The sequence below is a fragment of the Kumtagia ephedrae genome (genome assembly GCF_003012745.1).
Classification (GTDB): domain Bacteria; phylum Pseudomonadota; class Alphaproteobacteria; order Rhizobiales; family Rhizobiaceae; genus Kumtagia; species Kumtagia ephedrae.
In genome coordinates this window covers 112,688-224,910 of the sequence record NZ_PXYK01000002.1, presented here as the reverse complement: position 1 = coordinate 224,910, position 112,223 = coordinate 112,688, and the positions used below count along the sequence as shown (strand labels likewise).

Genomic DNA, 112,223 nt, shown 5'->3' with positions numbered 1-112,223 from the left:
TCGCCCGCCGCCTGGCCTCGTCGGGCAAGGTCGATTTCCTCAACGTCATCCGCGGCACCATCGAGACCGATGCGGCGCTCACCAAGGTGATCCCGATCACCGGCATGCGCTCGGCGCCGCATCTCGACTTCGCCGGCGAGGTGAGGGCGGCGACGAAGTTCCCGGTGTTCCATGCCGCCCGTATCCAGGACGTGGCGACGGCCCGCCACGCCATCGCCAGCGGAAAGCTCGACATGGTCGGCATGACGCGCGCCCACATCGCCGATCCGCACATCCTGCGCAAGGTGATGGAAGGGCGCGAGCACGAGATAAGGCCCTGCGTCGGCGCCACCTACTGCCTCGACCGCATCTACGAGGGCGGCGAGGCGTTGTGCATCCACAATGCCGCCACCGGCCGCGAGGCGACGATCCCGCATGTGATCGGCAGGGCGGCCGACGCGCCGCGGAAGGTGGTGGTGGTCGGCGCCGGTCCGGCCGGGCTTGAGGCGGCGCGTGTCGCCGCCGCGAGGGGCCACGCCGTCACCGTGCTGGAGGCGGCCGAGAAGGCCGGCGGCCAGGTGCGGCTCGCCGCCCACAATCCGCGCCGCAGGGAGCTGATCGGTATCGTCGACTGGCGGCTTTCCGAGCTGGAACGGCTGGGCGCCGAGGTCCGATACAATATCTGGGCGGAAGCCGACGACGTGCTGGGCCTGGAGCCCGATGTGGTGGTCGTTGCCACCGGCGGGCTGCCGCAAAATCCGCCGCTGGAGGCGGGCGACGATCTCGTGATCTCCAGTTGGGACATCGTGTCCGGTGCCGTGAAGCCGGCGGACAACGTGCTGCTCTACGACGACAATGGCGGCCATCAGGGCATGACGGCGGCGGAGATCGTCGCCAATGCCGGTTCGCGTCTCGAGCTCGTCTCGCCGGAACGCTTCTTCGCGCCCGAGATGGGCGGCATGAACCATGTGCCCTATGTCAGGGCCTTCCACGAAAAGGGCGTGCGCGTCACCATCAACACCAGGCTGAGATCGGTGCGGCGCGAAGGCAACCAGCTCGTGGCGGTGTTGTGTTCCGATTTTGCCGACGGCTGGTGCGAGGAGCGGCGTGTCGACCAGGTGGTGGTCGAGCATGGCACGCAGGCCAATGACGATCTCTACCATGCGCTGAAGCCGCTCTCGAAAAACCGCGGCGCCGTCGACTACGAGCGCCTGGTGACGGGCGGCGACATCTTTCCGCCGCGCAACAGGGATGGCGGCTTCGTTCTGTTCCGCATCGGCGATGCGGTCGCCTCGCGCAACATCCACGCCGCTGTCTATGACGGCATCCGTTTCACGCTGAGAGTGTAGGGAACCACTCTCGAAAAAAGAGCAGACAAGAGCAACGTAACGATAATAGGAGGAGTAGATGCTTTTCTTCAAAAGCAACGGCGACCGGGTTTCGCCGGCGATCGAAAAGATGGCCGCGGATGTCCGGGCCGGCGGCATGGACCGGCGCGAATTCCTCGCTTTGGCGAGCGCGATGGGTGCATCGACGGCGCTGGCCTACGGCATGATCGGACTTGCGGCCCCCTCCAGGGCGCTCGCGCAGGAAGGCACGAAGGGCGGCAGGCTGCGCGTCGCCATGGCCGTCAAGGGTCAGAAGGACCCGCGAACCTACGACTGGGTCGAACTGGCCAACATATCGCGTACATGGCTGGAGCCGCTCGTCCGCTACACCCGCGAGTTCACCTTCGAGCCGGTCCTGCTCGAAAGCTGGGAAGTCAACGACGACGCGACGGAATACGTCCTGCATGTCCGCAAGGACGTCACATGGACCAACGGCGATGCCTTCAATGCCGACGACGTCATCTTCAATCTCGCCCGCTGGTGCGAGAAGGGCGTCTCCGGCAACTCCATGGCCGCGCGCGTCGGCGCGCTGATCGACGAGGCCACCGGCAAGGCGAAGGACGGCGCGATCACGAAGGTCGACGATCACACGGTCAAGCTGACGCTGAACGCGCCGGATATCTCGCTCATCCCGAACTTCACGGACTATCCGGCCCTGGTGGTGCATCGCAGCTTCGCGGGCGACGACCCTGTCGGCAAGCCGATCGGCACGGGAGCGTTCGAGCTGGTGTCCTACGACACCGGTTCGAAGGCCGTCGTCAAGCGCCGCGAGAACGGCAAGTGGTGGGGCGGCGAGGCGCTGCTCGATTCCGTCGAGTTCATCGACTACGGTACGGACTTTTCGGCGACGGTCAACGCCTTCGAGTCCGGCGAGATCGACATCAACTTCGAAACGCCGGCGGACTTCATCGACATCCTCGACAATATCGGGCTGGCCAAGTCCGAGGTCGCCACGGCAACCACTCTGGTGGCGCGCACGAATGTCACGCACACGCCCTATGACGACAAGCGGGTCCGCAACGCGCTGCAGATGGCCGTCGACAACGCCGTCGTTCTGCAACTCGGCTACAACGGTCGCGGCGATGTCGGTGAGAACCATCACGTCAGCCCGATCCACCCCGAATATTATCCTCTGCCCAAGAAGACACGCGACGCGGCGGGCGCCAGGAAGCTCATGGAGGAGGCCGGACAGGCCGATTTCGAGCACGAGCTCATCACCATCGAGGACGACTGGCAGAAGAACACCGGCGACGCCATCGCCGCGCAGCTCCGCGACGCCGGCATCAAGGTGAAGCGCACCGTGCTGCCGGGCTCGACCTTTTGGAACGACTGGACGAAGTACCCGTACTCGATGACGATCTGGTACATGCGCCCGCTCGGCGTGCAGATCTTGGCGCTCGGCTACCGCACCGGCGAGGCATGGAACGAGAGCGCCTATTCCGACGCGACCTTCGATGCCAAGCTGAAGGAGGCGCTTTCCATCAGCGATCCGGAGAAGCGGCGGGAAGTCATGAAGGATCTGGAGACCATCCTGCAGGACTCCGGGGTGATCATCCAGCCATACTGGCAGAAGCTCTTCAGCCACATGAATCCGAAGGTCAAGAACTACGGCGTTCACCAGACCTTCCAGATCGATCTGCAGAAGGTCTGGCTCGAACAGGCCTGACCGGCCGTCGCGACTCCTCCAATCCTGACCGGCGCTCCTGCGGGGAGTGCCGGCCGCGGTTCGTATAGACAGACGACGCGACCTGCCTCGCTTCTGCGACAGATACCTACGCTCCGCGAATTCCGCCTGCACGTCCCTCGCGGCAGGGATAGAGCCCGTGGCAGTGCTGCGTCACCGTGCCCGCATTCGATCGCCGCGACCGCGCTCCGGTCCGCCGCCGTATGCTGGGGAAGAAAGATGCTGATCACGCTCGGCTTCTACAAACGCAAGCCTGGCCTCTCGCGCGAGGAGTTCTCACGCCACTGGCGCGAGGTGCACGGCCCGCTGATTGCCAACGACCCGATCCTGTCCAAATACATCAAGCGCTACGTCCAGCATCATATGGTGCCGAGCAGCGGCTGGCCGAATGTCGGCCCGCTCGACTATGACGGCTTTTCGGAATCCTGGTTCGAGAGCCTCGAGGCGCGCAAGGAGATGCATGCGCTGCCCTATTTCCAGAACGAGATGATCGAGGATGAGCGCAAGTTCCTCGACATGGAGGCCACCCGCATCCTGATGTTCGACCAGCAGGTCGTGCAGATAGGCAAGGACTATTCGGCCGAGTGGACGGCGGGCAGGGTCTGATGCAGGGTCTGAGCGGCCGCGCGGCCATCGTCACCGGCGCCGGCCAGGGCATCGGCCGCGCCATCGCCGAAAGGCTGCACCGCGAGGGCGCGCTGGTGCTCGCCGTCGACAGGAACGCCGACACGCTGGCGACCTTGTCCGGCGAGCGGATCGCCACGCTGGTCGCCGACGCCACGGCCGACGACGCGCCGGCGGCGATCATCGGCCGTTGCAAGCAGGAGTTCGGCTCAGTCGCCGTGCTCGTCAACAATGTCGGCGTCGGCAACGCGCCGCCGGCGCATGAGACCACGGACGAGATCTACGACTTCCAGCTCAACGTGAACCTGCGCACGACCTTCCGGCTGTCGCGCGACGTCCTGCCCGAGCTGCGCCTGACCAAGGGGACCATCGTCAACATCGCCTCCTCGATCGGCCTGTCCGGCTACCGCCGCTGGGCCGCCTATTCGGCAGCCAAGGCCGGCGTGATCGGCCTTACCCGCCACATGGCGGCGGAATACGGACCGCAAGGCATCCGCGTCAACGCCGTGGCGCCGGGCATCATCGCAACGCCGCAGACCGAGGGGCGGCTCGCCACCGCCCGGTTCCAGGCGACGATCGTCGGCACCATGCCGCTCGGCCATGTCGGCCGGCCCGAGGACGTCGCCGCCGCGGTCGCCTTCCTTGCCAGTGACGAAGCGGTATTCGTCACCGGCCAGGTGCTTGCAGTCGACGGCGGCCAGACCTCGTCCGTCTTCATCGCCGAGCATTTGGTCGAGGCTTGGGAACGGACCATCGAGCCGCAGGACAGCGCCGCCTGAGCCTGAGCCGTGAAGGTGATGCCGGCAGGTGCCGGCACGGGATATTTGGCAATTGCTGCATGGAGTTTGCATCGATGAGGATCGCACTGGTCACCGGCGGCACGGGCGGGCTCGGCCTAGCGACGGCGAAGAAATTCGCGGAGGATGGCATGACGCTGATCGTCGCCGACCTGGACGGCGAGGCGTCGCGCAAGGCCGCTGCCGGGCTGCCGGGCTCCGGACATGTCGGCGTCGCGCTCGATGTCAGCGATGAGCAGGCCGTCATCGCGGCGTTCGACAAGGTTGAGGCCGAGCTCGGCCCGATCGCCGTGCTGGCGCATTTCGCCGGCGTGCTCGGCGCCGGCGGCACCGCCACCGGGATAGGCCTTGCCGAATCGACGGTGGACGACTGGGACTGGGTGAACCGGATCAATGGCCGCGGCACGTTCCTGTGCATGCGCGAGATGGCGCGGCGGCGCCGTGCCCGGCCGGTCGAGCATGGCCGCATCATCACGGTCTCCTCGGCCGCCGGACAGATGGGCGGCCTGCAATCCGGCGTTGCCTATTCGGCGTCCAAGGCGGCCGTGCTCGGGCTGACCAAGTCGGCGGCGCGCGACCTCGGGCCGATCGGCGTCACCGTCAACGCGATCGCGCCGGGTCCGATCGAGACGCCGATGCTGGCTCAGGCGACCGGCAGGCCGGCCGACGGCCAGAAATACAACAAGCTCGACGCACTGCCGCTCGGCCGCATCGGTCTGCCGGAGGAAATTGCGGCAGCCGCGTCCTATCTGGCCTCGGCCGGCGCCGCCTTCGTCACCGGCACCACCATCGATGTCAATGGCGGCCTGCACATGCATTGACCGCCTGCAGCCAATCCGACCAAGGATTCCAAGATACCATTCTGATCGCATTTCGAGGAGCCGGACGATGAGTGCAACCATGCAGGCCGGGGTCGCCACGGAGGCGGGGCTGGCCATCCGGGAGGTGCCGAGGCCGGCTCCCGGCGACGAGCAGGTGCTGGTCAAGGTCGCCGCCGCAGGCATGAACCGCGCCGACCTCAATGCAGCCAAGGGGGCAGGCGTCGCGACCAAGGAGGCGCTGGGAAAACCGATCGGCATGGAATGGGCCGGCGAGATCGTCGAACTCGGCAAGGCCGTGAAGGGCCTGCAAGTCGGCGATCGCGTGATGTGCTCGGGCGGCGGCGGTTATGCCGACTACGCCGTCGCCGACATGGGCCGCACCATCCGGCTGGAGGAGCTCGGCTTCGAGCAGGCGGCGGTGCTGCCGCTCGCTTTGATGACGGCGCATGACGCGGTGGTCACCCAGGGGCGCCTTGCCGAGGGCGACGCTGTGCTCGTCCATGGCGCGAGCTCGGCGGTCGGCCTGATGGCCATGCAGATCGCGCGGCTGCGCGGCGCCTCCGTCATTGCCGCCACATCGGGCGATGCCGCCAAGCGCGAGAGGCTGAAGCCGTTCGGCGCGACCCTGACGCTCGATCCAGCTGATCCGGCCTGGCCGGAGCTTCTGCTCGCCGCGACGGGCGGCAAGGGTGCGAACGTCGCGATCGACATGGTTTCCGGGCCCAGCATCGATTCGGTGATGAAGGCCGCTGCCGTGCTCGGCCGCATCGTCAATGTCGGGCGGCTCGGCGGGGCAAGAGCCGAGTTCGATTTCGACCTGCACGCGGCGAAACGGCTCGCCTATGTTGGCGTCACCTTCCGCACGCGCGCGCTCGCAGAGGTCCGCGCCATCGTCGAGCGCATGAAGGCTGATCTCTGGGAGGCCGTATCGGCCGGCAATCTGTCTTTGCCGATCGACCGCAGCTTCCCCCTCGCCGAGGCCGTCGCTGCGCATGAGCACATGCGCGCCAACCGGCATTTCGGCAAGATCGTGCTGCGTCCCTGACGCGGCCGGCACAGCCGATCAACACGAACGGAGACTGCGCATGCGTTTGGCCGGCAAGGTTGCGATTATCACGGGGGCGGCCTCGGGGCTGGGGGCGGCAACCGCAAAACGGTTCATCGAGGAGGGCGCGAAGGTGTGCGTCGCCGATCGCCTGGAGGAGGAGGGCAGGGCGATCGCGCGTTCGCTCGGCGACGCCGCCATCTTCCGGACGCTGGACGTCACCGATGGGCGCCAGTGGGCTGAGGTCGTCCAGGCGGTCGTCACCGCCTTCGGTCGCCTCGACATCCTCGTCAACAATGCCGGCATCGGCCCCGGAACCACCGAGATCTTCGACGACACCGCCTGGGAGCGGCAGGCCGACATCAACGGCAAGGGGCCGTTCCTCGGCATCAAGTCCGCCGTGCCGCACATGCGCGGGACGGGCGGCGGCGCGATCGTCAACATCTCCTCCATCTCCGCCAAGGTCGGCATGGGACTGCATCTCGGCTACGGCGCCTCGAAAGGCGCGGTGCTCGGCATGTCGAAGACGGCGGCGGTGATGTTCGCCCGCGACGACATCCGCGTGAACGTGGTGATGCCGGGCGTCATGCCGCCGATGCGCAACTCGACGGCCAAGGCCGATCCGGCGACGCGCCAGCGCATGCTCGACGGCATCCCGATGGGGCGCACCGGCGAGGTCGAGGACATCGCCAACGCGGTGCTCTTCCTCGCCTCCGACGAGGCCAGATACATCACCGGCGTCGAGATCGCGGTCGACGGCGGCTACCTGGCGCGATAGGCGGCCGCGATGAGAGCATATCATCTGACAGGATCAGCCGGCCGCAAGGACTTGAAACCCGTCGATCTGCCCGAGCCGGTGCCGGGGCGTGGGGAGGTGCTGGTACGCGTGCGGGCGGCATCGCTCAATTATCGCGACCTGCTGGTTGCGGACGGCCACTACGGATCAGGGATTCCGGATACGTTGATCCCGCTTTCGGACGGCGCCGGCGAGGTTATGGCGCTGGGTGAAGGCGTCGGCGGCCTCGCGGTGGGCGACCGCGTCGCCGGCGCCTTCTATCCCGACTGGATTTCCGGCCCGATCACCGCTGCGGCGCGCAGGCGCGGGCTCGGCGGCTCGATCGACGGCGTGCTCGCCGAGTACGTCGTGCTGCCGGCGCATGCGGCTATTCCGGTTCCGGAGCACCTGTCGTTCGAGGAGGCGGCGACGCTGCCCTGCGCGGCGCTGACCGCCTGGAACGCGCTGACCGAAGTCGCGCGCCTGCGGCCCGGCGAGACGGTGGTGCTGCAGGGCAGCGGGGGCGTCTCGGTGATGGCGCTGCAATTCGCCAAGCTCATGGGCGCGCGGGTGATCCACACCTCCGGCAGCGCCGAAAAGCGTGAGCGGCTCGCAGCGCTGGGCGCCGACCATGTGCTCGATCACACGGCCGAGCCCGGCTGGGATCGTGCCGTCCTCGATCTGACGGACGGCGTGGGCGCCGACCTTGTGATCGAGGTCGGTGGCCCCGGCACGCTGGAGAAATCGTTCCGCGCGGTGCGCGTCGGCGGCGCGATCGTGTCGATCGGCTTCGTCGCCGGCGGCTCGGCGATCGACCCTAGGGCGATCATCAGCCGCTGCATCCGCCTGACCGGCATCACCGTCGGCAGTTGCGACATGTTCCGGGCCATGAACCGGGCGATCGGCCAGAACGGCATGCGACCCGTGGTCGACCGGGTCTATGCCTTTGAGGAGGCGGCCGAAGCCTATGAACGCCTGCGCTCCGGCGGGCATTTCGGCAAGCTTGTCGTCGCCATCTGAAGGCCGGTCTGGCCTCGGCTCTATCGCGCCGAAGCCGTCAGCGCGTGGCGGACGCGCCCGCCCGGCAGCCCGCCGGGTATGGCCGCGCCGTCGCAGGCGACCGGCACCAGCGCGTCGAGATCGACGCCCGTCGCCACTCCCATGCGCCGGAACATCCAGGCAAGATCCTCCGTCGCGACATTGCCGGTCGCCCCCGGCGCGAAGGGGCAGCCGCCGAGCCCGCCGAAGGATGCGTCGAAAACGCGAATACCCTGTTTCCAGGCGGCATAGACATTCGCCAGGCCGAGCCCGTAGGTATCGTGCGCATGCAGCGCCCAGCGCCGCGCCTGCGGGAACCGTGCGTGACACGCTGCGACCAGGCGCTCGACATGGTCGGGCGAGGCGCGCCCGGTCGTGTCGCACAGGCAGATCTCCGCATCGGGCAGGATCGGCACCAGTTCCTCCAGCAGTGCCAGCACGTCGGCTTCTGCGACGCGGCCGTCGAACGGGCAGTCGAAGGAGGTCGCCAGGTTCAGCCGCACGTCGATGCCGTCCGGCAGGGCGGCGATCAGGCGGCGGTATTCCTCCACCGATTCCAGCAGATGCCGGCGCACGTTGCTGCGGTTGTGCGCCTCCGAAACCGACAGCACGAAGGCCAGGAAGGTCGATCCCGCGGCGAGCGCGGCCCGGCCGTATTTCTCGTTGGGCACCAGCACCTGCGGCCGGATGCCGGCGATCCCGGCGCAGGCGCCAAGAACCTCGGCGGTGTCGCTCAGCTGCGGCAAGGCCGTGGCGCTGACGAAGGAGCCGATCTCGATCCGCCAAAGGCCCGTCGCCGCCAGGCGTTCGAGGAAGGCGATCTTGGTCGCGGTCGGAATGAACGGCCCGATCCCCTGATAGCCGTCGCGCGGCCCCACCTCGACGATCTCGACAGACTGCCCGGCTGCTTCAGCCATCAGATCACGCCCTCCCTGCGCAGCACCGAGATCTGCTCGGCCGGCAGGATTTCGCCGAGCACCGCGTCGGTATGCTCGCCGATCGCCGGTCCGGGCCAGCGGATCGCGCCGGGGTCGTCGGGGATGTGCGGCACCACCCCGCCATGCAGGACTTGTCCGAACAGCCTGTCTTCCACCGTCCGCACCATGCCGCGGTGAAGGAACTGCGGGTCAGCGGCGCATTCGGCCGCCGTATAGACCTGCGTGCAGGGGATGTCGGCCTCGTTCAGCCGGCGCTCGATGTCGGCAACAGGCAGTTGCCGGGTCCAGGTCGCAATGATCGAGTCGAGTTCCTGGACGTTCTGCACCCGCGAGCGGTTGTCGGCAAACTTCGGGTCGCCGGGCAGATCCGCCCGGCCGATCAGGGTGCTGAGCCTGGAAAACAGCGGCGCCGAGTTGGCGGCGATCAGGATCCACCGGCCGTCGACGCTCGGATAGGCGCTGGAGGGCGCTGCCGTCGGGATGCGCGAGCCGGTCGGCTGCCGTATTTTTCCCAGTGCGCCATATTCGGGCAGCATGCCTTCCATCATGCTCAGCACCGCTTCCGTCAGTGCCACGTCGGCCGTGCGGCCCTTGCGGTCGCCGCCGACCCGGTCGCGCTGCCACACCGCCGAGACGATGCCGAAGGCGGCGTAGAGCCCGGCGAGCGAATCGCCGATGCTGACCCCGACCCGCACCGGCGGCAGGTCGGAGGTGCCCGGCGCATGGTCGCTGAGATGGCGCAGGCCGCCGATCGCCTCGCCGATGACGCCGAAGGCGGCGCGGTCTCGGTAAGGTCCGTCCTGGCCATAGCCGGAGATGTGCGCGATCACCAGGTCGGGGCGGGCGCGGCGCAGCACGTCGTCGCCGAGCCCGAGCCGGGCGAGTTGTCCCGGGCGGAAATTCTCCACCACCACGTCGGCCGTCTCGGCCAGCTTGAGCACGATGTCGGCGGCGCGCGGCTGCTTGAGGTTGAGCGTGACCGAGCGCTTGTTGCGGCCGTGCATGGACCACCACAGCGAGTTGCCGTCGATCTGTTCTCCCCACTGCCGCACCGGGTCGCCCTCCGGCGGCTCGATCTTGATGACGTCGGCGCCGAGATCGCCCAGGATGCGCGTGCAGAAGGGCGCGGCGACGAAATGGCCGATCTCGACGACGCGCAGGCCGGTCAGCGGTCCGTGCCGGGCAGGTTCGGTCATGGCGGTCCTCGGAAGACGATGCTGCTTCGTCGCGGCGGCTCCCGTCAGGGCCGCAGCCGCTTCACAGCGAGCCAGGTTTGCACTGCAAAAAACCTATCGGCCCGCGGCTCGGCGCTATGTCCTCCCTGCCGGGGACAGTGCCGGCGGGCAGTCACGCGGCAGCCGAGCCGGCGAGCGCCGCGCGCTCTTCGGCACGGCTGAACGACCGGTTGCGCACCGCCAGATAGACCGCCAGCACGCTGAAGCCGATGCTGAGGATGACGATCGCCGGCAGCAGCCCGAGCCGGTCGGCGATCACGCCGGTGACGACGATCGGCACGGCGGCGCCGAAATAGCCGCTGATGTAGAGGCCCGACAGCACCGAGGCGCGGATCTCGGACGGCGTGATGCGGTTGACCAGCTCCGAGCAGCCCATCCAGGAGAGTCCCTGCGCCGCGCCGGCCATGACGGCGCCGGCGATGAGGCCGGCGGCCGACTTCCACATCAGGGTCGCGACGATGAGCAGGAGGCTGGGCGGCACCAGCACCATGCCGATCATGATCGCCCGCCGGTAGGGCATGCCCTTGGTGAAGAGCTGGACGACGCCCGCCGTGGTGAGGAAGGCCACGACGGTGAGGCCGCCGAGCAGCTTGTTGGTGGCGCCGAGCACGTCGAACACCAGTGCCGGGCCGAGCGCCAGCCACAGGCCGGTATTGGCCCAGCTCAGCGCGCCGGTGACCGATGCGAAGACGAAGCCGGACCGGATTTCGGCGGGGACGCGAAGGCCCTGCGGCGCGAAGGAGGTCTGCCGAAAACCGCGGCGGCTGCCGGGCAGGATGGTCTCACGATAGGCGAGGAACAGGCCAAGCGCCGCCGCCAACCCGCATAGCTGCAGCAGGAAGGGCAGCATCACCACCGTGTCGTGGCTGCTGCCGAAATGCACGACCAGCGTCGCCACCAGCAGGCCGACCGCCGGGGAGGCGAGCGTCGCGATGGCGCCGATGCGCGAGGCCTCGGAGCGGTCGCCGCGCGGATGCAGTTCGACGATCGCCGCGACGGCCGGTCCGCTCATCAGGCCGATGGCGATGCCGTTGAGCAGGCGCGCGGCGACCAGATAGGCCATGCCGGTCGCCGCCAGATAGGTCAGGCTTGAAAGGGCGGTCACCAGGATGCCGGCCAGGATCAGCGGCTTGCGGCCGAGCTGGTCGCCGAGGCGGCCGCCGAACAGAAGGCCGGCGGTGACGCCGAGCGGGTAGCAGGCGAATATCAGCGTGATCGCCGACGTGCTCAGCCCGAACTCGACCTGCCACAGCGGATAGAGCGGGGTGGCGAGGTGGCTGCCGAGAAGCGTCAGGAAGAGCACCAGCGCCGACGCCGCATATTGCGCCTGCGCCGACAGGCGTGCCGATGCGTCGGCATCCGGACCGTTGGTCAGCATCGCGCGCCTCCCTTTGATGCGGGGCCAGACTAGGCGGTCCCCGTCGAGCATCTGTCCTGCGGGACAGGGACGCTAGGCTGCCGGCGTTTCAGCCGCGGCCCTGGATGCGCTCGCGCGCCGCCGCCAGCGCCTCGGCAAAGCGGGCGATGCGGCGGCCGAGATAGCGGCCGGCTTCCGCCGCTTCGGCCGGCAGCCCGTCCTTCGACGCGGTGAAGCTCACGCCGTAGGGATTGCCGCCCGCCGGCTTGAGCGAAGGGTCGGTGTAGCCCGTCGGCACGATGACCGAACCCCAGTGATAGAACACGGTGGCGAGCGTCAGCAGCGTCGCCTCCTGTCCGCCATGCGGATTGCCGGCGCCGCAGAACATGCTCACCGGTTTGTCCTGCAGCTTGCCCTGCGCCCACAGCCCGCCGGTCTGGTCGAGGAACTGCTTGAGCTGCGCCGAAGGCAGGCCGAAGCGGGTCGGCGTGCCGAAGACGAAGCCGTCGGCCCATTCGAGGTCGGCAAGAGCCGCTTCCTCCACATGGCTGGTCGCCTCCAGGTTCTCGCGCCAGCCGGGGCGGCTGTCTATCGCCGCGTCGGGGGCGAGTTCCCGCACCTTGCGCAGGCGCGTCTCCGCCCCTTCGGCGCGCGCGCCCTCTTCGATGGCTTTGCCCAGCGCGTAGTGGTGGCCGGTGCTGCTGTAATAGACGATCGCGATTTTTGCCAAGCGGCATACCTCCATGTTCGCGGACAAACGTAGCAACGGTGCCCGTCGCCTATGCACCTTCGGGCGGGGACAGACGTTCGGGCCGGCTGGCGTCCTGATCGGCAACCTCAGGAAGGCCGGGATGTGTCGAATGGAACAGCGTCTGCAATCCGAAGTCGAGAAGCTGCTGATCAAGGAGCGGTTGCACGAGTTGGAGATGGCCTATTGCCGTGGCATCGACCGCCGCGACCCCGAGCTGATCCGCTCGATCTTCTTTGCGGACGCCATCGAGGACCACGGCGATGCCTGGCAGGGAACCGGCTACGAATGGGTCGACTACATCTTCTCCGGCTATCTCGCGCAGTTCGAGGTGACGGCGCATTACGTGCTCAACGAGTGGTACAAGGTGGAGGGCGACAAGGCGGAGGGCGAGACGCACCGCATCTCCTATCATCGCCGCCCCAATGGCGAGGAGGTCACCGCCGGCTCGCGCACCTTCAACCGCTACGAGTGCCGCGACGGCGTCTGGCGCATCGCCTATCGCGGCGTCACCCGCGACTGGCTGAGGGAGAGCCGCGCCGCGCCGCCGGATCCCTCGCAGCCCAGGCACATGATCCTGCGTCCGAGCCTGCCCGGCCCCGACGACGTCTCCTACCGCGAGCTGCCGATGTTCGGGCGCGGGCCGATCTGGTGAGACCCATCTGTCACCCGGTGGGGGACAGACAAATTTGTCGCCGCCGCCATTCTCGCCGCCACTGAAGTTCAGGAGTCCCATCGGGACTGCGGCCGCCTCGGCGGGCATGCCGGGCTAGCCCACGCCTGTAGGCCGGCAGGGAGGGAGACGCGATGATAGGGAAACTGCTCTCGCTGGCTTGCGCATGCGCCATGCTGCTGTGCGCCGGCTCGGCCTTCGCCGACACGGTGACGATCCGCTACTCCTCCTGGCTGCCGACCAGCCACTGGTACGTCGCCAGCAACATCGTGCCCTATCTCGAGGAGATCGAGACCGTCACCGAGGGCAGGGTGAAGGTCGACATCCTGCCCAAGACGGTCGGCACGCCGCAAAGCCAGTTCGACGTCGTCCATGACGGGCTGGCGGACATGAGCTGGATCGTCGTCGGCTACACGCCCGGCCGTTTCACGCTTGCGGAGATGGGCGAGCTGCCGCTCACCGGCGACACGACCTCGACCGGCCCGGCCTTCCATCGCCTTTACATGCAGCATTTCGCCGGCGCCGGGGAGTTCGACGGCGTGGCCCTCCTGGCTGTCTATACCGGCAGCGCCGGCCATGTCGCGACCCGCGGCAAGAAGGTCCAGGCTGTCGCCGACTTCAAGGGCCTGAAGCTCAGGAGTGCGTCCAACGCCGCCACCGAGGCGCTCAACCTGCTCGGCGCCGTGCCCATCCTCAAATCGGCGGCGGAGACCTTCGAGCTGCTGTCGACGGGTGCCATCGACGGCAGCCTGATGATCCCCGAGACCGTGGTCTCGGCCAATGGGATAGATTTCCTCGACAGCTTCACCGTCGTGCCGGACGGCCTCTTCAACACGGTCCACGCGACCATCGTCAACCAGGACAAATGGAACGAGATCGCGCCGGAGGACCAGAAGGCGATCCTGGCGATCTCGGGTGAGAGCCTCGCCAGGACCGTGGGCGAATCCTATGCGCGCGAGAACGCCGAGGCCTTCGAGGCGATGAAGGCGAAGGGCTATGCGATCGACACGCTGAGCCCGGAGGAGGGCGCCAGGCTGAAGACCGTGCTTGCGCCGGTGGAGCAGAAATGGATCGACGCCGCCAGGCAGAAAGGCATCGCCGACCCCGCCGCCGTGCTCGCCGAGCTTCGCGCCGCATCGGCAAAGGCGGGCGACTGACCGACCAGGCCTGCGATGAACCGCTTCCCCAACCACCGGAGTGACAGATGTTCCTGAAGAGACTTGCCGGCTTCGCCATGGTAGCGGCAATCGCATTTTGCGCGGGCGCGGCTGCCGCCCAGGAGGTTACGCTTCGCTATTCCTCCTGGCTTCCGGTCGGCCACTGGCTGGTGCAGGAACAGTTCGTCCCTTGGTTCGCCGACATCGAGAAGGTCACGGAGGGCCGCGTCAAGGTCGAGGTGCTGCCGAAGACGGTCGGCACCGCGCTCAGCCAATACGACGTGGTGCGCGACGGTCTCGCCGACATGTCCTTCATCATCCCCGCCTATACGCCCGGGCGCTTCCCGCTGATGGAGATGGGCGAGCTGCCGCTGCTCGGCGACGACGCGTCGAAAATGTCGCTCGTCTTCGAACGCATCTACCGCAAGCATTTTCTGGCGCTCAACGAGTTCGACGGCGTCTTCCCGATCACAATGTGGAACATCACCGCGGTGCAGCCCTTCAACAACCGGCGGCCGGTCACGAAGATCGACGACCTCAAGGGCCTCAAGCTGCGCAGCCCCAACGGCATCATCACCGCCATACTCACGACCGTCGGCGGCGTGCCCATCCTGAAGTCGTCGATGGAAGCCTTCGAGATGCTGTCGACCGGCGCCATCGACGGCCAGGTCACCCAGGCCGACACGGTGGTCGTGAACAATGCAACCGGCCTGATGAGATACGCCACCGTGGTGCCCGGCGGCATGGCCAATTCCGCGCACATCATGGCGATCAATCCCGACAAATGGGCCGAGATTTCCGAGCAGGACCAGAAGGCGATCCTCGCCATCACCGTCGAGAAGCTCGGCCATTCCGTCGGCTCGGCGTTCCATCGCCGCGAGGTCGACGGCATGAAGGTGCTCGCCGACAACAACTACGAGATCGTGACCGCCGACAAGGCCTTCGTAGACGGCCTGAAGGAGGTCGTCAGGCCGATCGAGGAGGACTGGATCAAGCGCGCCAAGGCCAAGGGCGTCGCCGATCCGGCAGCGGTGCTCGCCGAGTTCCGTGCCGAGATCGCCAAGGCCGAGCAGGCCGGCAATTAGCGCCGGCAGACCTTTGCCCGGTAGGCTATGCTGCCGGCCGGGCGTCACGACCAGGCAGGAGAGAGCCGATGCAGCCACACAGCGAAGCCCAGGCCACGGTCCCGGCCAGCCCCGTCGCCACGCTGGAGCCTCCCGCATTCGACTGGGACCCGTGGGCGATCGAGAACCTAATCGATCCCTATCCGATGCACGAGGCGCTACGCGACGCCGCGCCGATCGTCTGGCTGCCGCAATACGACATGTACGCCGTCGGCCGGCATGAGGAGTGCAGGACCGTACTGTCCGATTATTCGCGCTTCATGACCGGCGCCGGCACCAGCATGCAGGACATCCGCAAGCCCGGAAAGTTCCGCATCCCGAGCCGGCTGCAGGAGGTCGACCCGCCGAAGCACACGCAGATCCGCTCGGTGGTGACGCGCGCCATGCCGCCGACGGTGATCCGCCGCATGCGCGACTTCTTCGAGGCGAAAGCCGCCGAGATCGCCGCGCGCGTGCTCGCCATGGGCACGTTCGACGCGGTCGACCAGGTCACCGAGCCCTATGTCATATCCGCCTTCCCGGCGGCGGTCGGCGTCCGCCTCGAGCGCAAGGCGGCGCTCACCATCGCCGAGATGCGCTTCAACCAGAGCTGCCCCCACAACGAGCTCTACCACAAGGCGATGAAGGCGGCCGAACCTTATCTCGACTGGTTCGACGAAGCCTGCCAGCGCCCCAATGTCGAGCCCGGGTCGATCGCCGACCTTCTGTTCCAGGCCGAGGAGGCAGGCCAGCTCGAGGAAGGCGTCGCCTCCAACATCACGCGCTCCTTCGTCGGCGGCGGCGTCGATTCCACCATCAGCGCCATCGGACACACGCTCCATCACCTCGCCCGCAATCCCGATCAGTTCGCGCGGGTGAAGGCGGATCCGAGGAAGGTGCGTCCAGCCTTCGAGGAGGGCATCCGCATGGACACGCCCTTCCAGTTCACCTGGCGCACGACGATCCGCGACACCCATCTCGGCGACTACCGGCTGGCCGGCGACACCAAGGTCACCGTGCTGCTCGGCGCCGCCAACCGCGATCCCCGGCGCTGGCAGGACCCGGAGCGCTACGACATCGGCCGCGAGACGGTCGGCAACTATCTCGGCTTCGGCGTCGCCGACCACAATTGCGTGGGCCAGATGATCGCCCGCCTCGAGGCCGACGCGATCCTGACCGCGCTCATCCGCGGCGCCAGGTCGATCGAGCTCGCCGGCGAGCCGGTCTACCGCCCGGTCAACCAGATGCGCATGCTCGGCAAGCTGCCGCTGCGGGTGGTGCCGGAGTGACCATGCGGAAGGCTCATGGCTGTCACCGGTCGAGCTGACATGCCGCACGGCGCTGTCCCCGGTGCGAGTGACAGTGACGGGGCGGCGAGCGGCTAGACTCTGCCACCAGCGACAAGAGACGCCGGGAGGGGAACCGCCGTCCGCGCATGCCGGAACGCATCGCAAGGGAGGATGATCGTGTCCACGATAAAGACCCAGGGCCTCGCGGCCCTGTCCGTACTTTCGTCCGCCGCCGGAAGACCTGCGCCGCAAAGCGGCGGCACGGCAGGCGAACGCGTAGTAGGAGGTCATCGGCCATGCTGAAATGGATGGATCGTCTGACCGGCCTGATCGGCTCGGTCCTGCTCTTCCTGCTGATGATCGTCACCTTCGTCGACGTGTGCGGACGCAATCTGTTCAATCATCCGCTCACCGGTGCGTCCGAGATCACGGAGGTCCTGCTCGCCTGCATCATCTTCCTGATGCTGCCGCAGGTGGCGATGAAGCGGATGCACATCGTCATCGACCTGATCGACATGATTTCCACCCACGCCATGCGCATTGCGCTGGAGATATTCTCCGCCATCGCCAGCTGCGCCATGTTCGGGCTCATCGGCTGGCAGCTCTGGGCGCTGGGCGACAAGGCGGTCGGCTACGGCGACGCGACGCCGTCGCTGCAGCTGCCACTGGCGCCGGTCTTCTACTTCATCGCGGTGCTGTCCTTCATCAACGCCATCGCCTTCCTGGTCGCGATACCGCGGGCCATCGGCACGCCCGAGGCGGCTCCCGGGAGCGACGGCGTCGAGGAGGTCGAGCCCGCCGAGAAGCTGCACTTCACCGTATAGCGTCCGTGCGCCACCGCCCTGCCACCCATTCGCCCGAGAAGGATTGATCCCCATGGTCGCCGCCGGCGCTGGTTTTCTCCTGTCGTTCGTCCTCATCTTTCTGCGCGTGCCGATCGCAGTGGCGCTCGGCATAACCGGCTTCGTCGGATTCGGCCTGCTGATCGGCTGGAAGCAGTCGTCGATCATGCTGGCGCTGACCACCCGCGACGCGGCGATGTCCTATTCGATGTGTGTCATCCCGCTGTTCATCCTGATGGGCAATTTCATCGCCGGCACCGGCGTGTCGCGCGAGCTCTACAAGGCGGCGCAGGCCTTCCTCGGCGGAAGGCGCGGCGGCCTGGCCAGCGCCACCGTCTGGTCGTGCGGCGGCTTCGCCATGGTGTGCGGGTCGAGCGTCGCCACCGTGGTGACCATGGGCAAGGTGGCGCTGCCGTCGATGCGCTCGTTCCAGTACAAAGACAGCCTGAGCGCGGCGACCATCGCCGCGGGTGCCACGCTCGGCATCATCATTCCGCCGAGCGTGCTGCTGGTCATCTACGGCATCATGACGGAGACCCATATCGGCAAGCTCTACGCCGCGGCGCTCGTCCCCGGCGCCCTCGGCATCCTCGGCTACATCGCTGCGGTCAAGTGGACGGTCTGGCGTGACCCGGCATCGGCGCCGAGCGCCGTGAAATCCTCCCGGCAGGAGCGCTACCAGGCGCTGCTTAGCGTCTGGCCGGTAGTCCTGCTGTTCGCGCTGGTGCTCGGCGGCATCTACAGTGGCATCTTCACGGCGACGGAAGCGGCGGGCATCGGCGCGTTCGGCGCCTTCTGCCTGGCGCTGGCGCGCCGCAGGCTGACCAGGCAGGTGCTCTACGACATCCTGCTCGACAGCGCCCAGTCCACCGCCGTGATCTTCGGCCTGATGATCGGCGCGCTGATCTTCACGGAGTTCCTCAACTACACCGGCGCGCACACCGCGCTTCTGTCCTTCGTGCAGGATTCCGGCTTTTCGCCCTTCATGGTGATCGTCGTCATCTGCGTCATCTACATCATCCTCGGCGCGCTCATGGAGGAGCTGTCGATGATGCTGCTGACGGTGCCGCTGTTCTTTCCGATCGTCACCGGCCTCGGCTACGACCCTGTCTGGTTCGGCGTGCTGGTGATCGTGCTGTGCGAGCTCGGCATGATCGCGCCGCCGGTCGGCGTTAACCTGTTCGTGGTCAGGTCGTTCGCCCCCGACATACCGATCACCACGGTGGTGCGCGGCATCGGCCCGTTCGTGGCGGCCGACATCGTCCGCGTCTTCGTCATCGCGTCGTTCCCGATCCTGTCGCTCTATCTCCCGGCGTTGTTCTTCGACTGAGCGGACGGCTGCAGGGAAGGTCGAAAAACGGGCGTTCGCGCCCGTTTTTTGTTTGCCTGCGCCTCGATGCCGACGGTCGCCATGAATTCCGGCTGTTGCTCCTGGTGCCGATGAATTTCGCGGCTTCGCACCCCCACCCCTGACCCCTCCCCACAAGGGGGAGGGGGACTTTGCGGCCGCTTTGCCACACGAAACCGCCACGATTGGTGCTGGGCGGAGACGCCAGCCGGTCCCCCTCCCCCTTGTGGGGAGGGGTTAGGGGTGGGGGTCAATTCATATGCGGTAGCCCCTGCCGTAAGGACGGGGAGAAGGTCGCTCTGACGACCGACTTCGCAATCGCCGTGCGGCCACTGCGCGGCGGCACGATTGCCCAAAAAAAGACCCGCATCGAAGCGGGTCAGGAGGTCGAGGGAGGAAGGAGGATTGACGGTTGATTGCGTGGCCGCTTGTCAGTTCAGAGCAGCGGTGGTTTCAGCCTCGCCGCGCGTGGCGCTCCACAGCGCCAGATACCAGATCAGCAGCTCGCGTTGGCTGCCGATGCCGAGCCTGAGATAGGCGCGCTTGCGATAGGTCATCACGCTCTCCTTGCCGATGCCGAGATCGAGCGCGATGCCGTAGGAGGACAGGCCGTAGAGGATGCGCGCGCAGACCTCGCCCTCGCGCCGCGACAGGTCGGTGGCCGACAGCACGCATTCCTCGATCTCCGGCAGCGAGCTGAGGGCGGGCGTGAGGTTGGGCTTGTTGGCGACCAGGTCGTTGTGCTTGGCGATCGCCGAAACGAGGATGCCGGCGGTACGCCGCAACAGCTCGATTTCCATGTCCTGCGCCGGATCGTGCCGCGCCGGGCGTACGATGCTCAGGCAGTAGGCGGCATCGGCCTTGCGCGTCGCCACGAGGATGCGCTGGCTGCGGCCGGCGGCGAACCCGCAGGCGCGCGCGCTGGCTTCCGGGACGCCTGCGACCTCGATTCGTACCGCGTCGACGGCGACCATGCTGAGCTGGCGCTTGATCTCGTAGGCGGTGAGATCCGGTCTGGTCGAAGCCCCTTCGCCATAGGCCGAGACGAGCAGGGACAACTCGCCGCCACGGAACTGATAGGCCGCGCAGTGGTCCGCTCCCACGACGGCGGCGGCGAAGGACAGGACGCGGTCGGCGAAATCATGGGCACCGATCGACTCCACTACGGCCGAGAGGGCGAAACCATCGTGAAGCAGAGAGCGGTCCATGGGCGCATGCGCGGCATTCAGCGTGGTCGTCATCAATTCCTCCCTGTAACGCAACCAACGGCAGAATAGTTTCATTCTGAAAATATTTCAATACGAAATTAATGTTGCGGCGCACCCTGACTATCCCGTTGAAATTGCTTGATGAACTTGCCTGCCATATATATGATTTTTTTGCTCATGTTTTATATTTTGCTGCGCACCCATTTTTCGGGAACCCGACTATTTCGATCCTCTTGGCAGCCGGAGCCGCGCCCGCGTCTCGGATTCTATTTTTTGAATGATTCTTTCCGACGTCGACTGCGCCACCCCGGCAGGGCTCGGACTCCAGGACGTCAAGGCCGGTGCAAGAATCGCTGACTATCGCGCGGGCTGAGCCACGCTCTGTCTGTGACTTCGATAGACCGGGGGGAGGGCAAGGGCTCCGTCAAATCGCATGCCGATGGAGCAAGGAGGGCGCCTCTTCCGTTGGCACGTCGCCTGGCGCCAAGATGCCGGCGGCAGGCATGGACGTCAGCGATGAAGATCGGCGGCCGCAGGCATACCGGACTTCGATGCGATCGAATGTCCGTCCTCGCTCCTGAGGGTTAAAGCTGCGGGTCGGCGATGCGCACGGTCAGCCCGTCCATGTCCTCGGTCACCACGAGCTGGCAGCTCAGCCGACTGCAGGGGGAGCGCCCCATGGCGGTGAAGTCGAGCATCTGGTCCTCGTTCGCCTGGACCGCGGGCATCTTGTCCAGATAGCCGTCCTCCACCAGCACATGGCAGGTGGCGCAGGTGAGCCCGCCGCCGCAGTCGCCGACGATCCCGTCTATGCCATGCGCCGTGGCGGCGCGCATGAGGCTGGTGCCGACGGGGATATCGAGCTCGATCCGGGACTCGTCGGGGTTGATGAAGGTGACTTTCGGCATCGGCAGACCTCGTTTGCTGTCAGGCGGCGCGGACCAGCCGAAGCGGCAGGCGTTCCAGCGTCCGCAATGTGTTGACGAGCCGGTATTCCGGCGCGCCGGCCGGCTCGATCCGCTCGACGCGCCGTACCAGCGCTCCGAGAATGCATTCGGCCTCGAGCCGCGCGATCATCTGGCCGATGCAGATGTGATGCCCGACGCCGAGCGCCAGGTGGATGCCGGCGGTCTCGCGCTCGACGTCGAAACGCTCGGGATCGGCAAACTTGCGCTGGTCGCGGTTGGCGGCGCCGAGGAAGTTGGCGATCTTGGTGTCGTCTTCGAGGCGCAGTCCGGACAGCACCTGCTCCCCCTTCGTCGTCCGGAACATGACCTGCGAGGGCGAATGGAGGCGGATCGCCTCGTCGAAGGCGCCGCGCAGCTTAGCCGGGTCGGCCTTCACCTTCGCCCATTCGCCGGGATTGCTCGCCAGCAGGTTGAGCGTGTGACCGATGCCGGCGATGGTCGTGTCGACGCCGGCGCGCAGGAACGAGCGCACCTGCACGCCCGCCGTGCCCTTGTCGAAATCGCCGGCGTCCTCGGCCTTGTAGATCTTCTCGCCGAAGCCGCCGGGCAGCATGCTCTCGCGCTGAAAACTCTTCTGGTATTGGTCGAGGATCGGCTCGACCCGCTCGAGCGACTTCTGCAAGAGCTCGTTGTTCGGCCCGATCTGGTTGAAGTTCATCTCGCCGATGGCGACGAAGTTCTCGCGCGGCATGTCGACGCCGAGCACGTCGGGGAAGACCTTCAGCACGAAGGCCTCGACCAGTTCGCGCACCGCCTCGATCTCGCCCCTGGCGACGGCGCGTTCCGCCACCGCCTCGGCTTCCGCGGCAAAATGCTCGCGCCATTGCCGGATCACCAGCGGCGACAGCACCTTGGTCATGGCGCCGCGGATCTTGGTATGCCGGGGCGGATCGACCTCGGTGATCGGGCTCGGCGTGCGCCAGGCGCCCGGCTTGCGGATGTCCGACATGCCGATGCCGCCTTCGGAGGTGAAGCGGGCGTAGTCGCTCATCACCGTCCGCACTTCCTCGTAACGGCCGACGGCATAGATGCCGTATTTCGGGATGAAGACGACCGGCGCGGTCTCCCGCAGCCTCTCGTGGAAAGGATAGGGGTTCTCGATGTTCTCGTCGGAGAACGGATCGACGTCGAGGACCGGAGGTTCGGGCAATCGGCTGGGTGCTGTGCTTGGGGTCATCCTGGCAAAGATCCTGGTTCGAGATGTCCGGCCCGAAGGTTCGTCCCGCGCTAGCCGAGCCTGGCGCGCAGCGGCAGGTGGTCCAGCGTGCGCATCTGGTTGATCGGCCGGTAGCGCGGCAGGCCCGCCGGCTCCAGCCTGTCGATCCGCGTCACCAGCGCCCTCAGGATCGCCTCGGCCTCGAGCCGCGCGATCATCTGGCCGATGCAGATATGCGCGCCGGTGCCGAAGCCGAGATGGATGCCGGTGGTGTCGCGCGTCACGTCGAACCTGTCAGGCTCCTGCCATTTGCGCGGATCGCGGTTGGCGGCACCCAGGAACACGCCGACCTTGGTGTCAGGCCGAAGCTGCACGCCGGAGAGTTCGGCCTGGCCCGTGGTCGTGCGATAGGTCACCTGGAACGGCGATTCCAGCCGGATCGCCTCCTCGAAGGCGGCCCGCACCTTGTTCGGGTCGGCCTTGACGAGCGCCCACTGGTCGGGATTCTGCGCCAGCTTGTTCAGCGTGTGGCCGATGCCGGTGATGGTGGAATCGGTGCCGCCGCCGACGAAGGAGCGCACCATGTTGGAGGCGATGCCTTCCTCGAACTCGCCGCGGTCCTCGGCGTCGAACAGCATCTCGGCGATCGAGCCCGGCGTCACGCCTTCCCGCCGCACGCTGTTCTCGAACCATTCGAGATAGGGTTTCGCCCGCTCCATGGCGCGGTGGTAGAGCTCGTTGGGCGGGCCGCTCTGGTTGAAGCGCATCTCGCCGATGGCAAGGATCTCCTTGCGCGGCAGCTTCACGCCGACCGCCGCCGGGAACACCTTCAGCACGAAGGCTTCCGCCACGTCCTCGACGCCGTCGAACTCGCCCTTGGCGACCAGTTCCTCCACCAACCCTTTCGCCTCGGTCTCGAAATGCTCGCGCCAGCGCCGGATGACGATCGGCGACAGGTATTTCGTCAGCGTCGCGCGGATCGCCGTGTGCCCGGGCGGATCGTTCTCCAGCAGGCGGTTGGGGATGCGGAAGTCGCCGGGCTTGCGAATGTCCTGGATGCCGATGCCGCCGCATGCGGTGAAGCGGGCATGGTCGTTGAGCACGATCGCCGCCTCGGCATGGCGGCCGACGGCATAGACACCGTAGCGCTCGATGAAGGCGGCCGGCCCGGCTTCGCGCAGCCGCTCGTGGAAGGGGTAGGGGTCGCGCAGAACCTCGAGCGAATAGGGATCGATCTCGAGAACCGGCGCATCGATCGTTTTCGTGCTCAGCGCTGCTTCACTCATGCTCGACCATCAGTCTCAAACCACTCGCTCCGGCATCGTCGGTCCCGCCCCGCCAGGCGGGCAGGTCGCCAGCGCAATGCATGGCCGTGGCGGCACGCAAAGGTCCGACGATCGGCATCAGAAGACCACCCGGCACGCACCTTAGCTGTCCCCCTTGCTGGGGAAAGCGCCGCGTCCCTTGCCGGAGGGATACGCGTCCTTTCGCCGCAAACCGATCATCGGCGGCATGAAGGCGCGCGCCGGACCGACGCCAACGGACGAAGGATGAGATGCTGAACGCGATCGTGATCGTCGGCGCCGGCCAGGCCGGCTTCCAGACCGTGGCCTCGCTGCGCCAGGACGGATTTGCCGGCTCGATCATGCTGGTCGGCGACGAGCCCGGCATGCCCTACCAGCGGCCGCCGCTGTCGAAAGCCTATCTGCTCGGCAAGATCGATGCGCCCGGCCTGTTCTTCCGTCCGGAGAAATTCTTCGCCGACCACCGCATTGATCTCGTCAACAGCGCGGCGGTTGCGCTCGACCGCACCAACCGGCGCGTCAGCCTCGCCGACGGCAGCGCGCTTGCCTACGACCACCTGGTGCTCGCCACCGGGGCCCACAACCGATCGCTGCCGGTGCCAGGGGCGGCGCTCGACGGCGTCTTCGGCCTGAAGAATCTGGGCGACGCGGATGCGCTCGCCGCACGTCTGGTAGATGTCGAGAACGTCGTCGTGGTCGGCGCCGGCTTCATCGGGCTGGAGTTCGCGGCGGTGGCGCGCGCCAGCGGCAAGACCGTGCATGTCGTCGAGCTCGCCGACCGGCCGATGGCGCGCGCCGTCTCGAAGGAGACCGCGGCGTTCTTCGCCGACGCTCATCGCGCCTGGGGGGTGATGCTCGACTTCGGCCAGGGCCTGTCGCGCATCGACGGCGAGCGGGGCAGGGTGGTCGCCGTCGAGCTGACCAACGGCCGCCGGCTTCCCGCCGATCTCGTCGTGTTCGGCATCGGCGTGCTGCCCAACGCGCAGCTCGCCTCCGAGGCCGGGCTCGACATCGAGAACGGCATCAGGGTCGATTCCTACCTGCTGACGTCGGATCCGGCGATCTCGGCGATCGGCGACTGCGCCATGTTTCCGAGCCAGCATGCCGGCGGCTCGATCCGACTGGAATCCGTGCAGAACGCCGCCGACCAGGGCCGCGCCGTGGCGGCCCGGCTGGTCGGCAAGGGCGCGCCCTATGCCGCCGTGCCATGGTTCTGGACCGACCAGGGCGATTTGAAGCTGCAGATGGTCGGGCTCTCGGCCGGGCACGACGCCACCGTGCGGCTCGGCGATCCGGCGACGCGCAGCTTCTCGATCCTGCTGTTCCGCCGCGGCCGGCTGATCGCCGTCGAATCGGTCAACCGCCCGGGCGACTTCATGGCGGCGCGCAAGATTCTCGCCAGCCGCGCCACGCCGCGCTGGGAGGAGGCAGCGGCGGAGGGTTTCGAGCTGCGCGCCTGGGAAGCGGCCAACCGCTGATCGGCGCGGCAGAATTTCACGAGGAGGAAAGAATGACACGCGCCGACCAGATCGCACCGAGGGACGCCAATGAGCGCACCGTGCTTGGGTTCTACACCAACCTGATGAAGAAGGACCTCGACGCCTTCGCCGAGCTATGGGCCGAGGACGCGGTGCAGGACATGCCGTTCGCCGCCGGCGTGGCGGTGCTCGAACCCGCCTGGCACGGCAAGGAGAAGCTGCTGTCCTACTACAGGAAGTCGATTCCCAACCGCCGCGACCACGTCTTCGAGATCGACAAGCTGCACCGCACGACCGATCCGGACGTCATCATCGTCGAGGCCGCCGGCCGCAGCACGATCGGCGAGACCGGCCGGCTCTACGACCAGCGCTACGTCTTCGTCTTCCATCTGCGTGACGGCAGGATCGTGCTCAACCGCGAGCACTTCAACCCGATCGTCTGGCAACAGGCCTTCGCCGGCACCGCCGTCACCGCCAATCCGGATCCGTCGGCGGCGCGCTCGGCCACCGGCCCCGGCACGCGCGCCGACGCCTTTCTGCCGCAAACGCCGCAGGAGGCGGTGGCGATCGACTTCTATCGCCTGCTGATGAAACGCGACTTCGACGCCTGGGGCGCGCTGTTCACCGAGGACGCCACGCAGTTCAACCCGTTCATGCCGGCAAAGGAGGGCCTCAAGCAGACCTTCCAGGGCCGCGACTACATCGTCCACCACTACAGGACCGTGCTGGAGAAGCGCCGCGGCCCGGACTTCACCATCTACGGCCTGCACCAGTCCACCGACCCGAACGTGGTCATCGTCGAGGCGGGCGGACGCAGCGAGGTACCGGAGACCGGCCGGGTGTACGACCAGCGCTACGTGATGATCGTCAACCTGCGTGAGGGAAAAATCGCCTCGACCCGCGAATACTTCAACCCGCTGGTCTTCCAGAACGCCTTCGACGGTTTTCTGGTGGGCGAGGGCGTGGTGCCGAATTGACGGCCTGCGGTCAGCGTGACGGTCGATCAGGCAATCGTATATGAGTTTACCCCCACCCCTAACCCCTCCCCACAAGGGGAGGGGACCGGCTGGCATGTCCGCCAGGCGCTAATTGTCGACGATTTCGTGCGGCATGGCGGACACGAGGTCCCCCTCCCCCTTGTGGGGAGGGGTTAGGGGTGGGGGTACAGGGCCGGGAGCGTTGCCCCATGTTCGAATTCCGTTTCTACTCCGTGGCGCCCGGGCGCATGGCGTCCGAGCTGGCGCTGGTGCACGACATGGGTTTTGCCGGCGCGCCGGAGGAGCCGGGCGGACCGCCGGCGCATGCCGGGTCGCTCTGGGACCGCTACGGCGTCCATCGCCCGCTCGGCTCGTGGGCGGTGCTCAGTGGCCGCCAGGCGCCGGGCTTCCTCTACATCATCCGCTGGAACAGCATGAAGGAGCGTGACGAGCGCTTTCCGCGCTTCTGGACTGACCCGTTCTGGCGCGCCCGCCGCGCCGAGCTCACCGACGGCCAGCCGCTGGTCGACAGCATCGAGACCTGGCTGCTGGAGCCGTCGGCCGCCTGGTGCAAGGCCGGTACCGACCCTGTTCCCGGACCGGTCGGCGGCGTGCATGAGCTGCGCATCGAGAACGTGCTCAACGGCTCGCAGGCGGAAGCCGCGGACAGGCTGGGCGGCGTCGACCTGCCGGCGCTGCGCGAGCTCGGCGCCAGGCTTCTCGGCGTCTTCGAGGTGACGATCGGGCCGGAGCGGCCGCGTTTCGTCACCCTGCTCGCCTGGCCCGACCTCGACACGCAGCAGCGGGCCTGGTTCGCGATGGACCGGCATCCCGTCGTGCGGGCGCAGCGCGAGCGGGAGCGCCGGCGCCACGGGCGCGACCTGCTCGGCCCGGCCGACGCCTATCTGCTGGAGCCGATCTCCTGGAACCTGCCGCATGCCGATCTCGGAGTGGCGCCATGAGCCGGCTCGCCCCGCCGCTGACGATCGACAGCTATTACGAGCTGCGCCTCTACCAGATGATCCCCGGCCGCATGCCGGATTTCCACAAGCTGATGAGCGAGGACGTGCCGCCGCTGTTTTCCCGCAACGGCATCCCGGCTCCTCTCGCCTTCTGGGAAGGTTATGCGGGACCGCTTGCGCCGCTCTACGCCTACATCCTGCACTGGCGCGATCTCGACGACAGGATGAGCGCCTGGAAGCGTTTTTATGCCGATCCGGATTGGATCGCGAAGATGGGCGCCAACTACGGCGGGCAGCAGCGTGTCGAGCGCTCGCATGTCTTCATCCTGCGCCCGTCGCCGGTGTGGGAGCGGTTCCGCGAGGCCGACAGCCGCGAGCCGGTCGGCGGTGTGCATGAATTGCGCTTCCACGACGTGCTCAACCAGGATCCCAATCTCGCGCACCAGTCGCTGGCCGAGCACGATCTGCCCTTCCTGCGGGCGCGGGGCGCCCGCGTGCTCGGCGTCTTCGCGACATGGTTCGGCACGCACATGAACCAGGCCGTGACCGTGCTTGCCTGGCCCGACGCGGAAAGCTGCCGTCAGGCCAATTTCGCCCACCAGATCGATCCCGGCCTGCTTGAAGTCCGCGACGGGGAGCGGCGGCGCTACGGCCGGCCGCTGTTGCGCGGCACCGACATCCACATCCTGCAGCCGATCGGATACGGGATGGCGCGCGCCAATCTGGCGCCGGCCTGACCGCTCAGGACACGTTCGCCGGCGGCCATGAGGCGGGCACGCGCGTCGCCAGCCAGCGCACGAGATGCGCCGACAGCTCGACAGGCTTCTCCTGCGCCATCCAGTGCCCGGAATCGACGACGCCGATCGTCAGGTCCGCACAGAGGTCCCGCATCGGCTCAGCCAGGCGCGACAGGACTGACTCGCAGGTGATGTCGTACCGCCCGGCGACGAACAGCACCGGCATGTCCAGCCGCCTTTCGTTTTGAGCGCGCAAGGCATAGGCCCGGTTGGCCGCATCGTTCATGTAATAGGAATCCGGGCCGAAGAAGCCGTTCCTGGCGAGGCTTTCGGCATAGGCGCGAAGATCCTGCTCCGACAGCACGGCCTCGTCGCGCGGCAGGTCGGGCGCCATGTCGCCGCCGCCGAACCAGCCGTTGTTGGCGAACACCGCCACATGCGGGCTCGGCCGACCCAACTGCTCCGGCTTGCCGCGCCTGAACAGCGCCTTGATCGTCCGGTATGGCGAAGCCTCGAAGACGCTCCGCGCCCGGTCGAAGCGCTCATGATAAAAGCGCATGTAGGCCCACTGCCCATCGGGATGAGCCGCTGCCGAGTAGATGTCGCGATCGACCAGCGAGATCAGGTGCTCGAGGCCAAGTTCGATCGTGCGGTAGGGGACGCAGAGATTGGCGACGCCGTGACACCGCTCGGGATGGTGGCCGGCGATGCTCCAGACGGTGGCGGTTCCCCAGTCATGGCCGACCCACACCGCCTTCCCGACGCCCAGCCCGTCGGCTAGCGCGATCATGTCGGCGACGACGAGTTCCTGCCGGTAGGCGTCATGGGTCGCGTAGATGCTCGAGCGCCCATAGCCGCGCATGTCCGGCGCGATCACGCGATAACCCAGCCCGGCTAGCGTCGGCATGACATGGCGCCAGCTCAGCGACAGCTCGGGCCAGCCATGGATCAGGAAGATGACCGGCCCGGAAGCCGGTCCGCATTCGAGGTAGAAGGTGCGATGCTCCGGCGTCGCGAAGGAGTTCTGCAGGATCTCGGTCATTGCCACCCCTGTTTAGAGCATGCGGCGCAGTTTCTGCGATCTTCTGGCTCTATTCCGGCAGAACCCGCACGCTGACGCTTCGGAAGCGCCAGCCGTGCGGCGTGCGGGCGAAGCGGAAGGTATAGGCGCCGCACATCGCGATCTTGCCCGGCCCGTCGCGCCAGTCGGTGATCAGGGCACGGCAGCGGCCGCGTACATCGTCGGGCCCGTCGCCCGGCTCGATCAGCACATCCGTCATCTGGTGGCGGAACTTGCGGTCGAAGCGCTTGACGATCGAACTGTCGATCATCCGCTTGAGCTCGTCATGGCCGGTCACGGTCTCGGCCGGCAGGCCCGAGCCGCCTTGCGCGGCCGGCGGCGCGTTTTCGCGCGTCCAGGTGCCGTCGGCGAGAAAGAGCGCGGCGAAGCCGTCGAGATCGCCGGCGTCTGCAAGATGGACATAGCGCGCCAGCAGATTACGCATCGCAAGCTCGTCGGCGACCGGAACGGCATCGTCCTGCATCTACATGTTCTCCTGCGTGTTCAGCCTATTCCGTGTAGACGCCGGCTTCGAGCAGCTTCTTCGACGAATAGTCGCCACCCTGCTTCCTGGTGAAGAACCCCGAGGTCAGGCCGCCGTCGATCGGCAGCACGGCACCGGTGACGAAGGAGGCCGCGTCGGATAGAAGCATCAGCGCCACGCTCGCCATTTCCTCCGCCATGCCCATGCGGCCGAGCGGCGTGCGATCGACCACGGCGTCGATGAAGGCCGGCGGCATGTTGGCGCGCAGCAGCGGTGTGTCGACGAAGCCGGGTGCGATGCAGTTGACGCGCACGCCGTGCCGCCCCCATTCGATGGCAAGATTCTTCGCCAGGCCGCTGACGCCGTGCTTGGAGGAGACATAGTGCAGCCGGCCGGCATGGCCGCCCAGCCCGTCGACCGAGCCGATGACGACGATCGAGCCCTTGCCGCGCTCGACCATGCGGCCGCCGAACGCGCGGCAGGTGAGGAACAGCCCCTTCAGGTTGATGTCGAGCACGTCCTCGAAGTCCGCTTCCGGCAGGATTTCGGCGGGCGCCGTGAGGGAGATCCCGGCGCAGGCGAACAGGCCGTCGACCGGTCCGATTTCCCGTTCGAAATGATCCGCCGCCCGCATCGTCGCGTCGGCGTCGCGCACGTCCATGGCGAAGCCGGACGCCTTGACGCCGTGGCTGCGGATTTCGTCGAGCACGGGTCCGATGTCCGCCTCGCGCAGGTCGATGATCGCGACACGCGCGCCATCCCTGGCGAGCGCCATCGCCGCGGCACGGCCGATGCCCGAGGCGCCGCCGGTGATGCAGACGACGCGATCCTTCAGCCCGTAATTCTTCATCGAGGCCTCCCGTCTCGAATACGCGCCGCCCCGGCAGGCTCCCCGAGCCCCTTCGGGGCAGCCCCGGGCTTCAACCTAGCCGCGGCCGCCCGGCCATCTGTCCCCGACATCAGGGACCGTCTTCCCTCGCGATGCAGGCGATCGTGAGCACACAGACACGGGGAGAAGGCATGGTCGAGATCAGTCTGAAGCCGCTGTTCACGATGCAGGCCGACACCGCCAACGGCGCGACCCATATCGGGCCGGTGCCGGTCGGCTATCTGCGGCGGGTGGTCTTCGTCACCGGCGGCCGCTTCGCCGGCGAGCGGCTGAGCGGCAGGATATTGCCTGGCGGCGGCGACTTCCTGATGATGCGCCCGGACGGCGGCATGCATCTCGACGTGCGACTGGTGCTGGAGACCGATGCCGGCGAGCTGATCTACATGACCTATGTCGGACGCCGCCACGGTCCGCCCGAGGTGATGGAGCGCTACAAAAACTCCGAGGCCGTCGCCTATGGCGAGGACTATTTCCGCACCATCGTCCAGTTCGAGACGGCGGCATCGCGCCTGGCGTGGCTGAACGGCATACTGGCCATCGGCGCCGGCTACCGCACCGCGGAGGGCGCCGTCTACGAGATTTTCGAGATCGAATAGCGGCGCTTGCTAAACTTGGTCTGCCGTTGAACGGCCCGCCGTCCTCATAAGGGATGCTGTATCACGTGGCGATACAATTCTGTTGACGCCCTCACTCGTATCATGGCATGATACGAGTGAGGGGCTGTTGATGATCCGTTCGTACAAGGACAGGATTACGGAAGAAGTGGCACGGACCGCCAAGGCTCCAAAAGGCTTTCCGTCCGACATCGTCAAGCGGGCGGTAAACAAGCTCACCATCCTGAATGCCGCCAACGACATCGACGACCTCAAGTCGCCGCCCGGCAACCATCTGGAGGAACTGCACGGCGACCGCAAGGGACAGCATTCGATCCGCATCAACGATCAATGGCGCATCTGTTTGGTCTGGAACAACGGTGGCGCCGACGATGTCGAGATCGTCGACTATCACCGGTAGCTGGAGGCCGAAATGACCGACATCGTGTTTCCGATCCATCCTGGCGAGATACTGCGAGAGGAGTATCTGGAGCCGCTCGGCATGAGCGCCGGCGCATTGGCCAAAAAGCTCAATGTCCCGCGCACGCGCATCGAGCGGCTTGTCGCCACGCAGACGCCCGTGACCACCGACACCGCTCTTCGCCTGGCCAAATTCTTCAGGACGACACCGCAGTTCTGGATGAACATGCAGGCCAGCTATGATCTGAAGATCGAGGCCGAGGCCAAGAAGGACGAGATTGCCGCCATCCGGGAACTGGCGGCCAGAAGCCCGCCAGTGCACCGCGAGGGTGCCGTCTTCGACATCGAATAGCGGCAATTTCCGCAAAGACGGCAGCGATTTTCCGCCGGGCGCTGCGAAAAAAACGGGAAACCAAAGCGGTTTTCGTGCCAAAAAAATAGAAATTGCCCGCCTACCAGGCGGCTTGAAGAATCCCCATCATCTCCGCCTTGCCGGCAACCGGTCGCGCATTGGCCTTCACGCGCGGACTGGCGAGCGCCGCATCGGCGACCGCGTCGAGCTGTTCTTCGCGCACGCCGGCATCGCGCAGCCGCGACGGCAGGCCGAACTCGGCGACCAGCGCCGCGATGACCTCGGCGAGCGGCATGCCGGGCCGGCCCATCGCTTCGGCGAGCACCGCCTGCCGGTCGGCGTTGACCGCCGCGTTGTAGCGCAGGACGTGCGGCAGCATGATGCAGGAGGTGATGCCGTGGCTCATTCCGGTGACTGCGCTTAGGCCGTGGCCGATGCCATGGCTGGCGCCGTGGCTGATGCCGATCGTCGCCCCCTGGATCGACATCCAGGCGCCGATCTGGCAATCGAGCCGCGCCGCCAGATCGCCGGGCTCGGCCTTCGTGCGCGACAGCGCGCGCGCCAGCATCCGCGCCGCATGGAGCGCGGTTGCGTCGGCATAGGGCGCGCGCACCGGCGAGCACCAGGTCTCGACCGCATGGTCGAGCGCCCGCAGCCCGGTGCTGAACCACAGCGCGTCGGGCGTGGCGGTGGTCGCCTCCGGGTCTAGGATCACCGCGTCGGCGGCGAGGTCGGGATGATGGAAGGCGTCCTTGACCCCGGTGCGCTCGTCGGTGATGCCGGCATACTGGGTGTATTCGGCCGCCGACAGCGTCGTCGGGATGGAGATCAGATAGGGTCGCGGCGAGGCCGCGGTCGTCGACCGCTTCAGCCGGTCGAGATCGGCGGCGTCGCCGACATTGTTGGTGAGGCAGATGCGGGCGGCCTTCACCGTCTCCACCACCGAGCCGCCGCCGAGCGCCACCACGGCCTCGATGCCGCGGCTGCGCAGCGCATCGGCGACGCGCACGACGTCGGCGCGCGGCGAGTTGGCGGCCAGGCCGTCGACGCGCCTGACGCAGGCGTCGCCGAGCTCGGCCGCCACCTTGTCCGCCAGCCCGCCGGGGCGGGCGAGCGACGTATTGGTGACCAGCACGGCCTGCGTGGCCCAGAAATCCTTGAGGATCTGCGTCAGCGCCGTTCCCGCCGGCTGGCCGTAAACGACGATCTGGCGGGATGGCGGCTGGAAGCGTCCGATCTGCATTCGGGTCCTGTTCCTTTATTCAGGCCGGCGCGGCCGGCAGGGCGGATCAGCCGTCGAGGTCGACCCACAGCGATTGCGGTGCCCGGAAGGCGAAGGCCGGGGCGTAGCGGACAGGCATGTCCTCGACCCGGCGCATGCCGGGGAAACGCCGGGCCAACTCCTCGAGCATCACCCTGATCTCCAGGCGGGCCAGCGGCGCGCCCAGGCACACATGGATGCCGTTGCCGAAGGTCAGGTGCCGGCGGCTGTTCGGCCGCGTCAGGTCGAGGCGGTCGGCGTCGGCGAACTGCGCGTCGTCGCGGTTGGCGGAGGTGAACGAGATCATGACGTTCGAGCCCGCCGGAATGGTGGTCCCGCCGATCGTCACGTCGCATCGGGTGCGGCGGCGCCAGTTCACCACGGCGCCGAACAGCCGCAGCCCTTCCTCGACGGCGTTCGGGATCAGGCCCGGATCGGCTGAGATCGCCTCCCATTGGCGGCGGTCCGCGAGCAGCGCGTCGATGGTGTTGGTCGCCTGGCTGGTCGTCGTCTCATGGCCGGCGAACAGCAGCCCGAAGGCGGCCGAGTTGATCTCGTTGATGGTCAGCACCGCGTCGTCGCCGCCGCGCAGCCGCAGCAGCTCGCTGGCGAAGTCGTCGCGCGGCTCGCGGATGCGCCGTGCCACCAGGTCGACGCAGTAGTGCCAGAACTTCAGCAGGTTGCGCGCCGCATCGATCTGCTGCTCGCGGCTCGGGCGCGAGAAGCTGAGCAGCAGGCGGTTGGTCGACCACGCCTTGACCTGCTGCGCGTCCTCCTCGGGAATGCCGAGCAGCCTGAAGATCACCTTGGCCGGAAGCTCGTGGGTGAATTCCTGCAGGAGGTCGACGCGTCCGCGTCCCCGCAGGCGCTCCACATCCGCGACCACCAGCCGGCGGATGTCGTCCTCCATGCCGGCGAAGCGTTTCATGTTCAGCACCTGCGCGGCGAGATTGCGGATGCGCGTATGGCGCGGCGGGTCGCAATTGACCTGGATGCCTTCCAGCGCATAGCCGCCGTCGCTCAGGATCTTCAGCGCCTCCGGCGGCACGGGCGAGATCGGCGTGTTGGCGTTCGCCGCCGAGAAGCGCTCCGGGTCGCGCAGGATGGCAAGCACGTCGGCATAGCGCGTCACCACCCAGTGATCGAGGTCGGGGCTGTAGAAGACCGGCTCCTCGGCGCGCGCCAGCGCCAGCGTCGCGTGCATCTCGGCATGGTCGAACGGCTTGTAGCGGCGGCCGACGCTGCCCATCGGGCAGCTCGCGGCGGGGATGTCCCAGATTTTGGCGAGATCGCTCATGACCGTGCCTCTCCGCCTGCCGTGCTACGCCCGCGGCCGTCGCGCGTCTGTCACCCTGGGAGGGACCCGGCTCAGTGCGGCCGGTCGAGCGTCGCCAGGAAGCCGAGGATCAGCCGGGACGTCTCCTCCGGCGCTTCCTGCTGCACCCAGTGGCCGACGCCGTCGAGGAAATGCACGCCGCGTACATCGGCGAGCCGCGGCACCGGATCGGCATAGCGGTCGAAGCCGGGGACCATGTAGCGTGTCGGCTCCAGCGTGCCGCCGATGAACAGCGACGGCTGCTCGATGCGGGAATCCGCAAAGGGCCGCATCAGGCTCCAGTCGAGGTCGACGCAGCGGTAGCGGTTGAGCGGGCCGCGCAGGCCGCTGCGCCGAAAACTCTCGGCATAGAAGCGAACGTCCTCGCCGCTGAGCCAGGCCGGCAGCTCGCCCGGGTCAGGCAGCCCGTCGAGCAGCCGGGTGGTTCCGGCCGGGCGGATCAGCACGTTCTCGTCGAGCGATCCCTGCCCGGACAGGCTGCGGAAGAAGATGCGGATGAACCGCTCGAGGTCGGGCTCAAACTCGGCCTCGGCGACGCCTTCGGCCTGGAAATAGGCCTGGTAGAAGACGCGCTCGCCATAGAGGCGCGGCCAGGTCTCGGACGGCTTCCGCGGCGGATGGGCGGCCGCCGGAACCGAGACGGTGACCATGCCGCGCACTTTTGCGGGATGCAGCAGCGCCGCTGCCTGCACCTGCACCGCGCCCCAGTCATGGCCGACCAGCACGGCTCCCTCGGGCGCGAGTGCATCGATGACGGCCGCGATGTCGCCGGCGAGTTCGACGATGGAATAAGCCTCCACCGGCCGCGGCTTGTCGGAAGCCCCGTAGCCACGCACCTCCAGCGCTGCGGCGCGGAAGCCAGCCGCCACGACGGCGCCGATCTGGTGCCGCCACGAATACCAGGATTCCGGAAAGCCGTGCACGAACAGCACCAGCGGCCCGGCCCCGGCAAGCGCGACGTTCAGCCGGATGCCGTCCTTGCCGGGAATGGTGCGGAATTCGACCGGTGCGTTCATGCCACCTCCTCGCGATCGCCATCGTTGCCTGTTGCGGCGATCACCGCCGCCGCAAACGCGGTCAGCGCATCACGACCGGCAGCGACCGCGGCGCGCGGAAGACGTAGGTGTAGGCGTGGTCGATCTTCGCATCCTCGGCCAGCCGTACATCCGGAAAGCGCCTGGTGAATTCCTCCAGCACGATCTTCATCTCCAGCCGGGCGAGCGGTGCGCCGAGGCAGACATGCTTGCCGTTGCCCATGGTGAGGTGCTTGCGGGCGTTCTTGCGGCGCACGTCGAAGCGCTCGGGCTCCTCGAAATGCTTCTCGTCGCGATTGGCCGAGCCGAAGGACAGCATGATGTTGCCGCCGGCCGGTATGGTGACGCCGCCGATCTCGATCTCCGTCTTGGCGCGGCGGCGCCAGCCGATCACCGCGCCGCAATAGCGGAACGCCTCTTCGACCGCGAACGGGATCAGCGAGGGCTCGGCGCAGATCGCCTCCCAGTTCTCCCGATAGGTCAGCAGCGCGCGGAAGGCGTTGGTAAGCTGGCTGGTGGTCGTCTCGTGGCCGGCGAAGACCAGGCCGTAGACGACCGTCGTCAGCTCGTTGAGCGTCAGCACCGAGTCGTCGCCGTCCCGCACCTTGAGCAGGCCGCTGACGGCGTCGTCGCCGGGCTCTTCCATGCGCTTGCGCACCAGGTCGACGCAATATTGCCAGTAGGCGACCATGTCCCTGGCGCCGGCGATCTGCTGGTCGTAGGTCGACGGGCTGAAGTTTAGGATGGTGCGGGTGCCCGACCACGCCTTGACCTTCTCCATGTCCTCCTGCGGTATGCCCAAGAGCAGGAACAGCACCTGCGCCGGCAGTTCGTAGGTGAGGTCGGCCAGCAGGTCGGCGGTTTGCCGTCTCTCCAGCCTGTCGAGCGCCTTCGTAACGAGATCGCGGATGCCAGGCTCCATCAGGGAGAAGGTCTTGACGTTCAGCAGCTGCGCCGAGGCGTTGCGCACCCGGGTGTGGCGCTCGCCGTCGCAGTTCGACTGCACCTTCTCGGCGGCGAAGTTGCCGGCCTTCATGATGTCGATGGCGTCCTGGTGGACGGGCGAGGCCGAGTCGCTGGTGTTTTCCGAGGAGATGCGGTCGTGGTCGTGCAGGATCGCCATGGCGTCGTCGTAGCGGGTGACGATCCAGTAGCCGGTCTCGGGCGAATAGAAGACCGGCTCGTCCCGGCGCGCCTTGGCGAGGCCGGCATACATGGTCTCGTGATAGTAGGGGCTCGGACGGCTTCCCGTGCCGTGCACGGGGCAGCCACTGCGCGAGGTGATGCCGGCGACGTCGTTCATTGCCTACCTCCCAGATCAGGTCGCCCATTCTCCGGAACTCGGCTTTGCCGGGATGTCACCCCCGGCGGGTACCCTCAGTTCGGCGAGAATCCGGAATAGAGCGCCATCTGGCCGCCGTCGTTGTTCATGATCAGGCCGGTGACGTAGGAGGCCTGTTCGGAGGCGAGGAACAGCATGGCGTCGGCCTGCTCCTCCGGCTTGCCGATGCGGCCCATCGGGATGCGGCGGCGGCGCTCGACGAACCGGTTCGCGTCGATCGCCTCCATCTCTCTGATCATGTTGGTCTCGGTCAGCCCGGGGCAGAGGCAGTTGACGCGGATATTGTACTGCGCCCACTCGACCGCCAGCGCCTTGGTCAGCCCGGTGACCCCATGCTTGGAGGCGATGTAGCCGACGTCTCCCGGAAAGGCGGCGAAGCCGGCGTTGGAGGAGACGTTGACGATCGCCCCGCCGCGGTTCGAGATCATGCTCTGCGTCGCGGCGGCGCGCGACCAGTAGAACGGCGCGTCGAGATTGATCGCCATGGTCCGCCGCCAGGCGGTGTAATCGCTCGCCGGCTGGATGGTCGACACGCCGGCATTGTTGACGAGGATGTCGACGCGCCCGAACCGCTCGACCACCTCGCGGATGCTGGCCTGCGCCACGGTTTCGTCGGCGACGTCGCCGGCGATCGCCATGGCAGTCCCGCCCGCGTCCCGGATCGAGCCGACGGCTGCGTCGAGGCTTTCCGGTTTCAGGTCGTTGAGGGCGACGGTCGCCCCCTCGGCGGCGAACTTGCGTGCGGCGGCCAGGCCCATGCCCGAGGCCGCACCCGTGACGACGACGATCTTGTCCTTGAACCGCATGATGCCCTCCCTCAGCCCGGCGACCAGCCGGAGGACAGCGCGATCTGCCCGCCGTCGACGTTGAGCGTCGCGCCGGTGATGTAGGAGGCGTCGTCGGAGGCGAGGAAAGCCATGGCCTTGGCCATCTCCTCAGGCTGCGCCGCCCGCTGCATCGGGATGCGCCGCCGCCGCTCGGCGAAGCGGTTCGGGTCGATCGCCTCCATGTCCTTGATGATCTGCGTGTCGGTGAAGCCGGGGCACACGCAGTTCACGCGGATGTTGTACTTCGCCCATTCCACGGCGAGCGAGCGGGTGAGCCCGAGCACCCCGGCCTTGGCGGCGATGTAGCCGACGTCGCCGGGATAGGCGACCAGCCCGGCCAGCGAAGAGATGTTGACGATGGCGCCGGCCTTGTTGGCGATCATGCTCTGCGCGGCCGCCGCCTGCGACCAGTAGAAGGGGGCGTTGAGATCGACGCCGATGATCCTGTCCCACTCGGTATAGGCCTCGGCCGGCTGGATGGTGGCGATCCCGGCATTGTTGACGAGCACGTCGATGCGGCCGTGCCGCTCGATGGTCTCCGCCACGCAGGCCTGCGCCACCTCCTTGCTGGCGACGTCGCCGGGGATCGCCAGGGCCCTGCCTCCCGCCGCCTTGATCGCCGCGACGGTCCGCTCCGCGGTCTCGGCCTTGACGTCGTTGACGGCGACGATGGCGCCTTCGGCGGCGAACAGTTTCGACGCGGCCAGCCCCATGCCGGAGCCGCCTCCGGTGATCACGACCACTTTGTCCTTGAAGCGCATGCCGCCGAAATCCTCCCGTGGAAACCGGCACGAGACTTACCGGCGGGACGGTCTGCGTCTGTAACCCGCTGAGGGACAAGGGCTGCTGCGGTGCGCTTGGTGGAGGTGAACGCTGGGGCCATCGCATCGGCCCTCGACACCGCCCCGGTTTACCTCGCGAACCAGGTGTCGATCGATCGGGGTTATCGGATTCACGCGTCACGGATTTTGGCCGCGGCTCGGCAACCGTCCGGGAGCAGCCGATTCTCCGCCGACTTTGACGTCACCACCGTTCCGGCATGGATCCTATGGTCTCCGCGACGGCCTTCGGCCTGCTCCGCCATAGGATGACGAAGGCAATGGGTTCACAGCCAATCGCCAACGTTGGAGATTGGCGGAAACGCCTTTCACTTCGTCATCCTATGGCGAAGCAGGCCGGAGGCCGTCGCGGAGACCATAGGATCCATGCCGGAACGGTAGCGATGTCAAAGTCGGTGAAGAAGTCCCGCCACCGGGCGCGGGCTCAAATCCGGTAGCTGCCATTCACGGCGACAAGGTCCGGCACTGGATGATGGGCGAGGCCGGCGGAGCCTCGCCCACTCCCCGCTCAGGGCGCCAGCTCGAACTTGCCGTCCTTGACCGTGATGACGGCCGCGCCGTAGTTCGGGTTGCGCTTGTCGTCCATCGTCCAGACATGGGTGCCGAGCACCGTCGGCTGGTCGCGCAGCTTGCCGAGCGCGTCCTTCACTTTGTCGCGGTCCGGGCTCGGTCCCGCATCCTTGATCGCCTGCACTGCCAGCGACGCCAGCGCATAGCCCATCGCCGCCCAGTTGTCGGGGCTGGCGCCATAGGCTTCCGTATAGGCCTTGACGAAGTCCTGGTTGATCGGCGTGGGATCGCCGACGAAATAATCGGCGACGACATAGGCGCCTTCCGACGCGGTGCCGGCGGTGGTGATGAAGGATTCCGAGCCGAAGGTCGACGGCCCGAGGAACAGCACCTCCGGCGGCACGCCGCCCTGGCGCGCCTGCAGCAGCACGTTGGAGCCGACCTCCGCCGGCGCGGCGACGAAGAAGGCGTTGATGTCCTGGCTGGCGAGTTTCGTCGCCAGCGCCAGGAAGTCGGTGTCGGACGACAAAATGCCTTCCTCCGATACGATCTCGACGCCCTGCTCGATCAGCAGCTTCTTGAAGGCGTCCTTCTGGCCGACGAAGCCGTCATTGGCGCGGTCGAACACCAGGCTGACCTTCTTCACGCCGAGCTTGCCGGCCGCGTATTTGCTGAGATGCCCCATGATGTCCATGCCGACCTGCTGGACCTTGTAGGAGTAGGGGCCCGCGTCGAGGATCGCCGTGGACGAGCCGATGGCGAACAGCGGCACCTTCTGGTCGTTGGCGACAGGCGCGCCGCCGGTCGCCTCGAGGCTGGTGGTCGGCCCGAGGATCATCAGCACGTTGTCGCTCTGCGCGAACTTGCTGACCAGCGTGATGGTCTGCGCCTTGTCGCCGGCCGAGTCGGCCTCGATCACCTCGAGCTTGAGATCGCCCAGCGCGCCGGAGCTGTTGGCCTGCTCGAGGGCGAGCTTCATGCCGTTCTGGATCGGCACGCCGCCGAAGGCGTAGGGCCCGGTCAGGGCGTTCATCACGCCGATCCTGGCGGTCTCGGCCAGGCTTGGCGCTGCCATCGACGCGGTTGCCAGCAGGAGCGCGCTGCCGGCCATCAGGAGCCTGCGGGTAAGTTTCATCGTGTTCCTCCCTGTGCGTGAGACGCGCGGGCGGGTGTCTCCCTGCTCCGGCGCCGCTCGTTGCGTTCGAGTTCATCCCTCCACCCCGGCGACGTTTCTGGGCTCGCCGGACTGTAGTGCATCTATCCGCCGGTCGGAATTTTCCGTCTGTCCCTTCGGCCGGGGGCGGATCCGACGCGTGCCTCAGGCGAAACGCATGCTGGCCACGCCGAGCGGTCCGAAGTCGGCCGTCACCTCGTCTCCCGGCTGCACCGGAAGCGGCGGCAGGCAGGTGCCGGTGGTGACCATCTGGCCCTCCCGCAGCACCAGCCCGAGGCCAGACAACTCGTTGGCCAGCCAGGTCAGCGCGATGCGTGGATCGCCGAGCACGTTGCGGCCGAGGCCTTCGCGCTCGAGCCTGCCGGCGACGCGGCCGACCGGCCGGTAGGCGGCAAGGTCGAGCGAGCGCCAATCCGCGCCGGTGGCCTCGGCCGCGACGAAATAGTGGGCGCAGGCATTGTCGGCGATGAGTTGCGGCGCGCCGACGCGGACATAGTCGTGGTAGCGCGAGTCCGGCACCTCGATCGCCGCATGCAGGCTGGCGACGGCGTCCAGGACCTCCTCCACGGAATAGGGCTGCGGCCGCGGCGCAAGGTCACGGCCCATGCGGAAGGCGAATTCGATCTCGGCGACCGCCATGTGGTTCGGACCGGCCGGAACCTCGCCGCCCGAGAGTAGCACGCGCTCGGCCAGGATGCGGCCGGCAAGCGGCCCGTCCACGCCGATATGAGCTTGGCCGGCTGCGCTCGTCGCCGCGATCTTCCAGCCGTAGAGCGGCGTCGCCGGATCCTCGAGCAGGGCCTGCACCGCATAGCCTTCGGCGCGGCTTCGCGGCCGGATGTCGGCAGGCAGTTCCTCGATGAGGGTGCCGGCGCGCCAATGGGCGCGCAGCATGTCCGATGCCGCGCGCAGCGCGTTCTTGTCGAGTGCCGCGTTCACGCGTCGGCCTTCGCTCGGCCGAAATAGTGGTCGGCCACGACGGGGTCGCCGGCGAGCGCCGCGGCCGCGCCCTTGTGGACGATGCGGCCCTGCTCGAGGATTGCCGCGTTGTGCGCGGTCTCCAGCGCCAGCTTGGCGTTCTGCTCGACCAGCAGGATGGTGAGGCCATCCCTGTTCAGCCGCACCAGCGCGTCGAACACCTCGCGGATGATGACCGGGGCGAGGCCCAGGCTCGGCTCGTCGAGCAGCAGTACGCGCGGGCGACCCATCAGCGCGCGGCCGATCGCCAGCATCTGCTGCTGTCCGCCCGACAGCAGGCCCGCCGGCTGGTCGCGCCGCTCGGCGAGGATGGGAAACAGCGCATGCACCTGGTCGAGGTCGGCGGACGAGGTGCCGCGGATGCCTGCGGCCTGCCGACCGAGTTCGAGGTTCTCCGCCACCGTCAGCGGCGCGATGACGCGGCGGCCTTCCGGTACCTGGATGAGGCCGGCGCGCGCCACCTTGTGCGCCGGGCGACCGGAGATCGTCTCGCCCTCGAGCCTGATCTCGCCCTCGGCGAGCGGGACGATGCCGCTGGCGGCGTGGAGCAGCGTCGACTTGCCGGCGCCGTTGGGCCCGATCAGCGCGAAGATCTCGCCTTGCGCCACCGAGAGCGTGACGCCGCGCAGCGCCCGGATGCCGTTGTAGGAGACGGAAGCGTTCTGGATCGTCAGCACGGCTCAGCTTCCCAGATAGGCTTCGATGACACGCGGATTGCCGGCGACCTCGTCCGGCGTTCCTTCCGCGATGAGGCGGCCGAAGGCGAGCACGTAGATGTGCTCGCACAGCGACATGACGAAGCGCATGTTGTGCTCGATGAGCAGGATCGCCACGCCCTGCCGCGCCACGTCGCGGAAGATGTCGGCGAGGCTGTAGGCCTCCGCGTCGTTCATGCCGGCGACCGGCTCGTCGAGCAAGAGCACCGACGGCTCCATGGCGAGCGCCCGCATCATCTCGATGCGGCGCTGATGGCCGTAGGACAGGCTGCCGGCCGGGTGGCGCGCCAGCGCCGTCATGCCGAAGCGGTCGAGCAGCGCATGCGCCTTGCGCTCGAACTCCCGGCGCTCGTGATGGGCGGAGGGCAGGCCGAGCATGTTGGCGAGCGTGCCCGCTTTCTCGTGCCGGTGGAAGCCGGCGACGACATTGTCGAGCACGGTGGCGTCGCCGATCAGCCGGATGTTCTGGAAGGTGCGGGCCACTCCCGCCCGCGCCAGCGTCGGCGCATCGGCCTCGGTCATGTCGTCGTCGCCGACCAGGATGCGGCCGCCGCCTACCTTGAGCAGGCCGGTGATCAGGTTGACGACGGTGGTCTTGCCGGCGCCGTTGGGGCCGATCAGGCCGGTGATCCGGCCGGGCGGCGCCTGCAGGCTGACGCCGTCGACGGCCGGCAGGCCGCCGAAGCTGCGCGCGATGTTGTCGAGCGTGAGCGCCTTCATGCCGTCACCGTACCGGTTTTCGCCTTGGCCGTCGCGATCCGGCGCCGGCGCAGCGCGGCGAGCGCGGTGTCGGCGACGCCGCGCGGCAGGAACACGATGGAGACCATCAGCAGCGCGCCCTGGACCACCATGCGGTATTCCTGGAAGCCGCGCAGCAGCTCGGGCAGCACCGTCAGGATCACCGCCCCCACCAGCGGGCCCCAGATCGACACCCGGCCGCCCAGCACCACCATGGCCAGCACGATGACCAGCATGTTGAAGCCGTATTCGTTGGGCGTGATCGAATAGCTGTTGTAGGCGTGCAGACCGCCCGCCAGGCCGGCGATCGCGCCGGACAGGATGAAGGCGATCATGTGGTGCTTCGGCACCGAGATGCCGAGCGAGACGGCGACCGTCTCGTCCTCGCGGATGATGTCGAAGGCCCGGCCGATGCTGGACGAGCCGATGACGGCCAGGAAGTACCCGACCACGACCACGGCGACGAGCATGCCGACCAGCCCGACCGTCTTGGGAATGCTGTTGATGCCGAGCGCCCCCTCGGTGAGATCGACCCAGTTGAGCGTGATCGACAGCACGATCTGCACCAGCGCCAGCGTCGCCAGCGCCTGGAAGACGCCGCGCAGCCGGGCGAGCGGGATCGCCACCAGCGCGCCGGCCAGCGTGCCGATGCCGAACGCTGCGACCAGTCCCAGCCAGGTGGGCATGGCGAGCTTGGTCGCCAGGATGGCGGCGGCATAGGCGCCGAGCGCGGCGAACGCCGCCGTGCCCAGCGAGAAGACGCCGGCGCGCAGCACCACATATTGCGAGAAGGCGAGCAGCGCGTTGAACAGCGCAAGCTCCAGCAGCGGCGCGTAGGAGTTGAGGAAGCCGATCATCGGCGGGTCACCCGGGCAACGGCCGCCGTCCCGCCGAACAGGCCTGTCGGGCGGACGAGCAGCACGAGAAACAGAGCGGAGAAGACGATGGCGTCGGCCAGGCCGGCGGACAGATAGGCGACCGTCAGCGTCTGGATGATGCCGATCAGCAGCCCGGCGATCAGCGCGCCGGGAATGCTGCCCAGTCCGCCCAGGATGATGACGACGAAGGCGCGCAGCAGGAGCGGCTCGCCCATCATGAAATGCACGGAATTGAAGACGATGCCGATCAGCACGCCGGCGATGCCGGCCAGCGCGCCCGATATGAAGAACACCTGGAAGTTGATGGCGAACGGATTGATGCCGAGCAGCTTCGAGGTGCTTTCGGAAAAGGCGACGGAGCGGATCTGCCGGCCGAAGCTGGTCCGGTAGAGGTAGTAGAGCAGGCCGATTACCATCAGCACGACGATGCCTATTATGACGAGCTGCAGAAGCTGGATGCGCAGCCCGAAGAAGCTGAACACGACAATCGGGAAGATGTCGAAGGGGAAGCGCATCACCCGCGTGGCGGTGAGCTGCTGGGCGAGCGACAGCAGGATGAGGCTTGCCCCGATCGACGACACGATCGAGGAGAATTCGGGCGCCCCACGCTTGCGCAGCGGCCGGAAGGCGACCCAGTCGAGCACCACCGAGACGGTGCCGCCGCCGAGCGCTCCGATCAGCACCGCCACTGGGAACGGCACGTCGAACAGCATGACGGCGTAGAGCCCGGCGAAGGCGCCCCACATGAACACTGTGCCGTGCGCCATGTTCATGATGTGGTTAACGCCGAAGATGAGCGTAAAGCCGAGCGCGAACAGGCCGTAGACGCTCCCCACGACCACCCCGTTGAGCAATTGCTGCATCAGCATGGCGGGACGCGTCCTCCCTCGCCGAATGACAGCGGGCATCCGGGCGATGACCGCCCATCCTCGTGCTTCACCAGTTGATCCTCCCGTCAGCCGCCGGCTTTCGCCGCAAGCTGGTGTCCTCGATCGCCACGTTGCCCTCTCAAAACGTGACCGCGCAACCATTTTGCAGTCGCTGTCGCCAATTTCTGTCACTGCGGCGAGGGACGGCGGGCGCGCCCTTCAATCGCCGGCGCCGCACCGCTCCGGCGGCAGCGACGCCAGGCGTGCCGGCAGGGCTTCGACGACGCCGGCACGCGCTTCCTCGGTCATGTCGAACCACAGGAACACCTCGCGCACCGTGCGGCCGCAGCCGACGCAGAAGCCGGCATCAGGATCCTGCCGGCAGATACGCCGGCACGGTGTTGCGATACGGTTCATCGTCCGTCACAGGCGCGGAAACACCACTTCCTCGACCAGCAGCCGGTGCGAGGGCGGGCTGCCGACGAAATTCTTCTCGTCGGCCCGCAATTCGGCCATGTAGGAGGGCGCCGCCCACGCCGCCCGGGCATGGTCGAGGCTGTCGAACCAGAACTCCGAGATGCCGTCATAGGGCACAAAACCGTCCGTCGCCTTCACCGTGCGGGGATGGACGTGGTGCTGCACGTAGCGGTTGGTGTATTTTTTGAACGCCTCGTTGCGCGCCACCAGCGCGCCGTGCACCTCGCGGTAATGGCGGCTGAACTCGGCCGGGCTGAGGCCGGCCCTGCGACGCGGCAGGCTCAGTATCTTGACGCCGCGGGCTGGTCCGTCGAGCACCACCTTCGCCTCGGCCACGAACTGCACCATCTGCCCGGGGTCGACGAAGTCCTCCGCGCCGATGGTCTTGCCGAGCGGGCCGTCGTGGTCGGTGTCGGCGGCGCCCTTCAGCTCGATCTGCACGAGGCCGTCCCACAGCGGCTCCGGCGTGACCTCGGGAATCGCCGGCAGGACGCGGTTCTGGCGATAGCTGGCGACGCTCGACCAGAAGGTGTCGCTCGACAGCAGCCGGGACGCATGCCCGTTGCTCCAGGCTGCGGTGAAGTCCTCGACCGTCAGGCCGGGCTTGCGTTTCAGGAAGGTGAAGTGTCGGAACGTCGCCACGGGACTCTCCAGGTTCGGGCTGTGCCGCCGGTCAGGCCGGCAGGGCTATCGCATACGGAGTTACCCCCACCCCTAACCCCTCCCCTCAAGGGGGAGGGGGATATTGCCGCTGTTGTGCCATACATGAATCGGTGACGATTTCGCTCGGCATGGCGGCCGCAAAGTCCCCCTCCCCCTTGAGGGGAGGGGTTAGGGGTGGGGGTAACCCGCCGACCGACGCCTCCAGAGCTTCCATATTCGATCGCCCCGGTCAGGCCGGCGTGACGCTGAGCGGCAGCCGCTCGAGGATGCGCAGCTGGTTGTGGATGAGGTATTGCGGCTCGCCGGCCGGCTCGATCGTGCCGACGCGGCGGACGAGCTCGACCAGCATGCACTCGGCCTCCATGCGCGCCACGTTCTGGCCGATGCAGTTGTGATCGGCGGCGCCGAACGACATGTGGACGTTGGCCGTGTCGCGCATCACGTCGAAGTCGTCCGGCCGCTCCCACTTGCGCGGGTCGCGGTTGGCGGCGGTCGGGAAGGTCGCGACCTTGGTGTCGCCGCGCAGGAAACGGCCGCTGAGCTCGGTATCCCCAGTCGTGCAGCGGTAGACGAGATGGTTCGGCGCCTGCAGCCGGATCGCCTCGTCGAACACGAAGCGCGCCCGCCCCGGGTTCTGCTTCAGCACCGCCCACTGGTCGGGATGGCTGGCGAGCAGCAGCAGCGCCGCCGACATGCCGCTGATGGTCGTGTCCATGCCGCCGCGCACCAGCGAGCGCGTGATGTTGGAGGCGATGCCGGGCAGCAGCTCGCCCGCCTCCTCGGCCTGGAAGAACGCGTCGGCGATCGAGCCGGGAGCGACCGCGTCGCGCTGGCAGGCGGCCATGAACCAGTCGAGATAGGGCTCGCCCGCCTTCATGCCCTTGAAGTAGAGCTCGTTCTCGGGGCCGGTCTGGTTGAACGACATGTAGCCGATGGCGCGGATGGCGTCGGCGTCGAAGCGGATGCCCATCGCCACCGGAAAGCCGCCGAACACCACAGCTTCCACCAGGTCGCGGACGCCGTCGAACGTGCCCTTGTCGAGGATAGCGTCGACCGCGAGCTTCGCCTTCTCCTCGAACAGCGAGCGCCACTTGCGGATCACCAGCGGCGACATGATGCGGTTGGCGACGCGGCGCGTGTCGGTGTGCTGCGGCGGGTCGACCTCCACCAGCGCGCTCGGCGGACGGCCGCGGAACTCCGGCTTGCGCGCGTCGGTGATGCCGACGCCGCTCGACGCGGTGAAGCGACTGTGGTCGGTCACGACCTGGCGCAGTTCGTCATAGCGGCCGACGCCGTAGACGCCGTATTTCTCGAACCAGACCACCGGCCCGGCCTCGAGCAGGGCGCGGTAGAAGGGCAGGGGATCCTCCAGCACCGCCATGGCATAGGGATCGAGCGTCATGGCGGGCGGTTCGAGCAGATCGGATTTTTGGGCCGGCGCGGCCATGCGTCTTCCTCCCCTGTCGGAACAGGGAAGATGTAGGCGGCCCGGCCCGGCCTCTCCGTCCCCCAGGTGTGGGACTGCCGCGCCCGGCTCCGTCACCCCGCAGGGGACATACGCCTGCGCCGGGCACCCGCACCCTGCGCTGGGAAAACCAAAGCTCTGGGAGGAGTTCATGCTGTTGAAGATGCTGGCCGGCGTGGCGCTGGCGGCCGGACTGTCGCTGTCGGCGACGACTGCCTTCGCCGAGACGGTGACCATCCGCTACTCGAACTGGCTGCCCGCCAATTTCTTCCTGTGGGACGATGTCGTCCACCCCTGGCTGAAGGAGATCGAGCAGGTCACCGAAGGCCGGGTGAAGGTCGAGGTGTCGCCGAAGGTCGTCGGCACCGTCTCGGCCCAGTACGACGTCGTGCGCGACGGCCTCGCCGACCTGTCGTGGATGGTTGCCGGCTACACGCCGGGGCGCTTCCCGATGATCGAGCTCGGCGACCTGCCGCTGATCGGGCCGGATGCGGCGGTGCTGGCGCCCGCCTTCGACAAGACGTACCGCACGCACATCGCGCGGCACGACGTCTTCAAGGGCGTGGAGCCGCTGTCGCTGCTGGTGATCTCGCCGCTGCAGATCGTGACCAAGGGCAAGAAGGTCGAGTCCGTCGACGGCCTCGCCGGCCTGAAGCTGCGCAGCAGTTCCGTAACCTTGACTGAGGTGCTGAAGCTGGTCGGCGCCGTGCCGATCCTGAAAAGCGCCGCCGAGGCCTACGAGATGCTGGCCACCGGAACCATCGACGGCCAGGTCACCAACCTCAACACCATCCCGGGCTTCAACCAGCTCGACCTGATGGACGGCGTTTACCATGTGCCGGGCGGCCTGGCGAATTCGGTCATCATCATGGGCCTTAACGCCGACAAATGGGCCGAGATCTCCGATCAGGACCGCAAGGCGATCATGGCGATCTCGGGCGAGGTTTTCGCAAAGAAGGTGGGTGAGGCCTACGACAAGGCGGACAAGATCGCCCTGGAGAAGATGCGTGCCGCCAACTACCACGTCGGCGAGGCTTCGGCCGAACAGATCGCCGAGCTCAAGACGCGGCTGAAGCCGGTCGAGGATGCTTGGCTAGCGCGGGCCAAGGCGGCAGGCCTCGCCAATGCCGAGGAGGTGCTCGACGCCTACAAAGCGGAAGTCGCCAAGTCCTATTAGTCCCGCATGGGCCACGGCTCCCGCCGAGGGGAGGAGGGCTACACCCTCCGCTCGATCTATCTCGCGCTTGCGTCGTGCCAAGCGCCCCCGTGGTCCGACAAGCTCACCATGAGGGCTGCTGGTAGGCTTTCGCCAAGCGCCACTACCGGGTTCGCCACAAGCGACAGTCGCGATAAGCGAAAGCCTCTCGGTAGCCGTCATGGTGAGTTTGTCGAACCACGAGGGCGCTTGGCGTCCTGCCTCTCCATCGCCAGGGGCGCAGTCCACGCTGGGGATGAGAAATCGCACGGCCAAAGATATTCCTCTGTTATTCCAGTTGCTTGCAGTCTTCGCCGCGAAAATCCCCGCCTTTTTATCCCCGCCCTCTCCGCCTCCCTTATCCTTGCCGGCAGTCCCTTCTGCGGGAACGCCGATCATGACGGTGGTTAGCGGGGAGGGATCGGTGTCCGGAAGGTAGCGGCTAACGTGGCCGCGAGGGCCGGCGCTGCTTCAAAGTTTCCTTACGATCCGTCCAAGAGGCGTGACGGGGCTCAGGTATGACCTAGGAGCCGGCATGAGCGGGATATCGCCGGCGTCACTTCAGCCGGAGTATGATCCCATGACCCAGGAACGAAGCGGCGAAGAAGCACCGGATGGGCGGCCGTTAGGGTCGCATTAAAATTCAGATGAGCGAGCCTGCGGCCGCCCGTCTTCCCGAACTCTCAATGGCCAGGGCCGAAGGCAGCGTGGCGAGGATGGAGGTTGCCTACGCGATCCCGCCGGCAGGCCGGTCAGCGCGTCCTGACGCGCGCCAGACGGTCCCGGTGCATCAGATAGAGCCCGCCGGCGATGATGATGGCGCTGCCCAGCATCGTCCAGCCGTCGGGGTTGTTGCCGAACAGGAAGTAGCCGAACAAAGCCGTCCACAGCATCTGGACATAGGCATAGGGCGCCAGCACCGAGGCCTCCGTCGTCCGGTAGGCGCGCAGGAACAGCCAGTGTCCCATGGCGGCGAAGGCGCCGAGCGACAGCAGCACCGCCCATTGCAGTCCGTTCGCCGGCAGCGAGCCGGTCAGCGGAACGGCCGGCAGCATGAACACCGTCGCCACCACCGCCGGCAGGATGAGCAGGCTCTCATGCGTCTCGCTGGCGCTCATGCGCCGCGTCATGATCACGAACAGGCTGTGCGTCAGCATGGCGAGCAGGGCCGAGGCGTGGCCGGCCTTGAACGTGCCGAAGCCCGGCCTGGTGATGACCAGCACCCCGATCAGGCCGACGCCGACGGCGATCCAGCGCTGCCATTCCACCTTCTCGCCGAGCAGCGGCTGGGCAAGCGCGGTGATGACCAGCGGTCCCATGAAGATGATGGCGATGAACTCGACGAGTTGCAGCGTGGTGAGCGACCAGAAGCTGAACAGGCCGGAGAGGAACAGCAGGATGCCGCGCAGAACGTGCGCGCCGGGATTGGCCGGGGCGAAGCGCTGCGGCCTGACCCAGAGCCTCAGCAGCAGCGACACCAGCACTGCGTGAACGAGGAAGCGCGTCCAGCTCAGGAAGGGCGGCTGCATGCCGGCAAGCACCAGGTATTTCGCGCCGGCGTCGGTGCAGGAGAACAGGAAGAAGGCGCCGAAGAAGCAGAAGATCGACGAGAGCGGCGCGGGACCGTTGGCGGTCATCGAGGTGTTCGACTTCTGCCGCGATGAAGGCGCGGCGTGCGAGCCTGGAGGGGCGGCGCCGGTCGGCCGGCGCCGCGAATGGCGCCTATTTGTTGGCGTAGAACTTCTGCACCATCAGGCTCTGCGACAGGCCGCCGTCGCAATTGACGTTCTGGGCGGTGACGAAGGAGGCGGCGGGCGACGCCAGGAAGACCACCGTGTCGGCCAGTTCGCTGGCGACGCCGAGGCGGCCGAGCGGGATCTTCGCCTCGCGCTGCGCGATGATGTCGGGCCGCATGTTGGCGCGCGTCAGCGGCGTGTCGATCGTGCCGGGGCTGACCACGTTGACGCGGATGCCGTCTTCCGCCCATTCCAGCGCCATCTGCCGGGTCAGCGAGATCAGCGCCGCCTTGCTCGGCCCGTAGGCGCCGCCGTTCGGATAGGCGCTCTGACCGGCCAGCGACGACACGTTGACGATCGAGGCGTTGCCACTCTTGCGCAGATGCGGCAGGCAGGCGCGGGCGAGCAGCAGTGCGGCATCGACATTCACCAGGAACGAGGTGCGCCAGTCGTCGAGCGAGCAGTCCTCCAGCGAGGCCGGGAAGATCACTCCGGCCGAGTTCACGAGGATGTCGAGCTTGCCGAACCGGTCGACCGTCGCCTTGACCGCCGCGTCGATGTCTGCCTGGACGGAGACGTCCATGACGGCGGCGATCGCCTCGCCTCCCGCCTCGACGATCTCCGTGGCGACCCGCACCGCCGGCTCCTTGCGGCGGTCGGCGACCACCACCTTCGCGCCGTTCACGGCCAGCGTCTTGGCCGTGGCCTCGCCGATGCCGCTGCCGCCGCCGGCGACGAAGGCGACAAGGTCCTTGACGAGCCCCCCGCCCAGCCAGTCGCGGGGGCGGGCATTGAGGTCGACGGTCTTGGCCATGGCGTTTTCCCGATTGTTGCTGATGGGTCTTCCGCCGCTCACGTGATCGCCGGAAGATGCTGAAGAAGGCTGCGTTCGGGCATAGCCGGCGCGGGATGGCGCATCTGTACCCGCCGGCTGGGACCGGTGATCATCGGCTCGCACGCTCAGGCTTGGACGGCAGCTTCCGGCGAAGCGGACTGCGTCGTCGCGGATATACCGGCCATGTCGCGGGCGGCGATATAGCCGAAGGTGAGCGCCGGGCCGAGGCTGGAGCCGCCGGCCGGATAGAGGCCGCGGGTCATCGAATTCATGTCGAGGCCGACGGCGTAGAGGCCGCCGATCGGTGCTCCCTGCCTGTCCAGCACCCGCGCCCGCTCGTCGGTCCGCAGCCCCGCGACGGAGCTGAGGTCGCCGGGAACCAGCGCGATCGCATAGAAGGGCGGCTTGACGATCGGTGCCAGGCTCGGATTGGGCTTGTTCTCCTGGTCGCCGCGATAAAGCGAATGCGCGTCGGCACCGCGCCTGAATTCTGGATCCTCTCCCTGCACGGCACCGAGGTTGAAGGTTGCGACAGTCGTCTCCAGTGTCGTCGGATCGACGCCGATCTTCCGCGCCAGTTCGGCCATGGACGCCGCCTCCACCAGGTAGCCGTTGTCGACCCATTTGCGGACGGGGTAGGGGAACGGCCGCGCCAGGCCCATGCCGTAGCGGCGCAGGAACGCCCGGTCGGCGATCATGTGCACCTTGCCAAGCCCGCGCTGCTGCATCGTCATGACGAATGTCTGGTAGGAATCGGCCTCGTTGACGAACCGCTTGCCGGTCGCGTCGACGGCGATGGAGCCCGGCATGTAGCGGTCGATCATGATGTGTGGAAAGCGCTTCAGCGCACCGTCGCGGTCCCTGACCATGGAGACAGGCGTGAAGATGCCATTGGCCGGGTTGGTCCTGACCAGCTCGCCACCGGCCTCGACGCCGAGCCTGACGCCGTCGCCGACATTGCCTTCGGGCTGCATCGAGACGTGGTGCTCGGGAAGCGGCATGAACTCCTTGCGCATCTCGGCATTGGCGCCGAAGCCGCCGCTGGCCAGCACCACGCCGCGGCGGGCGGTGACCGTGACCTCCTTGCCCTCCCGGGTCACGACGAGGCCCGCCGCGCGGCCGTGCTCCATTACGATGCGCTTCGCCGCCGTTTCACGCCAGAGCGTCACGCCGGCATCGAGCGCGGACTTGAGCAGGCGCCCGGCCAGCGCGTTGCCGCTGGCCAGCCGCGTGCCTCTGCCGTGGCGAGCCTTCTGCAGGGCATAGTTGGCAACCATGCGGGTCGTGTGGAAGAAACCCCCGACGCTGCGGAACGCCTTGCGCAGCGGAATGATGTCGGCGCCCGCGACCTGCATGCTGTCGAAGACGGTGAATTCCCTGAGCGGCCGCCGCAGTTGGTGGAGATGCTCGCCGAGCCGGCTGCCGTCATACTCTCTGGCAAGCACGCCGCGATGGCTCGAGGCACCGGGATTCCAGGGCAGGTAGTCGGGCGTGCCCACGGCGACGAACTCCAGCTCGGTGTTGTCTTCCATGTAGCGCAGCATGGCCGGGGCGTTGTCGAGATAGGCCTCGATCTTGGCGGCCTCGTAGTGGTTGCCGAGGGTGGCCCGCAGATATTCGACCGCCTGCGCGCGGCTGTCGTCCTTTCCGATCGCCTTCATGTGGTGGTTGTTGGGGATCCAGGCGACGCCGCCCGAATAGGCTGTCGTGCCGCCGAAGAACTCGGTCTTCTCGACCACCAGCGTCCTCAGGCCATGCCAGGCGGCGACGATCGCGGCACTCATGCCGCTCGCGCCGGAGCCGACCACCACCACGTCGAATTCCGTCACCTCGTTCTCCCGTCGTGCAAAGCCAGTCGTCTCATTGTCCGCCGGGCGTCTCTAGGCCGATCATCAGGCTTCGGCTGTCCCGCCAAATGGGGGCAGATCGATCGTGCCTTCGCAAGGGGACGCACGCCAACATCGCCGTGGGCAATATGCCGAACGCCTTCCCTTGTGGATCGCGGCCAATCGCCCAGGCCACTCAACCCGCAGTCAGGATACGGAGAAAACTGCAATGCCCAAGGGACAGATCGTCGGGTGGGCGCATTCGCCCTTCGGCAAGCTCGACGCCACCGGCACCGAGGAGTTGATGGCGTCCGTCGTGGCGTCAGCCCTCGGCCATGCCGGCATCGGCCCGCAGGACGTCGACGGCATCTTCGTCGGTGTGATGAACAACGGCTTCTCCAGGCAGGATTTCCAGGGCGGCCTGGTCGCCATGGGCAACGAGGCGCTGGCGCATGTGCCGGCGGTGCGGCTGGAAAATGCCTGTGCCACCGGCTCGGCGGCGATCCATGCCGCCCTCGACTTCATCGAGGCCGGCCGCGGCCGCATCGCGGTCGTCGTCGGCGTCGAGAAGATGACCGCGACGCCGACGGCCGAGGTCGGCGACATCCTGCTCGGCGCCAGCTACCGCAAAGAGGAGGCCGACATCGACGGCGGCTTCGCCGGGCTGTTCGGGCGCATCGCCCAAGCCTATTTCCAGCGCTACGGCGACCGCTCGGAAGAGCTCGCCATGATCGCCGCCAAGAACCACGCCAACGGCATGGCCAATCCCTATGCGCATATGCGCAAGGATTTCGGCTTCGACTTCTGCAACACCGTTTCGGACAGGAACCCCTATGTGGCCGCGCCGCTGCGGCGCACGGACTGCTCGCTGATCTCGGACGGCGCGGCGGCGCTGGTGCTGGCCGACGAGGAGACCGCGGCCGCCATGTCGCGCGCCATCGCTTTCCGGGCGCGCAGCCATGTCAACGACATCATGGCGATGAGCCGGCGCGACGTGCTCGCTTTCGAAGGCGCGCGGCGCGCCTGGGCGGGCGCGCTCGACACGGCCGGGATTACCCTGGACGATCTCTCCTTCGTCGAGACGCATGATTGCTTCACCATCGCCGAGCTGATCGAATATGAGGCGATGGGGTTGGCCAGGCCCGGTGAAGGTCACAAGGTCGTTCGCGAGGGCACTGCGCTGAAAGACGGTAAGCTGCCCGTAAATCCGTCAGGCGGCCTGAAGGCAAAGGGCCACCCGATCGGCGCCACCGGCGTCTCCATGCACGCCATCGCCGCCATGCAACTGGCCGGCGAGGCCGGCGACATGCAGGTGCCCGGTGCCTCGCTCGCCGGCGTCTTCAACATGGGCGGGGTCGCCGTCGCCAACTACGTTTCGGTGCTGGAGCGGGTGAGATAGCGCCAAGCGCTTGCCGCGTCGTCCCCTATGCTCAGCGGTTCCGCAGCTCCTGCGGCATGGCGCGCAGCAGCAGGAAGCCGAGCACGAGCAGCAGCCCGGCTGCCGCAAGGAAGACCGGCGATGTGCCGTGCCGGTCGATGACGAGGCCTGCGAGATAGACGCCGACGGCCTGCGCGAGGAAGTAGAAGGTGGCGAACAGTGCAACCGCCGAGCCGCGCGCGTCGGGCGCCATCTGCGTGGCCAGGGTCTGCAGCGTGTTGTGCAGCATGTAGAAGCCGAGGCCCATGACGGCGATCGCCGGAAGATAGGCTTCGGCAAAAGGCGTGACTGCGATCGCCGCATAAGTCGCGGCCACCAGCACCGTGCCCCAGAACGACAGTCGGGCAGGGCCGAGCCATCCGATCAGCCGCCGGGAGAACAGGACGTAGGTCAGCCCGCCGGCGCAATAGACAGCAAGGTAGAGGCCGACCGACGCATAGTCGAAGCCGAAACGGTAGCGCAGGCTGGCGCCGACATAAGTGAAGGCGCCGAACATGGCGAAGGATTCGATCGTGACCATGGCCAGCACGAAGCGGACGACCGGCCGGCGGATCAGTCCGGCAAAGGCAGCGAAACTCTTGCGCAGGCTGGCGTCTGCTGCGTGTTTCGTGCGTGTGAGCGCCGGATTGCGGATCACCTCGAACAGCATGCCGGCGATGGCGAGCACATAGACCGCCGCGATCAGCAGGAAGGCCGAGCGCCAGCCGAAATACTCGCCGAGCACGCCGCCGCCGATCTGGCCCGCCAGCAGGCCCATGATCTGCGCCGACATGAAGCGGGCGAGCACTTGCTGCCGCTCATCGCCGGGCACGACGTCGCCGACCCAGGCGATGGAGAGCGGCACGATGGCCGCGGCCATCATGCCTGACAGCAGGCGGGCGGCCGCGAGCCCGGGGAGCGTGCCGGAGAAGGCGCAGGCAAGGGTGGTGAGGGCCGAGCCGGCGCAGGCGAGCAGGATAATGCGGTATTTGCCGTAGCGATCGCCGAGCGGCCCGAAGACGAGCTGGAACAGGCCGTAGGCGAAGGCGTAGGCGGTCGCGACGAAGGCGGCCGCGCCGATCGTGACGGCGAACTCATGCGCGATCTGCGGCAGGATCGCATCCATGATGCGCGTCGTGGCGGCGCCGGAGAAGGAGGCGACGGCCAGGAAGAACAGCGCGCGCGTGACCCCTGCGGTCGCAGGCGCCGCTTCGCCGAGGTCGAGCGGGCGTGACGGTTCCGACGTTGTGGCCAATGATCCGCTCCCGGGGCGCAGCCGGCGGGTAAGGTATCGGGCTGCGCGCCGCAGCTTAACGTTGCCTTCCGGCTAAAAAGTCCCTCGCATCGGTGACCGGCGCCGTGTACCGGCCGAAGGGACAGACATCGGCGTGCCGTTGCCACCGATGATCGCTTCGATCCAGCGGCTCGAGAGGAGAAGGTTTCGGATGATCTACGAGATGCGGCAGTACCTGATCGAGCGCGGGCGCATGGACGACAACCACGACCGCATGCAGAATCACACGCCGCGACTTTTGGAGAAGCACGGCGTGCACGTCGTCGGCCGCTGGTCGGCCGTCGCCGGGCCGCGCATGCCGCTGTTCTGCTACGTCATGGAATGGAAGGATTTCACCGAACGCGAAGCCTGCTGGGGTGCCTTCTACGCCGATCCCGAATGGGCAAGAATCCGCGCCGCCACCAATGCCGGGTCGGAAATGGTGGAGGAGAACCACCTCGTATTCATGCGCCCCAACCCAGCCTTCGAGCAGGACGACAGGGAGCGCGACCAGCGGATCGGGGGACTGCACCAGCTCGTCACCCAGAAGATCCTGCCCGGCCAGAATACGGCCGTGTCGGAGTTCCTGTCCTCGACCTACCTGCCGTGCATCCAGGCCGCCGGCGCGAAGGTCATGGCGGTCTGCGACATGGTCAGCGGCCCGGCCATGCCGGCGCTGGTCATGCTGTTCTCCTGGCCGGACGAGACGGTCTGGCGGCGCGGCTGGCGGGCCTTCGACAGCGATCCCGTCATGGCGGATGCCTATCGGTCGCAGCGCGCCGCGCTCGGGACGACGCTGCTGGGCAGCTACGACTGCATGCTGATGGAACCGACGCCCTACGCGCTGCCCTTCGCCTCCTTCCGCACGACGCCACGTTGAGTGAGGAGCGGGGATGATCGAATTGTTCTATTCGTCGAGCCCGAACGTCTACAAGGTCATGATCGGCCTTGAGGAACTCGGCCTGCCCTACGAGCTCGTCTTCGTCGATCTCGGCAAGGGCGAGCAGTTCGATCCGGCCAGGCTGGGCGGGGCGCCGACGGCCAAAGTGCCGGTCATCCGGGATCACGCGCCGGACGACAGCGGAGAGCCGGTGACGGTGTTCGAATCCGGAGCGATCCTGCAGTATTTGGCGGAAAAGACCGGGCGGCTGCTGCCTGAAGACATGCGCGGTCGCAGCGAGACCATGCAGTGGCTGTTCTGGCAGATGGCCAATCTCGGCCCGATCGGCGGCCAGTTCTGGCACTTCAAGATGTTCGCGCAGAAGCTCGAGCCGGATACCGACTTTGCCTATCCCCGGCGCCGCTATGCCCGCATGTTCGATGCGCTGCGCGACGTCATGGAGCGCCGGCTCGCCGGCAGCGACTATCTGGCCGGCGCCTACTCGATCGCCGATATCGCCTGCTTTCCGTGGATAAAATATCTCGGCGTAGGCGACGGCAGGCCGAGCCTCGCACGCTGGCACGACGCCATCGCCGCGCGTCCGGCGGTCGCGGCAGCGTACCGGCGCAATGCCGACTTCAAGACCGGCTACGAGCGCAACGAGCGCGGCGGGGTCGCCTATTCGTTCGAGGAGCTGGCGAAGCACACGCTGGTGGGGCGGGCGGGATGATGCGGCCGATCATTCGGCCGCGAGCTTCGCCGCCGCCGGACCTTCCTTGACCCGGGCGAGCAGCGCTTGGGCCCGCGGGTTCTCCTGGAGCAGCTCGTTGGTGCGCCGCACCACGACCCAGCCCTGGGCGCGGCGCTCGAATTCCCAGCGCGAGGCGATCAGGCGGATCACCGGGAATTTTCCGTCGATCTGCTTGTAGAGCGTGCCGTGATGCGTCGCCACCGCGCGGTCGCCGTCGATGACGAGATGCGGCATGGACGAGACGTGGCCGGATCCCGACTGCATCAGCCCCTGATGGAATTCGCCGTAGAAGGCCTGCTTCAGCCCTTCATGGCCCTCATAGACACCGAGTCCGCCGATCTCGTAGACGCTGTCCTCTGCCCAGATCTCCTTGATCAGCTCCCAGTGGGTGGCGTCCGCCGCCGGCCCGTAGGCGCAGATGAGCTGCATGATCTCGATATAGTCCTCGGCATGGTCGAGGCGCTCCTCCAGCGATTTCGTGGATTTCGGGCGCGGCATCGGCTCCTCCGGCTCTGCGTCAGGTCTTTTTCGGCTGGTCGAATCCCGGCCGCGGCACAGTCGCCAGCAGCGCGGCGCTCCAGCCGCCGTCGACAAGAATCTCCTGGCCGCTGACATAGCTCGCCCGGTCGCTGGCGAGGAAGCAGACCGCGTCGGCGATGTCCTGCGGCAGGCCGATGCGGCGCACCGGAACGACCGCCTCGCGCTTCGCCTTGACGACGGGATCCTTGTAGATCACCTCGGACATCGGCGTCAGCACCATGGCCGGGCTGACGACATTGCTGCGGATGCCTTTCTCGCCCCATTCCAGCGCGAGGTTCTTCGACAGCATCAGCACGCCTGCCTTGCTGACGCTGTAGGCGCCGCTGGTCGGCTGCGGATAGGTGCCGGACATCGAGGCGACATGCACGATGCTGCCGCCGCCATTCGCCATCATGCGGCGGCCGAAGACCTGCGAGCAGACGAAGAAGCCGGTGAGATTGACGCCGAGCACCGCGTTCCAGTCGGCGAGCGAAAGCTCGGCCAGCGGCCCGTTGCGGATCAGGGCGGCGTTGTTCACGAGCAGCTTGCACGGCCCGTAGGCCGCCGCAGCCGTCTCGGCGGCCGCCTCGACGCTCGACGGATCGGCTATGTCGGCCCGCACCGCCAAGGCCTCGCCGCCGTCCTGCCGGATAAGCGCGGCGCTTTCCTCGGCCTTGCCGGCATCGAGATCGAGGATGGCGACCCTGGCGCCCGCCTGCGCAAGGCTGGCGGCGATCGTCCGTCCTATGCCGCTGCCCGCGCCGGTGACGACGCAGGCGGTGCCGGTCAGGCCGAGCCAGTCCTTGTTCATGCGGTATCCCAAGAGATTAATTTGTCAGTTGGCAAGGCGTCGGTAGCCAAATGCGTACTGCGCATCCAATCGCTACGCCAGGCAGACGGTTCGGCGCATCCGGGGCGGCGCCCCGAATGCCGAACGCGTGCGTCTCAAAGTCCCATCAATCGCCGTAGCGCTTGCGGAGGTCCTCGGCGAGCTTGACCAACTCTCCGGCCACGTCCTTGCCCTCCCGCTTGGCCCGCTCCTTGGTGCCGACCCACAGTGCGAAGTCCTCCTTCGCATTCTCGGTGTGGTTGTTCCAGTCCTTGTCGAGCGGCGTCGTGATCTCCAGGCGAACGCCGTTGGGATCATGGAAATAGATGCTGAGGATCAAGCCCTTGTGATCGGTCGGGCCGACGACGTCGAGGCCGTTGAGCTTCAGCCAGTCGTACCACTTCATGATGTCCTCGCGCGAGGGAACCTCCAGCGCGATGTGGTTGAAGATGTCGTAGGCCGGGTGCGTGGACTTGGCCGGCGCCGGCAGCCCGGGGGCCTCGAAGAAGGCGAAGGTCGAGCCGTCCTTCATCTTGAAGAAGATGTGGAAATAAGGAAAGGCGTCGCCGGTCGAGGGGACCTTGTCGTCGATTACCGTGCTGGCGATCTCCATGCCCATGATGCGCGTGTAGAAGTCGTGGGTGGCCGCGACGTCATGCGTGACCCAGGCGGCGTGATTGAGCATCGTCGGGGTCAGCCCGGGATTGCGCGGAGTGGCCACGCGCGGCGCTTCCAACTGTTGGTCCATAATCGTATTCTCCTCGCAATTCTCTGCGCCCGAGGGCAAGCGGCCGCCCGAGACCGACCCGCGGAAACCATGCAATGGTTCCCGACCGTGGATTCGATCATCGGTTGCAGGGCCGGTCGGGTATGTCCCCCCTTGTTGGGACCGGTGTTCAATCGGTTTATTCGCCGGCAGCGGTTGGCTGGTCCGTCGCCGCATCGCCGACGTCCACCGGCGCCTGGCCGCCACCCTCGGTGTAGCCGTAGTCGCGCAGGACCGTCTGCCAGTCGCCGTCTTCAGGCAGGACATCCGCCGAACGGTCGATGAGCTTGCGCATGATGCGGTGGATCGTGCGGGCGTCATCCTCCGACAGGCCGGACACCAGCGCGTTCTCGGCGGCGAACAGCACCGGCACGACCTGGCCGTAGACAACCTCGCCCTTCTTGCTCAGGCGCAGCACGACGCGCCGGCGGTCGCTCGGGTCGACACGGCGCGAGACCATCCGCTTGCTCACCAACTGCTCCAGCGCCCGGCTGATGCTGACCTGGTCCATGGCGGTCAGTTCCGCCAGCGCCTTGGCCGACAGCGGCGAATGGGTGCCGAGGATAGCCATCAGCCGCCATCCGACGACGGACAGACCGAAGCGCTCGCTGTACATCTTCTGCAGCGTCAGGCTGACCCTGTTGGCGACCACCGTGAAGGCGTGCGGCAGCGATGCCTCCGGGGCAAAGAAGCCGTCGGGCAGACGATGACGGCTGATCTCCTCGGCGACCGCCGGGTCCTCCATCTTTTGCGCCTTGGCCATCCTGTCTCCTCACGCGCCTTGCGGGCTTCGCCGCAGGGCTCCTTTCCACATCGGTAGTTGTAGCCGCGCGCGCAACGCCGGCAAGCGCGCGCCGAATGCGGCACGAGCCCAAATTGCGTCGGCGACCCCGTGTCCGGCTGTAACAGCGGCGGGGGACAGCGCCGCTCGATGCCCGCTCCTACTCCGTTCATCGGGCGCGGCAAGTCCGGCCCGGATCGAAGCCGAGGAGAGCGCATGATATCCGCCGGGCGGGATCTGCTGGAAGTGGACTATCGCTGGGTTCACCTCCAATACGAGGAAAAGGCTGCTTTCGTCGAGACCTACGGCTTCGCTGGCAACCAGGGCGCGGTGAACCTGGAGGGCATCCTGATGGTGCCGAGAGGCCGACCGTCCTCGACGCTGATGATCTTCATGCATCCGACCTCGACCCTGCAGCTGCTGCCGGTGCCGCGCGCCGCGGTGCAGCATGGCGCGCATGTGCTGTGCGCGGCGAGCCGCTATGCCAAGAACGACGCGGCGCTGATCATGGAGAAGGTCCTGCTGGACCTCGGCGCCTATGTCCGGCATGCCAAGGAGGTCCTCGGCTACGAGAAGGTGGTCATCGTCGGGTGGAGCGGCGGGGGCTCGCTGGCGCTGTTCTATCAGTCGCAGGCGGAGAATCCGACGATCACCGAGACGCCTGCCGGCGATCCGGTGAACGTCAAGGGCGCGGGACTCATCCCCGCTGACGCGCTGATCTTCCAGGCCGCGCACATCTCGCGCGCCCAGCTGCTGGCGGACAGCATCGATCCGTCGGTGCGCACCGAGCACGATCCCGACGACCGCATCCGTGAGCTCGACATCTACGATCCCGCCAATCCAAACCAGCCAGCTTATTCCGCCGATTTCCTGGCGCATTACCGGGCGGCACAACTGGCGCGCATCGACCGGATCCGGGGCTGGGTGCTGGAGACGCTCGAGACGCTGCGCCGCCGCAACTCGGGCGAGATGGAGCGCGGCTTCGTCACTCACCGCACCTTCGCCGATCCGCGCTTCGTCGATCCGTCGGTCGATCCCAACGACCGGCGGCCGCGCTGGTCCTATCTCGGCAATCCGGAGACGGTGAACACCGGGCCGGTGGCGCTCGGCCGGTTTTCGACCCTGCGCTCATGGCTATCGCAATGGTCGATCCGGGATTCGCGCGCCGACGGCGTCGCCTGCGCGGCGCATATCCGCGTGCCGTTCCTCGCCATCGAGAACAGCGCCGACGACGCCGCGCCGCAGCCGCATACCGGTATGATCTACCGCGCGGCGGCGAGCGCCGACAAAACCTTCCGCGTCATCAAAGGTGCTACGCACTACTATGCCGGACAGCCAGCGCAACTCGCCGAGGCCATCGATCTGCAGCGCAACTGGCTGGCGGCGCGCGGACTTCTGGAATCGTAACCGGGGATATCATCATGAGAGAACGTCGCGTACCGGTGCTGATCGTGGGCGGCGGCGGATGCGGCCTGTCGTCGTCGATCGCCCTCTCCGAACTCGGCATCGAATCCCTGCTCGTCGAGCGCCACCCGTCGCCCGGGCGGCTGCCCAAGGCACGCTACCTCAACCAGCGCACCATGGAAGTGTTCCGCCAGCTCGGCATCGCCGACGCGGTCTACAGCCGCTCGATGCCGCTCAGATACATCTCCAGGATCCGCTGGTGCACCAGCCTCGCCGGCGACGGGCCGCTCGACCGCCGTACCTTCTATGCCATCGATTCCTTTGGCGGCGGGCCGCTCACCGCCTATGCGGCCGACAGCCCTTGTGAAAGCACGCTTTATCCGCAGGTCAGGCTGGAGCCGCTGCTGCGGACCGAAGCAGAGGTGCGCAACCCGACAGGCCTGCTTTACAATCATGAGCTGGTGACGCTGGAGCAGGACCGCGGCGTCGTGCGCGCCCAAATCCGCAACCGCGCCAGCGGCGACGAGCAGACGGTCGTCGCCGACTACGTCATTGCCGCGGATGGGGGCCGCACCATCGGCCCGATCGTCGGCAGCCGGCTCACCGGCGCGGCCAATCTTGCCGAGATGGTCACCGTCTATTTCCGCGCCGACCTGTCGCAATGGTGGGACGACGACCATGCGATGACGACGTGGTTCGTCAACCCGGAAGGCGGTTCCTGGAGCAGCGGCGTGCTCGGCAAGCTCGGACCGACGAAGTTCGACCGCCATTCGGAGGAGTGGATGTTCCATTTCAGCTTCCGGCCGGACGATCCGGCGCGCTTCGACGAAGCCTCGCTGCTGCCGCGCATGCGCGAGCTGCTGAAGCTGCCGGACCTGCAGCCGGACATCATCGGCATCGGCCACTGGACCGTCGAGGGCGTGCTGGCCGACCGCTACCGCTTCGGCCGCGTCTTCCTGGCGGGCGACGCAGCGCACCGGCATCCGCCGACCACGGGGCTCGGCCTCAACTCGGCGGTGCAGGACGCGCACAACCTCGCCTGGAAGCTCAGCGCCGTGCTGAAGGGGCAGGCTTGCGACGGTCTGCTCGACAGCTACGAGGTCGAGCGACGGCCGGTCGCTAACCGCAACGTCAAATGGGCGCTGCTCACCTTCCAGAACCATCAACTCACCGATGTCGGCATCGGCCTCGTCCGCGGCGATGGCGAGGCCAGCCGACGCAATTTCGCAGCCTTCTTCGCCGACGATGACGAAGGGCGCACCCGGCGCGCCCGGCTCCACCAGGTGATCGGGGTGCAGCGCATGGAATGGCAGGCGCACGACCTCGAGATCGGTTTCCGCTATGACCAGGGCGCGATGGTTGCCGACGGCACGTTCCCGCCGGAGCGCGACCCGATGGGCGGCCGCTATGTTCCGACCACGAGACCGGGACATCGCCTGCCGCATGCATGGCTGGAGCGTGACGGGAAGCGACTTTCCACGCTCGATCTCGCCGGCGCCGGCGAATTCGTGCTGATCACCGGTACCGACGGCGCAGGCTGGCGCGACGCGGCGATGGCGATTGCGGCGCGCAGCGGGGTGGCGCTGAAGGTGGTTTCGGTCGGCGACAGCGGCGACTGCGTCGACGCCGAGCGCGCTTGGCTGCGGTTGCGCGAGGTCAACGAGGACGGCGCCATCCTAGTGCGGCCGGACAACCATGTCGGCTGGCGATCGTTTTCGGCGCAGGCCGATCCGGTCGCGGTGCTGGACGATGCCTTGGGCAAGATCCTGTCGCGGCCGGCGGCCGACCGTAGCGCTGCGGCGCGGGCCGGCAGGCTGGCGGCGGCCTGAGCCGATGAACAGCTATTTCCTGCTCGACCAAGCGGCGAGACGCTTTCCCGACCACGGTGCCGTTTTCCGGGGAACGGGCCAGTTGCTGACATTCGCCGAGCTGCGCTCGCGGGCACTTAGGCTGGCGGCAGGACTGCGCGCCACGGGCCGGCCCGGCGACCGCGTTGCGCTGGTGAGCGAGAACTGCCCGGAATATGTCGAGCTGTTCTTCGGCACCTGGGCGGCGAACATGGCGGTGGCGCCGGTGAACGCCAAGCTGCATCCCAAGGAGATGGTGCAGATCCTGGAGGATTCCGGCGCCAGCATCGCCTTCGTGTCGGCGAAGATCGTCGACGCGCTGGCCGATGCGCTGAAGGGCTCGCCGGCCGAGGGCTGCCGGCTGGTGCGGATCGGCGGCGCCGACTACGCCGCAATGCTGGGGGAGGAGTGGCAGGGCCGCATCGAATCGGATCCCGCGGCGCTGGCCTGGCTGTTCTTCACCTCCGGTACGACCGGCCGATCCAAGGGCGCGATGCTGTCGCATCGCAACCTCAACGCCTGCAGCTTCGCGCATCTCGCCGACATGGAGGCGCTCGACGAGAACTGCACATTGCTGCACGCCGCGCCGATGTCGCACGGCTCCGGCCTCTACATCCCCGCCTACATCGCCCGCGCGGCGCGCCAGGTGGTGCCGGACAGCGGCGCCTTCGATCCGGCGGAGTTCCTGGCGCTTTGCGAAAGCCACCCCGGCGTCGGCGCCTTCTTGGCACCGACCATGGTGCAGCGGCTGCGGCTCGAAGCCGAGCGCAGCGGTGCTCGACCGCGCAACCTGCGCTCCATCGTCTATGGCGGTGGGCCGATGTATGTCGAGGAGCTGCGCAAGGCGCTCGCCGCCTTCGGCCAGGTGTTCATGCAGATCTACGGCCAGGGCGAAGCGCCGATGACCATCACCGGGCTGCGCCGCGCCGACCACGCCGCCGACGACTCCGACGTGCTGGGCTCCGCGGGTTATCCCCGCCTCGGCGTCGAGGTGGCGGTAGTCGGCGAGGACGGCGCTCCGCTGCCGGCCGGTGAGGTCGGCGAGATCGTCTGCCGCGGCGACGTCGTCATGTCGGGCTACTGGAACAACCCGAAGGCGACAGCGGAGGCCCTCAGGGGCGGCTGGCTGTTCACCGGCGACATGGGCTCGTTCGACGCAAGGGGTCTTCTGACGCTGCGCGACCGCTCCAAGGATGTGATCATCAGCGGCGGCTCCAACGTCTATCCGCGCGAGGTCGAGGAGGTCCTGCTGCGGCATGCCGACGTCGCCGAGGTCTGCGTCGTCGGTCAGCCCCATCCCGAATGGGGCGAGATCGTCGTGGCGGTGATCGTGCCGTGCGGGGGCAGGCAGCCGTCGCCGGACGAGCTCGATGCCTTCTGCAACGACAACATCGCCCGCTTCAAGCGGCCGAAGCGCTACCTGTTCGTCGACGCCCTGCCCAAGAGCAACTACGGCAAGGTGCTGAAGCGGGAATTGCGGCAACAACTCCAGTCACCGGGAGATTGAGGCTGGCGGCTGGCCGCACTCGGCCGGATTGCCTCTCAGGGCCGTCGAGCAGATCGACCGGCAGGGCAAGGCTGCGATGCATCACCGACGGCCCCACGCCCGCGGTTCTTGATCTTGACCACTCTCAGCCGTTTCGCTTCGCTCGGCACACTCCCCGCGGACGCGGCGAGCATCGCCGGATTCCGCATCGCCCCCGCCCAAATCGGGGACTTCGTCCGTCAGATTGCCTGCAGATGGCGGATCGGCCGTCCGGCCGTGACCGCCTGGGCAGCCGCCACGATGCCTTGAGTGTCGATGCCGTAGTGCCGGTAGAGGTCGGCGATGGTGCCGGTCTGGCCGAAATGCTCCACCCCGAGGGCGCGGGTGCGGTGGCCGTGGACGCCGCCGAGCCAGGACAGCGTCGCCGGATGGCCGTCGACCACCGTCACCAGTACGCAATTGCCAGGCACTGCCGCCAGCAGCCGCTCGACATGGCTGCGGGCGTGGACGAGGCCGCGCTCGCGGGCGCGCTGAGCGGCGGTCCATCCCGCTTGCAGCCGGTCGGCCGAGGTTACGGCGAGCAGCCCGACATCGCGGCGATCCTCCGCCATCAGCCCGACCGCCTCCACCGCCTCCGGCGCGACGGCACCCATATAGGCGATGACGACCTGCGCATTCGGCCCCGGCCTGCGCATCCAGTAGGCGCCGTTGATCATTTCGGCGGCCAGGTGGTCGTCGATGTCGCGCTTCGGCTGCTCAATCGAGCGCGTCGACAGGCGCAGATAGACGGCGCCGCCGAGCGCGTCGCGCAGCCAGTTGACCTCGTCGGGTTCCGCCGCCCCGTCGCGCTGGATGTAGTCGAAGGCGAAGCGCAGGATGACGGCGAGCTCGTCGGCGAAGGCCGGCTCGAAGCTCGCGAGGCCGTCCTGCGCCATGCCGATCAGCGGCGTCGCGATCGACTGGTGCGCGCCGCCTTCCGGCGCCAGCGTCACGCCGGATGGAGTGGCCGCGAGGATGAAGCGCGCATCCTGATAGCAGGCGTAGTTCAAGGCATCGAGGCCACGTTCGATGAAGGGATCGTAGAGGGTTCCGACCGGCAGCAGCCGCTCGCCGAAGATGGAATGCGACAGACCGAGCGCCGAGAGCATGATGAACAGGTTCATCTCGGCGATGCCGAGCTCCACGTGCTGGCCCTTCGGCGAGAATTGCCAGTTGAATGTCGAGGGTATGCGCTCGCGCCTGAACAGGTCGGCCATCTCCTCGCGCGCGAACAGTCCCCGCCGGTTGACCCAGGGACCGAGGTTCGTCGACACCGTCACATCCGGGGAGGTGGTAACGATCCGCCGCGGGAAGTCGTCGTCCAGCTTGGCGATCTCGTGCATGAGCAGGCCGAAACCCTGCTGCGTCGACATCGATGCCTGCGGGGTGAATTCCAGCCGCTGCGGCACTGCGATCGCAGGTGCGTCGTAACGGCGGCGGCCCTGGGCGGCGAACGGTATGTCAGCAAGGAAGGCTGCAATTTCTCCATCGTTCAGGCCGAGCCCTTCGAACGGCTCCCATTCCTGTCCTGCGCGCACGTTCATGCGCTCGCGAAGGCTGTCGACCTGGGCCGGGGTCATCAGGCCGGCGTGATTGTCCTTGTGGCCGGCCAGCGGCAGGCCGAAGCCCTTGATCGTGTAGGCGATGAAGCAGACCGGCCGGTCGTGCCGGCGCGCCGACTCGAAAGCCTCCAGCAGGGCCGGCAGATCGTGGCCGCCGAGGTTGGTCATCAGCCGTGCGAGTTCATCGTCCGACCGCTTCTCGATGAGTCGTGAAAGGGCGCCCTGGTCGCCCAGATCATCGAGCAGGCGCTTGCGCCAGGCGGCACCGCCCTGGAAGGTCAGCGCGGAGTAGAGCTGGTTGGGGCAGCTGTCGATCCAGTCGCGCAGCCGCTCGCCGGACGGCTCGGCGAAGGCCTCCTGCAGCAGCGAGCCGTATTTCAGGATGACGACGTCCCAGCCGAAATTGCGGAACATCTTCTCGAAGCGCTCCCACAGGCCTTCGCGCACGACGGCGTCGAGGCTCTGCCGGTTGTAGTCGACCACCCACCAGGTATTGCGCAGGCCGTGCTTCCAACCCTCGAGCAGCGCCTCGAAGATGTTGCCCTCGTCCATCTCGGCATCGCCGATGAGCGCCACCATGCGCCCTTCCGGGCGCTCATGGGCGATCTCCTTCGCGCGCAGATAGTCCTGAACTAGGGAGGAGAACAGGGTCTGCGCGACTCCCAGCCCGACCGAGCCGGTTGAGAAGTCGACATCGTCCACGTCCTTGGTGCGCGAGGGATAGGATTGGGCGCCCTTGTAGCCGCGGAAGGCCTCGAGCTTGTCGCGCGTCTGGTTGCCGAGCAGATACTGGATGGCGTGGAAGATCGGACTGGCATGCGGCTTGACCGCCACCCGGTCCTCCGGCCTCAGCACGGCGAAGTAGAGGGCCGTCATGATCGTGGCGAGCGAGGCCGAGGACGCCTGATGGCCGCCGACCTTCAGGCCGTCCTCGTTCGGGCGCAGGTGATTGGCGTTGTGGATCATCCAAGTCGACAGCCACAGCACCTTCCTTTCGAGTTCGGCGAGATAGGCAAGCCGCTTGTCCATGAGTCTCCCATTCCCCCTGCGTCATGATGAGAAATCATAGTGGCCGTCACGCGCTCCATGTGGCTATTCTTGATATAGAACAGCGCCAATGTTGGCTCTGTCAGCCAACATCGATGCTTGTGCAGGGTATCCATGCCAAAATCGGAAATCGACGAAATCGACCGGAAGCTGCTCGTCGCCTTGCAGGAGGATGCCCGGCTCACGACCGAGCAGCTCGGCAGCAGGGCCGGCCTGTCGGCGTCGCCCTGCGCCCGCCGCGTGCGGATGCTGGAGGCCGCCGGCGTCATCAAGGGCTATGTCGCAGTGGTCGACCAGGCGAAGGTGGGCCTGCCGATCAGCGTCTTCGCCTCGATCAAGCTGGAACGCCAGCGCGAGGAGGAACTCGACCGCTTCGCCGCGGCAGTCGCTCGCTGGCCCGAGATCGTCGACTGCTATCTGATGACGGGGCAGCGCGACTATCTGCTGCGCATCGTGGTGAAGGACCTGCCGGCCTACGAGACCTTCCTGAAGCAGAAGCTTACCCGGCTGGAAGGCGTCGCCTCGATCGAATCGAGTTTTGCGCTCGGCCAGGTCAAGCAGTCCACCGTCCTGCCGATGCTGGAGCCCTGATTGGTCGAATACCGGTCCGCGACAAGTCGAAGTCTGTAAATCCGGACATCGCTCGAACGCCGGTCGCCAGCGGGGGCGACAGATCGCCGACCCGGGGTCACTTTCCGAACCGCCTTTCGGCCGCCTCGGTTTGGGGCCTGGCCTTCGTTCCCGGGGGAACGACCGAGACCTTTTCGAGAACGGACCTGGGAGTATCGAAACGGTTATCGGTCGGGAAACCGGTTCGACCACTGTCCCTTGAGAATGGAACCTCCGGGTTCGTCTCAGCCGTGCCGCCCACGAAAACCCAATCGCCGGCCGGGTCCCCTGACGAAGGGACATTGGCCTGCAACCCTGCCAGTTCAGATTTTCCGCGAAAGTGCCGCTCGAAAAATGAAGCAAGCGACGGCTTGCAGGGCGCTTCCTGGGAGGGACACATGACATCGACGAATCTGCTCGGACGCATAACCACGACCGTTCTTCTTGGACTTGCGCTCGGCGCGAGCCAGGCGGCGGCAAAGGATCTGCGCTACGCAACGGGCTTCGCGCCCAATTCGACGGGTGCGAAGGCGCAGGAGGCATCGGCCGCCTACGCCAAGGAGATCTCCAAGGGCGATCTCGACATTCGCGTCTATCCGCAGTCGTTGCTCAGCTTCACCGAGATGTCGGGCGGCGTGCGCGACAACATCGCCGACATGGGCATGGTGCTGTTCCCGTACTTCCCGGCGGAGTTTCCGAACTCGACCATGGTGTCGGAAATGACCATGCTGTTCTCCCAGCATGATACGGGCGATCGCGGCGGCCTCGCGTGGACGGGCGCGCTGATCGAATACATCACGCTCAACTGCCCCGCCTGCATCGACGAGATGACGGCGCAGAACCAGGTGTTCACGTCCAGCTCGTCGACCGAATACATGATGATGTGCATGAAGAAGGTCGAAACGGCCGCCGACATGCGGGGCGTCCGCATCCGCGCGCCGGGCGCCCACTGGACCCGCTGGGCGAATTCGGTCGGCGCGACCTCGGTGTCGGTGCCGCAGAACGAGATCTTCGAGGGGCTTAGCCAGGGCATTCTCGACTGCTCGCTTTCCGGCGCGGCGGAACTGCTGGACCTCAGCCTCGTCGATGCCGTGAAGTACATCATCCGCGACGTGCCGGGAGGCGGCTTCGGCGGCACCGGCCTGATGAACGTCAATCTCGACGTCTGGACCAGCCTGACGCCCGAGCAGCGCACGGAGCTCCTGCGCGTCGGTGCGCATGGTTCCGCCTACGGCTCCTGGAACTACCGCGTCAACAACCTGGCCGCCCTGGAGGCCGCTGAGAAGAAGGGCATCGAGATCGTCGCGCCTGCGCAGGACTTCCTCAAGGCGACGCGTGACTTCACGAATGCCGACCTGAAGTCGATCGCCAAAACCTACGCCGAGAAATACGGCCTCAAGGACACCGACCAGGCAGTCCAGAAGATGTCCGAGCTGTTCGAGAAATGGGTCGGCCTCGTCGCCAGCATCGACAGTGCGGAAGCCTATCAGGAGCTGCTTTGGAACGAGGCGTATTCGAAGATCAACGTCGAGACCTACGGAATGTAGGCCGTTCCTTCCAGGACCGGGAGGGCGGCAGGGCTGCCCCCGGTCCACCCACGAACAATTCCACGGCGGGCAAACCGCCGGGCGCGGCGATGTCCGCGCTTCGTCGCGGCGAAATGCGGAGGAGCGCATGTCCGGTCTCGGTAGATTCATCTCGAGATTGATCGATCTGTTCACGAATCTCGGCGGCATATTCATCATCGTCATGATGATCCACATCACGGTGGACGTCATACTCCGCTATTTCTTCCATTCGGCGGTGGAGGGGACGATCGAGATCGTCTCCAACTACTACATGATCATCATCGGCTTCCTGTCGCTCTGCTTCACGGAGGAGAAGAACAGGAACATCTCCGTCGAGCTGGTGACGGACATGATGCCGAAATGGCTGCAGCGCCATCTCGAAGGCTTCTCCTACCTGTTCGCGCTGGTGATCTTCGGCTTTCTCGCCGTGCGCACCTTCATCGAGGCGGGCAAGAAGCAGGCCGTTGGCGCGTTCGTCACGCAAGGCACGTCCGACGTGATCATCTGGCCGGCCTACTACATCATTCCGCTGGGCTGCGTGCTCGTCCTGATCGTCGTCGCCTACAAGCTCGCCTGCTACGTCACGGGATCGGAATCCGGGCTGAACGAGAAGCTGGAAGACGCTGATCCTTCCGCCGAATACGGGGTTCCGCAATGACCGAGGTCCAGATCGGCTTCGCCGGCCTAGCCATCCTGCTCGTGCTGCTGGGGATCCGTATTCCCATCGGACTGGCGCTGATCGGCGTCTCGTATTGCGGCATCTGGGCGCTCGTCGGCTGGAACGTCGCGTGGGGCGCGATCGGTATCATTCCCTACCAGTTCTCGGCCAACTGGGTGCTGAGCTCCGTTCCAATGTTCCTGCTGCTCGGATTCGTGAGCTATCACGCCCAGCTTACCAAGGGCCTGTTCGACGCGGCGAAGGTCTGGCTCTCCGGCCTTCCCGGCGGGCTGGCCATTTCCGCCGTGCTCGGCTCGTCGGCCTTCGCGGCGGTGTGCGGGTCTTCCGTCGCATGCTCGGCGGCGATGGGGCGTATCGCCGTGCCGGAAATGATGCGGGCACGCTACCATCCCGAGCTCGCAACCGGGACGGTCGCGGTCGCCGGAACGATCGGCGCGCTCATTCCGCCGTCGATCCTGATGATCCTCTACGGCGTCATCGCGCGCCAGCCGGTCCCCCAACTCTTCCTCGGTGGCTTGGCGGTCGGCATCCTGTCGGCGATCGGCTACATCACCGTCATCTGGATTCGGGTGAAGCTCGATTCGGCTCTCGCTCCGCGCGTCGTCCGCCATGTTCCGCTCTCGGAGAAGATGACCGCGCTGGCGGATACCTGGCCGATCCTGCTGGTGATGATCGGCATCTTCGCCGGCCTGTTCGGCGGCGTCTTCACGGCGACGGAAGCCGGCGCCGTCGGGGCCTTTCTTGCCTGCGTCGTCGGGCTGGCCAAGCGCACGCTGACCTGGCGCCGGTTCAAGGCTGCCGCGATCGAATGCCTGCTGACTACCAGCGCGCTGATCATCATCGGCGTCGGCGCCAGCCTGTTCACACGGTTCCTGGCCATCTCGGGTGTTGGCGGCGTCATCTCGGACGCCGTGCTCGGCGTGAGCGACAACCAGATGATCATCATGCTGATGATCGTCGCCGTCTACCTCGTCCTCGGCTGCTTCCTCGAGCCGATCGGCGCGATGCTGCTGACGCTGCCGATCGTCCTGCCGATCGTCTCGGAAGGCGGCCACAGCCTGATCTGGTTCGGCGTGCTGCTGACCAAGCTGCTCGAGATCGGCATGATCACCCCGCCGATCGGCATGAACGTGTTCGTCATCAAGGGGGTGGTCGGCAATCTCGTCTCGCTTACGGCGATATTCCGAGGCGTGATGTGGTTCCTCGCCATGGACCTCTTCCTGGTTCTGATCATGGTCCTGTTCCCGCAGCTCACGCTCGCCGTGCCGCAGTACTTCCTGAACTGAGGTTTTCTCGAACGATCCGGCGCGTCCATCCGGCCGAAGCCGGCCGACGCTCCCATGGAGAAAGTGATGGATGGACGCCTTGCCCAATGGGATCGGGCCTTTCAGGCCGAGGTCCGTTCGTTCTTGGCGGAAAAGCTGACACCCGACATCCGCGCCCGGGCCGCCCGCCAGACGGGTGTGGCGGCGGAGCGCGAGCTGGGAATCTGGTGGCACAGGACGCTGTTCGAGCGCGGCTGGATCGCTCCCGCCTGGCCCGTCGAGCATGGCGGCACCGGATGGAACGCCATGCAGCGGCACATATTCGAGGAGGAGTGCGCCAGCGCGAATGCTCCGCAGCTCTTCCTCGGCGGGCTGCAACTATGCGGCCCGGTGATCATGCGGTTCGGTGCGCCGGAGCAGAAGGCGTTCTTCCTGCCGAAAATCCTGTCGGGAGAGCACTACTGGTGCCAGGGCTTTTCCGAGCCCGGCTCCGGGTCCGATCTTGCGTCGCTGACGACACGCGCCGTGCAGGACGGCGAGAACTATGTCGTCACCGGATCGAAGATCTGGACGACGCACGCGCACAACGCGAACTGGATCTTCATGCTGGTCCGCACCTCGACCGAGGGCCGGCAGCAGGCCGGCATCAGCTTCCTGCTCTCGCCCATGGACGCGCCGGGTATCGAGGTGCGCCCGATCATCTCGATGTCGGGCGAGCACGAGGTCAACCAGGTCTTCTTCGACGGCCTGCGCGTGCCCGTAGCCAACCGGGTCGGCGAGGAGAACCAGGGCTGGGCAATCGCCAAGTACCTGCTCGAATTCGAGCGCGGCGGCAGCTATGCCGCCGTCGCCCGAGCGCTTCTGCGCGACACGCTCATCGCGGCGCAGACATCGGATCCGGTCGACGGCACCCGACTTTGGGACGACCAGTCGTTCCGCCGCCGCTATGCCGAGATGGACATCGAGATCACTGCCCAGAGCTGGACCGAGAAACGGGTGATATCGAGCCTGTCCGCCGGCGAAAATGTCGGCGACATGATGGCTTCCATCCTCAAGGTCCGCGGCTCGGAGGTGCAGCAGGCCGCCGGCGAGCTGGCCATGCGCGCCCTTGGCGAACTCGCCATTCCCGACCAGCGCCGCGCTCTTTCGCCCGGAAGCGACGCGCCGCCGATCGGGCCGGACTTCGCGCTCCGGCACACGGCGCGCTTCCTCAACGACCGGGCGCGTTCGATCTACGGCGGCTCCAACGAGATCCAGCGCAACATCATTGCGCGGTCCGTCGCCGGCGGCTGAGCCGGCACGCGGATCGGAGCAATCCAGAGAAAGGACATGCCATGACACGGGTTTTCGAAAGTCCCGGTGAACTGAAGGCGGCCGTCGGCCAGGCAATCGGCCCCGGCGAGTGGCTGACCGTCACGCAGAAGATGATCGACGACTTCGCCGAGGCGACCGGCGACAAGCAGTGGATCCATGTCGATGTCGAGCGGGCCGGGAGGGAAGCCCCGGGCGGCAAGACCATCGCCCACGGCTATCTGACGCTCGCGTTGCTCGGCGTTCTCCAGCCGCCGCTCTATACGGTGAAGGCCCGGCGCATCCTCAACTACGGCATAGACAAATTGCGTTTCCTGAACGCCGTTCCCGCCGGGTCGCGCGTTCGTCTGGTCACGTCGATCAAGTCGGTCGAGGAGGCCTCCGGCGGCCTGCGGGCGACGGCCGAGCTCACCATCGAGATCGAGGGCGAGAAGCGTCCTGCGCTCGTGGCCGACATCATCTTTCTCTACTTCGCGTGAACCCGCGCGGCACGTGCGTGGCCGCCTGGGATCGCGCCTTCCTGGAGGACAAAAATGAGCATTGTGGACGACAGTCCGGAGGAAGCGGCGGCGCGGGCCGAGATCGCCAGCGTCGCCGACATCGTGCGCCGCCATGCGGCGCGGCGCGGCGCAAAGACCGCCCTCTACTACGAAGACCAGTTCCTCACCTACGCGGATTGGGACGAGCGCAGCAGCCGGGTGGCCAACGGCCTGATCGCCGCCGGGTGTAAACCCGGAACCCGTATCGCCTATCTCGGCAAGAACGATCCGCGTTACTTCGAAGTGCTGATGGGCTGCGCCAAGTCCAACACCGTGCTGACGGCCATCAGCTGGCGTCTGGCGCTTCCAGAAATCCATTACCTGCTCGAGAATTTCGATACCGAATTCCTCTTCATCGACATGGATTTCGCGGCAAAGCTCGAGGAAATCAGGGCGGCTCGGCCGGATTTTCGCGGTATCGTCGTGATCGGCGGCCATGTCGAAGGCGCGGAGAGCTTCGACGCCTGGCGCCACCGGCAGCCGGCCATCGACCCGAAGCTTCCCGTGTCGCCGGACGACGTCGTGCTGCAACTCCACACATCCGGCACGACCGGGCGTCCCAAGGGCGCCATGCTCACCAACGCCAACGTGCTGAATTCAGTCCGGCACACCGAAAGCGGTGAACTGGGCGAATGGAGCACAGAGGACATCGTCTTGACGCCGCTGCCGCTCTTCCACAGCGGCGGCACCTGCTGGGCGATGTACGCGCCCTATGTCGGCGCGGCGAACTACATCACCCGCGAGGCCGGCAGCCCTTTCATCCTCCAGGCGCTGGCCTCCGCGCCCATCACCAAGGCGGGCTTCGTGCCTGCCGTCATCCAGCAGATCATCAACGATCCCGCCTTCGACCGCAGCCATGCCAAATCCCTCCAGGTCGTCGGCTATGGCGGCTCGCCGATTACGGTCGATTTGCTGCGGCGGGCGGTCAGGGAACTGGGGTGCGGCTTCGTCCAGATGTTCGGCATGACCGAGACGACGACCATGGGGACGACGCTGCTTCCGCAGGACCACGATCTCGATCGTCCGGAACTGCTGGCCTCCTGCGGCCGGCCGCTGCACGACATGGAAATCCGCATCGTCGATGCTCAGGGCAACGACCTTCCCGCCGGCGAGAGCGGCGAGATTCTGCTGCGCGGTGGCGCCGTGATGCAGGGTTATTACGGCCGGCCCGAGGCGACGGCCGAGGCGCTGCGCGACGGCTGGTACCATTCGGGCGACGCCGGCTATTTCGATACCAATGGCTATCTCTATATCCGCGACCGCATCAAGGACATGATCATCTCGGGCGGCGAGAACATCTATCCCGCCGAGGTCGAGCAGGCGGTGGCGGAGCATCCGGCCGTGCTCGAGGTGGGCGTCGTCGGCGTTCCGTCGGAGAAATGGGGCGAGGAGGTGAAGGCCTTCGTCGCGCTACATCCCGGCCAGCAGGTTTCGGAAGCCGAGCTGATCGCGCATTGCCGATGTCGCATCGCCTCCTTCAAATGTCCCAAGTCCGTCGCGTTCGTCGATGCGCTGCCGCGCAATCCATCGGGCAAGATTCTGAAACGCGAGCTGCGCGCGCCCTACTGGGCGCAGCGCGAGCAGGCGATCTGAGCGATGGATCTGTCTTACACGCCCGAGCAGACGATGCTGCGGGACACGCTTTCCGGCTACCTCGCCGGACGACGCACGGACCTGACCACGGGACCACGGCGCGGCGATGCCGTCCTCTGGCGTGGCCTCGTCGACGACATCGCCCTGCAGTTCTCCCTCGTGTCCGAAGAGTTCGGCGGTTTTGGCGGCGGTCCGGTCGAGGTCATGCTGATCATGGAGGAGCTCGGCAGGGCGCTTGCCGCCGCGCCTTTCATGCACACCGTGCTGGCGACCACAGCGCTGGCGGCTGCCGGGAGCGAGCCGGCCGGCAACCTGCTGCGCGACATCGCGGGCGGCCGGGCGCTCGCGGTCCTTGCCCATTCCGAATACGCCACGCGCTTCCGCCTGGAGAATGCCGGCGCCAGCGCCACGCCCGACGGTTCGGTCCACCGCATCTCGGGCAGGAAATCCGTCGTCACCTCAGCGCCTCTGGCCACGCACTATCTGGTGACCGCCAGGATCGGATCCGGCATGCCGTCGCTCTTCCTCGCCGATACAGCGGCGACCGGAATAACGCGGGACGACTTCGACGCGATCGACGGCGAGGCTGCCTCCAACATCGCGCTCTGTGACGTCGAAGCATATCTGATCGGACGCGAAGGCGACGCCGTCGGGCTGCTGGAGCCGGCCATCGACGCCGCCATCGTCGCGCTCGGCGCGGAAGCGGTCGGCATCATGCGCGAAATGACAAGCCAGACGTCGGCATATCTGCGCGACCGCAGGCAGTTCGGGCAACCGCTCATCTCGTTCCAGGTGCTCCGGCACCGGCTGGCGGACATGGCGATCGCCATCGAGCAGGCCGTATCGATGGTCTACATGGCGACGCTTGCCCTCCAGGACGGCGATGCCCGCGAACGGGCGGCCGCAGCTTCGTCCATGAAGATCGCTGTCGACCGCCAGCTCCGCTTCGTGAGCCAGCAGGCGGTGCAACTCCACGGCGGCATGGGCATCACCGACGAACTGGCGATCGGGCGCTACTTCAAGCGGGCGCTGGTCATCGCCGCCAGCTTCGGCAGCGAGGACGACCACTTCCGCCGCTACGACGCGCTTGCCGTCCAAAATCGGACAGGAGCCGACCGGCCGTGAGCTTCCAAAACATTCTCTATTCGGTCGACGACGGGATCGCGACGATCACGCTGAACCGGCCCGACAAGCTTAACGCCGTCAGCGAAGCGATGATCGACGAGATCATCGCCGCGCTCGATTGCGCCGATGCCGACGACGATGTCCGGGTGGTGGTCGTCCGCGCGAACGGCAGGCTGTTCTGCGCGGGTGCCGACCTGTCGCAAGGGGCGGGCACGTTCGACTATGGCAGCCATGCGCCGGTCGGACCGAGCTCGCCCGTCCGCCCCGACGGCAGCATAGACTATTCGCATGAGAAGGTCCGCGACGGCGCTGGCCGTCTTACGCTCCGGCTCTATCGTAGCCTGAAGCCGGTCATCGGCGCCCTCCACGGCGCAGCGGTCGGCGTCGGCGTCACCATGACGCTCGCCATGGATGCCCGGTTCGCGGCCGATGATACCCGCTTCGGCCTGGTGTTCACGCGGCGGGGCATCGTGCCGGAAGCCGCCTCGACCTGGTTCCTGCAGCGCATCGTCGGCCTGGATCGCGCGCTGGACTGGTGCCTGACGGGGCGCATGGTCTCGGCCGGCGAGGCGCTGGAGGCCGGCCTGGTGCGTTCCCTCCACCCTGCCGCCGAGCTCCTTCCGGCCGCCTACGCCTACGCCCGCGAGATCGCGGACTACACCGCGCCGGTTTCCGTCGCGCTGACGCGGCAGATGCTCTGGCAAATGGCGGGCGCCCGGCATCCGATGGAAGCGCACCGGCTCGACAGCCGCGGCGTCTATGCCCGCGGCCGCTCGGACGATGCACGGGAGGGCGTCGCGAGCTTCCTGGAGAAGCGTCCGCCGGCCTTTACCGACCGCGTCTCCCGTGACATGCCGGACTATTTCCCCTGGTGGGAGGATCCCGACTATTCGTGAACCGGGTCGGCTCACGCCAGCTCGGATGGCAGGCTGGCGAAGCGCCTCTGGTGGAAATCGATATCGCCGAGCAGGGTCTCGACCATCAGCAGCCGCTTGAAATAGTGTCCGACCGCCAGCTCGTCCGTCATGCCGATGCCGCCATGCAGTTGCACCGCGGCGCGACCGACGAAGCGCGCGGAGCGCCCGACCTGTACCTTTGCGGCCGACGCGGCCCGGGCCCGTTCGAGCGGCTCTCCATCCGCGACGCTGGCGGCGTAGAGCGTCAGCGCGCGGGCGCATTCCAGCTGGACCCGCATGTCGACGACGCGGTGCTGGATGACCTGGAAGTCGCCGATCGGCTGGCCGAACTGCTGTCTTATCCTGACATAGGCCAGAGTTTGTTCACAAAGCGCGCTCATAGCGCCGACGCCTTCCGCGCAGAGATAGACGAGCGCGCGGTCGGTTGCGGCAGCCACCGCCGGATAAGCTGCCTCCGGATCGCCGAGCACCTCCTCGGCGACCGCCCCATCCAGCACGAGATCGGCGGCCTGCCGGTCGTCGACGGTCGTGTAGGAGCGCAGCGAGACGCCCTGGCTTTTGGGGTCGAGGATGAAGAGCCCGAGCCCCGCCTCCGCGGCGATATCGCCGGCGGTGCGTGCCAGCACCATGATCCTGTCGGCGCCCGGAGCGTCGAGAACCAGGATCTTGCGCCCGCTGAGCACATAGCCGGCTTCGGTGCGCGCCGCGCGCGTCCCGATCCTGCTGAGTTCGAAGCGTGACTCCGCCTCGGCATGGGCGAAAGCGATGCGCAGCCGGCCGCCGCCGATGGCTGGCAGCATCGCCGATTGCTGTGCCGCCGTGCCAGCCAATGCGATGAGGCCGGCCGACAGGACGATCGATGAAAGATAGGGCTCGACGACGAGATGCGATCCGAAGGCCTCGCCGACCCCGGCTTCCTCGATCGCGCCGAGACCCATACCGCCGGTGTCCTCGGGCATGGCGAGGCGCAGCCAGCCCATAGCGGCAAAGCTGTCCCAGTTCTCCAAGGAGTAGGGCGGCCGCCGCGCGGTGAGCCTGCGCCACTGCTCGAAGCCGTAGTTGCGCGCCAACCAGCCCGACAGACTTTCCCTGAGCATCGCCTGCTCGTCGCTGAGGCGAAAATCCATGACCCGTCTCCTCAGGCTCCGGCGTAGATCATCTTGGCGAGGATGTTCTGCTGCGTCTCGGTCGAGCCGCCATAGATGGTCGCGGCGCGCAGGAACAGGAACTCCTCCATCTTGCCCTGGGCGATGTCGGGCGCCGACGGAGAGTGGGTGCACCCACTCTCCAGACTCTCATAGGCGAGCCCGGCATAGCCCATCGCCTCGACGGACAGTTCCGTCACCGCCTGGATGATCTGCGATCCGCGCAGCTTCAGGATGCTGGCCGACAGCATGTTGTCGATGCCCTGGTCCATCTCCCAGGCGACGCGCAGCCCCATGCGTTCGAGCGCCAGGAGATCGATCTCGATCGCCGTCGTCTTGTCGCGAAAGATGGGATCGTCGGCGAGCGTGGCATCGCCCACGGCCGTCTCGCGCGCCATCTGGTGCAGGCGCTGCAGACGGCGCTTCGACCGCGCGATCTCGGCGATGGTGAAGCGCTCGTGGCCAAGCAGGAATTTTGCATAGGTCCAGCCCTTGCCCTCCTCGCCGATAAGGCTGGAGCGCGGCACCCGGACGTTCTCGAAGAAGGTTTCGTTGAGGCTGTGCCCGCGGTCGATCGAGATGATCGGACGCACCGTGATGCCGGGCGTATCCATAGGAAAGACCAGCATGGATATGCCCCTCTGGGGCTTCACCGCGGGATCGGTGCGCACCAGGCAGTAGATCATGTTGGAGTTGTGGGCGAGGCTGGTCCAGATCTTCTGGCCATTGATGATGTAGTCGTCGCCGTCGGCGACGGCGCGGGTCTTCAGCGAGGCGAGATCGGAGCCCGAGCCAGGCTCGGAGAACCCCTGGCACCAGTAGTCCTCGCCCGACAGGATGCGCGGGAGGTAGTGCGCCTTCTGCTCCTCGCTGCCGAAGGTGTAGATGACGGGGCCGACCATGTTCACGCCCTGCCCGGCCAGCAGGGGGAGGGGGACGTCGGCCATGCACAGCTCTTCGTCGAAGATATAGCGTTGCAGCGCCGTCCAGCCCGGGCCGCCATACCGCTTCGGCCAGGCGGGGGCGGCCCAGCCCTTTTCGTGAAGGATGCGCTGCCAGCGCAGCATATCCTCCGGGTGCAGGTGAAAGGACCGCCGCGTCTTTTCCGCTATGTCGACGGGCAGGTGCTCGCGGAAGAAGGCGCGGACCTCTTCGCGAAATGCCCTGTCTTCGGCGTTCAGGGAAAGATCCACGGCCTGTCCTCCGTATCGCCCGGTGTTCAGGCGGCCGGCTTTGCCAGCGTGTCGAGCCGCTCCTGCATCCTGCCCTCGGTACCCGGCGTCGTCGGGTCGGCGGTCGACAGGTCGTTGATCCGGTCGAAGGCTCGGTCGAAAAGCTCGACTGTTATCGGCTGCGAGGGATCGAACTGGACGCCCTTGGTCTCAAAGAAATGCAGGCGGCCGAAGCCGCCGGCTGCGGCGGTGATGATGGTGGCGGTCACGTCGCAGCGCTCGCTGGCGAGCCAGGCGACGGCCGGCGAGACGAAGGCCGGGTCGAGCTTCTTCATGAAACTCTCGTCGAGCCCGAGATTGTCGGTCATGCGCGTCAGCGCGCCGGGCGAGATGGCGTTGACGAGCACGTTGTTCTTGCGCCCCTCGATCGCCAGGCAGTTCATGAGGCCGAGCATGCCCGCCTTCGCCGAGCCGTAGTTCGACTGGCCGAAATTACCGCTGGTCCCCGCTACCGACGTGGTGAAGACGACGCGCCCGTATTTCTGCTCGCTCATCGGGCCCCAGGCGGCCTTGGTGCAGAAGACGGTGCCCCAGTAGTGGACCTGGAACACCTCGGCGAAATCCTTCAGGTCCGATTTGCCGAAGGATTTGTCGCGAAGGATGCCGGCATTGTTGATGAGGATGTCGATCTTGCCGAACGCGTCGACGGCGGTCTTGATGATTCTTTCGGCGCTCTCCTGCGTGGACACGCTCTCATAATTGGGGACCGCTGTGCCGCCCTCCACCTTGATTTCGGCCACGACCTTGTCGGCCGCCGCGGAATCGCTGCCGACGCCGGAGGTGCTCCCGCCAAGGTCGTTGACCACCACCTTTGCGCCCTGCCTGGCGAGCAGCAGCGCGTGCTGGCGCCCCAGTCCGGCGCCCGCCCCGGTGACGACCGCCACCCTTCCGTCAAGTCTCAACGTCATGTCTCGTAGCCTCCGGATTTCGCTTCGATGATTGTCGGCTCAGGCCTCGAGCGGCCGGAACATGGGCGTGGCTATTCCGTCCACGTCGCGGAAGGTGACCTGCACCTTCTGCTCGACCTCGATCGCGTCGAGATCGCAGTCGACGATGTTGGTCATCAGGCGCGGGCCCTCGTCGAGTTCGACGAAGGCGATGGCGTAGGGATCGCCGCGGCGCATGACGCTGAAGGAGTAGATGCGCCCCGTTCCCGCGCATTCGACCCAGGCGAGCCTGTCGCTCAGGCAATAAGGGCAGACGACGCGGGGATAGTGGAACGCATCGCCGCATTCCTCGCATCTCTGGATCAGCAGCTTTCCGCCGGTCGAGCGCCACTGCGGCGCGGCATCGCGTTCTGGCGTGATCGTTTCGACGGCCGCATCCATGATCAGACACTCTCCAGGATGAGCGTGGCGCTGCCGTGCCGCGTGGGCAGATAGCCGCCCGTTCCGTGCGCGAGCGCCAGATCGCAATTCTTCACCTGCACGGCGGGATGCGCCTCGCCGCGCAACTGGCGGACGGCTTCGATGACCTTCGTCATGCCGCCGCGATTGGCGGGGTGATTGCTGCAAAGACCGCCGCCATCCGTGTTGAAGGGCAATTTGCCGACGCCGGATATGAGATTGCCGTCCGCGACGAAGCGGCCGCCTTCGCCCTTCTCGCAGAAGCCGAGATCCTCGAGCGCGATCGCCACGGTGATTGTGAAGGAATCGTAGATCGAGACGTATTTGATGTCGGATGGCTTCACCCCCGCCTCGGTGAAGGCGGCGGGTCCTGACCACACGCCGCCCGAGAAGGTGATGTCGTTGCGGCCGCCATTGGGATGCTTGATCGCCTCGGCGGCTCCGCGCACCTTTATGAGCGGCCGCTTCAGGCTTCTGGCGATCTCCGGCGAGACCACGATCAGCGCACCGCCGCCATCGCTGATCACGCAGCAGTCGAGCCGGCGCAGCGGGTCGGAAACCATCGGAGAGTTGACGACGTCGTCGACCGTGACGACGTCGCGCAGCATGGCGTGCGGATTGTGCTGTGCATGGTGGGAGGCTGCCACCTTCACCCAGGCGAGCTGCTCGCTGGTGGTGCCGTACTGATACATGTGGCGCTTGGCCGACATGCCGTAGAGATTGGCGATCGTATGCCGGAACGGCAGTTCGTAAGGCACGTCCGGGCAGATAGGATCGTCGAAGAATGCGCCTTCTCCCTTGGGCCCCCGGGCCGTGCGCGGCATGCCGGCAAGCGTTATCAGCGCGACCGAGCATTTGCCGGTCGCGATCGCCTGCGCGGCATGTCCGACGGCGAGGATATAGGAGGAGCCGCCCGTGTCGGTGTTGTCGACATAACGGGGGCGCAGGCCGAGATACTCGGCCATGTTGAGGCCGCCCATGCCCGGCGCGTCGCTGGCGCAGAAGAAGCCGTCCACGTCCCGGCTGGTGAGGCCCGCGTCGGCCAGCGCTCCGGCCGCCATCTCGGCGTGGAGCTGCGGTATCGTCTTGCCGGTCGCCTTGCGTATTGGATGCTCGAAGGCGCCTGCGATGTATGCCTTGCCGTTGATCGTCAAGAACAGGTCTCCCCGGGAAAGCCGGCGATCATATCGCCCTGAAATCCGCCGCACGCTTCTCGCGGAACGCGGCGACGCCCTCGGCGAATTCGGCGCCGTTGCTCGCGACCTGCTGGAGGCGATCCTCCAACTCCAGCTGCTCCTCGAAGGAATTGCCGCTCGTCTCCCAGTAGAGCCGGCGGATCATGCCGAGCGCCGAGACAGGTCCGTCGGCAAGCTGCCGTGCCAGCGACAGCGCCTCCGGCATCAGCTGGGCATCGTCGAAGACGCGATTGACGAGACCCCATTCCAGTGCCTGTTCGGCGGTGATCCTGTTGCCGAGCAGTGACATCTCGCGTGCCCGCGCGGCTCCGACGAGGCGCGGCAGCAGCCAGCTTGATCCGCAATCGGGCACCAGCCCGATACGCCGGAAGGCTTGCAGGAAATAGGCCGAGCGCGCGCAGGCGATGATGTCGCCCATCATGGCGAGACTCATGCCCGCGCCGACGGCGGCGCCGTTCACCGCGGTGACGATCGGCAGCTCGCAGTCGCGCAGCAGTCTGAGCAGCGGATGGTAGACCCGTTGCAGCACCGACGCCGCGCCGTCGGACGCGACCGCGTCCTCCGACAGGTCGGCACCCGAGGAAAATCCGCGTCCGGCACCCGTGATGACGAGGCAGCGAACGCCGCTGCCCGGCCTGGTCAGCTCGAGGAAAGCCTCCTCGATGACCGCCACGACGCCGGGCGAGACCGCGTTCATCACCTCCGGGCGGTTGAGCGTAAGCACGCCGATCCCATCGTGGATCTCGCGGCCTACCCAATCCTTGCTCATGCATCTCCTCCTGTCGATCGCACCGAGTAAGCTGGCGGCCCGCGGCACCTCACATCCCCTCTCACAGGGACCGTCAGCCGGCTTTTTTCCTGCTCTCATGCGGCGAGCGGGAGAGGAGGTCGCGAAAACGGCCTATGCGACAGGGAGGGAGGACCATTTGCTCAAGGATGTGATCGTCATCGGCGACAGGATGGTCACGCGGGCCCAGCTGTTCGAGCAGGGTCTGCGCGCCGCCAGCGGCTTCCATTCGCTCGGGCTTGGCGAGAACGACGCCGTCGCGATACTCATGCGCAACGACTTCTCCTTCTTCGAGGCGAGCCGGGGAGCGTCCACGATCGGCGTCTATGCCGTCCCGCTGAACTGGCATAACAAGAGTGACGAGATCGCCTATGTGCTGGCCGACGCCAGGCCGCGCGTCCTCGTGGCCCATTCCGACGTTTTGCTCGGCGTGGACGACGCGATCCCCGAGACCATGGAGTTGTTCCTCGTGCCGACCGAAGGCAATTCGGCGGAGGAGTGCGAAGCGACCGTCAAGGCGCGGCAACTGTTTCCAGCGGCACGCATCTGGAAGGAATGGCTGCAGGAGTTCGATCCCTGGACGGAGGCCCCGAAGCCACCGCGCGGCGCCATCCTCTATACGTCCGGGACCACCGGCCGCCCCAAGGCCGTGCGCAAGCCGTGCATGACGCCGGAACAGATGGCGCAATTCACCAAGTTCCAGCGGCTGACCTTCGGCATCGGCCCCGGGACGCGGGCTCTGGTGCTCGGCCCGCTCTATCACGCAATGCCGGACGCGAGCGGAAGGGCGGCGGTCGCCGAGGCGGAAATCGCCGTTCTCCAGCCGAAATTCGATGCCGAGGCGGTGCTCAGGATCATCGACGAACACAGGATCACGCATGTCGCCCTCGTGCCGACGGCCTTCGTCCGCTTGCTGAAGCTGCCGCGAGAGGTGCGCCGCCGTTACGACCTGTCCTCGCTGAAATCCGTGACGCACACCGGAGGCCCGTGCCCACCCGAGGTCAAACGCGAGATGATCGACTGGTGGGGACCCGTCATCAACGAGGTCTACGGCGGTACCGAACAGGGTGTGACGTTCTTCTGTCGGTCGCCGGACTGGCTGCGCTATCCCGGCACGGTCGGCAGGCCGCTTGAGGGAACGCGGTTCGCCATACTCGGAGACGCAGGCGTTCCGCTGCCTTCAGGACAGATCGGCGAGATCTATGCGCGCAATCCCGCCTATGGCGACTTCACCTATGTCGGCCGCGATCAGCAGCGGCGCGAGGTGGAGTATGACGGGCTCATCACGCTTGGCGACGTCGGCTACGTCAACGAGGAAGGTTTTCTGTTCCTCTGCGACCGCAAGAACGACATGGTCATATCAGGTGGGGTGAACATCTATCCGGCGGAGATCGAGGCGGTTCTTCTGATGCATCCGGACGTCCGCGACTGCGCCGTCTACGGCGTGCCCGACGACGATCTCGGCGAAAGCCTGGTCGCGGCCGTCCAGTTGCGCGACTGCGCCGCCGGCGACGCCGAAGGTATCCGGGCCTACCTCAAGGAGCGGCTGACCAACTACAAGGTGCCGCGCAGGATCGAGTTCCATGGTTCGCTGCCGCGCGAGGACAGCGGAAAGCTCCTGAAGCGCAAGCTGCGCGATCCCCACTGGAAGGGCCGTCAGCGTGCGATCTGAACCGGAGAGGCTGCGCTTGACCTGCTGGACACCGCACGGCAAGCCGCTGGCGCTCCCGATGGTCTGTGCGCCGATGTTCATCGTGTCGGGGCCGGAATTGCTTCTGGCGCAGTGCAAGGCAGGTGTCGTCGGCTCCATGCCGGCGCTCAACGCGCGTACGCCGGAAGTCTTTGACGCGTATCTGTCCCGCATCGGCAGCGAGCTTGCCGCCTACGACGCTGACCATCCCGACAAGCCGTCCGCGCCCTATGCGATCAATCTCATCGTGCATGGCTCGAACAAGCTGCTCGACGAGCAGGTCAGACTCTGCGTGAGGCATGAGGTTCCCGTCGTCATCACCTCGCTCGGGGCGAAAACCGAGGTGAACGACGCGATCCGTTCCTATGGCGGCATCGTGCTGCACGACGTCGTCAATCTGGTCCACGCGCGCAAGGCCATCGAACGCGGCGCCGACGGTCTGATCGCGGTGGCGGCGGGCGCCGGCGGCCATGCGGGCGCGCTGTCGCCTTTCGCGCTCGTCCAGGAAATCCGCGAATGGTGGGACGGTCCCCTGCTTCTTTCGGGCGCGATCTCGACCGGCCACGCGCTGCTCGCCGCACAGGTGATGGGAGCCGACCTCGGCTACTGCGGCTCGTGCTTCATCCCGGCGACGGAAGCCAATGCCGACGCCGCCTACAAGCAGATGGTGGTAGACGGCTCGGCCGCCGACATCGTCTACACCGACAGGGTTTCCGGAACGCCGGCCAACTTCCTCAGGACGTCGCTGGAGCGGGCAGGTGTCAGGTTCGACGGGGCTCGGCCGCAAGCCGACTATGGCGACCTCCTCGACGGTTCCACGGCTTGGCGCGACATCTGGAGCGCCGGTCACGGCATCGGCGTGCTGCATGACCAACGAACCGTCGCCGAGATCGTCGCGACCTTCACCATGCAATACCGAGCCGGCCTCGACAGGACCCAGGGGCTGCATAGTGCCGGCGATCGAGAAGACTATGCGCCAGGCCATGCGGGAGGGAGAGAACGAGCTTGCGTTTGATCGAACTGCGTCAGGTGTTGTCCAGCAACAACGCCTTGCCCACGGAACTCGAATTGCGGCGGCTCTGCCGCCGCGCAACGATCGCGATTCCTGACGAGCAGAAGTCGGACGACCTCTACCGTGCTCTCTGTTCCGTCCTTCATGCTGCCGAACTCCTCGAGCGACAGGGCGCGCCCACATACTACCTGCGCAACGCGGCACTGCACGTCGTCAAGATCATCGAGGAGGAACGACGATATCCGGTCGTTCCGGCCGGTCGAAATCATCATCGCGATCACGGGCTGATGCGCTATCCTTCACAGTCGCCGAATTAAGGTCGGCTCGCCGCGCCTGGAGCATTTCCACGACCGCGTGCGTCTGGTGGACGTTTCGCTGACGGCCAATGCGTCGGCTCGGCCATCTCCCTTCGGCATCTCCGATAAGGTGAAGACGCTGACAAAAAATCGCACGGTCCGTCTCGGTTTCTACAGGAAGCTCGGCATCTCTTCGCAGACCCAACTGCTGTCGCTCTACTTGAAGAACATGTAGCCGGGACCGCTGCCGGATTCGGCGGTATGCGGATACGCCGGAGCTGCAAGAAAAATGGCCGAATCCAAGGATTCGGCCAAGGTGTGAAGGTCAAAACCTCCAGAGGGGAACGCGTCGTGCGTAATGGGAGGAGAACGCCCGACGCATGTCGAAAATAGGAGCCGGCAGAGAAGGTTTCAATGGCGACACTGCATCTCCATCGAACCATCGGCGCCGAATCATTGTGCCAGGCGGATACTTCCAGCATCTTTGAGGCGCCGAGTTCCGCCGTGGCGATACGCGGATCGCCCATCCACCGCCAAAGCGGGGCGCACGGTGTCCACGCCTAAGATGCCGGGGGTTGACTTCCCATGGCCTCGATGCGCCCGATGAGAGTGATTGCCAGACGGGTTGACGCGCCAGCGGACATGAGCATCTGCGGCAGGATCATCCATTCGAGCGTCCAGGCGGCACCCGAGCGCTCCTGCTCGTGCACGAGGGCGTGGTGCATTCCCGATAGCTGGACGGCATTGTAGCGGGCAAGCGTCACCAGCATCTCGGCGTCGACCGGATTGCGCTTGTGCTCCATCGCGGAGGAAGAGCCGCCACCGGCGAGTTCGACTTCGCCGGCCTGCGCCATCAGCGCCACGTCCTGCCCGAACTTGCCGAGCGTGCCGCTCACCAGGGACAGCCAGCCGGCCAGGTCGGCGAAGCGGTCGCGCTGGCTTTGCCACTGCGGTGCGTCGGCAAGTCCGAGCCGCGCGGCCAGAGCGGAACGCAAGGCGGGCCCTTTGTCGCCGAAGCCGTCCAGCGTGCCCGCGGCTCCGCCGAACTGAACGACCGCAAGGGAACTGCGCACCGCTTGCAGTCGCTCGAGGTGCCGCAGGATGGGCGCGCGCCAGCTTTCGATGCGGTCGCCGGCGCGGATCGGTATCGCCGCCTGCATGCGTGTCCGGCCCGTCAGCGGCCTATCGCCTAGGCGGCGGGCGAGATCGCCGAAGTCCGATGCGAGGGCCGCCAGCCGCGCTTCCAGCAGGTCGAGGCATGCGCCGGCGCGCAGCACCATGGCCGTGTCGACCACATCCTGGCTGGTCGCGCCGAAATGCACATGGTTGGAATGCGGCTCTCCAACTGCCTGCCTGATCTGGCGCACCAGTTCCGGCACGACGACACCGTCGCGGGCGGTTCCTTCTCCGAGCGCTTCGATGTCCGGCCGGAAACCGGCCAGCGTGGCCGCGATGGCCGATCCGGACTCGGCCGGTACGAGGCCAAGCTCGGCCTCGGCTTCGGCGAGCGCCGCCTCGAAGCGCAGCATCGCCGCCAGCTCCGCCTCGATACCGAGCAGGGCCGCCATCTCCGCGTCGCCGAGCAGACCTGCCAGAAGCGGGTGATCGAAGGGTGAAATCATATGTCGAAGAAAACGGTTTCGTTCTCGCCCTGGAGATGGATGTCGAAACTGTAGGTGTCGCCGTCCCGTGGCGCAATCAGGGAGGCTGCGCGCGGCTGCTCGATGCGCGCCAGCACCGGGTCCTGCGCATTGGCTTGCGCCTCGTCGCCGAAATACATGCGTGTATGAAGGCCGATATTGATGCCGCGCGCGGCGATCCACACGGTGATGTGCGGCGCCATGGGACGGCCATCGAAGAACGGCACGCGGCCCGGCTTGATCGTCTCGAACACGCATTCGCCGCTCGTCATGTCCGTCGCCTGCCTGCCCCAGCCGAAAAAATGCGGGTCGGCCGCGCCGCGCTGATCCGACGGGGAGTTGTAGATGCCCGCCGCGTCGGCCTGCCAGACCTCGACCAGCGCGTCCTTCAGCGGCACGCCGGCGCCGTCGATCACTCGGATCTTCACCTTGATGCGGTCGCCTCTGGCCTTCTCCCCGACCATCGCCGCGCCAAGGTCTGCGGCATAGACACCTTCGATGCCGCAGAAATTGGGGGTCAGGCCGATATGCACATAGGGTCCCGCGGTCTGCGAGGCGCTTTCCCTGAGCCGTTCGAGGCTTTGGGCCATCAATTGCCCTCCCTGCGGTTCTCGAAAAGCGTGGAGCGGCGGCCACGCAGGACGATGTCGAACTTGTAGGCGCGTGCGTCCATCGGGATCGTCGCCTGCATGTCGAGCGCGGCGGTGAGGCCCTCGACGGCTTTGGGATCGCCGATCGTGCGCACGATCGGGCATTTCCAGATCATCGGATCACCCTCGAAATACATCTGGGTGATCAGCCGCTGCGCGAAGCCATGGCCCATCACCGAGAAATGGATGTGGGCCGGTCGCCAGTCGTTCGGCCCGTTCGGCCAGGGATATGGCCCGGGCTGGACCGTGCGGAAACAATAACTGCCGTCTTCAGCCGTGATGGTGCGGCCGCAGCCGCCGAAATTCGGATCGAGCGGCGCGAGATAGGTCTCCCTTCTGTGCCGGTAGCGGCCGCCGGCGTTCGCCTGCCAGACTTCCAGCAGCGCACCGCCGACGCCGACGCCCCGCTCGTCGAGGACGCGGCCGTGCACGATGATGCGGGGGCCGATCGCCGCCTTGCCTGGTGCCGCGAAATTGTAGATGAGGTCGTCATCGAGTTCGCCCAGAATGTCGTGGCCGAAAACCGGTCCGGTGATCTCCGACAGCGTGTTGTCGAGCGACAGCAGCGGCCGCCGCGGCGAGCGCAGGACGGACGACTTGTAGCCTGGCGTGAAGGCCGGCGGGTGCCAGGCGCGGTCGCGCTGGAAGAAGGCGCCGGTTTCCGGCCTGAGGTTGGATGGCGGGTTCTTGCCTGTCATGTCTGGGCGGCCTGCGCGTCCATTTCGGCGAATGTCTTTCTGGCGATCCTGATGGCGCGATTGGCGGCCGGCACCCCGGCATAGATCGCCACATGCAGCAGCGCCTCGCGGATATCCTGGCGCGTGGCGCCCGTATTCGCGGTCGCGCGCACATGCATCGCCACCTCCTCGTCATGGCCGAGTGCAGCAAGCAGCGCGATCGTGATCATCGAGCGCTCCCGCGCGGTGATGTCCGGCCGCGACCAGACGTGGCTCCAGGCGGCTTCCGTGATGAGATCCTGGAAGGGCGCGTCGAACTCGGTCGTGGCGGCCTCGGCGCGGTCGACATGCGCGTCGCCGAGCACCGCGCGTCGCGTCGCCATGCCTTGCGCATGCCGCGCGCCGTTCGGTGGGTTGCTCATGCGCGCCTCCGCTGCATGTCGTCGGTCATGAACTCGCGAATGAGAGCCGCCAGTCGGTCGGGCTTCTCGACGCAGGGGATGTGTCCGGCGCCGGCGATGATCTCGAAGCGCGCTCCGGGGATCGAGCGCGCCAGCCCCTCCACCAGCTCGGGCGGCGTCGAGCCGTCGCGGTCGCCGACCACGCAGAGCGTCGGTACCCGTATCGCGGCGGCGGTCGTCCTGTAATCGGCATCGCGGATCGCCGCGCACGCGGCCGCGTAGCCAGCCGGCTCCTGGCGGGTCAGCATGGTTCTGTATCCGGCGAGCTCGTCGCCGCGCTTCTCGTGGAAGTCGGGCGTGAACCATTTTTCCATCACGCCGTCGGCGAAGCTGGCGATGCCATCGGAGAGCGCCGCCCGGATGCGGCCGTTCCACATCTCGGCGGTGCCGATCCTGGAGGCCGTGTCGCAAAGCACGAGCCCTTCGATCACGTGCGGGTGCGTGCCGTAGAGGCATTGCGCGATGACGCCGCCGATCGACAGGCCGCAGATGACGGCGCCGGCGACGCCGAGATGGTTGAGCAGCCCGGCGAGGTCGGCCGCATGGGTCTCGATGCGATGCGGCGCCTCGCCGAGCTCGCTGAGACCATGGCCGCGCTTGTCATAGAAGACACAGGCGTAGTCGTCCGAGAGCTGGCGCGCGACCGCGTTCCAGATGCGCATGTCGGTGCCGAGCGAGTTGACGAACACGATGGTCGGCCTGCCGGCGCGCGGCCGGTAGCGATAGTGAAGGCTGACTCCGTTGATGCGGACGAATTGCATTGCGGCTAGATCCTTGGCATTCCCTTTGGCCGCATCATGCGCTTTTGCGCGGCAATGCGGAACGGGGCATTCGGCGCGCCGTAGCCCGCATAGGCGCCTCGTCGCTCGACGATCTCCAGGATAAAACCGTCGCCGAAGGTCGGCGCATAGAGTTGGAAGAACTCGCCATGCTCGTCGCGGTCGTAGAGGATGTTTTCGGCGCGCAGCCGGTCCGCCAGGTCGGGATCGAGCCCGAATCGCGCCTCGACGTCGTCGTAATAGTTCGGCGACATGTGCAGCGGCTCGAAGCCGCTCGCCCTGAGCCGGGCGGCTGTTGTGAAAATGTCGTCCGTCGCCATCGCCAGGTGCTGCAGGCCCGAGCCGAAGGTCTCGGCGATGAAGTGGCCGGCGAGCGTACGGTGGCTCTCGGCGCCGTTCAGCGTCAGCCGGAACCGTTTGTCCAGGCCTTCCACTACCTGGCTGCGCACCAGCCCGGCCGGATCGACCACGTCGACCAGCGGCGTCTTGGCGGTGCGGAAGATCGAGACGTAGAACAGGAGCCAGCTCGGCATCTCCTCGTGGCTCATCGTCTGGCCGACATGGTCGATGCGGGTCAGCCCGGCGTCCTTGCCACGCTCCGGCTGGTCGGCCGGCCGGAACTCGATGTCCCAGACCTTGCCGAGGTCGGTCTTGCCGTCGATGAAATAGACGAGGCCGCCGCCGACGCCGCGTATGGCGGGAATGGTCAGTTCCCCCGGGCCGACCTGCTGCTCGAACGGTTCCGCGCCCAGCGCGCGGGCCCGCGCAACGGTCGCCGCGGCATCCTCGACCTTGAGGCCGATCGCATAGGCGGACGTTCCGTGCACGACGAAGGACGAATGCGCAAAACCCTTGCGGTCGGTATTGACGACGATGTTGATGCCGCCCTGCCGGTACAGAACGACGTCCTTCGAGACATGGCGGGCCGCCTCGCGGAAGCCAAGCGTCCGGAGCAGCCCGGCGATGGCCTTGGCTCCCTGGTCGTCGGCTGCGAACTCGATGAACTCGATCGCCTCGACGCCGACGCGGTCGGGCATGGGCGGCATGTCGATGTGCAGCTCAGGCTCTTCCCGGCGCACGCGGTCCATCAGCCAGATGAGCGAGCGCTTGCCGTCGGCCGAAATGGATTTGGCGGAGCCGCCCCGGAACTGGTCGTTGAAAATCTCCAGCGAAAGGTAGCCGTCATAACCGGTCGCGGCGACGGCCTGCATGAATTCGCGCACCGGCAGGTCGCCTTCGCCCGGCATGTTGCGGAAGTGGCGGCTCCAGTAGAGGAGGTCCATGTCGATCTGCGGGGCGTCGGCGAGCTGAACGATGAATATCTTGTCGGCCGGTATCGAGCGGATCGATGCGAGGTCGATCCGGCGCGCCAGCGTGTGAAAGGAATCGAGGATCAGCCCGATGTTCGGATGGTCCGCGCGGCGCACCACTTCCCACGCGTCGCGGTGGTCGTTGATGTGCCTGCCCCAGGCGAGCGCCTCGTAGCCGACGCGCAATCCACGCCGGCCGGCGCGCTCGCCGAGCGCATGAAAGTCGGCGGCGGCACGGTCGACGCCCCCGAGCGAAACCGGCGACACCGAGGAGCAGACCAGCATCAGCTCCGTGCCGAGTTCCTGCATCACGTCGAACTTGCGCTCGGCGCGGTCGAAGGCGCGGCTCCGCTGCGGCTCGGGCAATCCCTCGAAATCCCGGAACGGCTGGTAGAGCGTGATCGCCAGGCCGGTGTCGCGCGCCATGCGGCCGACGTCGCGCGGCGAACCGTCGAAGGCGAGGAAATCGTTCTCGAAGATCTCCACGCCGTCGAAGCCGGCCGCGGAGATGGCCGCGAACTTCTCCTCCAGGTCGCCGGCGATCGACACCGTGGCGATCGAGGTCTTCACCGCGACTCCTCCCTGAAGTCAAATGAACGAACCAGTTCGTACATTATTAGTGCAAGGCTCGTTGATCGACAAGAGGGGAGGGCTACTCCTGGTCTATTCGGCGGGCGCCCCGTCTTTCGCAACGAAACGCAGCAGCATTTCGACTGTGTTGCGCTTCAGCCGTTCGAGCTGCGCCGGCGAGCCGAAATCCCGACCGAAGATCATAGAGAAGGTGGCGCGGTTGGAGACGTTGAAGAAGCACAGCGCGCTGATCTGCCAGTGCAACTCGACCGGGTCCAGTCCGGGCCGGAACACGCCTTCCTCGACGCCGTGCGAATAGATGCGCGCGATGTGGTCGATGGCCGTGACATTGAGCTCGCGGATCGCCTTCGACTGTTCGAGATACTGGCCGTGATGGATGTTCTCGATCATCACCATGCGGATGAATTCCTCATGCCGATGGTGGTGGTCGAAGGTGAACTCGACCAGCCTGGTCAGCGCCGCCACCGGCGAAAGGCCTTCGATGTCGAGCTGCGCCTCGCCCTCGCGCACCTGCCGGTAGGCGTTCTCCAGCGCGTGCAGATAGAGCCCCTCCTTGTCGCCGAAATAATAGTAGATCATGCGCTTGCTGAAGCGTGTGCGCGCCGCGATCTCGTCGATGCGCGCTCCCGACAGGCCGTTCAGGGCGAATTCCTTGGAGGCGATTTCCAGGATGTTGCGGCGTGTTCCCTCGGGGTCCTGCGCGCGCGTCGCGCCCGTTTCCTGCTTCGGCTTCCGCTGCTTGCTGTCTAAGGCCATGCATTTTCCGATCCACCGGCGGCGGCCGGCAATTGACTATACTAACTAGTTCGTACAATATCCACGGAACGGGATCGCCTTTCTTATCGGCGGTGCCCGCGAGAACACAAGGGCACTTGGGCAGCGTGCCCCGAAGTGACCCGCCTGGGAGGATTGCCTGGAATGGCCGACAGCCTAGTCGACCTGCTGGGTCGGCTCGTCGCCGATCATCATGGAGCCGGGCCTGATGGCGACAGGGTCGTCATCGGCCTGGTGGGCCGCGGCATCCAGTCCTCGCGCACGCCCGGCATGCATGAGCGCGAGGCCCGGCGCCTCGGCATCGACTATTCCTATCTTCTGCTCGATTTCGACCGGCTGGGGCTGCCGGACGAGGCCTTGGGCGAGGTCGTGCGGGCCGCACGGGCCGCCGGATTCCAGGGCCTCAACGTCACCCACCCCTTCAAGCAGGCGGTCATCCCCGCGCTGGATGCCCTGTCGCCCGAGGCGCGAGCTGTCGGCGCGGTGAACACGGTTGTGTTCGGCGATGGGGGCGGGACGGGCCACAACACCGACAGCTGGGGTTTTACCGAGAGTTTCCGTGAGGCGATGCCCGGCGCCGCCATGGACCGCGTCGCCATGTTCGGTGCCGGTGGCGCGGGTGCCGCGGTGGCGCACGCCCTGCTGGAGTTGGGCACCGCGCGGCTGTCGGTGGTCGACAGCGACGCTGGCCGCGCCCGCGAGCTCGTGGCGCGGATGGGGATCCTGTTCGGCGACCGCGTCCAGGCGAGCCAGGATGCTGCCGCAGCGGTGCGCGAAGCAACAGGCATCGTCAACACGACGCCCGTCGGCATGGCGAAGTATCCGGGAACGCCCTTCGATACGGCTCTGCTCACGCCAGACAAATGGGTTGCCGACATCATCTATTTTCCCGCCGAAACGGAATTGCTGCGGGCGGCCCGGGCGATCGGCTGCCGTACGCTGCCCGGCATCGGCATGGCGATCTATCAAGCAGTCCGCGCCTTCGAGCTTTTCACCGGGCGGCCGGCCGACCGCCACGCCATGGCCGACCATTTCGAGGCGGCAGCATGAACGTGATGGCGCCGATCTCCCGAATCGAATGCGTCGTCCACGGCGGCGACCGCCTCGGCGAAACGCCGCTGTGGTGCGATCGGACCGACACGCTCTCGTGGATCGACATTGAAGACCCGCGACTGCATACCTTCGACCCCGCCACCGGAGCACATGCGACAGTGGCGCTGCCCGGCACCTTCGCCGGCACGCAGGCACTGACCAAGGCGGGCGACAGGCTGCTGGCGGAGGACCTGACGCTCTACGCCCGCGATCCCGACACCGGCTACCGCTGCGACCTGATCACCTTCGAGCAGGGGCTCGACAACAGGCTCAACGACGGGCGGGTGGACGCGCGCGGGCGCTTCTGGGTCGGCACCATGGACAACAGCCTGACCCGCCCCACCGGCGCGCTCTACCGCGTCGATCCGGACGGCACGGCGACTTGCATGGAGCGCGACGTCGTCGTCTCCAACGGCATCGCCTTCTCGCCGGACGGCCGCACGCTCTACTTCACCGACACGCGCCGCTACACGAGCTATGCCTACGATCTCGACATCGATGACGGCGTGATCACCAACCGCCGCATCTTCGCCGACTACTCCGCGACGCGCGATCGCCCCGATGGCGCCTGCGTGGACGTCGACGGATGTGTCTGGGCCGCCTTTTTCGCCGGAGGCCGCATCGTGCGATACCGCCCCGACGGGCGCATCGACCGGACCATTCTGCTGCCGGTCACCAATCCCACCTGCATGGCTTTCGGTGGACCGGATCTAAGGACGCTCTACGTGACCACAGCTCGAAAATTCCTCACGTCCGGGCAACTCGCCGCCGAGCCGCTGGCGGGCTCGGTGCTGGCGATCGAAGGGGCAGGGCAGGGACTGCCGGAGCATCGCTTCGGCTCGTGAAGACAGGAGGAGACGGATGATTTCCATGACGAGGCGGCTGCTGCTGGCGGGCGCCGCCGCGCTCGGCCTGATGGGTAGCGCGGGCGAGGCACTGGCGGAGCCGGTCAAGCTGCGCTTCGCCGATTCCACCACGGCCGACGCCCCGCGCTCGCAGGCCCTCATCAACATCTTCGCCAAGGAACTCGGCCCGGATTTCGTCTTCGAACCCTATTTCGGCTCGACCCTGTACAAGCAGGGTACCGAGATCGTCGCCGTGCAACGCGGAAACCTCGAGATGGCGCTGATGCCGCCGTCCGATTTCGCCAAGCAGGTGCCGGCTTTCTCGATCCTCACCGCCGCCTATCTGGTGCGCGACCCGGCGCACCTCAAGGCGATCTTCGACGGCGAGGTCGGCGCCGAGTTCAGGAAGCTGGCGCGTGACGAGATGGGCGTGGTGGTCCTGGCTCCGGCCTATTACGGCGCCCGCCACGTCAACCTGAAAGGCGACAGGAAAATCATGAAGCCGGAGGACCTGGCCGGCGTGAAACTGCGCATGCCGGGTGGCGAGGCCTGGCAGTTTCTCGGCGAATCGATCGGCGCCAATCCGGTCGCGATGGACTATGCCGAGGTCTACACCGGCTTGCAGACGGGCGCGATCGACGCGCAGGACAACCCGCTGCCGAACAACAAGCTGATGAAGTTCCACGAGGTAACCGACCAGATCGTGCTCACTGGCCACAATGTCGGCTTCGGCCTGCTGATGGTCAGCGCCAAAGTGTTCGATGCGCTGACCCCCGACCAGCAGAAGAAGATGCAGGACGCCGCTAACGCCGCCTTCGCCTGGAGCGATGCGGAGTACATCAAGCAGGAGGCCGAGCTCGTCGAGTTCTTCAAGGCGCAGGGACTGGACGTTTATACGCCGGACGTTTCCGCGTTCCGCGCCTATTCCAACAGGAAATACCTGGAATCGCCGCTGTCGAAGGATTGGCCGGCCGGCATGGTCGACCGCATCAACGCGCTCTGAGGGGAGCGCGAACCGCAACACCAAGATGGGAGGAAATGACATGAGACTGCAATCGACCCGCCGCCAGTTCCTGGCGGCAACCGGACTTCTCACCGCGGCGGCCGCTTTCCCTGCCTTGGCACAGGACAAGCCGAAGCTGCGCTTCTCGGCCGTGTTTTCCGACCAAGACATCCGCGCCGAAATGATGAAGACGTTCGCCGAGGCCGTCGCTGACGACTTCGCCTTCGAAGGCTACTATGGCGGCAACCTGTTCAAGCAGGGCACCGAGCTGGTCGCCATCCAGCGCGGCAACCTGGAGATGGGCAATATCGCGCCGCAGGACATCTCAAAGCAGATTCCGGCCTGGTCGATCGTGACGGCGGGTTACCTGTTCCGCGATGCCGCGCATCTCAAGGCCTTCTTCGCCAGCGATGCCGGAGCCGAGCTGAAGAAGATGACCGAGGACCAGCTCGGCGTGAAGATTCTCGGCCCTACCTATTTCGGCGTGCGTCAGGTCGGGCTGAAGCCGGACAAGGAGATCAAGACCCCCGCCGATCTCGCCGGCGTCAAGCTGCGCATGCCGGGCGGCGACGCCTGGCAGTTCCTGGGGACGGCTCTGGGTGCCAATCCCACGCCCATGGCCTATGCGGAGGTCTATACCGGCCTGCAGACGGGCGCCATCGACGGGCAGGACAATCCGCTGCCCAATGTCGAGAACATGAAGTTCTACGAGGTGATGAGCCAGATCGTGCTGACCGCGCATCTCGTCGGCTTCGACCTGCTTAGCATATCGAAGAAGGTCTGGGACGAGATGGGCGCCGACAAGCAGGCGAAGGTCCAGGCGGCGGCGGACAAGGCGATCGACTTCTCGACCGAAAAACATCTCGCCCGCGAGAAGGAGCTGGTCGAGACCTTCAAGGCGAAGGGCCTGAAGATCTACGAGCCGGACGTCGCTGCGTTCCGCAAGCACGTGCAGGAGCAGTATCTCGCCTCCGACCTCGCCAAGGACTGGCCGGCCGGAATGGTCGACAAGATCAATGCCATGTGAGCTGATCGTGCGGGGCCGGCGCCTGCCGCCCCGCATTCCTGCCAACGCGGCCAGGCGCCGCGCCACTGGATTGGACGCATGAACCCGGGACTGAGCCAATTGGGCGGCTGGCTTTACCGCCGCGCGGAGAACGTGCTGGCCGCGATGCTGGCGGTCATGTTCTTCGCATTTCTTCTGCAGATTTTCTTTCGCTACGTGATGAACTGGCCGACCGGCTGGACCAACGAGCTTTCCGCGATCCTCTGGATATGGATGGTGCTCTGGGGGGCAGCCTTCGTCCTCACCGAGCAGGAGGAGATGCGTTTCGACCTGATCTACGCGTCGGTCGGGCCAAGGGTGCGCAGCGCCATGTTCCTGATATCGGCTTGCGCCCTTGTCATCCTCTACGCCGTCTCCTTTCCGGCCGTGTTCGACTACGTCTCCTTCATGAAGGTTGAGAAGAGCGCCTATCTGAAACTGCGCTTCGACTGGCTGTTCTCCATCTACGTCATTTTCGTCATCGCCATCATCGTTCGCTACCTGTGGCTTTCCTGGCAGGTGCTGCGCGGGTCCGCGCCCGACGAATTCGACCCGACCAAGGCGGGATCCGGCGTATGACGATCGCCAGTCCCTTTTCCATCGCCATCGTCGCGATCACGGCGCTGGCGCTGCTCGGACTGCCGGTCGGGCACGCGATGATCGCCGGCTCGATCCTCTATCTGCTGCTGGCCGGCCTCGACATGGGCACTGTCGCCGAGCAGTTCCTCAACGGCATGTACTCCAATTACATCATCCTGGCCGTGCCGCTGTTCATCCTGGCCGCCGAGCTGATGAACATCGGCTCGATGACCGAACGGCTGATGACCTTCTGCAACGCCATCGTCGGCCGCTTCCGCGGTGGCCTGGCGCAGGTCAACGTGCTGCAGTCGATCATCTTCGCCGGCATGTCGGGCTCGGCCATCGCCGATGCCGCCGGCTCAGGCAAGATCATGCAGAACATGATGACGGCGGACGGCAAATATCCCGCCAGCTACGCCGCGGCGCTGACGGCGGCGACCTCGGTCATCGGGCCGATCATCCCCCCCTCCATACCGATGATCATCTACGCGCTCGTCTCGGACGCATCGATCGGTTACCTGTTCCTCGGCGGCGTCGTTCCCGGCCTGCTGATGGCGCTGTCGCAGATGATCCTGGTCGGCATCCATGCGCGCGCCCGCAACTTCCCGGTCGAGCCGCCAACGCCGCTGCGCAAGATTCCGGGCATCACCTGGCGGGCCCTGCCGGCGCTTCTGATGCCGGTCGTGCTGCTCGGCGGCATCTATTCCGGGATCACGACGCCGACCGAGGCGGCAGCCGTCGCCGCCGCCTACGCGCTGCTGATCTCGGTGGTGCTCTACCGGAGCGTCAGCTTCGCCGAGTTCTACCGTTCGATCCTCGCCAGCGCCCGCACCACCGCCTCGATCGGCATGCTGATCGCCGGGGCGCTGGTGTTCAACTATGTGGTGACCGTCGAGAACATCCCGCATGCGTTGAGCGCCGTCCTTACCAACTGGGACCTGTCGCCGACCGGATTCCTCATCCTCGTCAACGTCGTCCTGCTGCTGCTGGGCTGCGTCCTTGAGGGAACGACGATCATCCTCGTCATCCTGCCGGTGTTCATCCCGACGGCGAATGCACTGGGCATCGACCTCGTCCATTTCGGCGTCATGTGCGTGGTCAACATCATGCTCGGGCTAGTGACGCCGCCTTACGGCCTGCTGCTGTTCATCATGACCCGCATCGCCAAGGTGCCGCTCCGGGATATCGTACGCGACGTGCTGCCGTTCCTCTATGCCATGATCGGCGCGCTCGTTCTCATCACCTTCTTTCCGTCGCTGGTGCTGTGGCTGCCGCGACTGCTCGGCTATCAGGGGTAAGTCATGAGCAAGACGCCGATCTTCGTCCTCAATGGACCCAACCTCAATCGCCTCGGCATGCGCGAGCCGGAGATCTACGGAACGACGACGCTGGCCGAGATCGAGCAGATGTGCCGGGAGGCTGCGGATGGTTGGACGGTTCGCTTCCACCAGTCGAATTTCGAGGGTGAAATCGTGAACTGGATCCATGAGGCAGTCGATGCCGGCTCAGGCATCGTGATCAATCCCGCGGGCCTGAGCTTTACCTCGATCCCGATACTCGACGCGCTGAAGATGTCCGCCCATCCCATCGTCGAGCTGCACATCTCGAACATCCACCGTCGCGAGGAAATCTACCACAGATCCCTCGTGTCGAAGGTCGCCACCGCGGTGATCGCGGGCCTCGGCCCGCGCGGCTACGCCGTGGCGGTGAGGTCTCTCAAACAGCTCATGGAGGGGTGACTGCTCCTCGCAAAGGGGCGTTAGCACGCATGGATAAACTAAATAGTTAGTATAGAATCGACAATGGGGTGGAGAAACCAATGTGTCCTCCGGGATGTCTACATTCGATCTGTGAACAAGCTACACGAAGAGGCCTTCTGAAAACCGGCTTCACGCTGGGTCTGGGCGCTGCCGCTGCCGCAGCCCTTCCGGCCGTGCCCCCGGCGCAGGCGGCTGCGACGAGTTTCACCGAGACGGTCGATCTCTCGCACACGCTCTACGAGGGTTTTCCGACATTCAGCGGCGAGAAGTGGTTCACGGTGGAACAGCTCGTCACTTTCGCCAAGGACAGGGTGAACCTCAATCGCTGGACGATCGTCGAGCATAGTGGAACGCACATGGATGCGCCGATACACTTCTCGGCGGATGGGATGACCGCGGATCTGATCCCGATCAGGGATCTCATCGTGCCGATCGCGGTCATAAACATCTCGGCGCGCGCGGCCGAGGACGCGGACACCGCGCTCACGCCCGACGACATCAAAGGCTGGGAGTCGAAGAACGGTCCGCTTCCCGAGGGTTGTTGCGTCGTCATGAATTCCGGCTGGCACAAGCTCGTCGGCGACCCAAAATTCACCGGGAACGACAACGAAAAAAAGAACCACACACCTGGCTTCCATATCGAAGCAGCGCAATTCCTGATGAGCGAGCGTAACGTCAAGGGCATAGGTGTCGATACGCTGTCCCTGGACACAGGATTGAATTCCGGCGGGCAATTTCCCGTCCATTACGAATGGCTGGGCAGCGGCCGTTGGGGCGTCGAATGCCTGGCGAATCTGGACGCCATCCCCGAGACAGGGGCACGTCTCTTCCTGGGAATTCCCAAGGTCAAGGGAGCTACGGGCGGACCGACCCGGGCGATAGCCCTTATCTAGGAAGCCGTCCTGAAACCCGGCCGTCGGGTGAATGGCCGGGTTCGGGCGTGGTTCCGAGCGGTCGTAGACGCCTCGGACCGAAACGGACTTCCCGGGCACGGCTGCCGGCGTGCCCGACCGCTGAAAGACGCGATTGATCCTTTGGATCGATAAATGCGACTTGCGCCGGGCCGGGCGGCACCGTTTCGATCCGGCTGGACGGTTCGCTCGGTTCCAGTCGCAAGAAGCCAGGGCCAGCCGGCTCTCGAGCGGCGGCGTCGCGATGGCCGACGTCGCCCGGCCGGCCGGCACGTCGATTGGCCCCCCCCGGCAAGCAACAACGCTCTTGACTGCCGCCCGGGCAGGAATAGGGTAGGTGGGAAATACCGGCCCCGGATGCCGGACGGCACACATGCCTCGCTAGCCCCGCCTCATCCTGGCGACGGCTGCGGGGCATTTTCGTTTTCAGGCGGCCCGTGAAGAAGCAAATCGAGATAGGCATCCTTTATGCGCGCTCCGGCACCTACCGGCTGATCTCGGAGGCGTGCAGGACGGGCGCCCTGCGCGCCATCGCCGATGTGAACGCCGATCCCGCCGGCGCCTTCGAGCTGGTGCCGGTCGAGCGCGACCCGAAAGGCAATATCGACCAATACGCGCCGCTCTGCGACGACATCCTGCGCAGCAGCGGCGCCCGGCATGTCGTCGGCTGCGTCACTTCGTGGAGCCGCAAGGAGACGATCCCGGTGCTCGAAAAGGCCGGCGCGACGCTCTGGTACGCCTGCCCCTATGAGGGGTTCGAGGCGAACGAGCACGTCGTCTACATGCACGCCTGCCCGAACCAGCATCTCGTGCCGCTGCTGGCCCACGTCGTTCCCCGGCACGGCGCCGACGGATTTCTGCTCGGCTCGAACTACATCTGGGGCTGGGAGACGAACCGCGTTGCCCGCGACCTGATCGCCGACGCCGGCGGAAAAGTCCTCGGCGAGCGCTACCTGCCGATCGGCGAGACCGACGTGCAGCGGCTGGTCGACGAAATCCGGGCGACGCGGCCGGACTTCATCCTCAACAACCTGATCGGCACCTCGTCCTATGCCTTCTTCGAGGCCTATGCCCGGCTTGCCTTGGAGGACCCGCATTTCGCACCGGAGCGGTGCCCGCTGCTGTCCTGCAACCTGTCCGAATGCGAGCTGCCGGCCATCGGCGAGGCCGGCCGCGGGCATCTGTCGGCGGGTCCGTATTTCCACAAGCCCGCCGGCGGCCCTTCCGTCGCCGGCGCGTTGTTCTCCGGCCCGCCCGCTCCGGCCTCCTCCTCCTTCGAAGCCGCGGCCTACGCCTCCGTGCAGGTCCTGGCGCAGGTGCTCGCGGCGAAGCCGGACGCCGGCTTTGCCGATCTGCCGGAGATGTTCCGCAGCCGCGTCTTCGAGACTCCTTTCGGCCGGACGAGCATCGATCCGCAGACGCAGCACGCCACCCTGCCGGTCGAGATCGGCCGCATCGCCGGTCAGGCCTTCGAGACGGTGAGCCGCATCGATGCCGTGGCGCCCGATCCGTATCTCTCGCGCTACGACCGCACCGGTACCTTCCGGCGGCCGCGACTGAAGGTGGTGTGATGAGCCGGGTCTCCCGCATCCCCAACCTGGGCGGCGCCAAGGCATTCGTCCTGCACCGGCCGCACCCCACCGTGGCGGCGATCATGCGCCAGTTGACGGCGATCGGGCTCGAGGCGACCGAGTGCTGGCCCGAGCTGCCGCCGGAGGCCCTGGCGGCCGACTTCGTGTTCTTCGACGTCGATTTCGGCTTCGACGAGCAGTTTCCCTGGCGTCCCGGGGAGGCGCCGATGCCGCTGATCGCGCTGATCGGCTCGGAGGCGCCGGGCCGTATCGAATGGGCGCTATCGCACAAGGCCGACGCGCAACTGCTGAAGCCGATCGGCAATGCCGGTGTCTACAGCGCCCTGCTGATAGCGCGCCAGTCCTTCGGCGCGCGCCGGCGGCTGGCCGACGAGATCGCAGCGCTGCAGGCGCGCGTGGCGGAACGGCAGACGATCGTGCGCGCCGTCGCCGCGCTCACGACGCAGGGCGTGGACGACGACAGGGCCTATGCGCAGCTGCGTTCGCTCGCCATGAGCTGGCAGATCAGCATGGAGGAAGCGGCACGCCGCGTCGTCGCCATGACGCGGCCGGACGAGAGGGAGGGCGATGACCATTCCCATCTCGCCTGACGTCGGCGCTGCTGCGACCGCGATCCGGCCCCGGACCGGCGTTTGGCGCGCCCTGCTGCGGCGCAGGCTGGCATTGCTCGGCCTGCTGGTCATCGTCGCCACGATCGGCGCGGCTATCCTCGCGCCCTGGCTCACGCCCTACGATCCCAATGAGCAGATGTTCGACGGATTGACGCTGGAAGGCGCGCCGCTGCCGCCGAGCGCGCAATTCTGGCTCGGCACCGATCTGCTCGGCCGCGACCTCGCCACCCGCATCCTTTATGGCGCGCGCACCTCCCTCATCATCGGCATCGTCGCCAACGGCGCCGCGCTGCTGATCGGCACGCTGGTCGGCGTGACGGCGGGGTTCTTCCGCGGCTGGATCGGCGGCGTCCTCATGCGCTTCACCGATCTGATGATGGCGTTCCCCGCCTTGCTGCTCGCCATCTGCCTGGCCGCCATCCTGCAGCCCAGCCTGTGGATCGTGGCGCTGGTGATCGCGCTGGTGAACTGGGTGCAGACGGCACGCGTCCTCTACACGGAGACGAGTTCGCTCGCCGAACGCGAATTCATCGACGCCGAGCGGACACTGGGCGCCGGCACGCCGCGCATTCTGTTCCGTCATATTCTGCCCCACCTCCTGCCGACCATCATTGTCTGGGGAACGCTCGGCATCTCGACCACGGTGCTGCTCGAGGCGACGCTCTCCTATCTCGGCATCGGCGTGCAGCCGCCGACCGCGTCATGGGGAAACATCATCTTCGAGAACCAGACCTATTTCCAGGCGGCACCCTGGCTGGTCTTCTTTCCGGGCGCGGCGATCCTGGCGCTGGCGCTCGCCTTCAATCTCGTCGGCGACGCCTTGCGCGACGTGCTCGATCCGACGCAGCGGGGCCAGGCATGATCGCCTATCTCGGCCGCCGCCTCGTTCAGTCCGCGCTCATCCTGCTCGGCGTGTCGATCATCACCTTCGCGCTGCTCTATCTCCTGCCTGCCGACCCGGTGCGCCAGATCGCCGGCCGCAGCGCCACCCCGGAGACGGTGGAGAACATCCGCCGCCAGCTCGGCCTCGACCAGCCCTTCTTCGTCCAGTACTGGCGCTATCTGCTGAATCTGCTCAGCGGCGATCTCGGCCGCTCTTATATCCAGCGCTCGCAGGTCAGCGAACTGATCGTGTCGCGCCTGCCGGCGAGCCTGCTGCTGATGCTCGGCGCCATCGCGTGCGAGCTGGCGATCGGGCTGACGATGGGCATCGTCGCGGCGGTCAAGCGCGGCAGCGCCACCGACCAGGCCCTGATGGTGGGGTCCTTCGTCGGCGTGTCGGCGCCGCAATTCGTCGTCGGGCTGCTGCTGCTCTACGTCTTCGCGGTGCGGCTCGGCTGGTTTCCGATCGGCGGTTACGGGACCTGGCGCCATCTCGTGCTGCCGTCGCTGACGCTGGGCGTGCTCGGCGCCGGCTGGTATTCGCGCATGATGCGCTCGTCGATGATCGACGTGCTGCGCCAGGACTACATGCGCACCGCCCGCGCCAAGGGGCTCGCCCGCGGCACCATCCTTTTCCGCCATGCCCTGCCCAACGCCATCCTGCCGGTGATCGCCATGATCGGCATCGACGTCGGCATCTTCATGGGCGGCATCGTCGTGGTGGAAAGCGTGTTCGGCTGGCCGGGCATCGGCCAGCTCGCCTGGCAGGCGATCCAGCGCGTCGACATTCCGATCATCATGGGCGTCACGCTGGTTTCGGCCTGCGCCATCGTGCTCGGCAACCTGCTGGCCGACATCGTCGCGCCGTTCATCGATCCGCGCATCAAGCTGCGGTGAGAAAAAGAGAACCACAATGAAGAAGGGAACACTGGTATGAAAACCTATCTGGCTTCCACCGTGGCCGCATCGGCGCTTGCGCTGATGCTCGCGCTCTCTCCGGCCAAGGCGCAGGAGGAAAATCTCGATCCCAGCGCCAAGGCGGGCGGCGAGGTCGTGATCACCTACAAGGACGACGTGGCCACCCTCGACCCGGCCATCGGCTACGACTGGCAGAACTGGTCGATGATCAAGAGCCTTTACGACGGGCTGATGGACTACGAACCCGGAACCACCAACCTGCGGCCCGACCTGGCGGAGAGCTACGAGATTTCGCCGGACGGCAAGACCTTCACCTTCAAGCTGCGCAAGGGGGTGAAATTCCACAACGGTCGCGAGATGACGGCGGACGACGTCAAGTACTCGCTCGACCGTGTCACCAATCCGAAAACGCAGAGCCCCGGTGCCGGCTTCTTCGCCTCGATCGTAGGCTTCGAGGACGTCGCCGGCGGCAAGTCCGAGAGCCTGTCCGGCGTCACCGTCGTCGATCCGTCGACGGTGAAGATCGAGCTGTCGCGCCCCGACGCCACCTTCCTGCACGTCATGGCGATCAATTTTTCGCACCTCGTGCCGAAGGAGGCGGTCGAGCAGCACGGCGCCGATTTCGGCAAGAACCCGGTCGGCACCGGTGCGTACAGGATGGCGGAGTGGACGCTCGGCCAGCGGCTCGTCTTCGAGCGCAACCCGGATCATTGGCGCAAGGGCCTGCCCTATCTCGACAAGATCACCTTCGAGATCGGCCAGGAACCGATCGTCGCGCTGCTGCGCCTGCAGAAGGGCGAGGTCGACATTCCGGGCGACGGCATCCCGCCGGCGAAATTCCAGGAGGTGATGAACGATCCCGAGCAGAAGGCGCGCGTCGTCGTCGGCGGCCAGCTCCACACCGGCTACGTCACCATGAACACCACCATGGCGCCGTTCGACAACGTCAAGGTGCGCCAGGCCGTCAACATGGCGATCAACAAGGACCGCATCGTCCAGCTTATCAACAACCGCGCCGTGCCGGCCAACCAGCCGCTGCCGCCGTCCATGCCGGGCTACGACAAGGCCTTCAAGGGTTATGCCTATGAGCCGGAAAAGGCCAAGGCCTTGCTCGCCGAAGCCGGCCATCCCGACGGCTTCGAGACGGAGCTGTTCGTCATGAACACCGATCCCAATCCGCGCATCGCCCAGGCGATCCAGCAGGATCTCGCGGCCATCGGCATCAAGGCAAGCCTGCAGTCGCTGGCGCAGGCCAACGTCATCGCCGCCGGCGGCGACAAGGCCGGCGCGCCGATGATCTGGTCCGGCGGCATGGCCTGGATCGCCGACTTCCCCGACCCGTCCAATTTCTACGGCCCGATCCTGGGCTGTGGCGGCGCCGTGCCGGGCGGCTGGAACTGGGCCTGGTACTGCAACGAGGACCTCGACAAGAAGGCTGCCGAGGCCGACTCCATCGTCGATCCGGCCAAGGCCGAGGAGCGCTACAAGCTGTGGAGCGAGATCTACGGCAAGGTCATGGAGGACGCGCCCTGGGCGCCGGTGTTCAACGAGCAGCGCTTCACCATGAAGTCGCCGCGCATGGGCGGTGCCGACAACCTCTATGTCGACCCGGTCCACATCCCGATCAACTACGACTACGTGTATGTGAACGATGTGCAATAACTGCGACTACACCATCCACGGGCGCAATCATCATTTCGGCTGGGACAACTCGTTTGTCCCAGCCGAGCGGGTGGCACCGGGCTCGACCATCGAATTCGAGTGCCTGGACTCGTCCGGCGGCCAGTTCGATGCCGACAGCACCGTCGTCGACGTGCCGAAGCTCGACTTCGCCAGGGTCAACCCGGTCACCGGCCCGATCTTCGTCGAGGAGGCGGAGCCGGGCGACGCGCTCAAGATCACCATCGAGCAGTTCAAACCGTCCGGCTTCGGCTGGACGGCGAACATTCCGGGCTTCGGCCTGCTTGCCGACGATTTCACGGAACCGGCGCTGAACATCTGGAAATACGATGCGTCTTCACTGGAGCCCGCCCTATTCGGCAAAAACGCGCGGGTCCCCCTGAAGCCGTTCGCCGGCACTATCGGCAACGCGCCGGAGGAGGCGGGCCTCCATTCCGTCGTGCCGCCGCGCCGCATGGGCGGCAATCTCGATATCCGCGATCTCGCTGCCGGCACCGTGCTCTACCTGCCGGTCGAGGTCGCCGGAGCCCTGTTCTCGGTCGGCGACACGCACGCCGCGCAGGGCGACGGCGAGGTCTGCGGCACGGCGATCGAAAGCCCGATGAACGCGGTGCTCACCATCGACCTGGTCAAGGACGCGCGGCTGCGGTTCCCGCGCTTCACCACGCCGGGTCCGGTGACGCGCCATCTGGACGCGAAGGGTTACGAAGTGACGACCGGGGTCGGGCCGGACCTGATGAGCGGCGCGAAAGCCGCGGTTTCGCAGATGGTCGATCTGCTCGCCGGCCGCTACGGCCTCGACCCGGTCGAGGCCTACATGCTCGGCTCGGTCTGCGGCGATCTCAGGATCAGCGAGATCGTCGACATGCCCAACTGGGTGGTGTCGTTCTATTTCCCGCGTGTCGTGTTCGAATGATCACGGTTGCGTGTCCAGACGCCTTGGGGGATTGCAGGTTAATCGTTGATCGCCCGCATCCCTTCGCACCCCCCTCTGTCCTGCCGGATATCTTCCCCGCAAGGGGGGAGATTGGCAGCTTCGATTTTGCCGCTTGTCCTGCAAGATTGGAGATTGGCGAAAGCGGAGTTGACAGCCAATCTCCCCCCTTGCGGGGGAGATGTCCGGCAGGACAGAGGGGGGTGCGAAGGAATACCGACTTCGGCGGGTGGCCGTCCTGATGACAGCCGCCCCCATCCTCACCGTATCAAACCTCACCGTCTCCGTCCGCGGCGAGGAGGGCGAGCGCGAGGTCGTTTCCGACCTCTCCTTCGCCCTGCAAAGCGGCGAGACGCTCTGCATCGTCGGCGAATCCGGGTCCGGCAAGTCGATGACCTCGCTCGCCATCATGGCGCTGCTGCCGCGGCCGGCGGCCCGGATAAAATCAGGGACGATCCGGCTCGGCGACACCGAGCTGACCGCGCTTGACGAAGGCCGCATGCGCCGCATACGCGGCGACCGCATCGCCATGATCTTCCAGGAGCCGATGACCTCGCTGAACCCGGTGCTGACGATCGGCCGGCAGCTCATGGAGGCGATCGAGGCGCACACCGCGCTGCCGCGCAACGAAGCGCGGCGCAAGGCGATCGAGGCGCTGAACGCGGTGCGCATCCCCGCGGCCGAAAGCCGGCTGAAGCAATATCCGCATGAGCTCTCGGGCGGCATGCGCCAGCGCGTCATGATCGCCATGGCGCTCGCCTTGCAACCCGACGTGCTCATCGCCGACGAGCCGACCACGGCGCTCGACGTCACGGTACAGGGCGAGGTGCTCGAGCTGTTGCGCGACCTGCAGCGCGAGAACGGCACCAGCGTCATCCTGATCACCCACGACATGGGCGTCGTCGCGGAGATGGCGGATCGCGTCATCATCATGCGGCACGGCCGCATGGTCGAAACGGGCAGGGCGCTCGACATCTTCGCCCGCCCCCGGGCAGACTACACGCGCGAGCTGCTGGCGGCGGTGCCGCGCATCGGCAAGGGCCGCGAAGGCGGTGCGGCGGGCGGCGCGACAGGCTTCAGTTCCCAACCCGAAACCTCCCGCAACGTGGCCGAAGTGCGCGACCTGCATGTCCGCTTCGATCTGCATGGCGGCTTTTTCGGCCGCGTCGACCGGCGGGTTCATGCGGTGGAGGGGGTCAGCTTTTCCATCGCTCCGGGCGAGACGCTGTCGCTGGTGGGCGAATCCGGCTGCGGCAAGTCTACCACCGCCAAGGCGATAGCCGGGCTCGTGCCGTACACCGGCGGCATCGCGATCAACGGCCGTGATCTTGCCTCGCTCGGCGCCGCCGGGCGCAAGGCGGCGCGGCGCGACGTCCAGATGATCTTTCAGGATCCCTACGCCTCCCTCGATCCGCGCATGCGCGTGGGCGACCTCGTCGCTGAGCCGCTGGTCATCCATAGGATCGGCGACAGCGACGAGCGGCAGGCAAGGGTTGCCGCCCTGTTCGAGCGCGTCGGCCTTTCGCCCGAGCACATGGACCGCTATCCCCACGAATTCTCCGGCGGGCAGAGGCAGCGCATCTGCATCGCGCGGGCGCTGGCGCTGCGGCCGAAGCTGATCGTCGCCGACGAAAGCGTATCGGCCCTCGACGTATCGGTTCAGGCGCGTGTGCTGCGGCTGCTGAAGGATCTCCAGCGCGAGTTCGGCGTGGCCTATCTGTTCATCTCGCATGACATGGCGGTCGTGGAAAACATCTCGGATCGCGTGGCGGTGATGTATCTCGGCCAGATCGTCGAGATGGGCACGCGCGATCAGGTTTTCTCCAGTCCGGGCCATCCCTACACCAAGCGGCTGATCGAGGCCGTGCCGGTCCCTGAGCCGGCGCTGCGCCGCGTCCGCTTCGCCCGGCTCGACAGCGAAATCCCGAGCGCCGTCAGGCGCGTCGGCGACGCGCCACCCAAGCTGCGCCTGCAGGATATCGGCGGCGGCCATCTGGTGGCGGCGTGAAACGGCAGGTATTGCCGGTCAGGGCTGCGGGGGATGGTCGGCCATCCGGTAGAGCGCGGCGGCGTTGTCGTGAAAGATCGCCCGCTGCTCGGCGGCCGAAAAGCGCGCCGCCACCCGCCTGAAGACGTCGATCCATTCGGCGAAGCCGATATGCAGGCCGGCGACGGGGTAGTCGCTAGCGAACATGCTGCGTGCCGGGCCGAACAGGTCGATCGCCGTCAGCATCACGTCGGCAAGGCTGTCGAAGCTCCAGTGCGGGTCATAGGCGACCGGGTCGGAGATCTTGATCGACACGTTGCCGGCCTTGGCCGCGGAAGCCAGCCCGGCGCGCCAGCGCCGCATGCCGCCGGCATCCCGGTCCATCGGATTGCCGCAGTGATTGAGGATGAAGGAGATATCCGGAAAGGTCTCGGCCAGCCTGCGCACGTCGTCGAGCTGCCAGGGTGAGACGAGCAGGTCGAAGCTGAAGCCGTAGCGGCTGAGCAAGCCGAGGTTCTGCCGCCATGCCGGGCTGGTCAAGCGGTCGTTGTCGGGCAGACGCCGCTTGGCGGGATCGGGATGCCAGCTCAGGATCTCGCGGATTCCGACCACGCGCTCGTGCGCGGCGTGCCTTTCCAGGATCCCGGCGGCGCAGGGTTCGAGCAGCGGGGCGTAGGCGACATAGCGCGCCGCGATGCCCGCCGGCCGCTCGAGTCCGTCGAGCCATTCGGTCTCGCCGATCGGATCGGCCGGATCCCAGTTGCCCTCGACATGGACGCTGCTGACGATGCCGCAGCCATCCGCCATCCGCGCATAATCGTCGGGGAGGAAATCGCGCCGCAGCGGCGCGATGTCGTCACCGGCCTCGCCGCTCATCAGCCACGGATGCCTGCCGAGACCGAAATCCCAGAAATGGTGGTGGGCATCGATGATCGGGCCGTCATACATGGCGGCTCAGCCGGCGAGGCCTTCGGGGCCGGCGCCGCACACCAGCGCGCAGGCGTTGCTGCCGGCTTCCAGCCTCAGCCGGCCCGTGCGCAGCGCCGCCACCGCGGCGGCACCGCTGAGGTCGGCGGCGAGGCCGAGCTCGAACCACAGCCAGCGCGCCGCCTCCACCATCTCCTCGTCCTCGACCAGCACGACCTCATCGATCGCGTCCTTCGACAGCGCGAACACCGCCGGCTCGGTCTTCGCGCAGGCCATGGTGGCGACCCGGGTCGTCACCTTGTCCAGCGCCACCACCGCGCCGGCGGCCAGCGAGGCGTGGAAGGTCGGCGAGCCGGTCGGCTCGATGCCGATGATGCGGATGGACGGCTTAAGTGCCTTCAGTGCCACCGCCATGCCGGTGATCAGGCCGCCGCCGCCGATCGCCACGAGGACGGTGTCGAGGTCCGGCTTGTCCTCCAGCAGCTCCAGCGCCACGGTTCCCTGGCCCGCCAGCACCAGCGGGTCGGCGAACGGGTGGAAATAGGCGGCGCCATGACGCTCGGCGAACGCCAGCGCATGCACATTGGTCTCGTTCCAGATCGATCCGACCACCTCGACCTTCGCGCCCAGTTTCCGCAGCTTGTCGATCTTGGCGGGGGAGGCGTTAGTCGGCACGAAAATGGTGGCGGGCACGCCGGCGATGCGCGCGGCACGCGCTACCGCGAGGCCGTGATTGCCGCCGGAAGCCGTCACGACGCCGCCGGCCAGCTCGGCCGCGGGCGTCGCCAGCAGGCGGTTCGTGGCGCCGCGCGCCTTGAACGAGCCCGTCGCCTGAAGGCATTCCAGCTTGAGCCACAGCGAGGCCTCGGTCGGCGGCCGGTCGAGCGCTGTCGCACGCATCAACGGCGTGCGCCTGACATACGGCGCGATGCGCAGGGCTGCGGCATGGATGTCGTCGAGCGTGATCAAGACCGGTCCTCGCATTTCGACGCGACCACCACGCAGCAGTTGCCGGGCTTGACTCGGCCCGGGTGCCGGCGGCCGTAGACGATTCCATCCGCGCCATGCACCAGTTCCTCCGGCGTCCGCTGCGGATCGGTGAGGAAGTGGATGCGCCCGGCCGGCTGCCCGGCGCTCACCGCCGCGCCGAGGTCTTGATAGGGCTCGAACACGCCGGCTTGCGTGGCCATGACATAGGAGCGCGGACCGGCAATGGCGTAGAGCATGTCGCCGGCCGCTCCCGAAGCCGGCGCGACCTCATCTTCCAGCACGCCGAGATGGACGAGTACGTTGCGCACACCGTCGCGGCAGATGCGCACGGCCTCCGGCGACACCGTGCCGGTGCCGGCCATCTCGGTGCCCACCGTCACCAGCCCTGCCCGGACGGCCGACGCGGTCGAGGTGCGCGGATCGCCGAAATTGGAGATCACCACCGTCATCGGCGCGCCGAAGGCCCGCACCGCCGCGCGGATCCTGCCGGCCAGCTCGGCATCCTCGGCCGGCTCTACGATGGCGCTCGGGATGATCGACAGCGATGAGCCGCCCGAATGCAGGTCGACGAAGGCGTCGGCCAGCGGAAACAGCACGTCGTTGACATAGGCGGAGAGCTGCTGGGTGATCGAGCCCAGCGGGTCGCCGGGAAAGGTGCGGTTGAAGTTCAGCCCGTCGAGCGGTGAGACCCGGCGCGCCGCCTCGACCGCCGGCGTATTGATGGCGGGCACGATGATCAGCCGGCCATTGATGTGTTCGGGCGCCAGATCCCGGATCAACTCACCGAGCACGATCGGCCCTTCATACTCGTCGCCGTGGTTGCCGCCCTGCAGGATCACGGTCGGTCCCGTGCCGTTGCGGATCACCGCCAGCGGCACCCGCACCACGCCCCAGGCGTCGTCATGGACCGACGACGGCAGGTTCAGGAAGCCGACCTGCTTTCCCGTCCGCTCGAAGTCGATGTCGGTGAAGCCGATGGATTGGGTCATGGCGGCCTGTCGTGGTCGGAGGCGGAGAGGCCGAACGGCCATGTTTTCCAAATATGAAAAAGCTATTTGACATAAGATACAACGGCCCCGATGCTGTCAATGACCTCATCCTGTATGGCTGTATGGATGGGCGGACGAATCGGGACGGGTTGAAGATGGCGAAGCGGCCGACGGCGCCGGAGCGCAGCGAGGAGGTCGCCACCTACCGGGCGCCGGCGCTGGAGAAGGGCCTCGACATCCTGGAGCTTCTGGCCGGCCAGCCCGGCGGGCTGATCCTGTCGCAGATCGCCCACAGCCTCGACCGCTCCGTGCAGGAGGTCTACCGCGTCGTTGTCTCGCTGGAGCGGCGCGGCTACGTGGCGAGACGGCCGCCGTCGGACGCGTTCTTCCTGTCGATGAAGCTGTTCGACCTCGCCTGCAACCACCCGCCGACACGCATCCTGCTCGACGCGGCGCAGCCAATCCTGCAGATGCTCGCCACCCGCATCAACGAGTCGGTCATCCTGTCCGTGCTCGACGGGCTCAAGGTGCGGGTGATCGCCGTCGCCGACAACCCGGCGCCGATCGGCTTTCGCGTGCGCCTAGGCACGCAGAGCCGGTTGCTCGGCACGGCCTCCGGCCGGACCCTGCTGGCCTTCCAGAACGACAGGCAGCGCGCCGGCCTGCTCGAGGCGCTGGTCGAGGAGCATCGCGCCGCCGGCGGCGATGCCGCTCCCCTGCTGGCGCGCATCGAGCGCATCGCCGAACGCGGCTACGAGGTCGTCGCCGACGAGACGCTCAAGGGCATCACCGACGTCAGCTTCCCCATCCTCGACGGCAGCGGCAGCGCGCAGGCCGCGCTCACCATGCCCTTCGTGCTGTGGGTGACCAACCAGGTCCGCCTCGCCGACGCCTCCCGGCATCTCTACGAAGCCGCCGTCATGCTGAACGAACAGATGGGCGGCCGGCTGCCGGTCGGCGACTTCACGCTGGACGAGGGGTGACGCTTCGCCGTTCGGCAACGAGCTTGTCTCTCTACAAGACGCCAATCGTTGATGGCTCGGTACAAGGTACCCCTCCCCCTTGAGGGGAGGGTTAGGGGTGGGGGTAACTGATGCGATGGCCCTTCTCCTTGAACGACCCGCCGAGAGCGATGGGCGACATCAGCGTCAGATCGACGTCCGCACATGCGGGTCACGCCCGTAGAACGACACCAGCAGGACGATGACTGCGCCGAGAACGGCCTGCACGACCGAAGGCTGCAGCCCCAGTCCGATCAGCAACGTGTTGATCTCGGTCAGCACCAGCGCGCCGGCGACAGTGCCGACATAGGAGCCGCGGCCGCCCACCAGGGCGGTGCCGCCGATGACCACGGCGGCGATCGTCTGGAAGAGGTAGGGCTGCCCGACCTCGCCATAGGCTGACCCGGTGAAGCCGAGCAGCAGGATGCCGGTGACGGCGGCGAAGCCGGCGCTGACGGCGAAGGTGATCGTCCACATGGCGATCGGATTGATCAGCGCCAGCGGCGCCGCGCGCGGATTGCTGCCGAGGGCGAAGACGCGCCGGCCATAGGGCGTG

The 112,223-nt window shown here is 66.8% G+C and carries 108 protein-coding genes (2 of these 108 running past the window's edge); 56 read left to right on the top strand and 52 right to left on the bottom strand.

All coding sequences use genetic code 11. The features are described from left to right. From C7I84_RS02815 to C7I84_RS02780, 8 genes are all read left to right on the top strand, one after another. A protein-coding gene (locus C7I84_RS02815; protein WP_106770634.1) for an NADH:flavin oxidoreductase crosses the window boundary here: on the top strand, positions 1-1,328 show its 3' portion. Its footprint begins 718 nt before the window's first position; the window shows 1,328 of its 2,046 coding nt (coding positions 719-2,046); its start codon lies off the left edge, out of view; it ends in the stop codon at positions 1,326-1,328. Between the two features lie 58 nt (positions 1,329-1,386). Beyond that, a complete protein-coding gene (locus C7I84_RS02810) occupies positions 1,387-3,033 on the top strand; it encodes an ABC transporter substrate-binding protein (protein ID WP_106770633.1) in 1,647 nt (548 codons plus the stop codon). Positions 3,034-3,270: 237 nt separating this feature from the next. Further along, the gene (locus tag C7I84_RS02805; protein ID WP_106770632.1) at positions 3,271-3,657 is read left to right on the top strand and encodes an EthD domain-containing protein; all 387 of its coding nucleotides are present in this window, start codon (positions 3,271-3,273) and stop codon (positions 3,655-3,657) included. Continuing rightward, entirely contained in the window at positions 3,657-4,454 is a 798-nt protein-coding gene (locus C7I84_RS02800) for an SDR family NAD(P)-dependent oxidoreductase (protein WP_245428291.1), read from the top strand. The genes C7I84_RS02805 and C7I84_RS02800 overlap by 1 nt, the downstream gene beginning before the upstream one ends. A 74-nt stretch (positions 4,455-4,528) precedes the next feature. Then, positions 4,529-5,293 (top strand): SDR family NAD(P)-dependent oxidoreductase, encoded by a 765-nt coding sequence (locus C7I84_RS02795; protein WP_165815960.1) that lies wholly within the window; start codon positions 4,529-4,531, stop codon positions 5,291-5,293. Between the two features lie 79 nt (positions 5,294-5,372). Further along, a complete protein-coding gene (locus C7I84_RS02790) occupies positions 5,373-6,338 on the top strand; it encodes a zinc-binding dehydrogenase (RefSeq protein ID WP_106770630.1) in 966 nt (321 codons plus the stop codon). A 40-nt stretch (positions 6,339-6,378) separates the two neighbouring features. After that, entirely contained in the window at positions 6,379-7,116 is a 738-nt protein-coding gene (locus tag C7I84_RS02785; protein ID WP_106770629.1) for an SDR family NAD(P)-dependent oxidoreductase, read from the top strand. Between the two features lie 9 nt (positions 7,117-7,125). Then, on the top strand, positions 7,126-8,133 hold the full coding sequence (locus C7I84_RS02780) for a zinc-dependent alcohol dehydrogenase family protein (protein ID WP_106770628.1): 1,008 nt from the start codon (positions 7,126-7,128) through the stop codon (positions 8,131-8,133). Between the two features lie 20 nt (positions 8,134-8,153). Here C7I84_RS02780 and C7I84_RS02775 read toward each other — a convergent pair whose 3' ends face one another. From C7I84_RS02775 to C7I84_RS02760, 4 genes are all read right to left on the bottom strand, one after another. Next, the gene (locus C7I84_RS02775; protein ID WP_106770627.1) at positions 8,154-9,068 is read right to left on the bottom strand and encodes a hydroxymethylglutaryl-CoA lyase; all 915 of its coding nucleotides are present in this window, start codon (positions 9,066-9,068) and stop codon (positions 8,154-8,156) included. After that, entirely contained in the window at positions 9,068-10,285 is a 1,218-nt protein-coding gene (locus tag C7I84_RS02770; protein WP_106770626.1) for a CaiB/BaiF CoA transferase family protein, read from the bottom strand. Before C7I84_RS02770 ends, C7I84_RS02775 begins: the two co-directional genes overlap by 1 nt. Before the next feature lie 151 nt (positions 10,286-10,436). Continuing rightward, entirely contained in the window at positions 10,437-11,702 is a 1,266-nt protein-coding gene (locus C7I84_RS02765; protein WP_165815959.1) for an MFS transporter, read from the bottom strand. Between the two features lie 88 nt (positions 11,703-11,790). Next, positions 11,791-12,348: an NAD(P)H-dependent oxidoreductase gene (locus C7I84_RS02760; RefSeq protein WP_425351289.1), complete on the bottom strand. Its 558-nt coding sequence runs from the start codon at positions 12,346-12,348 to the stop codon at positions 11,791-11,793. Between the two features lie 193 nt (positions 12,349-12,541). Here C7I84_RS02760 and C7I84_RS02755 point away from each other — a divergent pair, with 193 nt between their 5' ends. From C7I84_RS02755 to C7I84_RS02730, 6 genes are all read left to right on the top strand, one after another. Next, positions 12,542-13,084, top strand: coding sequence for a nuclear transport factor 2 family protein (locus tag C7I84_RS02755; RefSeq protein ID WP_207770953.1), 543 nt, complete (start codon positions 12,542-12,544; stop codon positions 13,082-13,084). 152 nt (positions 13,085-13,236) lie between these two features. After that, positions 13,237-14,259: a TRAP transporter substrate-binding protein gene (locus C7I84_RS02750; protein ID WP_106770622.1), complete on the top strand. Its 1,023-nt coding sequence runs from the start codon at positions 13,237-13,239 to the stop codon at positions 14,257-14,259. A gap of 47 nt (positions 14,260-14,306) precedes the next feature. Beyond that, positions 14,307-15,344: a TRAP transporter substrate-binding protein gene (locus C7I84_RS02745; protein ID WP_106770621.1), complete on the top strand. Its 1,038-nt coding sequence runs from the start codon at positions 14,307-14,309 to the stop codon at positions 15,342-15,344. Between the two features lie 68 nt (positions 15,345-15,412). Next, entirely contained in the window at positions 15,413-16,651 is a 1,239-nt protein-coding gene (locus tag C7I84_RS02740) for a cytochrome P450 (protein WP_106770620.1), read from the top strand. 296 nt (positions 16,652-16,947) lie between these two features. Continuing rightward, on the top strand, positions 16,948-17,475 hold the full coding sequence (locus C7I84_RS02735) for a TRAP transporter small permease (protein WP_165815958.1): 528 nt from the start codon (positions 16,948-16,950) through the stop codon (positions 17,473-17,475). Between the two features lie 52 nt (positions 17,476-17,527). Beyond that, positions 17,528-18,823 carry a TRAP transporter large permease gene (locus tag C7I84_RS02730; protein WP_106770618.1) on the top strand — a complete coding sequence of 432 codons (1,296 nt, stop codon included), beginning with the start codon at positions 17,528-17,530 and terminating at the stop codon, positions 18,821-18,823. 449 nt (positions 18,824-19,272) lie between these two features. On the opposite strand, the gene C7I84_RS02725 is transcribed toward C7I84_RS02730, so the two are convergent. The 4 genes from C7I84_RS02725 to C7I84_RS02710 all read right to left on the bottom strand — a co-directional run bounded on the left by C7I84_RS02725 (position 19,273) and on the right by C7I84_RS02710 (position 23,459). Next, positions 19,273-20,082: a helix-turn-helix transcriptional regulator gene (locus C7I84_RS02725; RefSeq protein ID WP_245428290.1), complete on the bottom strand. Its 810-nt coding sequence runs from the start codon at positions 20,080-20,082 to the stop codon at positions 19,273-19,275. Positions 20,083-20,633: 551 nt separating this feature from the next. Then, on the bottom strand, positions 20,634-20,957 hold the full coding sequence (locus C7I84_RS02720; protein WP_106770617.1) for a 2Fe-2S iron-sulfur cluster-binding protein: 324 nt from the start codon (positions 20,955-20,957) through the stop codon (positions 20,634-20,636). 19 nt (positions 20,958-20,976) lie between these two features. Then, a complete protein-coding gene (locus tag C7I84_RS02715; protein ID WP_133170049.1) occupies positions 20,977-22,194 on the bottom strand; it encodes a cytochrome P450 in 1,218 nt (405 codons plus the stop codon). Between the two features lie 50 nt (positions 22,195-22,244). Further along, positions 22,245-23,459, bottom strand: coding sequence for a cytochrome P450 (locus C7I84_RS02710; protein ID WP_106770615.1), 1,215 nt, complete (start codon positions 23,457-23,459; stop codon positions 22,245-22,247). A gap of 269 nt (positions 23,460-23,728) precedes the next feature. Here C7I84_RS02710 and C7I84_RS02705 point away from each other — a divergent pair, with 269 nt between their 5' ends. The 4 genes from C7I84_RS02705 (at position 23,729) to C7I84_RS02690 (ending at position 27,631) form a co-directional block, all read left to right on the top strand. After that, positions 23,729-24,955 carry an NAD(P)/FAD-dependent oxidoreductase gene (locus C7I84_RS02705; RefSeq protein ID WP_106770614.1) on the top strand — a complete coding sequence of 409 codons (1,227 nt, stop codon included), beginning with the start codon at positions 23,729-23,731 and terminating at the stop codon, positions 24,953-24,955. A gap of 32 nt (positions 24,956-24,987) precedes the next feature. Beyond that, positions 24,988-25,932, top strand: a complete 945-nt coding sequence (locus tag C7I84_RS02700) for a nuclear transport factor 2 family protein (RefSeq protein WP_106770613.1) — start codon at positions 24,988-24,990, stop codon at positions 25,930-25,932. Positions 25,933-26,141: 209 nt separating this feature from the next. Continuing rightward, positions 26,142-26,894 (top strand): NIPSNAP family protein, encoded by a 753-nt coding sequence (locus C7I84_RS02695; protein WP_106770612.1) that lies wholly within the window; start codon positions 26,142-26,144, stop codon positions 26,892-26,894. Next, on the top strand, positions 26,891-27,631 hold the full coding sequence (locus C7I84_RS02690) for an NIPSNAP family protein (RefSeq protein WP_106770611.1): 741 nt from the start codon (positions 26,891-26,893) through the stop codon (positions 27,629-27,631). The genes C7I84_RS02695 and C7I84_RS02690 overlap by 4 nt, the downstream gene beginning before the upstream one ends. Positions 27,632-27,635: 4 nt before the next feature. Here C7I84_RS02690 and C7I84_RS02685 read toward each other — a convergent pair whose 3' ends face one another. From C7I84_RS02685 to C7I84_RS02675, 3 genes are read right to left on the bottom strand one after another with little or no spacing between them, the layout of a single operon-like run. Then, positions 27,636-28,673, bottom strand: a complete 1,038-nt coding sequence (locus C7I84_RS02685) for an alpha/beta fold hydrolase (RefSeq protein WP_106770610.1) — start codon at positions 28,671-28,673, stop codon at positions 27,636-27,638. 49 nt (positions 28,674-28,722) lie between these two features. Next, positions 28,723-29,175, bottom strand: coding sequence for a nuclear transport factor 2 family protein (locus C7I84_RS02680; protein WP_106770609.1), 453 nt, complete (start codon positions 29,173-29,175; stop codon positions 28,723-28,725). A gap of 25 nt (positions 29,176-29,200) precedes the next feature. Beyond that, positions 29,201-30,025 carry an SDR family NAD(P)-dependent oxidoreductase gene (locus tag C7I84_RS02675; RefSeq protein WP_106770608.1) on the bottom strand — a complete coding sequence of 275 codons (825 nt, stop codon included), beginning with the start codon at positions 30,023-30,025 and terminating at the stop codon, positions 29,201-29,203. Between the two features lie 170 nt (positions 30,026-30,195). Here C7I84_RS02675 and C7I84_RS02670 point away from each other — a divergent pair, with 170 nt between their 5' ends. The 3 genes from C7I84_RS02670 to C7I84_RS02660 all read left to right on the top strand — a co-directional run bounded on the left by C7I84_RS02670 (position 30,196) and on the right by C7I84_RS02660 (position 31,429). Continuing rightward, complete coding sequence (locus tag C7I84_RS02670; protein WP_165815957.1) at positions 30,196-30,660, top strand: DUF3237 domain-containing protein; 465 nt, start codon at positions 30,196-30,198, stop codon at positions 30,658-30,660. Positions 30,661-30,790: 130 nt separating this feature from the next. Then, a complete protein-coding gene (locus tag C7I84_RS02665) occupies positions 30,791-31,078 on the top strand; it encodes a type II toxin-antitoxin system RelE/ParE family toxin (protein ID WP_106770606.1) in 288 nt (95 codons plus the stop codon). A 12-nt stretch (positions 31,079-31,090) separates the two neighbouring features. Next, positions 31,091-31,429, top strand: a complete 339-nt coding sequence (locus C7I84_RS02660; RefSeq protein WP_106770605.1) for a HigA family addiction module antitoxin — start codon at positions 31,091-31,093, stop codon at positions 31,427-31,429. Between the two features lie 100 nt (positions 31,430-31,529). Here C7I84_RS02660 and C7I84_RS02655 read toward each other — a convergent pair whose 3' ends face one another. The 15 genes from C7I84_RS02655 to C7I84_RS02585 all read right to left on the bottom strand — a co-directional run bounded on the left by C7I84_RS02655 (position 31,530) and on the right by C7I84_RS02585 (position 46,518). Further along, the gene (locus C7I84_RS02655; protein ID WP_106770604.1) at positions 31,530-32,672 is read right to left on the bottom strand and encodes an iron-containing alcohol dehydrogenase; all 1,143 of its coding nucleotides are present in this window, start codon (positions 32,670-32,672) and stop codon (positions 31,530-31,532) included. Positions 32,673-32,718: 46 nt separating this feature from the next. Further along, positions 32,719-33,987 carry a cytochrome P450 gene (locus C7I84_RS02650; protein WP_106770603.1) on the bottom strand — a complete coding sequence of 423 codons (1,269 nt, stop codon included), beginning with the start codon at positions 33,985-33,987 and terminating at the stop codon, positions 32,719-32,721. A 71-nt stretch (positions 33,988-34,058) separates the two neighbouring features. Continuing rightward, complete coding sequence (locus C7I84_RS02645; protein WP_106770602.1) at positions 34,059-35,042, bottom strand: alpha/beta fold hydrolase; 984 nt, start codon at positions 35,040-35,042, stop codon at positions 34,059-34,061. A gap of 61 nt (positions 35,043-35,103) precedes the next feature. Next, positions 35,104-36,363 carry a cytochrome P450 gene (locus C7I84_RS02640; RefSeq protein ID WP_106770601.1) on the bottom strand — a complete coding sequence of 420 codons (1,260 nt, stop codon included), beginning with the start codon at positions 36,361-36,363 and terminating at the stop codon, positions 35,104-35,106. A 74-nt stretch (positions 36,364-36,437) separates the two neighbouring features. Then, positions 36,438-37,208: an SDR family NAD(P)-dependent oxidoreductase gene (locus tag C7I84_RS02635; protein ID WP_106770600.1), complete on the bottom strand. Its 771-nt coding sequence runs from the start codon at positions 37,206-37,208 to the stop codon at positions 36,438-36,440. 11 nt (positions 37,209-37,219) lie between these two features. Further along, the gene (locus C7I84_RS02630) at positions 37,220-37,990 is read right to left on the bottom strand and encodes an SDR family NAD(P)-dependent oxidoreductase (RefSeq protein ID WP_106770599.1); all 771 of its coding nucleotides are present in this window, start codon (positions 37,988-37,990) and stop codon (positions 37,220-37,222) included. Positions 37,991-38,576: 586 nt separating this feature from the next. Continuing rightward, complete coding sequence (locus C7I84_RS02625) at positions 38,577-39,713, bottom strand: ABC transporter substrate-binding protein (RefSeq protein WP_106770598.1); 1,137 nt, start codon at positions 39,711-39,713, stop codon at positions 38,577-38,579. 183 nt (positions 39,714-39,896) lie between these two features. Beyond that, positions 39,897-40,646: a 2-keto-4-pentenoate hydratase gene (locus C7I84_RS02620; RefSeq protein ID WP_106770716.1), complete on the bottom strand. Its 750-nt coding sequence runs from the start codon at positions 40,644-40,646 to the stop codon at positions 39,897-39,899. Between the two features lie 41 nt (positions 40,647-40,687). Beyond that, positions 40,688-41,407 (bottom strand): ABC transporter ATP-binding protein, encoded by a 720-nt coding sequence (locus C7I84_RS02615; RefSeq protein ID WP_106770597.1) that lies wholly within the window; start codon positions 41,405-41,407, stop codon positions 40,688-40,690. Positions 41,408-41,410: 3 nt separating this feature from the next. Then, positions 41,411-42,166, bottom strand: coding sequence for an ABC transporter ATP-binding protein (locus C7I84_RS02610; protein ID WP_106770596.1), 756 nt, complete (start codon positions 42,164-42,166; stop codon positions 41,411-41,413). After that, positions 42,163-43,041, bottom strand: a complete 879-nt coding sequence (locus tag C7I84_RS02605; protein ID WP_106770595.1) for a branched-chain amino acid ABC transporter permease — start codon at positions 43,039-43,041, stop codon at positions 42,163-42,165. The genes C7I84_RS02610 and C7I84_RS02605 overlap by 4 nt, the downstream gene beginning before the upstream one ends. Further along, positions 43,038-43,931, bottom strand: coding sequence for a branched-chain amino acid ABC transporter permease (locus C7I84_RS02600; RefSeq protein ID WP_106770594.1), 894 nt, complete (start codon positions 43,929-43,931; stop codon positions 43,038-43,040). Before C7I84_RS02600 ends, C7I84_RS02605 begins: the two co-directional genes overlap by 4 nt. Before the next feature lie 219 nt (positions 43,932-44,150). Further along, positions 44,151-44,348: a DUF1289 domain-containing protein gene (locus tag C7I84_RS02595; RefSeq protein ID WP_106770593.1), complete on the bottom strand. Its 198-nt coding sequence runs from the start codon at positions 44,346-44,348 to the stop codon at positions 44,151-44,153. A gap of 6 nt (positions 44,349-44,354) precedes the next feature. Beyond that, on the bottom strand, positions 44,355-45,050 hold the full coding sequence (locus tag C7I84_RS02590; protein WP_106770592.1) for an EthD domain-containing protein: 696 nt from the start codon (positions 45,048-45,050) through the stop codon (positions 44,355-44,357). A 250-nt stretch (positions 45,051-45,300) separates the two neighbouring features. Then, positions 45,301-46,518, bottom strand: coding sequence for a cytochrome P450 (locus tag C7I84_RS02585; RefSeq protein ID WP_165815956.1), 1,218 nt, complete (start codon positions 46,516-46,518; stop codon positions 45,301-45,303). Positions 46,519-46,687: 169 nt separating this feature from the next. Between C7I84_RS02585 and C7I84_RS02580 the strand changes: the two genes are divergently transcribed. Next, positions 46,688-47,713, top strand: a complete 1,026-nt coding sequence (locus C7I84_RS02580) for a TRAP transporter substrate-binding protein (protein ID WP_165815955.1) — start codon at positions 46,688-46,690, stop codon at positions 47,711-47,713. A 770-nt stretch (positions 47,714-48,483) separates the two neighbouring features. On the opposite strand, the gene C7I84_RS02575 is transcribed toward C7I84_RS02580, so the two are convergent. The 3 genes from C7I84_RS02575 to C7I84_RS02565 form a co-directional block, all read right to left on the bottom strand. Then, on the bottom strand, positions 48,484-49,368 hold the full coding sequence (locus C7I84_RS02575) for a DMT family transporter (protein WP_106770590.1): 885 nt from the start codon (positions 49,366-49,368) through the stop codon (positions 48,484-48,486). Between the two features lie 85 nt (positions 49,369-49,453). Next, positions 49,454-50,281, bottom strand: a complete 828-nt coding sequence (locus C7I84_RS02570) for an SDR family NAD(P)-dependent oxidoreductase (protein ID WP_106770589.1) — start codon at positions 50,279-50,281, stop codon at positions 49,454-49,456. Positions 50,282-50,427: 146 nt separating this feature from the next. Next, complete coding sequence (locus C7I84_RS02565; RefSeq protein ID WP_106770588.1) at positions 50,428-52,131, bottom strand: FAD-dependent oxidoreductase; 1,704 nt, start codon at positions 52,129-52,131, stop codon at positions 50,428-50,430. A 226-nt stretch (positions 52,132-52,357) separates the two neighbouring features. Between C7I84_RS02565 and C7I84_RS02560 the strand changes: the two genes are divergently transcribed. Then, complete coding sequence (locus C7I84_RS02560) at positions 52,358-53,527, top strand: acetyl-CoA acetyltransferase (protein ID WP_106770587.1); 1,170 nt, start codon at positions 52,358-52,360, stop codon at positions 53,525-53,527. Positions 53,528-53,558: 31 nt separating this feature from the next. Here C7I84_RS02560 and C7I84_RS02555 read toward each other — a convergent pair whose 3' ends face one another. After that, on the bottom strand, positions 53,559-54,800 hold the full coding sequence (locus C7I84_RS02555) for an MFS transporter (RefSeq protein WP_106770586.1): 1,242 nt from the start codon (positions 54,798-54,800) through the stop codon (positions 53,559-53,561). A gap of 190 nt (positions 54,801-54,990) precedes the next feature. Here C7I84_RS02555 and C7I84_RS02550 point away from each other — a divergent pair, with 190 nt between their 5' ends. Together C7I84_RS02550 and C7I84_RS02545 are read left to right on the top strand one after the other, a co-directional pair. Continuing rightward, positions 54,991-55,698: an NIPSNAP family protein gene (locus C7I84_RS02550; protein WP_165815954.1), complete on the top strand. Its 708-nt coding sequence runs from the start codon at positions 54,991-54,993 to the stop codon at positions 55,696-55,698. A gap of 13 nt (positions 55,699-55,711) precedes the next feature. Beyond that, complete coding sequence (locus C7I84_RS02545) at positions 55,712-56,428, top strand: glutathione S-transferase N-terminal domain-containing protein (protein ID WP_106770584.1); 717 nt, start codon at positions 55,712-55,714, stop codon at positions 56,426-56,428. Positions 56,429-56,437: 9 nt separating this feature from the next. Here C7I84_RS02545 and C7I84_RS02540 read toward each other — a convergent pair whose 3' ends face one another. The 4 genes from C7I84_RS02540 to C7I84_RS02525 all read right to left on the bottom strand — a co-directional run bounded on the left by C7I84_RS02540 (position 56,438) and on the right by C7I84_RS02525 (position 59,326). After that, positions 56,438-56,947: a nuclear transport factor 2 family protein gene (locus C7I84_RS02540; RefSeq protein WP_165815953.1), complete on the bottom strand. Its 510-nt coding sequence runs from the start codon at positions 56,945-56,947 to the stop codon at positions 56,438-56,440. Between the two features lie 19 nt (positions 56,948-56,966). Next, positions 56,967-57,779 carry an SDR family NAD(P)-dependent oxidoreductase gene (locus C7I84_RS02535; RefSeq protein WP_207770952.1) on the bottom strand — a complete coding sequence of 271 codons (813 nt, stop codon included), beginning with the start codon at positions 57,777-57,779 and terminating at the stop codon, positions 56,967-56,969. 145 nt (positions 57,780-57,924) lie between these two features. Further along, positions 57,925-58,545, bottom strand: coding sequence for a VOC family protein (locus C7I84_RS02530; protein ID WP_106770581.1), 621 nt, complete (start codon positions 58,543-58,545; stop codon positions 57,925-57,927). Between the two features lie 157 nt (positions 58,546-58,702). Continuing rightward, the gene (locus C7I84_RS02525; protein WP_106770580.1) at positions 58,703-59,326 is read right to left on the bottom strand and encodes a MarR family winged helix-turn-helix transcriptional regulator; all 624 of its coding nucleotides are present in this window, start codon (positions 59,324-59,326) and stop codon (positions 58,703-58,705) included. Between the two features lie 234 nt (positions 59,327-59,560). Here C7I84_RS02525 and C7I84_RS02520 point away from each other — a divergent pair, with 234 nt between their 5' ends. Genes C7I84_RS02520 through C7I84_RS02510 form a run of 3 tightly spaced genes read left to right on the top strand, consistent with a single transcriptional unit; the run spans position 59,561 to position 64,102 of the window. After that, complete coding sequence (locus C7I84_RS02520; protein ID WP_106770579.1) at positions 59,561-60,751, top strand: alpha/beta fold hydrolase; 1,191 nt, start codon at positions 59,561-59,563, stop codon at positions 60,749-60,751. 14 nt (positions 60,752-60,765) lie between these two features. Further along, the gene (locus C7I84_RS02515) at positions 60,766-62,577 is read left to right on the top strand and encodes an FAD-dependent monooxygenase (protein WP_106770578.1); all 1,812 of its coding nucleotides are present in this window, start codon (positions 60,766-60,768) and stop codon (positions 62,575-62,577) included. Positions 62,578-62,581: 4 nt separating this feature from the next. After that, entirely contained in the window at positions 62,582-64,102 is a 1,521-nt protein-coding gene (locus C7I84_RS02510; RefSeq protein WP_106770577.1) for an AMP-binding protein, read from the top strand. A gap of 218 nt (positions 64,103-64,320) precedes the next feature. Here the strand turns inward: C7I84_RS02510 and C7I84_RS02505 are convergent, their stop codons facing one another. Continuing rightward, positions 64,321-66,711: a transketolase gene (locus C7I84_RS02505; protein WP_106770576.1), complete on the bottom strand. Its 2,391-nt coding sequence runs from the start codon at positions 66,709-66,711 to the stop codon at positions 64,321-64,323. 132 nt (positions 66,712-66,843) lie between these two features. Here C7I84_RS02505 and C7I84_RS02500 point away from each other — a divergent pair, with 132 nt between their 5' ends. The 9 genes from C7I84_RS02500 to C7I84_RS02460 all read left to right on the top strand — a co-directional run bounded on the left by C7I84_RS02500 (position 66,844) and on the right by C7I84_RS02460 (position 76,314). Continuing rightward, on the top strand, positions 66,844-67,320 hold the full coding sequence (locus tag C7I84_RS02500; RefSeq protein WP_106770575.1) for an Lrp/AsnC family transcriptional regulator: 477 nt from the start codon (positions 66,844-66,846) through the stop codon (positions 67,318-67,320). Positions 67,321-67,736: 416 nt separating this feature from the next. Beyond that, positions 67,737-68,885: a C4-dicarboxylate TRAP transporter substrate-binding protein gene (locus C7I84_RS02495; protein ID WP_106770574.1), complete on the top strand. Its 1,149-nt coding sequence runs from the start codon at positions 67,737-67,739 to the stop codon at positions 68,883-68,885. 127 nt (positions 68,886-69,012) lie between these two features. After that, positions 69,013-69,564, top strand: a complete 552-nt coding sequence (locus C7I84_RS02490) for a TRAP transporter small permease (RefSeq protein ID WP_106770573.1) — start codon at positions 69,013-69,015, stop codon at positions 69,562-69,564. After that, entirely contained in the window at positions 69,561-70,871 is a 1,311-nt protein-coding gene (locus C7I84_RS02485) for a TRAP transporter large permease (RefSeq protein ID WP_106770572.1), read from the top strand. Before C7I84_RS02490 ends, C7I84_RS02485 begins: the two co-directional genes overlap by 4 nt. A 66-nt stretch (positions 70,872-70,937) precedes the next feature. Further along, entirely contained in the window at positions 70,938-72,143 is a 1,206-nt protein-coding gene (locus C7I84_RS02480; RefSeq protein WP_106770571.1) for an acyl-CoA dehydrogenase family protein, read from the top strand. A 41-nt stretch (positions 72,144-72,184) separates the two neighbouring features. Further along, the gene (locus C7I84_RS02475; protein WP_106770570.1) at positions 72,185-72,640 is read left to right on the top strand and encodes a MaoC family dehydratase; all 456 of its coding nucleotides are present in this window, start codon (positions 72,185-72,187) and stop codon (positions 72,638-72,640) included. Between the two features lie 54 nt (positions 72,641-72,694). After that, complete coding sequence (locus C7I84_RS02470; RefSeq protein WP_106770569.1) at positions 72,695-74,293, top strand: long-chain-fatty-acid--CoA ligase; 1,599 nt, start codon at positions 72,695-72,697, stop codon at positions 74,291-74,293. Between the two features lie 3 nt (positions 74,294-74,296). Beyond that, positions 74,297-75,418 (top strand): acyl-CoA dehydrogenase family protein, encoded by a 1,122-nt coding sequence (locus tag C7I84_RS02465; RefSeq protein ID WP_106770568.1) that lies wholly within the window; start codon positions 74,297-74,299, stop codon positions 75,416-75,418. Beyond that, positions 75,415-76,314, top strand: a complete 900-nt coding sequence (locus C7I84_RS02460; RefSeq protein ID WP_106770567.1) for a crotonase/enoyl-CoA hydratase family protein — start codon at positions 75,415-75,417, stop codon at positions 76,312-76,314. Before C7I84_RS02465 ends, C7I84_RS02460 begins: the two co-directional genes overlap by 4 nt. Positions 76,315-76,325: 11 nt before the next feature. Here C7I84_RS02460 and C7I84_RS02455 read toward each other — a convergent pair whose 3' ends face one another. From C7I84_RS02455 to C7I84_RS02430, 6 genes are read right to left on the bottom strand one after another with little or no spacing between them, the layout of a single operon-like run. After that, on the bottom strand, positions 76,326-77,462 hold the full coding sequence (locus C7I84_RS02455) for an acyl-CoA dehydrogenase family protein (protein WP_106770566.1): 1,137 nt from the start codon (positions 77,460-77,462) through the stop codon (positions 76,326-76,328). A gap of 11 nt (positions 77,463-77,473) precedes the next feature. Further along, positions 77,474-78,673, bottom strand: a complete 1,200-nt coding sequence (locus C7I84_RS02450; protein WP_106770565.1) for an acyl-CoA dehydrogenase family protein — start codon at positions 78,671-78,673, stop codon at positions 77,474-77,476. 26 nt (positions 78,674-78,699) lie between these two features. Continuing rightward, on the bottom strand, positions 78,700-79,620 hold the full coding sequence (locus tag C7I84_RS02445; protein ID WP_106770564.1) for an SDR family NAD(P)-dependent oxidoreductase: 921 nt from the start codon (positions 79,618-79,620) through the stop codon (positions 78,700-78,702). Between the two features lie 39 nt (positions 79,621-79,659). Continuing rightward, the gene (locus C7I84_RS02440; protein WP_106770563.1) at positions 79,660-80,040 is read right to left on the bottom strand and encodes a Zn-ribbon domain-containing OB-fold protein; all 381 of its coding nucleotides are present in this window, start codon (positions 80,038-80,040) and stop codon (positions 79,660-79,662) included. A gap of 2 nt (positions 80,041-80,042) precedes the next feature. After that, on the bottom strand, positions 80,043-81,212 hold the full coding sequence (locus C7I84_RS02435; protein ID WP_207770951.1) for a thiolase domain-containing protein: 1,170 nt from the start codon (positions 81,210-81,212) through the stop codon (positions 80,043-80,045). Between the two features lie 28 nt (positions 81,213-81,240). Beyond that, positions 81,241-82,023, bottom strand: coding sequence for an enoyl-CoA hydratase/isomerase (locus C7I84_RS02430; RefSeq protein WP_106770562.1), 783 nt, complete (start codon positions 82,021-82,023; stop codon positions 81,241-81,243). 157 nt (positions 82,024-82,180) lie between these two features. Between C7I84_RS02430 and C7I84_RS02425 the strand changes: the two genes are divergently transcribed. Genes C7I84_RS02425 through C7I84_RS02415 form a run of 3 tightly spaced genes read left to right on the top strand, consistent with a single transcriptional unit; the run spans position 82,181 to position 85,060 of the window. Continuing rightward, on the top strand, positions 82,181-83,713 hold the full coding sequence (locus tag C7I84_RS02425; protein ID WP_207770950.1) for an AMP-binding protein: 1,533 nt from the start codon (positions 82,181-82,183) through the stop codon (positions 83,711-83,713). Between the two features lie 58 nt (positions 83,714-83,771). Beyond that, the gene (locus C7I84_RS02420) at positions 83,772-84,746 is read left to right on the top strand and encodes an NAD(P)H-dependent flavin oxidoreductase (RefSeq protein ID WP_106770712.1); all 975 of its coding nucleotides are present in this window, start codon (positions 83,772-83,774) and stop codon (positions 84,744-84,746) included. Then, on the top strand, positions 84,737-85,060 hold the full coding sequence (locus C7I84_RS02415; RefSeq protein ID WP_133170048.1) for a hypothetical protein: 324 nt from the start codon (positions 84,737-84,739) through the stop codon (positions 85,058-85,060). The genes C7I84_RS02420 and C7I84_RS02415 overlap by 10 nt, the downstream gene beginning before the upstream one ends. A 539-nt stretch (positions 85,061-85,599) precedes the next feature. Here C7I84_RS02415 and C7I84_RS02410 read toward each other — a convergent pair. From C7I84_RS02410 to C7I84_RS02380, 7 genes are all read right to left on the bottom strand, one after another. Next, a complete protein-coding gene (locus C7I84_RS02410) occupies positions 85,600-86,661 on the bottom strand; it encodes a 3-carboxy-cis,cis-muconate cycloisomerase (protein ID WP_106770560.1) in 1,062 nt (353 codons plus the stop codon). Continuing rightward, complete coding sequence (gene pcaG, locus C7I84_RS02405; protein ID WP_106770559.1) at positions 86,658-87,269, bottom strand: protocatechuate 3,4-dioxygenase subunit alpha; 612 nt, start codon at positions 87,267-87,269, stop codon at positions 86,658-86,660. Before pcaG ends, C7I84_RS02410 begins: the two co-directional genes overlap by 4 nt. Next, positions 87,269-88,027 (bottom strand): protocatechuate 3,4-dioxygenase subunit beta, encoded by a 759-nt coding sequence (gene pcaH / locus C7I84_RS02400; RefSeq protein WP_106770558.1) that lies wholly within the window; start codon positions 88,025-88,027, stop codon positions 87,269-87,271. Before pcaH ends, pcaG begins: the two co-directional genes overlap by 1 nt. Next, positions 88,024-88,428, bottom strand: coding sequence for a 4-carboxymuconolactone decarboxylase (gene pcaC, locus C7I84_RS02395; protein ID WP_106770557.1), 405 nt, complete (start codon positions 88,426-88,428; stop codon positions 88,024-88,026). Before pcaC ends, pcaH begins: the two co-directional genes overlap by 4 nt. Then, positions 88,425-89,228 carry a 3-oxoadipate enol-lactonase gene (pcaD, locus tag C7I84_RS02390; protein WP_106770556.1) on the bottom strand — a complete coding sequence of 268 codons (804 nt, stop codon included), beginning with the start codon at positions 89,226-89,228 and terminating at the stop codon, positions 88,425-88,427. Before pcaD ends, pcaC begins: the two co-directional genes overlap by 4 nt. A gap of 5 nt (positions 89,229-89,233) precedes the next feature. Further along, the gene (locus C7I84_RS02385) at positions 89,234-91,126 is read right to left on the bottom strand and encodes a bifunctional sugar phosphate isomerase/epimerase/4-hydroxyphenylpyruvate dioxygenase family protein (RefSeq protein ID WP_106770555.1); all 1,893 of its coding nucleotides are present in this window, start codon (positions 91,124-91,126) and stop codon (positions 89,234-89,236) included. A gap of 93 nt (positions 91,127-91,219) precedes the next feature. Then, complete coding sequence (locus C7I84_RS02380; protein ID WP_106770554.1) at positions 91,220-91,903, bottom strand: TetR/AcrR family transcriptional regulator; 684 nt, start codon at positions 91,901-91,903, stop codon at positions 91,220-91,222. A 162-nt stretch (positions 91,904-92,065) separates the two neighbouring features. On the opposite strand from C7I84_RS02380, the gene C7I84_RS02375 reads away from it, so the two are divergent. From C7I84_RS02375 to C7I84_RS02300, 15 genes are all read left to right on the top strand, one after another. Continuing rightward, positions 92,066-92,971, top strand: coding sequence for a shikimate dehydrogenase (locus C7I84_RS02375; RefSeq protein WP_106770553.1), 906 nt, complete (start codon positions 92,066-92,068; stop codon positions 92,969-92,971). Next, a complete protein-coding gene (locus C7I84_RS02370; protein ID WP_106770552.1) occupies positions 92,968-93,858 on the top strand; it encodes an SMP-30/gluconolactonase/LRE family protein in 891 nt (296 codons plus the stop codon). The genes C7I84_RS02375 and C7I84_RS02370 overlap by 4 nt, the downstream gene beginning before the upstream one ends. Positions 93,859-93,874: 16 nt before the next feature. Next, positions 93,875-94,861: a TRAP transporter substrate-binding protein DctP gene (gene dctP, locus C7I84_RS02365; RefSeq protein WP_106770551.1), complete on the top strand. Its 987-nt coding sequence runs from the start codon at positions 93,875-93,877 to the stop codon at positions 94,859-94,861. 40 nt (positions 94,862-94,901) lie between these two features. Next, positions 94,902-95,888, top strand: coding sequence for a TRAP transporter substrate-binding protein DctP (gene dctP / locus C7I84_RS02360; RefSeq protein ID WP_106770550.1), 987 nt, complete (start codon positions 94,902-94,904; stop codon positions 95,886-95,888). 78 nt (positions 95,889-95,966) lie between these two features. Next, on the top strand, positions 95,967-96,485 hold the full coding sequence (locus C7I84_RS02355; RefSeq protein ID WP_106770549.1) for a TRAP transporter small permease: 519 nt from the start codon (positions 95,967-95,969) through the stop codon (positions 96,483-96,485). Then, positions 96,482-97,783, top strand: a complete 1,302-nt coding sequence (locus tag C7I84_RS02350; RefSeq protein ID WP_106770548.1) for a TRAP transporter large permease — start codon at positions 96,482-96,484, stop codon at positions 97,781-97,783. The genes C7I84_RS02355 and C7I84_RS02350 overlap by 4 nt, the downstream gene beginning before the upstream one ends. 3 nt (positions 97,784-97,786) lie before the next feature. Continuing rightward, positions 97,787-98,224, top strand: a complete 438-nt coding sequence (locus C7I84_RS02345; RefSeq protein WP_106770547.1) for a type II 3-dehydroquinate dehydratase — start codon at positions 97,787-97,789, stop codon at positions 98,222-98,224. A gap of 80 nt (positions 98,225-98,304) precedes the next feature. Continuing rightward, positions 98,305-99,138, top strand: a complete 834-nt coding sequence (locus C7I84_RS02340; RefSeq protein ID WP_106770546.1) for a cyclase family protein — start codon at positions 98,305-98,307, stop codon at positions 99,136-99,138. A 455-nt stretch (positions 99,139-99,593) separates the two neighbouring features. Further along, a complete protein-coding gene (locus C7I84_RS02335; protein ID WP_106770545.1) occupies positions 99,594-100,727 on the top strand; it encodes a transporter substrate-binding protein in 1,134 nt (377 codons plus the stop codon). Next, positions 100,727-101,338 (top strand): ANTAR domain-containing response regulator, encoded by a 612-nt coding sequence (locus C7I84_RS02330; protein WP_106770544.1) that lies wholly within the window; start codon positions 100,727-100,729, stop codon positions 101,336-101,338. Before C7I84_RS02335 ends, C7I84_RS02330 begins: the two co-directional genes overlap by 1 nt. Next, positions 101,316-102,221, top strand: coding sequence for an ABC transporter permease (locus tag C7I84_RS02325; protein ID WP_106770543.1), 906 nt, complete (start codon positions 101,316-101,318; stop codon positions 102,219-102,221). The genes C7I84_RS02330 and C7I84_RS02325 overlap by 23 nt, the downstream gene beginning before the upstream one ends. Next, complete coding sequence (locus tag C7I84_RS02320; RefSeq protein WP_106770542.1) at positions 102,218-103,138, top strand: ABC transporter permease; 921 nt, start codon at positions 102,218-102,220, stop codon at positions 103,136-103,138. The genes C7I84_RS02325 and C7I84_RS02320 overlap by 4 nt, the downstream gene beginning before the upstream one ends. Positions 103,139-103,174: 36 nt before the next feature. Then, complete coding sequence (locus C7I84_RS02315; RefSeq protein ID WP_106770541.1) at positions 103,175-104,821, top strand: ABC transporter substrate-binding protein; 1,647 nt, start codon at positions 103,175-103,177, stop codon at positions 104,819-104,821. Continuing rightward, positions 104,811-105,755, top strand: a complete 945-nt coding sequence (locus C7I84_RS02310) for an acetamidase/formamidase family protein (RefSeq protein WP_106770540.1) — start codon at positions 104,811-104,813, stop codon at positions 105,753-105,755. The genes C7I84_RS02315 and C7I84_RS02310 overlap by 11 nt, the downstream gene beginning before the upstream one ends. Positions 105,756-106,014: 259 nt before the next feature. Beyond that, positions 106,015-107,781, top strand: coding sequence for an ABC transporter ATP-binding protein (locus tag C7I84_RS02300; protein WP_165815952.1), 1,767 nt, complete (start codon positions 106,015-106,017; stop codon positions 107,779-107,781). Positions 107,782-107,799: 18 nt separating this feature from the next. Here the strand turns inward: C7I84_RS02300 and C7I84_RS02295 are convergent, their stop codons facing one another. Genes C7I84_RS02295 through C7I84_RS02285 form a run of 3 tightly spaced genes read right to left on the bottom strand, consistent with a single transcriptional unit; the run spans position 107,800 to position 110,666 of the window. Then, positions 107,800-108,708, bottom strand: a complete 909-nt coding sequence (locus C7I84_RS02295) for an amidohydrolase family protein (protein WP_106770538.1) — start codon at positions 108,706-108,708, stop codon at positions 107,800-107,802. Between the two features lie 6 nt (positions 108,709-108,714). Then, a complete protein-coding gene (locus C7I84_RS02290) occupies positions 108,715-109,656 on the bottom strand; it encodes a threonine ammonia-lyase (protein ID WP_106770537.1) in 942 nt (313 codons plus the stop codon). Then, the gene (locus tag C7I84_RS02285; RefSeq protein WP_106770536.1) at positions 109,653-110,666 is read right to left on the bottom strand and encodes a succinylglutamate desuccinylase/aspartoacylase family protein; all 1,014 of its coding nucleotides are present in this window, start codon (positions 110,664-110,666) and stop codon (positions 109,653-109,655) included. The genes C7I84_RS02290 and C7I84_RS02285 overlap by 4 nt, the downstream gene beginning before the upstream one ends. 155 nt (positions 110,667-110,821) lie before the next feature. On the opposite strand from C7I84_RS02285, the gene C7I84_RS02280 reads away from it, so the two are divergent. Continuing rightward, positions 110,822-111,649, top strand: a complete 828-nt coding sequence (locus C7I84_RS02280; RefSeq protein WP_165815951.1) for an IclR family transcriptional regulator — start codon at positions 110,822-110,824, stop codon at positions 111,647-111,649. A gap of 165 nt (positions 111,650-111,814) precedes the next feature. Here C7I84_RS02280 and C7I84_RS02275 read toward each other — a convergent pair whose 3' ends face one another. Next, on the bottom strand, positions 111,815-112,223 hold the 3' portion of the coding sequence (locus tag C7I84_RS02275; protein WP_106770711.1) for an ABC transporter permease. 551 nt of this gene lie beyond the right edge of the window; the window shows 409 of its 960 coding nt (coding positions 552-960); its start codon lies off the right edge, out of view; it ends in the stop codon at positions 111,815-111,817.

What these genes read in the sequence shown, in the direction of transcription:
- C7I84_RS02810 (WP_106770633.1), top strand. Translation starts at nt 1,387, where the DNA reads ATGCTTTTCTTCAAAAGCAACGGCGACCGGGTTTCGCCGGCGATCGAA.
- C7I84_RS02805 (WP_106770632.1), top strand. Translation starts at nt 3,271, where the DNA reads ATGCTGATCACGCTCGGCTTCTACAAACGCAAGCCTGGCCTCTCGCGC.
- C7I84_RS02800 (WP_245428291.1), top strand. Translation starts at nt 3,657, where the DNA reads ATGCAGGGTCTGAGCGGCCGCGCGGCCATCGTCACCGGCGCCGGCCAG.
- C7I84_RS02795 (WP_165815960.1), top strand. Translation starts at nt 4,529, where the DNA reads ATGAGGATCGCACTGGTCACCGGCGGCACGGGCGGGCTCGGCCTAGCG.
- C7I84_RS02790 (WP_106770630.1), top strand. Translation starts at nt 5,373, where the DNA reads ATGCAGGCCGGGGTCGCCACGGAGGCGGGGCTGGCCATCCGGGAGGTG.
- C7I84_RS02785 (WP_106770629.1), top strand. Translation starts at nt 6,379, where the DNA reads ATGCGTTTGGCCGGCAAGGTTGCGATTATCACGGGGGCGGCCTCGGGG.
- C7I84_RS02780 (WP_106770628.1), top strand. Translation starts at nt 7,126, where the DNA reads ATGAGAGCATATCATCTGACAGGATCAGCCGGCCGCAAGGACTTGAAA.
- C7I84_RS02775 (WP_106770627.1), bottom strand. Translation starts at nt 9,068, where the DNA reads ATGGCTGAAGCAGCCGGGCAGTCTGTCGAGATCGTCGAGGTGGGGCCG.
- C7I84_RS02770 (WP_106770626.1), bottom strand. Translation starts at nt 10,285, where the DNA reads ATGACCGAACCTGCCCGGCACGGACCGCTGACCGGCCTGCGCGTCGTC.
- C7I84_RS02765 (WP_165815959.1), bottom strand. Translation starts at nt 11,702, where the DNA reads ATGCTGACCAACGGTCCGGATGCCGACGCATCGGCACGCCTGTCGGCG.
- C7I84_RS02755 (WP_207770953.1), top strand. Translation starts at nt 12,542, where the DNA reads ATGGAACAGCGTCTGCAATCCGAAGTCGAGAAGCTGCTGATCAAGGAG.
- C7I84_RS02750 (WP_106770622.1), top strand. Translation starts at nt 13,237, where the DNA reads ATGATAGGGAAACTGCTCTCGCTGGCTTGCGCATGCGCCATGCTGCTG.
- C7I84_RS02745 (WP_106770621.1), top strand. Translation starts at nt 14,307, where the DNA reads ATGTTCCTGAAGAGACTTGCCGGCTTCGCCATGGTAGCGGCAATCGCA.
- C7I84_RS02740 (WP_106770620.1), top strand. Translation starts at nt 15,413, where the DNA reads ATGCAGCCACACAGCGAAGCCCAGGCCACGGTCCCGGCCAGCCCCGTC.
- C7I84_RS02735 (WP_165815958.1), top strand. Translation starts at nt 16,948, where the DNA reads ATGCTGAAATGGATGGATCGTCTGACCGGCCTGATCGGCTCGGTCCTG.
- C7I84_RS02730 (WP_106770618.1), top strand. Translation starts at nt 17,528, where the DNA reads ATGGTCGCCGCCGGCGCTGGTTTTCTCCTGTCGTTCGTCCTCATCTTT.
- C7I84_RS02725 (WP_245428290.1), bottom strand. Translation starts at nt 20,082, where the DNA reads ATGACGACCACGCTGAATGCCGCGCATGCGCCCATGGACCGCTCTCTG.
- C7I84_RS02720 (WP_106770617.1), bottom strand. Translation starts at nt 20,957, where the DNA reads ATGCCGAAAGTCACCTTCATCAACCCCGACGAGTCCCGGATCGAGCTC.
- C7I84_RS02715 (WP_133170049.1), bottom strand. Translation starts at nt 22,194, where the DNA reads ATGACCCCAAGCACAGCACCCAGCCGATTGCCCGAACCTCCGGTCCTC.
- C7I84_RS02710 (WP_106770615.1), bottom strand. Translation starts at nt 23,459, where the DNA reads ATGAGTGAAGCAGCGCTGAGCACGAAAACGATCGATGCGCCGGTTCTC.
- C7I84_RS02705 (WP_106770614.1), top strand. Translation starts at nt 23,729, where the DNA reads ATGCTGAACGCGATCGTGATCGTCGGCGCCGGCCAGGCCGGCTTCCAG.
- C7I84_RS02700 (WP_106770613.1), top strand. Translation starts at nt 24,988, where the DNA reads ATGACACGCGCCGACCAGATCGCACCGAGGGACGCCAATGAGCGCACC.
- C7I84_RS02695 (WP_106770612.1), top strand. Translation starts at nt 26,142, where the DNA reads ATGTTCGAATTCCGTTTCTACTCCGTGGCGCCCGGGCGCATGGCGTCC.
- C7I84_RS02690 (WP_106770611.1), top strand. Translation starts at nt 26,891, where the DNA reads ATGAGCCGGCTCGCCCCGCCGCTGACGATCGACAGCTATTACGAGCTG.
- C7I84_RS02685 (WP_106770610.1), bottom strand. Translation starts at nt 28,673, where the DNA reads ATGACCGAGATCCTGCAGAACTCCTTCGCGACGCCGGAGCATCGCACC.
- C7I84_RS02680 (WP_106770609.1), bottom strand. Translation starts at nt 29,175, where the DNA reads ATGCAGGACGATGCCGTTCCGGTCGCCGACGAGCTTGCGATGCGTAAT.
- C7I84_RS02675 (WP_106770608.1), bottom strand. Translation starts at nt 30,025, where the DNA reads ATGAAGAATTACGGGCTGAAGGATCGCGTCGTCTGCATCACCGGCGGC.
- C7I84_RS02670 (WP_165815957.1), top strand. Translation starts at nt 30,196, where the DNA reads ATGGTCGAGATCAGTCTGAAGCCGCTGTTCACGATGCAGGCCGACACC.
- C7I84_RS02665 (WP_106770606.1), top strand. Translation starts at nt 30,791, where the DNA reads ATGATCCGTTCGTACAAGGACAGGATTACGGAAGAAGTGGCACGGACC.
- C7I84_RS02660 (WP_106770605.1), top strand. Translation starts at nt 31,091, where the DNA reads ATGACCGACATCGTGTTTCCGATCCATCCTGGCGAGATACTGCGAGAG.
- C7I84_RS02655 (WP_106770604.1), bottom strand. Translation starts at nt 32,672, where the DNA reads ATGCAGATCGGACGCTTCCAGCCGCCATCCCGCCAGATCGTCGTTTAC.
- C7I84_RS02650 (WP_106770603.1), bottom strand. Translation starts at nt 33,987, where the DNA reads ATGAGCGATCTCGCCAAAATCTGGGACATCCCCGCCGCGAGCTGCCCG.
- C7I84_RS02645 (WP_106770602.1), bottom strand. Translation starts at nt 35,042, where the DNA reads ATGAACGCACCGGTCGAATTCCGCACCATTCCCGGCAAGGACGGCATC.
- C7I84_RS02640 (WP_106770601.1), bottom strand. Translation starts at nt 36,363, where the DNA reads ATGAACGACGTCGCCGGCATCACCTCGCGCAGTGGCTGCCCCGTGCAC.
- C7I84_RS02635 (WP_106770600.1), bottom strand. Translation starts at nt 37,208, where the DNA reads ATGCGGTTCAAGGACAAGATCGTCGTCGTCACGGGTGCGGCCTCGGGC.
- C7I84_RS02630 (WP_106770599.1), bottom strand. Translation starts at nt 37,990, where the DNA reads ATGCGCTTCAAGGACAAAGTGGTCGTGATCACCGGAGGCGGCTCCGGC.
- C7I84_RS02625 (WP_106770598.1), bottom strand. Translation starts at nt 39,713, where the DNA reads ATGAAACTTACCCGCAGGCTCCTGATGGCCGGCAGCGCGCTCCTGCTG.
- C7I84_RS02620 (WP_106770716.1), bottom strand. Translation starts at nt 40,646, where the DNA reads ATGCTGCGCGCCCATTGGCGCGCCGGCACCCTCATCGAGGAACTGCCT.
- C7I84_RS02610 (WP_106770596.1), bottom strand. Translation starts at nt 42,166, where the DNA reads ATGAAGGCGCTCACGCTCGACAACATCGCGCGCAGCTTCGGCGGCCTG.
- C7I84_RS02605 (WP_106770595.1), bottom strand. Translation starts at nt 43,041, where the DNA reads ATGATCGGCTTCCTCAACTCCTACGCGCCGCTGCTGGAGCTTGCGCTG.
- C7I84_RS02600 (WP_106770594.1), bottom strand. Translation starts at nt 43,931, where the DNA reads ATGCTGATGCAGCAATTGCTCAACGGGGTGGTCGTGGGGAGCGTCTAC.
- C7I84_RS02595 (WP_106770593.1), bottom strand. Translation starts at nt 44,348, where the DNA reads ATGAACCGTATCGCAACACCGTGCCGGCGTATCTGCCGGCAGGATCCT.
- C7I84_RS02585 (WP_165815956.1), bottom strand. Translation starts at nt 46,518, where the DNA reads ATGGCCGCGCCGGCCCAAAAATCCGATCTGCTCGAACCGCCCGCCATG.
- C7I84_RS02580 (WP_165815955.1), top strand. Translation starts at nt 46,688, where the DNA reads ATGCTGTTGAAGATGCTGGCCGGCGTGGCGCTGGCGGCCGGACTGTCG.
- C7I84_RS02575 (WP_106770590.1), bottom strand. Translation starts at nt 49,368, where the DNA reads ATGACCGCCAACGGTCCCGCGCCGCTCTCGTCGATCTTCTGCTTCTTC.
- C7I84_RS02570 (WP_106770589.1), bottom strand. Translation starts at nt 50,281, where the DNA reads ATGGCCAAGACCGTCGACCTCAATGCCCGCCCCCGCGACTGGCTGGGC.
- C7I84_RS02560 (WP_106770587.1), top strand. Translation starts at nt 52,358, where the DNA reads ATGCCCAAGGGACAGATCGTCGGGTGGGCGCATTCGCCCTTCGGCAAG.
- C7I84_RS02550 (WP_165815954.1), top strand. Translation starts at nt 54,991, where the DNA reads ATGATCTACGAGATGCGGCAGTACCTGATCGAGCGCGGGCGCATGGAC.
- C7I84_RS02545 (WP_106770584.1), top strand. Translation starts at nt 55,712, where the DNA reads ATGATCGAATTGTTCTATTCGTCGAGCCCGAACGTCTACAAGGTCATG.
- C7I84_RS02540 (WP_165815953.1), bottom strand. Translation starts at nt 56,947, where the DNA reads ATGCCGCGCCCGAAATCCACGAAATCGCTGGAGGAGCGCCTCGACCAT.
- C7I84_RS02535 (WP_207770952.1), bottom strand. Translation starts at nt 57,779, where the DNA reads ATGAACAAGGACTGGCTCGGCCTGACCGGCACCGCCTGCGTCGTCACC.
- C7I84_RS02530 (WP_106770581.1), bottom strand. Translation starts at nt 58,545, where the DNA reads ATGGACCAACAGTTGGAAGCGCCGCGCGTGGCCACTCCGCGCAATCCC.
- C7I84_RS02525 (WP_106770580.1), bottom strand. Translation starts at nt 59,326, where the DNA reads ATGGCCAAGGCGCAAAAGATGGAGGACCCGGCGGTCGCCGAGGAGATC.
- C7I84_RS02520 (WP_106770579.1), top strand. Translation starts at nt 59,561, where the DNA reads ATGATATCCGCCGGGCGGGATCTGCTGGAAGTGGACTATCGCTGGGTT.
- C7I84_RS02515 (WP_106770578.1), top strand. Translation starts at nt 60,766, where the DNA reads ATGAGAGAACGTCGCGTACCGGTGCTGATCGTGGGCGGCGGCGGATGC.
- C7I84_RS02510 (WP_106770577.1), top strand. Translation starts at nt 62,582, where the DNA reads ATGAACAGCTATTTCCTGCTCGACCAAGCGGCGAGACGCTTTCCCGAC.
- C7I84_RS02505 (WP_106770576.1), bottom strand. Translation starts at nt 66,711, where the DNA reads ATGGACAAGCGGCTTGCCTATCTCGCCGAACTCGAAAGGAAGGTGCTG.
- C7I84_RS02500 (WP_106770575.1), top strand. Translation starts at nt 66,844, where the DNA reads ATGCCAAAATCGGAAATCGACGAAATCGACCGGAAGCTGCTCGTCGCC.
- C7I84_RS02495 (WP_106770574.1), top strand. Translation starts at nt 67,737, where the DNA reads ATGACATCGACGAATCTGCTCGGACGCATAACCACGACCGTTCTTCTT.
- C7I84_RS02490 (WP_106770573.1), top strand. Translation starts at nt 69,013, where the DNA reads ATGTCCGGTCTCGGTAGATTCATCTCGAGATTGATCGATCTGTTCACG.
- C7I84_RS02485 (WP_106770572.1), top strand. Translation starts at nt 69,561, where the DNA reads ATGACCGAGGTCCAGATCGGCTTCGCCGGCCTAGCCATCCTGCTCGTG.
- C7I84_RS02480 (WP_106770571.1), top strand. Translation starts at nt 70,938, where the DNA reads ATGGATGGACGCCTTGCCCAATGGGATCGGGCCTTTCAGGCCGAGGTC.
- C7I84_RS02475 (WP_106770570.1), top strand. Translation starts at nt 72,185, where the DNA reads ATGACACGGGTTTTCGAAAGTCCCGGTGAACTGAAGGCGGCCGTCGGC.
- C7I84_RS02470 (WP_106770569.1), top strand. Translation starts at nt 72,695, where the DNA reads ATGAGCATTGTGGACGACAGTCCGGAGGAAGCGGCGGCGCGGGCCGAG.
- C7I84_RS02465 (WP_106770568.1), top strand. Translation starts at nt 74,297, where the DNA reads ATGGATCTGTCTTACACGCCCGAGCAGACGATGCTGCGGGACACGCTT.
- C7I84_RS02455 (WP_106770566.1), bottom strand. Translation starts at nt 77,462, where the DNA reads ATGGATTTTCGCCTCAGCGACGAGCAGGCGATGCTCAGGGAAAGTCTG.
- C7I84_RS02445 (WP_106770564.1), bottom strand. Translation starts at nt 79,620, where the DNA reads ATGACGTTGAGACTTGACGGAAGGGTGGCGGTCGTCACCGGGGCGGGC.
- C7I84_RS02440 (WP_106770563.1), bottom strand. Translation starts at nt 80,040, where the DNA reads ATGGATGCGGCCGTCGAAACGATCACGCCAGAACGCGATGCCGCGCCG.
- C7I84_RS02430 (WP_106770562.1), bottom strand. Translation starts at nt 82,023, where the DNA reads ATGAGCAAGGATTGGGTAGGCCGCGAGATCCACGATGGGATCGGCGTG.
- C7I84_RS02420 (WP_106770712.1), top strand. Translation starts at nt 83,772, where the DNA reads ATGGTCTGTGCGCCGATGTTCATCGTGTCGGGGCCGGAATTGCTTCTG.
- C7I84_RS02410 (WP_106770560.1), bottom strand. Translation starts at nt 86,661, where the DNA reads ATGATTTCACCCTTCGATCACCCGCTTCTGGCAGGTCTGCTCGGCGAC.
- pcaG (WP_106770559.1), bottom strand. Translation starts at nt 87,269, where the DNA reads ATGGCCCAAAGCCTCGAACGGCTCAGGGAAAGCGCCTCGCAGACCGCG.
- pcaH (WP_106770558.1), bottom strand. Translation starts at nt 88,027, where the DNA reads ATGACAGGCAAGAACCCGCCATCCAACCTCAGGCCGGAAACCGGCGCC.
- pcaC (WP_106770557.1), bottom strand. Translation starts at nt 88,428, where the DNA reads ATGAGCAACCCACCGAACGGCGCGCGGCATGCGCAAGGCATGGCGACG.
- pcaD (WP_106770556.1), bottom strand. Translation starts at nt 89,228, where the DNA reads ATGCAATTCGTCCGCATCAACGGAGTCAGCCTTCACTATCGCTACCGG.
- C7I84_RS02380 (WP_106770554.1), bottom strand. Translation starts at nt 91,903, where the DNA reads ATGGCCTTAGACAGCAAGCAGCGGAAGCCGAAGCAGGAAACGGGCGCG.
- C7I84_RS02375 (WP_106770553.1), top strand. Translation starts at nt 92,066, where the DNA reads ATGGCCGACAGCCTAGTCGACCTGCTGGGTCGGCTCGTCGCCGATCAT.
- C7I84_RS02370 (WP_106770552.1), top strand. Translation starts at nt 92,968, where the DNA reads ATGAACGTGATGGCGCCGATCTCCCGAATCGAATGCGTCGTCCACGGC.
- dctP (WP_106770551.1), top strand. Translation starts at nt 93,875, where the DNA reads ATGATTTCCATGACGAGGCGGCTGCTGCTGGCGGGCGCCGCCGCGCTC.
- dctP (WP_106770550.1), top strand. Translation starts at nt 94,902, where the DNA reads ATGAGACTGCAATCGACCCGCCGCCAGTTCCTGGCGGCAACCGGACTT.
- C7I84_RS02355 (WP_106770549.1), top strand. Translation starts at nt 95,967, where the DNA reads ATGAACCCGGGACTGAGCCAATTGGGCGGCTGGCTTTACCGCCGCGCG.
- C7I84_RS02350 (WP_106770548.1), top strand. Translation starts at nt 96,482, where the DNA reads ATGACGATCGCCAGTCCCTTTTCCATCGCCATCGTCGCGATCACGGCG.
- C7I84_RS02345 (WP_106770547.1), top strand. Translation starts at nt 97,787, where the DNA reads ATGAGCAAGACGCCGATCTTCGTCCTCAATGGACCCAACCTCAATCGC.
- C7I84_RS02340 (WP_106770546.1), top strand. Translation starts at nt 98,305, where the DNA reads ATGTGTCCTCCGGGATGTCTACATTCGATCTGTGAACAAGCTACACGA.
- C7I84_RS02330 (WP_106770544.1), top strand. Translation starts at nt 100,727, where the DNA reads ATGAGCCGGGTCTCCCGCATCCCCAACCTGGGCGGCGCCAAGGCATTC.
- C7I84_RS02325 (WP_106770543.1), top strand. Translation starts at nt 101,316, where the DNA reads ATGACCATTCCCATCTCGCCTGACGTCGGCGCTGCTGCGACCGCGATC.
- C7I84_RS02320 (WP_106770542.1), top strand. Translation starts at nt 102,218, where the DNA reads ATGATCGCCTATCTCGGCCGCCGCCTCGTTCAGTCCGCGCTCATCCTG.
- C7I84_RS02315 (WP_106770541.1), top strand. Translation starts at nt 103,175, where the DNA reads ATGAAAACCTATCTGGCTTCCACCGTGGCCGCATCGGCGCTTGCGCTG.
- C7I84_RS02310 (WP_106770540.1), top strand. Translation starts at nt 104,811, where the DNA reads ATGTGCAATAACTGCGACTACACCATCCACGGGCGCAATCATCATTTC.
- C7I84_RS02300 (WP_165815952.1), top strand. Translation starts at nt 106,015, where the DNA reads ATGACAGCCGCCCCCATCCTCACCGTATCAAACCTCACCGTCTCCGTC.
- C7I84_RS02295 (WP_106770538.1), bottom strand. Translation starts at nt 108,708, where the DNA reads ATGTATGACGGCCCGATCATCGATGCCCACCACCATTTCTGGGATTTC.
- C7I84_RS02285 (WP_106770536.1), bottom strand. Translation starts at nt 110,666, where the DNA reads ATGACCCAATCCATCGGCTTCACCGACATCGACTTCGAGCGGACGGGA.
- C7I84_RS02280 (WP_165815951.1), top strand. Translation starts at nt 110,822, where the DNA reads ATGGCGAAGCGGCCGACGGCGCCGGAGCGCAGCGAGGAGGTCGCCACC.